Here is a 111,932-nt window from a genome sequence, read left to right on the forward strand (position 1 = left end):
GCTCCCGTGGCGGACAGGTCGCCCAACCACTGGTGCGGGACGCCGCCTGCGCATTCACCACCGCCCGATCCACCAGATCGGCTCCGCCGATGGGCAGCTCCGCATAGGCCACCGCATCCGACGGTCGCCGCACGGTCACCGTGTCTCCACCCTGCCCCTCCACCACCTTGCCACCGATGAAGTGGCCGTTGGCAAAGGCAATCTGGCTCGGATCGAAATCACGCATGGCAGACCTCACGGCAGGACGTCAGAGCGGAACGGGAGACGGGTGCGGCGCCTCAGGGCCGTGCCATGAGGGCGAGCAGCTTGGCGCGCTCCTCGTCATCAAAAGGCGTGGCCTTGCGCAGGGTGCGATCCACATTCACGGTGATCGCCCGGCCCGTGACGATGGCGCGCTCGCCATCGAACAGCCCCTGCCCGAACACCACCGCCGAGCGGCGCACCTCGACGATCCGGCAGCCCGCGTCCGGTGTTCCGGGATAGTTCAGCTCGCCGATGAAATCGCTCTCGAGATGCACCAGCATGTAGGTGCGCTGTTCATTGCGAACCAGCGGTGTGCGCTCTTCGATAAAGCGGTTGCGCGCATTCTCCAGCAGCGCCAGCAACGCCAGATTGTTGACGTGCCGGTTCTGGTCGAGATCGGCGATGCGCAGGCTTTCGCGCGTGAAGAAATCGAACGCGGCGCGCTGGCGCAGGTCCGGTGTGGTGGGGGTGTCCATCAGATCCTCAATAGGTGGTCGGCCAGGTGGCGAGGCGGCGCAGCCCGATGCCGCCGGAAGGCCGGCGGGTGTGCAGCGCGCGCATGCGGATCAGCCAATCCCGCGTCTCGTAGGGGGCGATCACCGTCTGTGCCATGAAGGCGTTGGCGAGTGCGTAAGCGGACGTGTCGCGGGTCAGCTCGGCCTCAAGCTCCGCATAGCGTTCCGGGGTCTGGCCGGGCTTCAGGCGGTGCAGCACGTTCATGGCCGGCTGGCGACCCATGAGGCTCACCTCGGCGGTGAACCACGCCGCCATCTCGTCGCAGTATCCGGCCCCCATGTTGAGATGGGCCTGGCCATAGGACTTGCGCATGATGACGCTCAGCTTCGGCACGGTGGCCGCGCCCAGCGCCTGCAGGTAATTCATGATCTTGCCCGGCATCTTCTGCCGCTCGCCGGCGGCGCCCACCAGGAATCCGGGCGTATCTGCGAAGGTGATGAGCGGGATGTTGAAGCTGTCGCACAGGACGATGAAGCTCACCACCTTGTCGCAGGCATCCGCATCGAGCGCTCCGCCCTTGTGCTGGGGATTGATGGCGATGACGCCCACCGTCTCCCCGGCCAACCGGGCAAGGCCGGTGAAAGCCACCGGCGCGAACCGTTCCTTCAGGGGAAACAGGGTGCCGGCGTCGAAGATCACCTCCAGCAGGCGCTTCACGTCATAGGTGCGCTTGGGGCTTTCCGGCAGCAGGTCCAGAAGCCGCATCTGGTCGCCCCCCGGCGCGCCGGGAGCGATGCGCGGCGGCAGTTCCTGGCCGTGGGAGGGCATGTAGGACAAAAACCGCTTGATGAGGTCGATGGCCTCCTCATCCGTGTCCACGGCGCGGTCCACCACGCCGGTCACCTGGGTCTGCACCTCCCAGCCGCCGAATTCACGCGGATCAGCCGCCTCGGCCAGTGCCACCGAGGTGACATGCTCGCTCGACACCGCCAGCACCGCGCCTTTCCGCATCACCACGAAATCGGACATGGAGGCGTAAAAGGAGCCATCGCCATAGGTCAGGCCCAGCACCGCCGCCGCCCAGGGCGAGGACCGATCCCGCCACAGCTCCGAATGCTCCCCCGCCCGGTGCAGCCCCTGGCCACCCATGATGTCCGGGATGCGCGAGCCGGCGCATTCGTTGAGCAGCACCAGCGGCACGCCATTCTTCGCCGCATTGGCCTTGGCATGGTGGAACTTCTTGTCACCGATGGCGGAAGTGGAGGCGCCGAGGGTGGTGAAATCCGCCGCATGCACCACCACCGGCCGCCCGTCCACGCTGGCGGTGCCGCTCACATAGCCGTCGCCAGCGGAGCGCGCCTCATCCTCGGGACGGATGGAGACGGCGAGCTGCCCCCATTCGCTGAAGCTGCCGTCATCGCTCAGATGGGCGACACGCTCGCGGGCGTTCAGGATGCCCTGCGCCTTGCGCTCCTCCAGCCGCTTGGCCGAACCCATGGCCAGCGCCCGCGCGCGCCGGCGCTCCAGCTCTTCGATCTCGTTTTGAAACGCCATCTCACTCAATCCATGCCACGATCTGATCGGCGGCCACCGGGTCCGCCGGCTGCACCAGCACTTCGCTCACCCGTCCGGCCTTCGGCGCCAGCACGGGGATTTCCATTTTCATGGATTCGATGACCATCAGCTCCTGATGCTCCTCGACGCTGTCGCCCACCGCCACCAGCACCTGCCAGACGGAGCCCGACACTTCTGAAATCGCTGAGGTTTTGCTCATCGGTTCAACTTTCTTCACGAGCCGGCCCCTGTGGGATCGGCGGCAGAGGGGAACGGCTACTTGCCGAAGATCAGGTTCGGCAGCCACAGCGACAGGAAGGGCACATAGGTCACCACCATCAGCAGCGCGAACAGCAGCAGCTGCAGCGGCAGCACGCCCTTGGTGACCACGCTGAGCGGCGTTTTCGCCACGTTCGAGAGCACGAACAGGTTGAGGCCCACCGGCGGGGTCAGCAAGGCCAGCTCCATGTTGATGGTGATCACCACCGCGAAATGCACCGGATCAATGCCCATGGGCTTCAACAGCGGCACCAGGATCGGCAGCGTGATCAGCATGATGGAGATGGCCTCCAGGAACATGCCCATGACGAGCAGGATCACGTTGATGATCAGCAGGAACTGCCAGGGCTGCAGGCCGCTCTCGCCAATGGTCCGCACCACGCTGCCGGGCACGCCGGAGGCGGTCAGCCATTGGGCGAAGGCGAGCGCGGTGGCGATGATGATGGTGATCACCGCCGCCCCCTGCACGGAATCGCCGATCTCCGAGAGGCAATCGCGCCACGTGAAGCCCTTGTAGTAGAAGAGCGCGATGACCAGGGCCATGGATGCGGCCACCACCGATGCCTCGGTCACCGTGGTGAAGCCGCCATAGATGCCCACCGCGATCACCACCGGCAAAGACAGGGCCGGCAGCGCGTGAAGAGTGACCTTCACCGCTTCCGCACGGTCGCGTCGCGGCTCGCGCGGCAGCTTGTAGCGATGGGCGTAATACATGGAATAGGCAACGAAGATCGTGGCCTGGATCAACCCCGGCACCACACCGGCCAGGAACAGGCGCGGCACCGATTCTTCGGCGATCAGCGCGAACAGGATCATGGCGAGGCTGGGCGGAATGAGGATGCCCAGGGTGCCGGACGAGGCCAGAACGCCCAGCGTGAACGGCATGGGATAGTTCCGCTCCTTCATGGCCGGAACCAGGATGCCACCCATGGCCACCGCGGTCGCCACCGACGAGCCGCAGATGGCCCCGAACAGGGCGCAGGCCACCACCGCGACAATGGCGAGCCCACCGCGCACCTGCCCCACCCACAGGCTCACCATGTCGATGAGCGCCTTGGCCACCCCGCCCTTCTGCATGAAGGAGGCGGCCATGACGAAGAACGGCACAGCCAGCAGGGTCTCGGAATTCAGCCCGTCGAGCATGCGCTGGAACGCGCCGATGACCGGATCGCCGTTGATCGCGTACATGAAGACGGCAACCGAGCCGAGCACCAGATAGAGCGGCATGCCGATGGCGAGCATCGCGAAGAAAACGACGCCGAAAAGCTGGATCGACATGGCTCAGATCTCCACCGCGGTGTGGAGCGCCATGGTCTTCTCGTCGAAGCGCATGAGATAGGCCCAGAAACGCTGGACATAACGCAGCAGCAGCAGCGCGCCGCCCACCGGCGCCGCCGAGTAATAGATCCACAGCGGGAAGGCGAGGCCGGTGGGGCTGCGCTCGTCCAGATCGAAGGCGTCGAACGTGATCTTCCAGCCGTACCAGATCAGACAGGCGGAAAAGACAATGCCCACCAGGCAGTTGATGAGTTCGAACCAACGCTGGGTGCGCACCGAGAGGTGGGAGATGACGAAATCGGCGCGGATGTGGGAATCGATCCGCACCAGTTCGCTCACCCCCACGAACATGGCCCACACCAGCATGTAGACCGCGATCTCCGCAAACCAGGAAATGCTGTAGCGGTGAAACACCCACAGGGAGACGATCTGATAGGTGTACATCGCCAACGCGATGGCACCCACGATGCCGACGAACAAGCGCTGCGCCTTGGCGATCATGAGCGCTCGACCTTTCGCAAACGAAGTGGAAAAGCCCCGCCGGACAGCCGGCCGGAACCGGATGCCAGGCGGGTCAGGTGAAGCGGCTCAGGTGTTCTGCTTCAGCGCGGCGAGCGCCATCTTGACGAGCTCAGGATTGATCTTGAGCTTGGGCACGAGCTCATCCTGAGTGGACATCAGACCCTTGCGGATATTGTCCAGCAAGGCCTGCTCCGGCCGCACCACGGTCACCCCATTGGCGGCCAGCGTGTCGAACGCCTTCTGCTGCGCCGCCGTGGTCATGGCGCGGAATTCGGTGATGTGGTCGGCCCAGCTGCCGATCAGCAGATCCTGCAGCGGCTTCGGTAGCTTGTCGTAGGAACCTTGCGCGATGACTGGGATATATTGGTGGAAGAACTGGCGCTCCACCACCGTGCACTTGATGCCCGAATCCCACAGCTTCGAGGAGGCGACGCCGGCCGAATTGGAATACATGGCGACGAAATTGCCCTGGCTCAGGGCCATGGGCACCTCGGCCCACGGCACCAGCACCGGATCGCCGCCGAAATAGCGGATGCGCGCCTCGGTGCCGGCGCCGCCGAAGCTGCGCACGCGCAGCCCCTTCAGATCAAGGCTGGAGCCGATCATGCGCGTGGCATGGGTGTCGCTGTAGCCGTGATCCAGCCACTTGCCGATCACCTTCACCTTCAGCTTGTCTTCCAGCTGCTTGTTGATGGCCTGGCCCACCGCCCCGTCGCTGACGGGATGCATGGCCGGCTGCGGCACGCCGAAGAACATGGGCAGAAGGAAGATGTCGTTGTTGGGGTCGATGCCGCCCAGCACCCAATTGCCCGGCATGGCCATGTCGATGGCGCCCTGGCGCAGGGCCCGCGGCACGTTCACATCGTTGAACAGCTGGGCCGAATGGAACAGCTCGATATCGAGCTCGCCATTGGACTCCTTCTTCAGCATCTCCAGCCACTTGGTGACGACCGCGTGGCGGTGGTGGCCGGGCGCGTCATCGGTGGACATCTTGAACTTGAAGACGGTCTGGGCGCGGGCGCCGATGGCCGGCATGGCCAGGCTGGCACCCACGGCGGCGGATGCAGCGAGGAGGCCTCGCCGCGACAGTTTGAAGGTGTCCATGTTCCCCTCTTCTTTCGGTCGATCTGGAAATCGTCGTTGGAACTGGAAGTGCCGGCTGATGCCGTTTCTTTTTTCAGGATCGGCCGCGATGCCGCGACCGAGAGCACGTGGAACCGGCCATACGCGGCGCGGTCGGCGCAACCGCCTGCGGATGACACCGCAGGCCTACGCATTCACACATTGGCGAAATCACATGCCGATCAGATCGGCCTTCTTCAGCATGGCGCTGAACATGCGGATGGAGGCGACATCCACCATGGTGCCGTCCACCTGGATGGCGCCGAGCCCCTGGGCTTCGGCGTCCTTATAGGCGGCGGCGAGCTTGCGGGCCCGCGCCACCTGCTCCTTGTCGGGGGTGAAGACCGACAGGGCCCACTCGATCTGCGCGGGATGGATCGCCCACTTGCCCACGCAGCCCAGGGTGAGGGAGCGGGAAGCCTCCTCGGTGTAACCGGCCGGATCACGGAAATCCGCATAGGGCCCGTCCACCGCATCGATGCCCGCGGCGCGGCAGGCCATCACCATGCGGAAGCGCGAATAGTGCCACACGTCGCCGGGATAGGGCCCCACCTTGCCGTCGGGGGTGATGAGCACCCCCATGGAGGCGGAAAAATCCCCCATGCCGAAGATTAAAGCCTCCAGACGCGGCGACGATTTCGCAATCGCCTCCACGTTCTGGAGGCCCTCCACCTCCTCAATCAGGGCTTCGAGGCCGATGGATTTGGTGAGGCCGAGGTCCTGCTCGATCTGGCTCAGCAGGGTGTCGGCAAACAGGATGTCGGACGGGGTCTTCACCTTCGTCATCATGAAGGTGTCGATATTTTCCCGCGCGCCTTCCACCACCTCGAGAATGTCGCGGTAGGTGTATTTGGTGGACAGGTCGTTGATGCGCACGCAGCGGGTCTTGCGACCCCAGTCGAGGGTGTTGAGGGCCTCGACGATATTCTTGCGGGCCGCCGCCTTCTGGCTCGGCGCCACCGCGTCTTCCAGGTCCAGGAACACGTGGTCGGCATCGGAGGCCGCGGCCTTGCGGATCATCTTTTCCGACGAGCCGGGAACGGCGAGCTGGACGCGCCGCAGGCGCTGGGGACGGGTGCTCATGCTGCAGTCTCTGGGGTGGGAGTGCGGGGCCGGCCGAAGGCGCCGGCGGTCTTCAGGCGGGCGACGGCATCGGCGGAAAGGCCCGCTTCCGCCAGCACCGCCTCGGTGTGCTCGCCGAGCAGCGGCGCCCGACGCCGGATGCCACCGGGCGTCGCCGTCATCTTCACCGGCGTGCCGGCGAGGGTGACGGGCGTCTCCATGCCCGGCTGCTCCACGGCAACGATCATCTCGCGGGCGGCGAAATGGGGATCGGACATGATGTCGGCGACGTTGTAGACGGGACCGAACGGGATCTTGCCGCCCAGCAGGTCCAGCAGCTCTTTCTTGCTGCGAACCCCGGTGAAGGCGGAGAGGATCCCGATCAGCGCCACCCGGTTCTCATAGCGCCCTTCCCAGGTGGAAAAACGCGGGTCGGCGGGCAGCTCGGGCATGGCGAACAGCCGGCACAATTCACCGAACATGCGATCGTCATAGGCGGTGATGGTGCACCAACCGTCCTTGGTGGGGAAGGTGCCGAACGGGCAGAGGAAGGGATGCTGGTTGCCCTGCGGCACCGGCACCATGCCGCCATAGGCATATTGGTGCAGCACCCGCTCGCACAGGGCGAGAATGGAATCCACCATGCTCACATCCACGAACTGGCCCTTGCCCGTGCGTTGCGCGTGGTGCACGGCGCAGATGATGCCGAAGGCGGCCAGCATGGCCGGCACGATGTCGCCCACCCCCGGCCCGATCTTGGTGGGCTCGCCATTCTCCGTGCCGGTGATGGCCATGATGCCGCCGAAGGCCTGGGCCACCACGTCATAGGCCGGCCAGTCCCCATAGGGGCTGGACAGGGTGCGCGGATCACCGAAGCCACGGATGGTGGCATAGACGAGCTTGGGGTTGCGCGCCTTCAAGGTCTCGTAGGACAGGCCGAGCCGCTCCATCACGCCGGCCCGGTAGTTCTCGACGATCACATCGGCGCCGTCGATCAGCTGCAGCAGCACGTCGCGCGCCTCGGCCGATTTCAGATCGAGGGTGATGGAGCGCTTGTTGCGGTTCACCGAGGCGAAATAGCCGGCGAAGGCCTTGAGCTGATCGTCCGGATGGAACGGCCCGAAGGTGCGGGTGACGTCGCCATCGGGCGGCTCAACCTTGATCACGTCGGCGCCCTGGTCGGCCAGCATCTGGGTGCAATAGGGACCGGCCAGGAAGTGCGTCATGTCGATGACGCGCAGATCGCCGAGCGCACCGAGCGCCACAGCCGGGGGGCTCATGCCGGCCTCCAGTGGCTGGCCCGCTTCACCAGCACCCGGCGCACGCATTCGCACACCACCACATCGTCTTGGTTCACGCCGAAGTGGCGGAAGGTGACGATGCCGGCATCCTCCCGCTCGGCCTCCTCCTTGGCCACCACCTCGGTGTAGGCATAGAGCGTATCGCCATGGAACACCGGCAATTTCAGCCGCAGGCCGGTCATGCCGATCTCGGCGAGGGCATTCTCCGCCGTATCCTGGCTGGCCATGCCGACGACGAGGGCGGTGGTCACGCCGCCGAACACCACGCGCCTGCCGAACGGCGCGGTCTTCATCAGGTGCTCGTCGAAATGGCCGGCGGCGGTGTTCATGACGAGGTTGGTGATGAGCACGTTCTCCAACGGCTCCACGGTCTTGCCGCGGGCATGCTTCATCACGGCGCCCACCTCGAACGCCTCGAAATAGCTGCCCGGCGCGGTGAGGGTCGCAACAGTGGCGCGATCCATCTCACATCCTCCCCAGAAGGCTGTCGGAGATGACCCGCAGCTGGATCTCGGAGGTGCCCTCGAACACCTTGGTCAGGCGCGCGTCACGCCAATAGCGCTCCACCGCGTGATGGGTGGTGTAGCCGGCGCCGCCATGGATCTGCAGCGCGTCCGAGGTCACCCGCTCGGCCATCTCGCTGGCGATATATTTGGCCATGGAGGCCTCGCGGTCACAGCGCACGCCGGTGTCGATCTGGTTGCACACGAAATGCGTGAACTGCCGGCAGGCCTCCACCTCAGTGGCCATGCGGGCGATCTTGAAGCGGGTTTCCTGGAAGGCGGCGATGGGCTGGCCGAACTGCACCCGTTCCTTGGAATAGGTGATGGCGTCTTCCAGCCCCGCCCGGGCGACACCCACGGCCCGCGCCGCCGTCTGGGCGCGGGCGCTTTCCAGCCCCTGGGTGGCGTAATAGAAACCCTTGCCTTCCTCACCGATCATGTTTTCGGCGGGAATGCGGAAATTGTCGAAGGCCAGCTCATAGGTCTTCATGCCGAAATAGCCGATTTTCGGAATGGGAGATCCGGCCATGCCTTCGGGGAACTCACCCCGCTTCTTCTCGAAGATGAACATGGACAGGCCGAGATGCCGCTTTTCCGGCGGCGCCTTGGAGGTGCGCGCCACCAGGATGATGAAATCGGCTTCTTTCGCGAAGGTGCACCAGTATTTGTTGCCGGTGACGAGATAGCTGTCGCCGTCCTTCACCGCGCGGGTAGTCATGGAGGCCACGTCCGAGCCGGCGCCCGGCTCGGACATGGCGAAGGCGCCCACCATCTCGCCGGCCGCCATCTTGGGCAGGAAGTGCTTGCGCTGGGCCTCGCTCATCTGGTGGCTGCCGATCAGCAGGTTGCCGCGCACGATGATGGAGCCCACCGACATCCAGCCGCGCGCCAGCTCCTCGGAGACGAGGCAATATTCAAAGCAGCCGAGGCCGAGGCCGCCGTATTCCTCCGGAATGAGGATGCCGAAATAGCCGAGCTCGCCCAGCTTGTCGCGCAGCGCCATGGGGATGTCCGCCCGCTCGGGATCGAGCTTGTTGGCGAGCGGGATCACCTCGCGGCGGGTGAACGCGCGGGCATGCTCCTGAATGGCGCGCCGCTCTTCGGTCATATAGGTCATTGAGCCGTTTCCTGCTGGGCGTTTTCCGCTCCCGCATCCTGGCGGGGCCTGGCGCGCGGAACCATGTTGGTGCGCACGAACGAGATCACCCGCTCACCGCGCTGGTTGAAGCCCTCGGTGTGCCAGGTGGCGATGCCCATCATGGCGTTGGACGAGGACTCCCGCAGGCCGGTGACCGTGGAGCGAGCGGTGAGCGTGTCGTCGGGATAGACCGGCGCCTCATAGGCAAGGTCGTCGACCCCGAGAAACGCTCCGCCCACCTCCGAGAGGTCCTCCACCGAGAGGCCGAGAACCAGGGTGAACACCATGAGCGGGTTCACCGGCGTCTCGGGGTGGCCGAGCGCGATTGCATACTCGCGATTGAAGTAGAGCGGGTTGAAGTGCAGCGTGAGGGTGGAGAACAGCGCTGCCTCGGAATTGCGCAGCGTGCGCCCCCAATGGTGCTCAAAGCGGCGACCGATCTCGAACGCCTCGAAGTGGTTGCCTTTGGGAACAGGCACCGCGGTTTTCAGGAAATCACTCGTCATATCAAACGCGAAGCCTCCAGCCACACGCGTGACCCCGGCCCGCAGGCCGCGCCGAATCTGCGTGCCCAACATTTAGACACATTAAATTCAGTGCACTCAGTTTGATGTGATGAAACAAAATGTCAATGGCTGATATTTTGATGACATCGAAACTTGACAGGAAATTTTCGATCACACTAATTGTCGTGAGGAGACCCCGGGAGGCCGGCGCGCAGGGGCGTTGAGTGACTCATCCGGGGGTGGAAAGACGACCGTGAAAGACACATCGAAGGCCACGACGGCCAAGCAGAAGGCGGCGACGGCCGCGACCCGCCCGGTGGATGCCACCGGGGCCGAGGGCGCGGCGCCCGATCACGCCAAGGCAAACGACAGCAAGACGCACGAAAACCTGGCGCACGAGACCAAATCGAAAGGCGGGAAGACGAAGGATAGTCAGGCCAAGGCTGCGAGCGAGCCGGTGGCCGCCACCCCACCTGCCGACACCTCGGAGCCCAGCGCCGACGACATCCATGCCGAGGCCGATGCCCGGGTGGGCGCGGTGGTGCGCGCCGAGCGACTGCGCCGCGGCTGGTCGCTCGGCAAGCTCGCCGAACAGGCCATGATCTCCACCGGCATGCTGAGCCAGATCGAGCGCGGCCTCGCCACCCCCTCGCTGCGCACCCTGCGGCTGCTCGCCGGCGCCCTCGATGTGCCGATCACCCAGTTCTTCGAGGGCGACAATGTTCCGCCCACCGCCAACCCGTTCATCGTGCGTGCGAACGAGCGGCATTGCCTGAACCTCACCACCACCGGCATCAACAAGATGTTCCTGATGCCGCCCGGCTCCAGCCTGATGGAGATGTGGGAGTTCCGCTTCGCCCCCGGCGGCACTTCCGGCGGCGCCCTCTACAACCACAATGGCGAGAAGGCCGGCGTAGTCGTCAAGGGCCGCATCAAGCTGCTGATCGGCGATGACACCTATGTGCTGGAGGAAGGCGACAGCTTCCGCTTCTCCAGCATGCTGCGCCATCGCGTGGACAATGATTCCGACGAGGAGGCGCGGGTGATCTGGGTGGTCACCCCGCCGGCATCGGGAGGCCGCGCGCCCTCCCGCCAGTAGCGGCCCGGCGGGCTCCTCCGCCGCCCCACATCGCTGAACGCAAGGCTGACCCGATGAAGAAAATTCTCGTGGCCAATCGGGGGGAGATTGCCCGCCGGATCTTCCGCTCGTGCCGCCAGCGCGGCCTGGCGACGGTGGCCGTCTATTCCGAGGCGGACGCCGGCACCGCCCATGTGGCGGAAGCGGACGAAGCCGTTCTGCTCGGCCCCGCCGCGGCGCGCGAGAGTTATCTGAAGAGCGATGCCGTCATCGCCGCCGCGCTCCGGTGCGGGGCCGATGCCCTCCATCCCGGCTACGGCTTCCTGGCGGAGAATGCGGATTTCGCCGCCGCCGTCATCGCCGCCGGCCTCACCTGGATCGGCCCCGCGCCGCAGACCATCCGCGCCATGGGCGACAAGCAGCGCGCCCGTGAAATCGCGCAAGGCGCCGGCGTGCCCGTGGTGCCCGGCAGCGCCCGTTTCGAGGGCACCGCGGAGGGCTGGCAACAGGCCGCCGATGCGGTCGGCTATCCGCTGCTGGTGAAGGCGGCGGCGGGCGGCGGTGGCATAGGCATGCGCCGGGTGGATGCCGCCGAAGGCCTCGCCGCCGTGGTGGCCGCCACCCGCTCCATGGCGGCCCGCGCCTTCGGCGACGGCACCATTTATTTCGAGCGTTTCGTGCCCACCGCCCGCCATGTGGAGGTGCAGGTGTTCGGCTTCGGCGATGGCCGGGCGGTACACCTGTTCGAACGTGACTGCTCGCTGCAGCGCCGGTTCCAGAAGGTGATCGAGGAGAGCCCCGCCCCCGGCCTCCCAGCCGCGGTGCGGCACGCCATGGCGGACGCCGCCGTGCGGCTGTGCGCGGCCACCCGATATGCCGGCGCCGGCACCGTGGAATTCATCTTCGATGTGGAGAAGGAAACCTACTTCTTCCTGGAGATGAACACCCGCATCCAGGTGGAACATCCGGTGACGGAGATGGTCACCGGCCGTGATCTGGTGGGCCTGCAGCTCGACCTTGCCGCCGGCACCCTCGCGCCCTTCGACCAGGAGAGCGTGGCGACCTCCGGACACGCCATCGAATGCCGGCTCTATGCGGAAGATCCCGCCCGCAATTTCCTGCCCTCCCCCGGCATGCTCAGCACCTATGCGGAGCCACCCGCCGCACCCGGCCTGCGGGTGGATTCCGCCTATCGCGAAGGCGATGCCATCACCCCCTTCTATGATCCCATGATCGCCAAGCTCGTCGTTCACGGCGAGACGCGCGACGCGGCGCGCCTGCGCGCCATCGAGGCCCTCAAGGCCTTCATGGTGGACGGCCCCACCACCAACAAGGCCTTCCTGATCGCCTGCCTCGAAGACCCGGAATTCGCCGCTGGCCGCGTCGATACCGGCTTTATCGAGCGTCGCCGCGCCATGCTGATCCCGCCGCGTCCCGCGGCCGCCTGAGCGCCGACGTCCTTTCCCCTCCCACACAGCGGAAGCCCAATATGAGCAGCACGCCCATCGAACGCCTCGGCATCGGCCCTCGCATGTCCCAGGTCAGCATCCATGGCGGTGAGACCGTCTATCTGGCGGGACAGGTGGCCAGGGAAAAGGCCGGCGCCTCGATCCGCGAGCAGACCGAGGAGATCCTCGGCAATGTGGAGCGCCACCTCGCCTCCGTCGGCTCCAGCAAGGAGCGCATCCTGCAGGCCACCATCCTGCTCGGCGACATGGCCTCCTTCGATGAGATGAACTCGGTTTGGGATGCCTGGATCCCGCAGGGCCACACCCCCGGCCGGGCCTGCTACGAGGCCAAGCTGAACCGTCCGGCGCTGGGCGTCGAAGTCATCATCATCGCGGCACGCTGAGCGCAGGCGGTCATGGCTCATCCCAGCTCCCACCTTCTCGACTTCTATATCGACGGCGCCTGGCGCGCCCCGGCCTCGGCGGAGCGCGCCGCGCTCATCGACCCGGCGACCGAGGCGCCCATCGGCACCGTCGCCTTGGGCGACGAACAGGATGTGGATGCGGCCGTGGCCGCCGCCCGCGCGGCCTTCGCCCGCTTCAGCACCACCCCCGCCGCCGAGCGGGTGGCACTGCTGGAGCGCATCGCCACACTCTATGAGGCCCGCCTCGACGACATGGCCGCGGCCATTTCGCAGGAGATGGGCGCGCCCAAGCGCATCGCCAGGCGCGCCCAGGCGGCCGCCGGCCTCGCCCACCTGCGGCAAGCCGCGGAGGCGCTGCGCGGCTTTGATGGGGAAGAGCAGATGGGCCCCACCCGCGTGGTGCGCGAACCCATCGGCGTATGCGCCCTCATCACCCCCTGGAACTGGCCGATGAACCAGATCGGCTGCAAGGTGGCGCCGGCGCTCGCCGCCGGCTGCACCATGGTGCTGAAGCCCAGCGAGGAAGCCCCGCTTTCCGCCCTCCTGTTTGCCGAAATCCTGCATGAGGCCGGGGTGCCATCGGGCGTGTTCAACCTGGTGAACGGCACCGGCGCCGGCGTCGGCGCCGCCCTGTCGCGCCACCGGGATGTGGACATGGTGTCTTTCACCGGTTCCAACCGGGGCGGCGTGGCGGTCGCCCAGGCGGCGGCGGAGAGCGTCAAGCGGGTGCACCAGGAACTGGGCGGCAAGTCCCCCGCTTTGATCCTCGACGATGCGCCGCTGGACAAAGCGGTGAGCGCCACCCTGAAGGGCGCCTTCCTCAACAGCGGCCAGAATTGCGACGCGCCGACCCGCCTGTTGGTGCCCCGCGCCCGCCTCGCGGAGGCCGAAGCCGTGGCCCGCCAGACCGCCGAAGGCCTCGTCGTCGGCCCACCCGGTGATGACGCCACCGTCATGGGCCCGGTGGTGAATGCCCGCCAGTTCGCCCACATCCAGGCGCTGATCGCCGATGGCCTCGCGGCCGGCGCCCGGCTCGTCACCGGCGGGCCCGGCCGCCCGGAGGGGCTCGACCTGGGCTTTTACGTCCGCCCCACCGTGTTCTCCGGCGTGGACAACGCCATGCGCATCGCCCGCGAGGAGATCTTCGGCCCGGTCGCCTGCCTCATCCCCTATGACCATGAGGAAGAGGCCATCGCCATCGCCAACGACACGGCCTATGGCCTCTCCAGCTACGTCTGGTCGGCGGATCTCGATCGCGCCCGCCGCGTCGCCCGGCGCATCCGCGCCGGCATGGTGCACATCAACGGCGCCTTCTCCGATTTCGCCGCCCCGTTCGGCGGCTACAAGGCGTCCGGCAACGGCTCGGAATGGGGCCGCTACGGCCTTGAGAGCTATCTGGAAGTCAAATCCATCTTCGGCCACGGCTGATCCTTGCCCCCCGCCCGCCTGCGGCCGGGGGCCGCGCGGGCATCCCACCTGGCTTCAGGAGCCCGCGTCATGAGCTTTACCGACAAAGTTGTGGTGATCACCGGCGGCGGCCAGGGCATCGGCCGGGCCTATGCCCTGGCCTTCGGCAGCCGCGGTGCCGCCGTCGTCATCGCCGACACCAATCTTGCAGCCGCCACGGCGGTTGCGGACGAGGTGAAGGCGGACGGCGGCAAGGCCATCGCGGTGGCCACCGACGTGTCCGACGAGGCCAGCACCCGCGCCATGGCGGACGCCGCCAAGGCCGCCTTCGGCTCCATCGACATCCTCATCAACAATGCGGCGGTCTTCTCCACCCTCACCCTGAAGGGGTTCGAGGAGATCTCGGTGGAGGAGTGGGACCGCATGTTCGCGGTCAACACCCGCGGCGTGTTCCTGTGCGCCAAGGCGGTGGCGCCGATCATGAAGCAGAACCGCTACGGCAAGATCATCAACATGTCGTCGGTGGTGGTGGATACGGGCCGGCCCGGCTACGCCCATTATGTGTGCTCCAAGGGCGCCGTGGTGGCGCTGACCCGGGTGCTCGCCACCGAGCTCGGGCCGTTCGACATCAATGTCAACGCCATCAGCCCCCACGGCATCGCCACCGAGGTGCCGCGCAAGACCATCACCGAGGATCAGTGGGCGGGGGTGATCGCCTCCCAGGCTATCCGCAAGAAGGGCGGGGTCGAGGACATGATCGGCATCGCTTTGTTCCTCGCCTCCGATGACAGCCACTACATCAGTGGCCAGATCATCGGCCTCAACGCCGGCGCCCACTACAACTGAGCGCCAACGGCGGGGAGCACGCGATGGAGACGCCGCAGGATGCCCCTGGCGCCGGCTCGACCGGCGCCCTCGCCACCTTCATCACTTCGGCGGAGATCCCGGCTGAGGTGACCGCGCGGGCCGTCCCGCTGCTGCTCGATACCCTGGCCGTGACCCTGGCGGGCGGGCGCGAGCCGGCGGCGCTGCAGCTGGCCGCCACCCTGCCCAGGGATGGATCGGTGGCCGGCACGCCCTCCTTCTGGGCCCCCCTCACCTACCGGGCGGACGACGCGGCGCTGCTGTTCGGCGTGGCGAGCCACGTGCTCGATTATGACGACGTGAGCATGCTGGCTCTGTGCCATCCCAGCGCGCCGGTGCTCGCGAGCCTCCTGCCCCTGTCGTGCGGCCATTCCGGCCGGGCGATCCTTGCCGCCTTCGCGGTGGGCACCGAGGTGATGATCCGGGTGGGCGAAGCCATGGGCTTTCGCCCCTATGGCCTCGGCTTCCACGCCACCGCCATTCTCGGCCCGCTCGGCGCGGCGGCCGCCGGCGCACGCCTCATGGGGCTCGATGCCCGCCGCACCGGCCACGCTCTGGCCATGGCCGCCAGCCTCGCCGGCGGCATCCGAGCCAATTTCGGCACGCCGGTGAAATCCCTGCATGTGGGGCTGGCCGCCGCCCATGGCCTCAAGGCGGCGCAATGGGCCGCCGGCGGCCTCACCGGCGCGCAGGAGGCCTTCGACGGGCCGGTGGGCTTTCTCCATGCCTTCTCCGGCGGGGAAACGTCCGGGCTGGGCGCCATCCGCCTCGGCGCGCCGTTCGCGCTGGTGGAGCCGGGGTTTGAGCAGAAGCGCTATCCGTGCTGCTACATGCTGCACAAGATCGCCGAGGCCACCCTCGCCTTGCGCCGCGCCCACGGGCTGGATCTTACCACGGTGCGCGCCGCTCACGTGGAGATGCCGCCGGGCGGCAGCGGCCCGCTGATCCATCCCTTTCCGCGCACCGGGCTCGAGGCGCTGTTCAGCGGACCCTATTGCGTCGCCGCGGCCCTGGCCGATGGGGAGATCACCCTCGCGAGCTTCACCGATGAGCAGGTCATGCGGCCACAGATCCAGGCCCGCCTGCACGACATCATTCTCGCCGAGCGCACGGGCGCCGCACTCTCCGGCGCCGCCATCGCCCACGCGCCGGTGACGGTGCAGATCACCACCACCTCCGGGCAAAGCCTGTCCTACACGGTGACCCTTCCGCCCGGCTCGTCGGCCGATCCGGTCACCCCCGCGCAATTGCGCGCCAAATGGCGGGACTGCCTGCTGCGGGCCGCGCCCCATGCCGATGCGGAGACGGTGGAGCAATTGTTCGAACAGGGGCTGCGGCTGGGGGAGATGGCGACCCTCTCCCCCTGGCTGTCGGAGCTGCGCGCGACCCTCGCCCGCCCGGGCTGAAGGGCCGCGCCGCCCGCATCACGCCGCGCGGGCGATGGCTCCGGCGAGGATCTGCGCCATCTCGCCGATCTGCGCCGGCGTGACGATCAGCGGCGGCGACAGAGCGATGATGTCGCCGGTGACGCGGATCAACAGGCCCTTGGCGAGGCAGTCCACGAACACGTCATAGGCGCGCGCGCCCGGCGCGCCGGGCCGGGAGTCCAGCTCGATGCCGGCGACGAGGCCGATGGTGCGGATGTCCGACACATGGGGCGCGGCTTTGGGCGCGGCTTTCAGGTCGTGCATGGTGTCCGCCCACAGATCGGCCAGGCCGGCGCCACGGGTGAGCAGGCCCTCTTCCGCATAGATGTCGAGGGTGGCGAGACCGGCGGCGCAGGCCACCGGATGGCCGGAATAGGTGTAGCCGTGGAACAGCTCGATGGCCTCCACCGGCCCCTGCATCATCGCATCATGCACCGCCCGGCTCACGAACACCGCACCCATGGGCACGGCGCCGTTGGTGATGCCCTTGGCGGTGGTGATGATATCCGGCACGACGCCGAAATAATCGGTGGCAAACGGCGCCCCCAGGCGACCGAAACCGGTGATGACCTCATCGAAAATCAGCAGGATGCCGTATTTTTTGGTGATCTCCCGCAGCCGCTCCAGATAGCCCTTGGGCGGCAGCAGCACGCCGGTGGAACCGGCCATGGGCTCGACGATGACGGCGGCGATGGTATCCGCCCCATGCAGGCCCACCAGGCGCTCCAGATCGTCCGCCAGTTCCACCCCATGCTCGGGCAGGCCGCGCACGAAGCGGTTGCGGGCGGGATCATGGGTGTGGCGCAGGTGATCCACCCCCGGCAGCAGCGGGCCGAAGGTGCGCCGGTTGTTGACGAGGCCGCCCACCGAGATGCCGCCGAAGCCCACCCCGTGATAGCCGCGCTCGCGGCCGATGAGCCGGGTGCGGGTGCCCTGGCCGATGGCGCGCTGATAGGCGAGCGCGATCTTCAGCGCCGTATCCACCGATTCCGAGCCGGAGCCGGTGAAGAAGACGCGGTCGAGCCCCGCCTCCGGCCCGCCGGGGGCGATGGCCGCGAGCCGCTCGGCGAATTCAAAGGCCAGCGAATGGCCCATCTGGAAGGAGGGTGCATAATCGAGGGTGGCGAGCTGCCGGCCCACCGCCTCGGCAATCCTGGCGCGGCCGTGGCCGGCGTTCACGCACCACAGGCCCGCCGTGCCATCCAGCACCTTCGCCCCGTCCACGGTGGTGTAATACATGCCCTCCGCCGCAGCCAGCAGCCGCGGCGCCGCCTTGAACTGGCGGTTGGCGGTAAAGGGCATCCAATAAGCCTCGAGCGGGGCGGCGTTGGACAAGGCGGACTTGGGGGCAGCGGTCATCGGAAGGTCTCCTTCGCGGCCAGCAGATCCGGTTCGCGATTTGCCAACAAGTCCTTTTCTTGATTCCCGCAAGCCACTGATTTCTAATGGTCATGACCGCATCTGTTGCGGATCTTGAACGCCTGAAACAGGGGGATGCCATGGAGATGGATGTGGGCGCGCGGCTGCGCTTCGTGCGCACCCGGCATGGCCTGTCCCAACGGGCCCTCGCCAAGCGGGCCGGGGTGACCAATTCCTCCATCTCGCTGATCGAATCCAATGCGGTGAACCCCTCGGTGGGGGCGCTGAAGCGCATCCTCGACGGCATCCCCATCGGCCTTGCGGAATTTTTCGCCCTGGAGCCGGAAAAGCCCACCCAGGTGTTCTATGCGGCCGAAGAATTGGTGGAGATCGGCAAGGGCGCGATCTCCTATCGCCAGATCGGCGACAGCCTGTTCGGCCGGGCCCTGCAGATCTTGAAGGAGCACTACGCCCCCGGTGCCGATACCGGCCGCGTGCCCCTCGCCCACGAGGGGGAGGAAGGCGGCATCATCCTGTCCGGCCGGCTGGAGGTGACGGTGGATGGCGAGCGGCGCATCCTCGGGCCGGGCGACGCTTATTATTTCGAGAGCCGCCGACCCCATCGCTTCCGCTGCGTGGGACCCGAGCCCTGCGAGCTGGTCAGTGCCCTGACCCCGCCGAGCTTCTGACCCCCCAAACGCAAGATCGCGCCGGGCGGGGTGCCCGGCGCGATCTCATGTTTCTCAGGCACAACCGTCAGCTGGCGGCGGTCACCTTGCCCTGGCGGATGTCCTCGGCGATGGCGGCGGGGTCGCGCTCCTCGGCCGGGCCGTAGCCACCGGCACCGGCCATCTCGAAGCGCAGCACGTCGCCGGCGTTGAAGCGGCGGGTGAATTTGGAGGGCAGGGCCTCCTCCGCCGCCGTGCCCGGATTGAGGATGGAGCGGGCATGGGCGCCGCCCCCACCGCCGAACAGGCCGAACGGCTGCGACTTGAAGCGGTCGGAGCGCACCTGCACCTGCACATCGTCCGCCAGCAGCCGATACTGCCGCACCAGGCCGAGCCCGCCGCGATAGCGCCCGGCGCCGCCGGTATCCGGCAGGAAGCCGTATTCGTCGATGCGCAGCGGGTTTTCCGCCTCGATCAGCTCCACCGGCACGTTGGCGAGGTTGCCGATGCAATAGGGGCCGGCATCCTGCCCATCGGCATCGGGCCCGCCGCCGAGACTGGTGTTGTTGTGGAACTCCAGATGCAGGAAGCGCCGGCCGGCCCCGTCCGCCCCGGAGGCGGCGATGGCGAATTCCGAGCCACCGGCGCAGGCCGGCATGCGGCCCGGCAGCAGCAGCGCCAGGGCCCCGAGCACGATGGAGCGCAGCCGGAAGCCCACCTGCCCGCGCGAGCCCACCGCCGCCGGGAAGCTCACGTCCACGAAGGTGCCCGGCCGGGTGTTCACGGTGATGGCGCGATAGAGCCCCGCATTGTTGGGAATCTGCGGGCCGAGCACGGTGCGGATGGCGGCATAGGTGCAGGAGACGGCGAAGGCCCGGTTGCAATGCACCGCCCCGCCCTTGTCATCGTCGGTCTGCGAGAAATCGGCGATGATCTCGCTGCCCTTCTTGGTCAGCTTCAGGTGAATGCGGATGGGCCCGTTGCCGACGCCGTCGTCATCGTTCCACTCCACAAACTCCACCTCGCCGTCGGGCAGCGCGGCGATGTCGGCGCGGGTCAGGGTCTCGGCGTAATTGATGAGGTCGTCGAGATAGGCTTCGAGCACGTCGGGCTGCCAGCTGCGGGCGAGCTTCTCCACCTCGGCGGCGGCGGCGTCCAAAGCGGCGAGCTGGGCCCGCACATCGCCCATCACCCGGTCCGGCACGCGGGTATTGAACGCGATGATGCGCATGAGGGTCTCGTTGGGCACCCCCTTCTGCACCATCTTCACCGGCGGAATGCGCAGCCCCTCCTCGAACACTTCCATGCTGTCGGCGGCATTGCCGCCGGGCACCCGGCCGCCGAGGTCCGAATGGTGCAGGATGAGGCTGACGATGGCCACCCGCCGGCCGTCCACATAGACCGGCTTGAAGGTGAAGATGTCGTTCAGGTGGCTGCAGCCCGAATAGGGATCGTTGCTGGCCAGCACGTCGCCTTCATGGATGTCGTCGCCGAAATGGGCGAGGCAGGCTTCCAGCGCCGGCATCACCACGCCGAGATGCACCGGCACGGCGAGGCCCTGGGCCACCAGCCGCCCCTGCGCGTCGCAGACGGCGGCCGAGAAATCCATGGAGTTCTTCACGTTGGAGGTGCGCGCGGTGCGCGTCACCATCACCAGCGCGTTGTCGGCGGTGGTCACCAGGGCGTTCTTGAGGAGCTCCCGGCGCACCGGATCAATGGTGATCATGTTTCTCTCCTCAAGCGGGGCGGCGCGTGAGCACCACATTGTTCCAATCGTCGATGGCCGCATCCCAGCCGGGCAGCACCACCACCGTGGTGTCGTATTCCTCGATGATGAGCGGGCCGGCGATGGGGCGCGCGGTGAGGGCGCGGCGCGGCATCACCGGTGTCTCGATCCAGCCGGCATCGCCGAAGAAGGCGCGCCGCGCGGTCTGGGCGGCCGTCTTCTCGGCGCCACGCTGCACATGGTCAGGCATGCGCGGGGTTTCCGGCACGCCGTGGCACACCAGCTTCAGGGACACGAACTGGATCGCCTCCCCCGGCGAGTCATAGCCGAACACGGCGCGGTGCTCGGCATGGAAGGCGGCTTCCAGCTCGGCCAGGGCGTTCTCACCGTCCGGCACCGGCAGGGTGAGCGGCGCGGTCTGGCCGAGGTAGCGCAAATTGGCGAACAGCGCGAGATGACGCCGGCTCGCGTCCCGGAAGCCCTCCGAGAGCAGCATCTCCACCCCGCGCGCCACCAAAGGCGCGGCAGCGGCATCGAGGGCGGCGCGGTCCACCTCGGCGAGGCGCTTGTAGAAAGCCGCCACCAGCTGGTGCTCCACATCGGCGAACAGCATGCCCAGGGCGCTGAACAGGCCGGCCACCGGCGGCACCACGATGCGCGTCATGCCGGCCGCATGGGCCAGGGTGCAGGCATGCACCGGCCCGTTTCCACCGATGGCGAGCATGGTGTACTGGGAGGGATCGCGCCCCTTCTCAGAGGACACACCGCGCAGGGCGCGCAGCATGGTGGCATCGGCGATGGCATGGATGCCGTAAGCAGTGTCGGTGATGGAGAGCCCCACCTTTTCGCCCAGGGCCGCCATGGCGGTCCGCGCGCCCTCGATGTCGAGGGAGAGCTCGCCGCTCACCAGGGCCTTGGGGTTGAGATAGCCCAGCAGCAGATTGGCGTCGGTGACGGTGGGATCAGTGCCACCCCGGCCATAGGCCACCGGGCCGGGCTCGGCGCCGGCGCTGCGCGGGCCCACCAGAAGGCCGCCGGCGGCATCGCTGGCGGCGATGGAGCCGCCGCCCGCCCCCACCTCGGCGATGTCGATGGTGGGCACCTGCACCGGATAGCCGGCGCCCTTGATCATGCGCGTGCCGAGCGCGGCGCCGCCGCCCACCTCGGTCTCGGGGCAGAGCGAGAAGGCGTGCTGCTCGATGACGGTGGCCTTGGCGGTGGTGCCGCCCATGTCGAACACCAGCATGTCGCCCACGTCGATTTTCACGCCCAGCCGCTGGCCGCCCAGCACGCCGGCGGCGGGGCCGCTCTCGATGATGTCGATGGGCTGGCGCGCCACCACGTCGCCGGGGGAGATGCCGCCGCTCGACTGCATGATCATCAGCGGCGCGGTGATGCCGAGCCGGTCGAGCCGCGCCTTCAGGGCATCCACATAGCGGCCAACCACCGGGCGGATATAGGAATTCACCACCGTGGTGCTGGTGCGCTCGTATTCGCCGAGCTGCGGCAAGAGGTCCACCGAGGCGGTCACCGGCACGCCGGGCAGGCGCTCGGCCAGGATCGCCGCCGCTTCGCGCTCGTGGCTGGCATTGACGTAGGAATTGATGAAGGTGACGGAGACCGCCTCCACCCCTTCCGCCTTCAGGGTGGCGGCCGCTGCCTCCAGGCTGTCGCGGTCGAGGGGGATCAGCTCGGCGCCGTCGGCGTCGATGCGGCCTTCCACCTCCAGGCGCAGGCGCCGCTCCACCAGGGGATCGGGCTTGCGGTAATGGATGTCGTAGAGGCGTGGGGTGCGGTAGCGGCCGATTTCCAGCACGTCGCGGAAGCCGCGGGTGGTGACGAGGCCGACCTTGGCGCCCTTGCGCTCGATGATGGTGTTGGTGGCCACGGTGGTGGCGTGCACGAACTCGCCGATGTCGGCCGCGTCCACCGACAGCTCGGCGAGCAGCGCCGAGACGCCGGTTTCGATGCCCTGGCTGTAGTCCTTCGGCGTCGAAAGCACCTTCTTGCTGAAGATGGTGCCGTCATCCCGCATCAGCACGACATCGGTGAAGGTGCCCCCGATGTCCACACCGAGGCGATAGGAAGTCCGCTTCATGTTGGTTCCGTCGATGTTTGAACGGGCTCAGCGCAGCCGCGCGCCCGCGGGGATGGGCCACACATGGGCGATGCGCCCGTCGCGTATGGCGTAGATTTCGCTGTGGAGATGCACGGTGGTGTCGGCATAGCCCACCACGTAGCGCAGCCGATCGCCCACCCGCGGGGTGGCGCTGGGCGCGGCCAGCTCGATCTTGCCGTGCTCGGCGGAAAAGCCCACCTGCGCCACCTGCGGCACATCGAGCGGCACCGGCGTGCCGGCATCGGTGCTCATGGCCTTCTTGCCGGCATCGGTGATGATGCGGGTAGGCGTCGGCCGGCTGGTGACGGTGGCCAGCACCGTCAGCGCATATTCGAGCGGCACGTGGTAGAGGTCGTGATAATGCACGTCGCCGAACAGGATGCCGCCGGCCTGGATCTCGGTGACACCGGGCACGAAGGCCGAGGTGGCATAGGTGCCGGTGCCACCGCAGCTCACGATGTCGACGGGGATGCCCTGGGCCCGGCACAGATCGGCGCTCGCCACCAGGGAGCCCACCGCCGCGGTGATGGCGTGGCGCTTCTCCTCAGGATCAGCGATGCGGGTGGTGTGGCCCTCCCAAGTCATCACCCCGGTGAGACGCAGCGACGGATAGGTGGTGATGACCCGCGCCAGATCGAGCACCGGCGTCCCCGGCAGCACGCCGGCGCGGGCGGTGCCCGTATCCACCTCGATGAACACCCGGAGGACAACCCCGGCCTTGACCGCGGCGGCGGCCAGCGCCGCCACATTGTCCGGCCCGTCCACCGCCACCGCCACGTCGGCGCGGGCCTGCAGGCGCATCAGGCGGGCGATCTTGATGGGGCCCACCACCTGGTTGGCGATGAGGATGTCGGAAATGCCAGCATCCACCAGCATCTCGGCCTCCGAGACCTTGGCGCAGGTGATGCCGATGGCACCCGCCGCCATCTCCAGGCGCGCCATGTCGGGGGACTTGTGCACCTTGCAGTGCGGCCGCCAGTTGACGCCGGCGGCCCGGCAGGCGCCGACGATGCTCTGGAGATTGCGCTCCATGATGTCGAGATCCACCAGCAGCGCCGGGGTATCGATGGCGTCGAGGGGGACGCCGATCAGCTCGGCGAAGCTGCTCACTTCAGCACCTCCGGCCGGCAGGCGAGGAACAGGCTCACCACGTCGCGGGCCTCGTCCAGCGCGTCGAGATTCATCACCGTCGCCTGCAGCGCCGCCACCGGCGCGTCGGCGGCGTTGAAGCCCCAGCGCAGGCAGGAGGCGAATTTGGCGAACACCTCCGCCTCGCTCATGGGCTCCTCGGGGGCGCCCTTCATGGTCTGGCGCTCGGCCACCAGGGTGCGGCCGTCGGCAAGCTCCAGCACCACCCGGGCGGGGGCGATGGCGGTGGGTTCGATATCGGCACCGGCGATGGTGGAGAAGCGGGCGGCGAACGCCACGTCATCGGCGCGGATGCGATCGGGCGTGAAGCTGCCGATCTCCACGCCGCCATCCACCAGCGCGGCGGCGAAGGCATAAGCGGCGTTGAACTGGGCATGCACCACGGGATTGGGATGGGTGCGATCGAACGGCGCACCGACGATCTTGCGGTTCACCTCGCTCAATTCGATGGTGCCGCGCACGATGTCTTCCGGCTTCAGCCCCTGAGCCCGCAGCTCCAGCGCCAGCTGGATGGTGGTGTGCACGCAGCGGCAGCACGGATAGGGCTTCATGGAGAGGTCGCGCACGTGCCAGGACCTGCCGAGCCCCTCGGTGAGGATCTCCGGCGTCACCTCGCCCCGCTCATAGAGCTTGAACAGGCCCGCCTCGCCCTCCAGGAAGCGCGCCGGGCCAGTGATGCCGTTGGCGGCGAGATGGGCGGCGAGCACGCCGGAACGGGCGGCAAAGCCGGGGCCGACCCGCTTCGCCAGCGCCCCGTCGGCAATGAACTGGGTGGTGCCAGACAATTGCACGAAGGCGAGGGCCAAGGCATTCAGCGTGCGCTCGGCATCGAGCCCGAACACCTTGGCGGCGGCCGCGGCGGCGGAGATGGTGCCGAGCGCCGTGGTGGGGTGCCACCCCTTCCCCAGCGAATTGTAGCAGGTGAGGCCGAGCCGGCAGAATACTTCCACGCCCACCGCCAGCGCGGTGATCATCTCGCGGCCGGAAACCGGGGTCTCCTTCGCCTCCACCGCCGCCAGAACCGCCGGCAGCACCACGCAGAACACATGCACCCGGGCCGGATCATGCTGGTCGTCGAAATCGAGGCTGTGGGCGGCGGCGCCATTGGCGAGCGCGGCGGTGGCGGGGTTGGCGGTGCGGCCGGTGAGCAGCATCGTCGCCTTGCCGCAGGCTTCCCAGGCCGACAGGGCCGCGGTCAATTCCGCCATGCCCGGCGCCCGCGCCGCGCCGCCGATCACCCCCAGTGTATCGAGGGTGAACAGCTTGACGATGCGCACCACATCCGCCGGGAGATCCTCGAAGCTGAGGCCGGCGAGGGTGGTGGCGACGGCCCGTCCGATCGCAGGATCGGCGGGCGGCAGGGGCGTGCGGGCAGCGGGCGTGCGGGCAGGGGTCATCTGGTTCATGGCGTCACGCAGGGATACGGGTTCAGGCGTGGATGTCGTGGCGCAGGAGATCGGAAATCTCGCGTCGCAGGTCCAGGAAGGCGGGATCGAGCTTCATGCTCTCCTGCCGGGGCCGGGCGAACGGCACCACGATTTCCCGCAGCACATGGGCCGGGCGCTTGCTGAACACCAGGATGCGATCGGCGAGGTACAGCGCTTCCTCGATGCCGTGGGTGACGAACAGCACCATCTTGCGCTCCGCCTCCCAGATGCGGACCAGCTCGTCCTGCAGGATGTCGCGGGTCTGCACGTCGAGGGCGCCGAACGGCTCGTCCATCAAGAGCAGGCTGGGGCGGATGCAGAAGGCGCGGGCAATGCCCACCCGCTGCTGCATGCCGCCGGAGAGCTGGTGCGGCCAGGCGTGTTCGAAGCCGCCAAGGCCGACGAGGTGCAGGTAATGCCGGGCCTGCTCCAGCCGCTCGGCCTTGCCGACCCCCATCACCTCCAGCCCGAAGGCGACGTTCTCCAAGGCGGTGCGCCAGGGGAACAGGTCCGCCCCCTGGAACACCATGCCGCGACCGGTGCCGGTCTTGCCGGTGATGTCCTTGCCATCCAGCAGGATGGTTCCGGAATCCGCCGGCACCAGGCCGTTGATGATCTGCAGCAAGGTGGACTTGCCGCAGCCGGAGGGGCCGAGGAGCGCGACGAACTCGCCCTCCTCCACCTCCAGCGACTGATCCACCAGCACCGGCGCGCCGCCGAAGGCCTTGGAAACGTTCTTGACGGAAAGATGAGCCATTTCAGGCGAGCTCTTTCACCGCGCGATCCACATAGGTGCGATCGATGATGTTTTCGAGCTTCAGCGTGCCCTTGAGCGCGCCGGCCTCCTTGTAGACCGGGATCATCTTGGCGAATTCATCCGGCGTCATGGTCTGCATATCGTTCGGGAACGCCTTGATGTCCTTGGTCAGGGTCTCCCACACCGGCTTCAGGACAGCGTCATCGGCCGCCTTGAGGTCCTTGGAGGAGGCGTAGGTGGCCACCTGCTGCTTGTACCAGGCATAGTCGGAATTGGTCTTGCGGAAGGAGGTGAGCACCGCCTTCAGCAGGGCCACGGCGGCCGCCTTGTTCTCGTCCGGCTCCAGCCACTTGGCGGTGGTCATGACAATGGCGCTGAACCAGTTGCCGAACTCCTGCCAGGGCTTCACCAGGATCTGGTAATTGCCCCGGGTGGCAAGCTCGGCGGCCTGCTCCACATGCATGGGCACCGCATCCACCCGGCCGGCGATGAGGGCGCGGGCGCGATCGCCGGAAGATCCCATCTCGATGAAGTTGATCTTCTTCGGGTCGATCTTGCGCTTGATGAGGGCGCCCACCAGCATCACATACATGAAGTCGCCGATGGAATTGACAGCGATGGTGCCGCCCTGCTCGGCAATCTGCTCCAGGCTCTTCACCTTGTCGGCGTTCGACACCACCACCTGCGAGGTGTTGTTGTAGGACAGGCCGATGATCTTGACGTCGGCGCCGGCTTCCGCCGCCGCCAGGGTGGAGGCCACGTCCGCATCACCGAAATCGGCGGCGCCGGCGATCACCTCCTGGGCAATCTGCGGAATCTTCTTGGTGGGTCGCACCTCGGGCTCGCCATAGCCGGGAATCTGCGGCAGCAGCGAACGCAGCGCGGCCTGCATGGGCACATTGATGGCAGCGGCGGAGGCGAGCGTGTTCACCTTCAGCACCCGGCCGGTCTGGGCCATCGCCCCCGGCACCGGGCCCAAGGTGATCACCCCAAGGCCACCCAGCCCCGCGGCAAGGCCGGCGCCCGCTCCGGCGCGCAGGAAGCCGCGCCGGCTCACATGGTCGAAGTGCGACATCTGTTGATCCTCTGGCTTGTTATGGGGGAGACGCCTCATCACTCGCGGGTCCGGCTCGCGTACCAGGGGGCGGCCCGGTGGGCGACCCAGCGCATGAGGGCGGTGGCGGAGACCGAGACCACCATCAAAATGACGATCAGCGCGAACAGCGGCGCCGTGGACAAATCGAGCCCGGCATCGTTCAGCAGGCCGCCATAGCCGGCGGAGATGAACATCTCGGCGGTGACCATGGCGCGCAGCGCATGCACGAAGCCGACCCGGGCAGCGATCATCACATAAGGATGCAGCGCCGGCAGGATCACATAGCGGAAGCGCTGGACATCGGAGGCACCGAACGAGCGCGCCACATTGACAAGGCGCGGGGAGACGGCGCGGGCCGCCTCGGTGATGGAGATCACCACGTACCAGACCGTCACCACGAACACGATGGCGGTGCTGAACACCAGCCCGCGCCCCATGAGGATGATGAACAGGGGCACGATGGCCGCTGCCGAGATGACGATGCACATGGCGGCCCAGGGCTTCACGATGGCATTGATCACCGCGTTGCGCCCCATGGCGATGCCGAGCGGCACCCCCACCACCAGCGCCAGCGCATAGCCGATCATCATCATCCACATCATGCGCCACAGGGCGGCCCAGAAGGCGGGATCGACAAGGATGGTGCCAAGGGCGCCAGCGGCCTGCACAGGGGTCGCCAGGAGGGCATCGCCCAGATGCTGACCGGCGAGCTGCCACAGCCCCAGCAGCAGCACGATGCCGAGGATGTTCACGGGGAGCGAGCGGCCGATCATGCGTGAGCCCTCGGACGCCAGATGCACACGCGCCGTTCCACCAGCAGCAACGCTTCCTGAAGGGCGAGGCCCAGGAGGCTCAGCACCACCAGAAGCCCCAGCACCGCGGCACTGTCGAGCCGCACCGCCGCCTGCTTCATGATGGCGCCGAGATTGACCGCGGCAAGGAACAGCTCGGCGGTGATCATGGCATTCACCGCCCGCACCACGCCGATACGCAATGCGGTGAAGAGGAAGGGCAGGCTCTCGGGCAGCAGCACCAGCCGGGTGCGCTGCCAGGGACTGGCACCGAACGACCGGCCGACATTCAGCAGCTTCTTGTCGGCATTGCGGGCACCGGTGCTGACGACGATGATCATGTCGAACACGCACATCATCACCACCAGGGCGACCCGGGCCTCGAAGTAGAGGCCGAACCAGATCATGATGAATGGCACCCAGGCGACGCTCGGCACCGCATAGACGAGGTTCACGATGGGATCGAGCAGGTCGTTGATGAAGCGCACCCGGCCCATGGCCATGCCCACCGGAATGGCGATGGCGCAGGCGATGGCATAGCCCACCACCATCTGCTGCATGGAGCCTGCCAGGGCCAGCGGCAGCTCGCCACTCGCGATCATGCTCCACAGCCGGGCGGCCACCGCCACCGGAGAAGCCAGGACGAAGCTGGAATAGCCCTGCGCCACCACCTGCCAGATCACGAGCCCGGCGGCGATGGAGGCGGCATAAAGGAAGCCGAAGGACCGCTGGCCCGTTCTCGGGCCGGGCGGCCGGGCCGCGCGTCCGGGCGCGGCGGCAGGGGCATCGGTTTCGATCGTCATTCCCATCGGCCCTGGAGGGTTCGGGGCTTACGCCCTCGCATCTGTTACGATAAAGTTAGACACATAGTTGACTAGCTGTCTAGTCAGGTTGAAGGGGTGCCTTTTGTCGTCAACCGACTTCACGCCGATCTACGCGCGCATCCAGCAGTTCATCCGCGACGAGATCACGTCGGGGCGGCTGGCGGAAGGCGATCGCGCGCCCTCGGAACCGGAACTGGCCAAGCGCTTCTCCACCACCCGCGCCACCGTCGCGCGGGCCCTGCAGCAGCTGGTGTTCGAGGGGGTGATCGTGCGCCGCTCCGGCAGCGGCACCTTCGTGGCGCCGGCCCGCCTCAGCGCCCCCATCGACCTCACGCGGGTGCGCTCGTTCGAGGAGCAGGTGAGCGCCAAGGGCGCGAGGGTGGGCTATGAGACCCTGCATTTCACACCGCGTGCCGCCAGCCCCGGCGAGATCGAGGCGCTGCATCTGGAGCCCGGCGGCGCCGTGTTCGAGCTCGATCGCCTGCGCCTCGTCGGCGGCAAGCCCATGAGCATTGAGCACCGCATCATCCCCGACGAGCTGGGCAGCCGCATCACCCCCGCGCTGCTGGCGGAAAAGTCGCTCCACCAGATCCTCGACGAGGCGTTCGGCCTCAGGGTGCAGCGGGTGGAAGGGCGCATCCGCGCCGGCACCGCCCGCGGCCAGACCGCCGATCGGCTCGGGGTGAAGCGCGGGGCGCCGGTGCTGATCCGCGATTATGTGCTGTTCAGCGCCGACCGGCGGCCGCTGGTGTGCGGCGAATCCATGTATCGCGACGAATTCCACATCGACTATGTGGTGCAGCAGACCCGCGGGGATTGAACCGGCCGGCGTGCCTTTCATCCCGCATCCTCCAACCCGTAGATGTCCCGCGCCGCCGCCGGGCTGACATAGCCTGAGGCCACATCCCGGGCCACCGCCGCCCGCTCCCGCTGACGCGGATCACCATAGCCGCCGCCCCCGGCCGACAGGCACACCACGCGGGCGCCCGGCTCCACCTTCAGCCCGCTCGCATGCACGCCGATGGCATGGGAGGTGCCGGCGCTCTCCAGGGCATAGGCGTGGCCCGGCCCGTCGGCACCGCCGGCCGTGCCCGCCGGCCGCACCAGCACCCCTTCGCCCGAGGCGTTCAGCACCGCCGGTTCCGGGCCCTCGTAGCGCAGCACCAGCCGCCCGCCGAGGCCGCCGCGCCAGCGCCCGGCGCCGCCGCTGTCGGTGGTGAGCGCGTATTCCTCCACCACCAGCGGATAGGCGGCCTCGGTGCGCTCCACGCTGGGCGAGGCGGTGCCGCCGGGATTGTGCAGCCCGCCGATATTGACCCAGCCGTCATGTCCCGCGCTGGCGCCGGTGCCGCCCTTGTTGAAGAAATAGTGCCAGATGAAGGGTGCCCCGGCCCGGTCCGCCCCCGCGAGGGCGAAGCGGAAGCGGCGGGCGAAGCCGCCGATGGCGCGGGCCGGGTCCGCCCCTTCCAGCGCCTGCAGCACCGCTTCGATGAGGGCACAGGCGGTCGAGGAGGTGCAGGCCCCCACCGGCGCCGGCACCACCGGATCCAGCAGGCTGCCCGGCCGGGTGCGGATCTCGATGGCGCGGGCGCTGCCGTCATTGAGCCCGTCCTCGTCGCCACTGAAATAGAGGAACGCCACCATCACCGCCGCGCGGGTGTTGGCAAAGGGACTATTGATGAAGGCCTTCACCTGGTCCGGACAGGCGGACAGGTCCACCACCGCCCGGCCATCGGCGATGTCGATGGTGACGGGAATGGGCAAAAGGCCCCCGGTCGCGCCGGCAAATTCCATATGGCCGATGGCACTGTGACGGCCTTCCTGGCAGCCCATGAGCAGCGCCCGCATCACCGCCTCGCCGCCATCCAGCACCGCCTTGACGCAGGCGGCGATCTCGGCACTGCCGTAGCGGACATAGAGATCGCCGAGCCGGCCGGCGCCAAGGCGCACGGCGGTGAGCTGGGCCAGGATATCGCCGCGCAGATCGCCCGGCTTGCGGGAATTCTCCGCCACCAAACGCAGCACGTCATCCTTGAGCTGGCCGGCGTGCACCAGCCGCACCGGCGGAATGCGCAGGCCCTCCTGCCAGATCTCGGTGGCGGCGGCCGCATAGCCGCCCGCCGACATGCCGCCGATGTCGCCCTGATGGGCGCGCAGCGCTACCCACAGGCGCACTTTGCCGTCGGCAAAAAATGGCATGGCCAAGGTCACGTCCGGCAGGTGGCTGCCGCCCCAATAGGGGTCGTTGGCCATCAGCACGTCACCTTCCGCCAGATCGTCGGCGAAGGCTTCCGCCATCAATTGCACCGCGCGGGGCATGGCGCCCATGTGGATGGGCACCCGCTCGGCCTGGGAGACGGTGAGGAAATCCGCATCCAGCACCACCGCCGAGAAATCCTGATTCTGGTTCAGGATCGGCGAGAAGCAGGTGTGGGTCATGGTCTCCACCATCTCTTCCGTCACCGCCTTCAGCTTGTGACGGACGACGGCGAGGGTGAGCGGGCTCAACGGCTCGCGCGAGGGGACCGGTTCACTGGACATCTGAAACGCTCTCGATGACGAGGCTGCCGAACCGGTCCACCATACCGGTGCTGCCGCGCTCGACCAGAATGGTGGTGGAGGCGGATTCGACGATGGCCGGACCCGATACGCGCATGCCGGCGCGCAGATCATCGAACCAATAGATGGGCGCGCGCAGCGGGGTCTTGAGATAGATCTCGCGGATGCCGCGCAGCGCCGGGGTGGGATCGGCCGGCCCCTCCTCCTCCATGGGCAGGGTCAGCTTGGGCAAGGCGCCGAACACCGAGACCCGGCAGGTATCGATGATGCCGGGCTCGCCCTCATGGGCGTGGTGGTAGAGGCCGCGATAGGCCTGCGTGAAGGCCTGTTCCAGCGCCGCCGGATCGCAGTTGGCGCCGACCGTGACGGGAATGCCGTGGATCTGCCGGGCATAGCGGCATTCCATGGAGCGCTGCACGCGAATGTCGGCGCTGCCCACGCCACTCTCCGCCAAGAGCTTGCGGGCGCGGGCCTCGAGATCGGCGAACACCGCCTCGATCTCCGGGGCGCTCAGGGCGCCGATGGGCCGATCGAGGGTGCATTGCAGGTCCTGGCGGATGTCCGCCGCCAGGAAGCCCACCGCCGAGAGCACCGAGGCCATGCGCGGCACGATCACCTTCGGGATGGACAATTCGCGGGCCACCCCATTGGCGTGGAGGCCCCCGGCGCCACCGAACGACATCAGCGCGAAATCGCGCGGGTCGCGGCCACGCCGCACGGTGGCAAGGCGGATGCCTTCGGTGATGCCGGAGGTGGCGAGCACGTGCACGGCCCAGGCCCCCTCCTCCACCGAAAGCCCCAGGGGCTCCGCCACATCGGCGGCGATGGCGGCGCGAGCGGCGTCCACCGACAGCCGCATGCGCCCACCGAGGAAGGTCTCCGGCGAGATGAAGCCCAGCACCAGATTGGCATCGGTGAGGGTGGCGCGGGTGCCGCCCTTGCCGAAACAGGCGGGCCCCGGCGCGGCACCGGCGCTGCGCGGCCCCACCGCCAGGATGCCGCTCGCATCCATGCGCGCCAGGCTGCCACCGCCGATGCCGATGGGATTGACCTCGATGGCCGGTGCGGTGATGCGCAGGCCGGCGAGATCGGTCTTGTCCCGCTCCACCGGGCGGCCATTCTCGATCACGCAGATGTCGGTGGTGGTGCCGCCGGTGTCGTAGGTGACGAGGTTGCCGGCGCCGAGCGCCTGGGCGAACAGCGCCCCCGACATGGCCCCGCCCGCCGGCCCGCTGGTGACCGCCCCCACCGCCCGGCGTGCCGCCGCCGCGATGGGCAGTACCCCGCCCGCCGACTGCATGACGAAGATGGGCACGGTGATGCCCCGCGCCTGCAATTGATCGGACAGGTGCTGCAGATAATCCCGCAGCCCCGGCCCCACATAGGCATTCACCAGAGCGGTGGAGAGCCGGTCATATTCCCCCTCGCGGGAGAGCACCTCGTGGCTCAGGGACACGAACGGGCTCCAGCCGGCGCGGGCGATGGCCTCGCGCACTGCCAATTCATGTTCCGGCCGGCGATGGGCGTGGAGGAAGGCGACCACCACCCCTTCCACTCCCGCCGCCTTCAAGGCGGCGATGGCCGCATCGAGCTCGGTGGCATCGAGGGGGGTGGTGACAGTGCCGTCGGCCCCCACCCGCTCGCTTACCTCCAGTCGCAGCGGCCGCGCGACGATGGGCTCCGGCGGCGCGGTGCGCAGGGCGTAGCGGTTCTCGCGGGCGCCGTCGCGCAGCTCGATCAGGTCGCGGAAGCCGCGGGTGGTGACGAGGCCCAGCTTAGCGCCGGCCCGCTGCACCAGGATGTTGGTGGCGACCGTCGTGCCATGGATGAAGACGGTGACCTTGGCGAGCAGCGCATCGAGGCTCTCGCCACGGGCGGCCGCCATGCCCTCCAGGGCATCCACCACCCCGCGCGAGGGATCATCCGGCGTCGAGGGCGCCTTGTGGAACGAAACGCCCGCGCCATCGGCGAGCACCAGATCCGTGAAGGTTCCCCCCACGTCCACGCCGATCAGCACCGCCGCATCCTCACCCGTTGCATGGAAGCCTCCACTCTCGAAGGCTCCATCAGGGCAGGCCGCGAGGCGGCAAACAATGACATTGATCTGGCCTTTGCGATGCCAAAATGGCATCAGTCAGAGAGCCGAGATCGCGAGGTGGACATGAACCTGAACGCGCTGCGCAATTTCATCGCCGTGGTGGAGGCGGGCGCGATCCGCGAGGCGGCGGATACGCTGCATCTGGCCCAATCGGCGCTGAGCCGGCAGATCCTGGCCCTGGAGCGGGAGTTTGGCGCGCAATTGCTGGAGCGCCTGCCGCGCGGGGTAGTGCCCACCCCCGCCGGACGGGTGGTGCTGCGCCATGCCCGCCTCACCCTCGACCAGATGAACGGCGCCCGCGAAGAGATCGCGGCCTTCGCCGGCCTCAGGACCGGGCAGATCCGCATCGGCGCCATCGAACCCTTCGCCAGCGGGCCGCTGGCCGCCTGCATCGCCCGCTTCCAGGCCCGCTATCCCGGCATTGGCGTGGAGGCGCGGGTGGGCAATTCGCGCCAGGTGGCGCGCCTGGTGCAGGAAGGCATCGTGGAGCTCGGCATCGCCTACAATGCGCCGCGCACCGAGGGCCTCACCGTGCGCGCCGCCGCCCGCCAGCCGTTGATGGCGCTGGTGCGGCCAGGCCATGATCTCGCCCGGCAAGAGGCGGTGAGGCTCGCCGATCTCGCCGGCGCGCGCCTTATCCTGCCGCCGGCCGGCTCCCCCACCCGCCTGCTGATCGAGGAGGCGGCGCGGCGGGCGCGGCTCATTCTGGAACAGGTGGCGCTGGAGAGCGATTCCGTGGCGCTGCGCCTCGCCGTCGCCGCCCGCACCGAAGGGGTCGCCATTCTCGCCCATCTCTCCGGTGTCGCCGCCTGCGCCGCCGGAACGCTCACCATGCGCCCCATCGCCGATCCGCTGCTGGGCGCCGGCCAATTGGAGCTGCTGTGCGGCACGGGACGGACCCTGTCAAAGGCGACCGCCGCCTTCGAGCGCCGGCTGCGGACGGCGCTGAAGGCGGTGGATCAGCCCCCGCCCTGACCGGCGTGAAAGGGCAGGCTCAGTGGCTGATCATCCACGGCCGCGCGGTGGGAAAACTCTTGGCGCCGGTGGGCGAGACGCGGGTGCGGCTCTTCATCTTCGGCGCGCAGCAGGCGCAACCCGCCTTGTGCTGGGCGCGGGCGCTCTTCTCGGCATATTCACCCACGCTCAACGGCGCGTTGGCGCTGCGCTCGTTGGTGGCGAAGGCGGCGCGGCGGCCCGCATCCATGCCCGCCACATGGGGCGCGGTGAGGAAGGCGCGGGGGGAAAACGCCCGGCACTCCGGGCAGGGCTGCGCCGCGTCGCATTGGCTCATGGGGTGCATCTGGGTGAACGGCCCGCAGTCCTCGCACATGTAATCATAGACCGGCATGGGCATCCTCCGCGTCAATCGCAGGAACTCACAAGAAAAGGCCGCCGGAGCGCGGGGCGCCCCGGCAGAGAGGGGGTTCAGTCTTCCAGCGCGACCGGCATGTCGATGGAGCCATCGAGGAACTTCTGCGGCCCGGCCGCCGAAGGCTTGATGTCGAAATCGAAGATTTCCGTGGGCAACCACAAGGTGGCGCAGGAATTGGGAATATCCACCACCCCCGACAGATGCCCCTGCACCGGCGCGACGCCGAGCAGCGAATAGGCCTGGGCGCCCGAATAGCCGAACTTCTTCAGGTATTCGATGGCGTTCAGACAGGCCTGACGATAGGCCACATTGGCATCGAGATAATGCTGGGTGCCGCTCTCATCCACCGAGATCCCCTCGAAGATGAGGTAATCCTTGTAATTGGGGGTGATGGGTGAGGGCTTGAAGATGGGATTCTTGATGCCGTACTTGGTCATGCCCTCCTTGATGAGGTCCACCTTGATGTGGAGCCACGCGCCGAACATCTCGATGGCGCCGCAGAAGGTGATTTCGCCATCGCCCTGGGAGAAGTGCATGTCGCCCATGGACAGGCCGGCGCCCGGCACATAGACCGGGAAGTAAATGCGCGAGCCGCGCGACAGATCCTTGATGTCGCAATTGCCGCCATGCTCGCGGGGCGGCACCGTGCGCGCACCTTCCGCCGCCACCCGCGCCTTGTCGTCACCGGTGAGGCGGCCGAGATGGGCCGTCTTGGCGAAGGGCGGGTTGGCCAGCGGCGGATTGCGGGTGGGATTGGTGTCGATGAGCGCCTGCTCGCGGGTATTCCAGGTGTCGAGCAGCGCCTTCGACGGCAGGGTGCCGATGAGGCCGGGATGGATGAGGCCGGCAAAGCCCACGCCGGGCACATGCCGCGAGCGGGTGAACAGGCCCTCGTAATGCCACACGGACTTCTGCGCGAGCGGGAACTGATCGGTGAGGAAGCCGCCGCCGTTCTTCTTGGAGAAGAAGCCGTTGAAGCCCCATTCGTGGCCTTCCAGCGTGCCGGCATCCAGAATATCCACCACCAGGAGGTCGCCGGGCTCGGCGCCCTTCACGCCGATGGGGCCGGAGAGATAGTGCACGGTGGTGAGATCCACGTCGCGGATGTCGTCGGCGCTGTCGTCGTTCTTGATGGCGCCGCCGGTCCAGTCCACCGTCTCCACCCGGAAATCGGCGCCGGGCTCGACCCACACGGCGATCGGGATATCCGGATGCCAGCGGTTGTGGAGGTTCTCATTCTCCGTGGCCGGCCGCGACAGGTCGACCGAGATCAGGGTCTCAGGCATGGCTCTTCCTCAGGTTGAACGGGCAGAAGCGTTAGACGGACAGGAAACGGGCGACCTTGGCCTCGTCGATATCGGCGCGCAGGTCCTGATGGACGATCTCGCCATTCTCGATCACCAGCACCCGGTCGGCGATGTCGAGGGCGAAGGAGAGCACCTGTTCCGACACCACAATGGACAGACCGCGCTCGGCGCGGATGCGCTTCAAGGTGCGGGCCATCTCGCGGATGATGGACGGCTGGATGCCCTCGGTGGGCTCGTCCAAGAGCAGCACCTTGGGGCGGGTGGCGAGCGCCCGGGCGATGGCCAATTGCTGCTGCTGGCCACCGGAGAGGTTGCCGCCGCGCCGATGCTTCATGTCGAGCAGCACCGGGAACAATTCATAGATGTCCGGCGGCACCTTGCTGTCATGATGGGCGACGAGGCCGGTCTCGATATTCTCCTGCACCGTCATGGAGGAGAAGATCATGCGCCCCTGCGGCACATAGGCGATGCCCCGCGCCACCCGCTGATAGCTCTTCAGATCGGTGATCGGATCGGCCCCTAAAGTGACGACGCCGGATTTGGTGGGCACCACCCCCATCAGCGACTTCATGAGCGTGGTCTTGCCCATGCCGTTGCGGCCCATGATGGCGACGATCTCCCCCGGCGCCACATCGAAGGTGAGGCCGTGCAGCACTTCGCTCTGGCCATAGGAGACGACGAGGTTGTCGACGTTGAGCATATCCGCCTCCCTCAATGGCCGAGATAGACTTCGATGACCTTGGGGTCGGCCTGCACCTTGGCCATGGGCCCCTCGGCGAGGATCCTGCCCTGGTGCAGCACCGTGACCTTGTGGGCGATGTCCTCCACGAACTTCATGTCGTGCTCGATCACGATCACCGAGCGATCCTTGATGATGGTGTTGAGCAGTTCCGCCGTCTTCTTGCGCTCGGCGACGCTCATGCCGGCCACCGGCTCATCCAGCATCAAGAGCTCCGGGTCCTGGATCAGCAGCATGCCGATTTCCAGCCACTGCTTCTGGCCGTGGCTCAAATATTCGGCGCGCTGGTGGAGCTGGTCGGCGAGGAAGATGGTCTTGGCCACCTCCTCCACGCGTTCGATCACGTCCGCATCGCGCTTGAAGGCGAGGGCGCCGAACACGCCGCGGCCGCGCGGAAACGAGATCTCCAGGTTTTCGAAGACGGTGAGGTCCTCATAGATGGAGGGGTTCTGGAACTTGCGCCCCACCCCGGCGCGGACGATCTCATATTCCTTCAGGCGGGTGAGCTCGGTGTTCTTGAACTTCACCGAGCCCGCGGTGGCCTTGGTGCGGCCGCAGATGAGATCGAGCACCGTGGTCTTGCCGGCGCCGTTGGGGCCGATGATCACCCGGATCTCGTTCTCATCCACATAGAAGGAGAGGTCGTCCACCGCCTTGAAACCGTCGAAGGAGACCGTGAGACCTTCCACCGCCAGCAGGAAATCCGGGCCCATCTGGTCGGTGATGACGGTGGGGACAGCTTGCGCGTTCATCGGGTCATCTCCTCATTCGGCCGGAGCGGGCGCGGGGCGGGAACCGGAGCGGCCCTTGCCGCCGAACAGCGCGTCGATGCGCGGCTCCACATGGCTGCGATAGAGGCCGGCCAAGCCGTTGGGGAACAGCAGCACCACCGCGATGAACAGGGCGCCGAGGCCGAACAGCCACAGTTCCGGGAAGCTTTCCGAAAACGAGGTCTTGGCCCAGTTCACCAAAAGGGTGCCGTAGACCGCCCCGAGCAGAGAGAGGCGCCCGCCCACCGCCGTATAGATGACCATCTCGATGGAGGGCACGATGCCGACGAAGGAGGGGGACATGAAGCCCACCTGCAAAGTGAACATGGCCCCGCCGACGCCGGCCAGCGCCGCCGCCAGGCAGAACACGAACACCTTGAAGCTCGCCACGTCGTAGCCGGAGAACCGCACCCGGTCCTCCTTGTCCCGCATGGCCACCAGGATGCGCCCGAGCTTGGAGCCGCGCACCCATTGGCACAGCACGATGGCCCCGAGCAGCAGCGCCACGTTGACGAAGTAGAGAATGGTCTTGGCGCCGTCCGTGCGGATGTCCCAGCCCGCCAGGGTCCGCAGGTCGGTGATGCCGTTGATGCCGCCGGTGTAGCCCTGCTGGCCGACGATGAGGATGGTCATGATGGCGGCGAGCGCCTGGGTGATGATGGCGAAATAGACGCCGCCCACCCGCCGCTTGAACATGGCGTAGGACACCAGGAAGGCGAACACGCTCGGCACCAGCACCACCGCCAGGATCGACAAGGGCAGGGACTTGAACGGCACCCAGAAGAAGGGCAGTTGGGTGATCTGGTTCCAATCCATGAAATCCGGAATGCCGGGGGTGGACTGGATCTTGGTGGCCTCGGGGGTGGAGGACTGAAGCTTCAGATACATGGCCATGGCATAGCCGCCGAGGCCGAAGAACACCCCCTGGCCCAGGGAGAGAATACCGGCATTGCCCCAGCACAGCACCAAGCCCACCGCCACGAAGGCATAGGTGAGATATTTGCCCACCATGTTGAGCCGGAACGGCTCCAGCACCAGGGGCAGCACCACCGCCAGCAGCAGGGCGAGGATGAGAAGGCCGAGGAGGTTCTTGAAACGGAGGGAGAGCGCTTGCGTCATGTCGGCCTCCTCAGCGCCGGACATTGAGGACGAACAGGCCTTCCGGCCGCACCATGAGGATGCAGACCACCACCAGCAGGGTGAGCACCTTGGCCATGGAGCCGGACATGAAGAATTCCATGGTCGACTGCGCCTGGGAGATGGTGAAGGCCGAGGCGATGGTGCCGGCGAGGGAGGCCGCGCCGCCGAACACCACCACCAGGAAGGTGTCGACGATATAGAGCTGGCCCGCCGTGGGACCCGTGGAGCCGATCATGGTGAAGGCGCTGCCGGCGATGCCGGCGATGCCGCAGCCGAGGCCGAAGGTGAAGCGGTCCACCCGCTCGGTGTCGATGCCCACCGCCCCGGCCATGGGCCGGTTCAGCACCACGGCGCGCACCTGCAGCCCCCAGCGGGAGCGGAACATGAGCAAATAGACGGCGATGGCGATGAGGGTGGTGAGGCCCATGACGAACAGGCCGTTGATCTGCACCTCGATGGTATCGGTGATGGGCAGCGAACCCATCATCCAGTCGGGCAGCTCCACGCCCACCTCGCGGGCCCCGAAGATGGAGCGGAATGCCTGCTGCATGATGAGGGAGAGGCCCCAGGTGGCGAGCAGGGTGTCCAGCGGCCGCTTGTAGAGGAAGCGGATCATGCTCCACTCCACCAGCATGCCCAGCGCGCCGGAGGCGCAGAAGGCCACCGCCATGGCCACGAAGAAATAGATGCCGTAGAGCCCCGGGGCGAAAGCCTGGAACGCCTGCGAGGTCAAATAGGTCATGTAGGCGCCGAGGATCATGAACTCCCCGTGCGCCATGTTGATCACGCCCATCTGTCCGAAGATGATGGCGAGGCCCAGCGACATGAGCACGAACACGGAGAACAGGATCAGGCCGGCGAAGGCCTGCATGGCGAAGATGGAGCCCAGCTCCCCCAGCGTGTATCCCATGAACATCAAAGCACCCCCAGCGGCGCGGGCCGCATGATCCCCAAGGCGAAGCCGGTTCCGGATGGAACCCGCCCGCGGGCCGCGCGGACGGGTGGCGCGCCGCCCCTCAGCGGGGGACGGCGCAACGGGTGAGCCCTGGGCTCACTGGTAGCCCTTGGGGAAGGGATCGGGCTCCACCAGTTCCGCGGTCTCGTAGAGCACGTCGAACTGGCCGTCGGGACGGGCCTTGCCGACGCGGGTCTTGCTCCACAGATGGTGGTTCTCGTGGATGCGCACATAGCCTTCCGGCGCCTTGTCGAAGGCGACGCCCGGAGAAGCGGCGGCGACCTTGTCGATGTCGAAGGAGCCCGCCTTCTCCACCGTGAGCTTCCACAGCCAGGGCCCGAGATACGCCGCCTGGGTCACGTCGCCGATCACCATGTTGGGGCCGTAGGCGGTCTTGAACGCCTCCACGAACGCCTTGTTGTTGGGATTGTCGAGGGATTGGAAATACTTCATGCAGGCGAGCGCCCCGGCGATATTCTCGCCGCCGATGCCCAGAATTTCGTCCTCGGTCACCGAGATGGTGAGCAGGGTCTGCTTGGACAGGTCGATGCCCGCCGCCTTCAGCTGCTTGTAGAAAGCGACGTTGGAGCCGCCGACGATGATGGCATAGATGACATCCGGCTTCTTGAGCTTGATCTTGTTGATGGCCGAATTGAACTGCGTATGCCCCAGCGGGAAATATTCCTCGCCCACCACCTGGAGTTTGAGGAAATTCTCGATGTGCTTGCGGGCGATCTTGTTGGAGGTGCGCGGCCAGATATAGTCGGAGCCGAGCAGATAGAAGCTCTGGGCGCCACGGTTCTGCACCACCCAGTTGAGGCCGGCGATGATCTGCTGGGTCGCCTCCTGGCCGGTGTAGATGACGTTCTTGGACTGCTCCAGCCCTTCATAGAAGGTCGGGTAATAGAGCATGCCGTTATACTGCTCGAACACCGGCAGAACCGCCTTGCGCGAGGCGGAGGTCCAGCAGCCGAACACCGAGGCGCACTTGTCCTGCACCAGCAGCTTCTTGGCCTTCTCGGCGAAGGTCGGCCAGTCGGAGGCGCCATCCTCCTGCACATATTTGATCTTGCGTCCGAGCACGCCGCCCGCAGCGTTGATCTGGTCGATGGCGAGCTTTTCCGCCTGCACCGAGCCGGTCTCGGAAATGGCCATGGTGCCGGTGACCGAGTGCAGAATACCCACCGTCACCTCGGTATCGGTCACGGCGAGGCCCGTGGTATTGATGGCCGAGGTCGTCGGCGCCTGAGCAAAGGCCGAGGACGGGAAGAAGGCGGACGCCCCGAAAGCCGAAGCAACCGGCATGGCCGCCAGCCCCTTCAGGATCTGGCGCCGCCCCAGATTCATCTGCGAAAGACCTTGCCCAATCCGTTTATCATCAGAAGACATACTTCCCCCTCCACCGCTATGACGGGATGGCTGCGAATTGTCTGGAAGATTTATGGTGGAGATGATGGTTCGCGGGTTCGGACCAAACCGGCAATACGTCAATTGACGTATATGGCCCGCCGGCCGAGCGTCTATCTTCCTGTGCAAGGCGCCGTGGCGCGCGCACCGACGGGAGGTGACAAACCCCGGGCGAAGCACGACACTGCTGCGCTGCGGCACACCGCCCCGGCCTCAGCTTGAGGCAGGGGAACGGAGGCGCAGCGCGGGGCGAGGGTCGGGCACCCGGCCGGGACGACACGGCGAGGTGCGCCGACACAGGGTAATGCGCCGACACAAGGCGGCAGCCCCCAAAAGCAGACGGGAGCGATGCAGAAGGAGGTCCTTTCGGACGCGACGGCGATGGGACCTGAAGCCATGGGGGCGGAGCAGCGGATCATCCGCGTCAGACGCCAATACAATCAGTGGGTGCGCAACGAAACCCTGGAAGACTTCGCGCTGCGCTTCACCGCGAAGAGCGCGCGACGTTGGTCGGCGTTCCGGGTGGCCAACACGGCGCTGGGCGCCATCTCCTTCCTGGCGCTGGAGGCCATCGGCGGGGCGGTGACGCTCAGCTATGGCTTCACCAATGCGGTGGCGGCGATCCTGGTGGTCAGCGCCATCATCTTCGCCACCGGCCTGCCCATCAGCTATTACGCCGCCCGGTTCGGGGTGGACATCGACCTGCTCACCCGCGGCGCCGGCTTCGGCTATATCGGCTCCACCGTCACCTCGCTGATCTATGCCTCCTTCACCTTCATCTTCTTCGCCATCGAGGCGGTGATCCTGGCGCTGGCGCTGGAGATGGGCTTCGGCATTCCGCTCGCCATCGGCTATGTACTGGGGGCGGTGGCGGTCATCCCGCTTGTGACCCACGGCATCACCTTCATCAGCCGCTTCCAGACCTGGACCCAGCCGCTCTGGCTGGTGCTGCACCTGGTGCCGCTCGCCCTGCTGCTGGTGAATCGGGACGACCAGCTCGCCGCATGGACCACGTTCACCGGCCAGTGGGGCCCGGCCGATGGCAGCTTCAATCTCATGGCGTTCGGCGCCGCCTCCACGGTGGTGTTCGCCCTGGTGGCGCAGATCGGCGAGCAGGTGGACTTCCTGCGCTTCCTGCCCCAGCGCAGCGGCGGCGGGGATGTGCGCTGGTGGCTCAGCCTGCTGGCGGCGGGGCCGGGCTGGATCATCCCCGGGGCGTTGAAGATGCTGGTGGGCTCGCTGCTGGCCTATCTGGTGTTCCAGACCGGCGTGCCGGTGGCGGAGGCGGCGGAACCCACCCGCATGTATCTGCTGGCGTTCGAGCAGGTGGTCCCCTCACACCAAGCGGCGCTGGTGCTCACCGGGCTGTTCGTGATCATCTCGCAGCTGAAGATCAACGTCACCAATTCGTATGCCGGCTCCATCGCCTGGTCGAATTTCTTCTCCCGCCTCACCCATTCCCACCCGGGGCGGGTGGTGTGGCTGGTGTTCAACGTCACCATCGCCTTGCTGCTCATGGAGCTCGGCATCTACAAGGCGCTGGATCAGATCCTCGGCATCTTCGCCATCATCGCGGTGGCCTGGGTGGCGGCGCTGGTGGGAGACCTCGTGGTCAACAAGCCGCTCGGCCTCTCCCCGCCCACCATCGAGTTCAAGCGCGCCCACCTTTACGACATCAACCCGGTGGGGCTGGGCGCGGTGCTGATCGGCACCAGCCTCGCCCTCACCGCCTATGCCGGCCTCCTGGGGGCGACCGCGCAGGCCCTGAGCGTGTTCATCGCCCTGGTCGCAGCCTTCCTCTCGGCGCCGGTCATCGCCTTCGCCACCGGCGGACGATACTACATGGCGCGCCAGCCCAAGACCGACTGGGTGACGCCCAAACGCCACCACGGCCTGGTGCGCTGCTGCATCTGCGAGCATCGCTTCGAGCCGGAGGACATGGCCCAATGCCCGGTCTATGCGGGCCCCATCTGCTCCCTGTGCTGCTCGCTGGATGCCCGCTGCAACGACCGCTGCAAGACCGAGGCGCGGGCGTCCGACCAGCTCATGGGCGTGCTCGCGGCCACCCTGCCGCAGAGCGTGGTGGGGCGACTCAATACCCGGGTGGGGTATTATCTGGCGATCCTCGCGGTGCTCGCCACGGTCATCGGCGGCATCCTGGCGCTCATCTATTCCCATGCCCGGCTCGAATCCCCCATCCATGGGGATGCCATCCGCACCACCTTGTGGACCCTCTATTTCGTCCTGATGATCATCGTCGGCGTGGTGGCCTGGCTGTTCGTGCTGGCCCAGGAGAGCCGGCGCGTCGCCCAGGAGGAGAGCCAGCGCCAGACCGCCTTGCTGATGCGCGAGATCGAGGCCCACAAGCGCACCGACGCCAAGCTGCAGAAGGCGAAGGAGGCGGCGGAGGCGGCCAATCTCGCCAAGAGCCGTTATGTGGTGGGCATCAGCCATGAGCTGCGCACGCCGCTCAACGCCATTCTGGGCTATGCCCAGCTCCTGGAGCGCGACAGCGCCATTCCCGCCCACCGGCGCGACGCCATCCGGGTGGTGCGGCGCTCGTCCGAACATCTGTCCGGCCTCATCGATGGCCTTTTGGACATCTCCAAGATCGAGGCCGGGCGCCTGCACCTCTATCGCGATCAGGTGCGCATCCACGAGCTCTTGGACCAGATCGTCGACATGTTCCGCCTGCAGGCGGAAGCCCGCGGCATCGCCTTCCGCCACACCCGGGCGCCGCGCCTGCCGCAGGTGGTGCACACCGACGAGAAGCGGCTGCGGCAGATCCTCATCAACCTGTTGTCCAACGCCATCAAATTCACCGCCCGCGGGCAGGTGACCTTCGCGGTCAGCTATCGCAACCAGGTGGCGGAATTCGAGATCACCGACACGGGCATCGGCATTCCGGTGGAAGAGCGCGAGCGCATCTTCGAGCCGTTCGAGCGGGGCAGCCGCGCCGGCACCTTCAACACCATCGGCATCGGCCTCGGCCTCACCATCACCAAGCTGCTCACCGAAATCATGGGCGGCGACATCGCCTTGAAGAGCGAGGTGGACAAGGGCACCACCTTCAAGGTGCGCCTGCTGCTCTCGGAAGCCCGGCCGCAGCCCGACGCGACCCCGCCGGAGCGCCGCATCATCGGCTATGAGGGCGCCCCCCGCACGGTGCTGGTGGCCGATGACGACGAGGCCCACCGCGACCTCATGTGCGAGCTCCTGCGGCCGCTGGGCTTCATCGTCTTCACCGCCGATGACGGGCCGAGCTCGGTGGCGCTGGCGGGCGAGGTGAAGCCGGACCTGGTGCTGCTCGACATCTCCATGCCCCACCTCACCGGCTGGGATGTGTCCGAGGCGCTGCGCACGAAGGTGGCGCCCAACGCCCATATCATCATGATCTCGGCCAATGCCGGCGACATCACCCGCGCCGACGGCGCCCGCTTCCATGACGACCAGTGCGTGAAGCCGGTGGATGTGCGCGCGCTGCTGGAGAAGATCCGCACCCTTCTGGGCCTCGAATGGACCTTCGAGGCGGAGGGTGCAGCCCCCATGCCGGCCGTGCCCGAGGTGGTGACGCCGCCGGCGGCGGCCCATCTCGAGGAGCTCTTGAACCTCGGCCGCATCGGCTATGTGCGCGGCATCCGCGCCAAGCTCGATGCGCTGGCCCAGGAGACCCCCGCCAACGGGCCGTTCGTGACGCAGATGAGCGACCTCGTCCGCAATTTCGACCTCAACCGCTACATGGCCGTTCTGGAGGCCTTCCGCCGCGATGATCCATAGCGCGACCCGCCGCGACATCGTCCTGGTGGTGGACGATTCGCCCGAGACCCTGAGCCTGCTCACCGACGCTTTGGAGGACGCCGGCGTCACCGTGCTGGTGGCCACAGAAGGCGCCAACGCCCTCACCTTGGTGGAGCAGATCACCCCCGACGTGATCCTCATGGACGCCATCATGCCCGGCCTCGACGGTTTCGAGACCTGCCGGCGGCTGAAGGCCAACACGGCGCTCGCCCATGTGCCGGTCATCTTCATGACCGGCCTGTCGGAGACCGAGAACATCGTCCGCGGGCTCGATGCCGGCGGCGTGGATTATGTGGCGAAACCCGTGGTGCCGGACGAGATCATCGCCCGCATGCGGGTGCACCTCGCCAATGCCCGCCAGACCCAGAGCGCCCAGGTAGCGCTCGATGCCGCCGGCCGCTTCCTCATGTCCGCCACCCTCGACGGGCGGGTGCTGTGGAGCACGCCCCAGGCCAACCGGCTCATGGCCGCGGCGCTCCCCCAGCCGGCCGGCGAGGGCGCCCTGCTGCCCGAGCCGGTGCGCGCCTGGCTGGCCCAGGCCCGCGCCAGCGCCGCCGGCGGGGCGGGCGAGACCTTCACCCTCGTCGACGCGAACGGCACCGCACGGCTCAAATTCTCCTATGTGGGCCAGGTGGGCCCGCTGGAGCTCCTGCTGCGGGTGGCGGAGGCAACCCGTGTCCTTGATGAGGTGGCGCTGCGCGGCGCCTTCGGCCTCACCCAGCGCGAAGCCGAGGTGCTGGCCTGGATCGCCCGCGGCAAGCCCAACCGCGACATCGCCGAGATCCTCGGCCTGTCGCCGCGCACGGTGAACAAGCATCTGGAGCAGATCTACGCCAAGATCGGCGTGGAGAACCGCGCGGCGGCGGCCGCCGCCGCGGTGCGGGCGCTGACGCCACCCTGAGCGGCCGCTCAGCGCCGGTAGCGCGTAGGGGTCGGGCGGCCGGACAGGGCCCGCACCAGGCTCGTCTTCACGCTCGCCACATGCTCGCGCATGAGCATTTCCGCACGGTGGCCCTCCGACATCAGGATGGCGTCATAGATGCGATGATGGTCGTCGTGCCGGCGCCGCACATCCATCAGCTCGAACGACACCACATTGCGGTGGGAGGACTGGGGCACCCGCTGGCACAGCCGCACCATGTCGCCCAGCATGCGGCAGCGCGAGGCGGTATGAATGGTATCGTGGAAGGCGAAATTGACGGCGCCGTAGGCGATCCGGTCATCCTCGCTCAGTTCGTCCTTGGCCAGGAGCGCGTCGCCATCGGCCAGCGCCTGCTCGATGATGGCGCGCTCATCCGCATTGAGCCCGCGCTCGGCGGCGAGCCGCGCCGCCAGGGATTCCAGCATGGCGCGGATCTCATAGGCGTCGACGATCTCTGAGGTGAGGAACCGCCGCACCGAGAACCCCCGGTTCGGCGTGTATTCCAGCAGCCCCTCGGCGGCGAGCGCCTGCAGCGCCGAACGCACCGGCGTGCGCGACACCCCCAGCCATTCCGTCAGCCGCACCTCGTGCAGCCGCGCGCCGGGCTCAAACTCCCCCGCCAGGATGGCCGCGCGGATGCGATCCGTCACCGACAGGGAACGGGTGGGCGCGGTGGGCTGCTCATCGGGATCGAGAAGGATATCGGGCATGGAACTCGGCTGGCGCTGACAACGGGCTGACAGCGCAAAATACCAGCCCGCACACCACCGATGCAAGAATACATTTCTCGGCGGACTGCGGCGCGATGGCCTCGCGTGACACCGCATATTTTCGCGAAAAATGCAGCATTATGCCCAAATCTGCGGCACGCCCTGCCTTCTAAATGTCCTAAAAATGTATACATCTTATGTTGACGTCTGAGCTTTTGCATTCATATCCTGATGCCACTCCTACCGTTGGCGCCCGCGCCACCGGTGGGAGCCATGCGCCCCATTCCGGCTCCGGCCGGTCCGGGCAGCGGACACCAGGAGGCGCGTCATGACGGCGACGGTGAAACCTGCGAGCTTCGGCGTCGCGCGCATCCGCCCCGCCGTGGTGGCCATAGACCTCCATCGCGGCCATCTCGATCCCATGGTGGCGACCATGCCCGCCCCCGCCGACGTGGCCCGCCGCGTGGTCGCCGCCAACGCCGTGCTGCTCGACTGGGCCCGCCGGCACGGCGTGCCGGTGATCCACCTTCTGACCTGCTATCGCGATGTGGCGGAAATCGCCGCCAACCCGTTCTGGAACACCCGCGCCGCCGAGCCCTCCGCCACCCGCCGCAACGTGCTGCGCCACAATCTGGCGGGCAGCCCCGGCTGCACTGTGATGCCGGAGCTCTGGCGCGCCGGCGACATGCTGGTGGACACCAAGAAGCGCTATGACTGCTTCCTCGGCACCGATCTCGACTTCACCCTGAAGGCGCACGGCGTAACCACGCTGCTGATCACCGGGGTGAACACCAATTCCTGCGTGCTCGCCACCACCGTCGCCGCCAATGTGCGCGACTACGCCGCCATCGTCGTCGAGGACTGCGTGGACACCATGGACGGCCCGTCGATGCACGATGCGGGCCTGGCCTGCATTCGCACCGCCTTCGGCTGGGTGATGCCGGCCGCCGAGGTGATGCGCACCCTGACGACCTCGCTCGATCCGGTCACCGTGGCATGAGGGACCTGCGTGCCCGCCTTCGCGGCCCCGTGCCGCTTCTGGCCGTCAACCCCGGTGGCGTCGCGCTGCCGGTGGTGGATGTGCTGGCCGAGGGCGGCGCCGACCTGCTGTTCATCGATTGCGAGCGCACCGCCGTCGACATCGGCGCGGTCCCGGCGCTGGCCCGCGCCGCGCAGGCGGTCGGCATGGGCGCGCTGGTGCGCAGCCCCAGCAAGGATCCCGCGGTGCTCACCCGCTATCTCGACTGCGGCCTCGAAGGGCTGGTGCTGCCCCAGGTGGAGCATCCCGATGCCTGCGCCCTGTTGGCCGAGGTGGTCCGTCGCGCGCCCCACCGCACCGCGCCGCCGCTGCGCATCGTCCAGGTGGAGAGCGTCGCCGGCCACGCCCGGCTCGACGATATCGCCGCAGCGGACATCGACCTCATCCTGATCGGCCCCAACGACCTCGCCTGGTCCATGGGCCATGACGGCGACACCGCGCACCCCGACGTGCGGGCGGCGGTGGACGACATCGCCCGGCGGCTGGCGGACCGGGGCGTGCCCTTCGGCCTGCCTGTGACCGCCGCCACCGCGGCCAGCTGGGCCCGGCGCGGCGCCCGGCTGTTCTACGCGAGCCTGCGCCAGTGCCTCCTGCCCGCCATCGAGAACTTGAGGGCGACCGCCCCATGACTTTCCGTCGTTCCTCACGAGGATGCCCATGACCACTTTGCCCGCCCAGCGCGCGCCCTATTCGGCCATCGTCGATCGCCCGCCCCTGAAGCTGCCCGGCTCGGCACGGGTGATCTTGTGGACCATCGTCAATCTCGAGGTCTGGGACATCGCCCGGCCCATGGCCCGCCAGGTGATTCCGGCGCCCACCGGCCAGGTGCTGCTGCCCGACGTGCCCAACTGGAGCTGGCACGAATACGGCATGCGGGTGGGCGTGTGGCGCTTCTTCAAGCTGTTCGAGCAGCTGGGCATCCGCCCCACCCTCTCGATCAATGCCCGGGTCTGCGAGGATTACACCCGGGTGGCCCAGCAGGCGCGCGACGCGGGGTGGGAATTCATGGGCCATGCCTATGAGCAGATGCCCATCCACAAGGTGGAGGACCAGCGGGCGATGATCCACAAGTCGGTGGACATCATCGAGCGCTTCACCGGCCGCAAGCCCTCCGGCTGGCTCGGCCCGGGCCTGACCCAGACCTATGAGACCCCCGATCTGCTGGCCGAGGCGGGCATCAAATATATCGGCGACTGGGTGTGGGACGACGAGCCCGCCGAGATCAGCACCAGCGCCGGCCCGCTGGTGACCCTGCCCTACACCGTGGAGCACAACGACATCCCGATGATGGCGGTGGCGCACCACGAGTCCGGCTATTGGGCCACCCGCGTCAAGGACAGCCTGGACCGCCTGCACATGGAAGGCGGCGAGCGCGCCAAGGTGCTGGCGGTGGCCATCCACCCCTACATCTCCGGCCAGCCGCACCGCATCAAATATCTCGAGGAGATCTATGCCTACGCCCAGAGCCTCGGCGACGTGCTGTTCTGGAACGGCGAGCAGATCCTCGATTGGTACCAGGGCGCGAAGGGCTGACGCGGCATGACCACCTTTGTCTTTCCCGCACCCGACGTCGTCACCCTGCCGGTGGTGGGCGCTGCGGCCCGCTTCCCGGTGCGCCGCATCTATTGCGTCGGCCGCAACTATCTCGCCCACATCCGCGAAATGAAGGAGGCCGAGGACGAGCGGGATCCGCCGTTCTTCTTCCAGAAGCCGCGGGATTCCATCGTCGAGGACGGGGCGCGCGTGCCCTATCCCGCCGATACCGAGGATCTGCAATACGAGATCGAGCTGGTGGTGGCCATCGGCCGCACCGCGCGGGATATTCCGGTGGAGGCCGCCGCCTCCGTCATCTACGGCCACGGGGTGGGCATCGACCTGACCCGCCGCGACCGCCAGCGCGACTGCCGCGACAAGCGCCTGCCCTGGGAAGCAGGCAAGTCGTTCGACCACTCGGCGCCGTGCGGACCCATCTATCCGGCGGGCACCGGCGGCGATCCGCTGCGCGGCGAGATCTCCCTGACGGTCAACGGCACCCTGCAGCAGCGCGGTGATCTTTCAGAGATGATCTGGAACGTGCCGGAAATCGTCTCCAAACTGTCCCAGTCCTACCAGCTGGAGCCTGGCGACCTCATCATGACCGGAACCCCGGCCGGGGTCGGCCCGGTGGTGCCGGGCGACGTGGTCGTCGGCCACGTCCAGGGCTTCGGCTCTCTCACCCTCACCATCGCCCCGCGCGAGGCCTAGCCATGCTTCCCACCGAACGCATCGCCTTTTCCGCCATCTCCGAGCGCCCCCGCCTCACCCTGCCCGACGGCAAGCGCATGGCGGTGTGGATCATCGTCAACATCGAGGAGTGGAACCCGCGCGAAACCATGCCGCGCACGGTGCTCACGCCACCCGCCGGCGGCGCGCCCATGCCGGATATCCCGAACTGGGCGTGGCACGAATACGGCAACCGCGTCGGCTTCTGGCGCATGCTGGAGGTGTTCGACGACTTCAAGGTGCCGGGCGTGCTCGCCATCAACGGCTCGGCCATCTCCAGCTATGAGCCCATCGCCCGCGCCGCGCGCGAGCGGAACTGGGAATTCATCGGCCACGGCTTCTCGCAGAAGAACATGCAGAAGGTGGAAAACGAGCGCGAGGACATCGCCCGCACCACCGCCGCCATCACCGACTATCTCGGCCGGCCGCCGCGCGGCTGGCTCGGGCCGGGCCTGACCGAGACCTGGGAAACCCCCGACATTCTGGTGGAGCAGGGCTACGGCTACGTCTGCGACTGGGTGATGGACGACCAGCCGGTGGTGCTGAAGACCCGCACCACCCCCATCCTCAACATTCCCTACACCCAGGAATGCAACGACGTGGCCATGATGCTGATCCAGCATCACAAGGCATCGGAATATTTCGACCGCGCCAGCGACCAGTTCGACCAGATCTATCACGACAGCGCCCAGTCGGCCCGGGTGATGGCGCTGGTGGTGCATCCCTACATCATGGGCGCGCCGCACCGGCTCAAGTACTTCCGCCAGATCGTGGAAAAGATCGCCAGCCGCGGCGACGTGGCGATCATGACCGGCGCGCAGATCGCCGACTGGTACCTGTCCCAGCGGCCCGACGCCCTCAAGGGAACGGAGCCGGCATGAGCGGCCTGTCCCTGTTCCAGCTCCTCAACGGGGTGACGTTCGCGGCGCTACTGTTCATCGTGGCCTCGGGCTTCACGCTGATCTTCGGCCTGCTGCGCATCGTCAACCTGGCCCATGGCGCGCTCTATCTCATGGGCGGCTACTGCGGTTATGCGGTGGCCAGCGCCTCCGGCAACTTCTTCGTCGGCGCCCTGGCCGCCATGGTGTGCGTGGGCCTCGCCGGACTGGCGCTGGACCGGGGACTGCTGCGCTTCGTGGGCGGCAATGAACTGAGGCAGGTGCTGCTGACCCTGGGCGTCGCCTTCGTCGTCAACGATCTGCTGCTGGTGGTGTTCGGCGGCGACACCTTCACCGTGCCCACCCCCGATTTCCTGCGCGGCGCGCTGCACGTGGGCACCATGTTCTATCCCAAGTACCGCCTGTTCGTGCTGGGCCTCGGCATCGTGCTGTTCTGCGTCCTGTGGCTGATGCTCTACCGCACCCGGCTCGGCGCCCTCATCCGCGCCGGCGTGGATGATCCCGAAACCATCCAGGCCATGGGCATCAACATCCGCCGCATCTTCCTGCTCACCTTCATGCTGGGGGCGGCGCTGGCCGGGCTCGGCGGCGCGGTGGGCGGCGCCTTCCTCACCCTCTACCCGAGCGCCGACGCGGAGATCCTCGTGTTCTCCCTGGCGGTGGTGATCATCGGCGGGCGCGGCAGCCTGCTGGGGGCGGCCGTCGGCGCGCTGATGGTGGGCCTGCTCAATTCGATCGGACAGGTGATGTTCCCCGAATTCGCCTATTTCGTCATCTTCGGCCCGATGGCGCTCATCCTCGCCTTCCGCCCCTACGGGCTGTTCGGGAGGGCCGCGTGATGTCGCAGACCGCGCCCGCCGCCCCCGCCCGCCGCGTTGCCCGTATCGGCCTCGCGGCCATGGGCCTCGGCATCGCCGCCTTCGCGCTGCTGCCGCTGGTGCTGCCCACCTATCAGGTGAGCGTGCTCACCGAGATCCTCATCTTCGCCGTGCTGGCCATGGCCATCGACGTGCTGGCCGGCTACACCGGGCGCACGCCCCTGTGCCACGGCGCCATTTTCGGCGTCGCCACCTATGTGGCCATCTATGTCAGCACCCAGGCGGACGGCGCGCTGCTGCTGCCGCTGGTGGCCGGCGTGGTGGCCGCGACCCTGGTGGCGGCGGTGTTCGCTTTGCTCGCCATCCGCACCTCCGGAGTCTATTTCCTGCTGCTCACCATCGCCCTCGGCATGATCGTCTGGGGCATGTGCCTGCGCTGGACCAGCGTCACCGGTGGCGAGAACGGCCTGCGTGGCGCCCTGCGGCCGGCCGCCCTCACCGATCAACTCGCGTTCTATTACGTGGTGTTCGCAGTGGTGGCCGTAGTGGCGCTGGTGATGTGGCGGTTCGTGCGCTCGCCGTTCGGCCTCACCCTGCGCGGCATCCGCGACAGTGAGAGCCGCATGCGGGCGCTGGGCTACAACGTGTCGCTGCACCTGTTCCTCGCTTTCACCATCTCCGGCTTCTTCGCCGGCGTGGCGGGCGTGCTCTATGCCATGTTCAACGATTTCGTCTCGCCCTCCACGGTGGCGCTGTCGCAATCGGTGGAAGGGCTGTTGATGGCCATCATCGGCGGCGTGGGCACCTTGTTCGGCGCCTTCCTCGGCTCGGCCATCATCATCGGGCTGGAGAATTTCGCCAGCCTCTACACCGAGCGCTGGCAGACCGTGCTCGGCCTCATCTTCATCCTCATCATGATCTTCGCGCCGGAAGGCATCCTCGGGCGCATCCGCCTGTGGCTGAGCCGGCGCGGCTAGCGGCTTCCCGGGGGACGACCCCGCACGACACCAACAAGCAAGACCTTCGAGAACAAACCAGAAGGAGTGGGACATGGATCGCAGAACTTTCCTGAAGGCGACCGCCGCCCTCACCACCACCAGCCTGGTCGCCAGCCCCTATGTGGCGCGCGCCCAGGCGACCCCCATCAAGATCGGCCTCATGGCGCCGCTCACCGGCGTGGTGGCGGCCGGCGGGCGCGAGATGGTGGACGGCTTCAACATGTATTTCGCCGCCCACGGCAACGAGATCGCCGGGCGCAAGGTGGAGGTTCTGGTGGAGGACGACGCCTCCAACCCGGACACCGCCCTGCAGAAGGCGCGGCGGCTGGTGGAACAGGCCAATGTGGATTTCCTGTTCGGCAACCTGCTCGCCAACACCGGCCTTGCGGTGGCCAATTATGTGAAGGGCAACGGCACGCCCTACTTCATTCCCATCATCGCCGCCGACGACCTCACCCAGCGCAACCGCATTCCCAACGTGATCCGCGTGGCCGGCTACACCGCCAGCCAGTTCCCGCGGCCGCTGGCCGACTGGGCGCTGAAGCAGGGCTACAAGAAGGTGGCCACCATCAGCCAGGACTACACCTTCGGCCATGAGCAGTGCGGCGGCTTCTGCCAGACCTTCACCGAGGGCGGCGGCCAGGTGGCGGGCCAGTTCTGGCATCCGCTCAACACCTCCGACTTCAGCCCCTATCTGGGCCAGATCGCCGGCCTCGGCGTCGATTGCGTGTTCGCCATGGAGACCGGCGCCGACGCCGCCCGCCTCATGCAGCAATATGCGAACTTCGGCCTCAAGGGCAGCGTGCCCATGCTGGGCGCCATGAACCTCACCGACCAGTCGGTGATCCGCACCATGGGCCCGGAGGTGGACGGCATCGTCTCCGCCGCCCACTTCGCCGAGGGCTCCACCAACCCGGTGACCGAGAAATTCGTGGCCGACTACACCGCCAAGTTCGGCAAGCTGCCTTCGCTCTACGGCTTCTCCATGTATTCGGGCGCCATGTGGGTGTCGGAAGCGCTGGTGCCGCTGAAGGGGCAGACCGCCGACCGCGCCGCCTTCCTCGCCTCGGTGATGAAGACCACGCTGGAAGGCTCGCCCCTCGGGAAGCCGGTGCGGCTCGATGACTTCGGCAACCCCATCTACGACGTCTATATCCGCAAGGTAGAGAAGAACAAGGACGGCAAATACTGGAACGTCCCGATCGAGAGCTACCCCAACGTCTCGCAGTTCTGGAAATATGACCCGGCGACCTACATGCAGCAGCCGCCGTATTCGCGCGCCTTCCAGGGCATCAAGAAGGGCTGAGCGCCCGGGCGCCCGCCGCGGCCAGCGGCACCGGCGGGCGCCCCTCGCGACAAGGGATGAGGCAGTGCGGCGATGAAGCAGGAGCGGCAGTGAGCGAGCTACTCGAACTCGATCGCGTCACCGTCCAGTTCGGCGGCCTGAAGGCGGTGGACGATGTGTCCATCCGCGTGAAGACCGGCGAGCGGCGGGCGATCATCGGCCCCAATGGCGCCGGCAAGACCACCCTGTTCAACGTCATCACCGGCATTGTCCGGCCGGCCTCCGGCGCGGTGCGCTTCGCCGGGGCCGACGTTACCCGCACGCCGGTGCATGCCCGCACGGCGCTGGGCATGAGCCGCACCTTCCAAATCACCAACCTGTTTCCCCAGCTCACCGTGGAAGAGAACATGCTGCTGGCCCTGCGCGGCCTGTCGCCACGCAAGTTCTCGCTGTTGGGCGACAACACGCTGAGCGCCGACGAGCGGGCCCGGGCCGAACGCGCCTTCTCCCTCTCGCGGCTGCATGAGCGGCGCGGCGTGGCGGTGCGCGAAATGTCCTATGGCGAGCAGCGCCAGCTGGAGATGGCCATGGCGCTGGTGACGGCGCCCAAGCTGCTGCTGCTGGACGAGCCGGCGGCCGGGCTCTCGCCCGCCGAGCGTGTGATCGTTTCCGACATCATCCGCGCCCTGCCCCGCGACCTGACCCTGGTGCTCATCGAGCACGACATGGACCTGGTGCTGCAACTGGTGGACTTCGTGACCGTGCTGAACAACGGGCATCTGCTCGTCGAGGCGCCGCCGAGCGAGATCCGCACCAACCAGGACGTCCAGGACGTCTATCTCGGCAAGGCAAGACCCCATGCTTGACGTTCGCGAGATCCACAGTTTCTACGGCGATGCCCATGTGCTGCACGGGGTCAGCCTGTCGGTGGCCAAGGGCGAGGTGCGGGCCCTGCTCGGCCGCAACGGCATGGGCAAGACCACGCTGATCCGCTCCATCATGAACCTCACGCCGCCGCAGGTGCGCGCCGGCGACATCACCTTCAAGGGGGAGAGCCTGCGCGGGCGCCCCTCCAACGAGATCGCCCGCCGCGGCATCGCCATCGTGCCCCAGGGCCGGCGGCTGTTTCCTTCGCTCACGGTCACCGAGCATCTCACGGTGCTGAAGCCGGCCAGCGTCACCACCGGCTGGACCGTGGCCAAGGCCTTCGAGCTGTTTCCGCGCCTGGCCGAGCGGCGCGACCATTATGGCAACCAGCTCTCCGGCGGCGAGCGGCAGATGCTGGCGGCCGCCCGGGCGCTGATGATCGACCCGGAGCTGATCCTGATGGACGAGCCCTCCGAGGGGCTCGCCCCGGTGATGGTGCAGCATCTGGAATCCATCATCCTGGAGCTGAAGGCCGCCGGGCTCTCCATCCTGCTGGTGGAGCAGAACCTGTTCAGCGCCTTGGCGGTGGCCGATCAGGTCACCGTTCTGGAAGGTGGCCGCGTCGTCTACGAGGCGGACGCGCAGAGCGTCGCCCACGATCCCGGCCGTCTCAACCGTCATCTCGGCGTGTGCTGAGGAAAGGCGCCCCATGACCAATAACCCATCCGACAACCCATCCGGCACCCCCGAAGCCGCGCCCGGCGCGGTGCTCGCGGCGGTCGCCCGCGATCTGAACGCCACCCCCCTCGATCCGGCCCGCCTGGCGGCGGCGGCGCAGGTGGCCCAGGCCATCAACGCCGCGGTGCGCACCGCCGCCGATGAGCGGCTGAACATGGCGTGCACGCCCTGGAGCCTGCAGACCCTCTATTTCGCTGCGCGCAGCGATGCCGAAAAGCCATTGGACGAGCGGAGCCGTCAGCCATGAGCGCGCTGTTCGAGCTGGGCGTGGTGGAGACCGCCGACGCCATCGCCGATGGCTCCCTGTCGGCCGAAACCGCCACCAGCGCCGCCCTGGAGCGGCTGGCCGCCTATGGGCCGGCCCTCAATGCCGTGGTGAGCCTCGATCCCGAGGGCGCCCTGGCCCGTGCCCGCGCCACCGATCTCGCCCGCGCCCGCGGCGAGCCCCTCGGCCCCCTGGCCGGCGTGCCCATGGCCCACAAGGACCTGCTGTATCGGGCCGGGCGCCCCTGCGCCGGCGGCTCCCTCATCCGCCGCGATTTCGTGCCCGACGAAACCGCCGTGGTGCTGGAGCGGCTCGACAGCGCCGGCGCCATTGATCTCGGCCGGCTGCAGCTGGCTGAATTCGCCCTTTCGCCCACCGGGCTGAACGCGCATTACGGGCACGGTCGCAACCCCTGGAATCCCGATTACTGCTCCGGCGGCTCCTCCTCCGGCTCGGGCGCAGCGGTGGCGGCGCGGCTGGTGCCGGCGGCGCTGGGGTCGGATACCGGCGGCTCCATCCGCCATCCGGCCGCCATGTGCGGCATCACCGGCGTGAAGCCCACCCACGGGCTGGTGCCGTTGGCCGGCGCCATGCCGCTCGCGCCCTCTCTCGACAGCATCGGCCCCTTGTGCCGCAGCGCCCGCGACGCGGCACGGCTGCTGAGCGTGATCGCCGGCCCCAGCCCGCGTGACGGCTCCACCGTGCTGGCCCCCCGGCGTGACTATGAGGCCGGCCTGAGCGGCGACCTCAAGGGCCTCTCCATCGCCGTGCCCGAGCCCTATTATCGCGAGGCGGCCGATGCCGACATCCTCGCCCTGCTGGACGACAGCCTGAAGGTGCTGGCCGAGCGCGGTGCCCGCATCGTGCGCACCGCGGTGCGCGACATGGCCGCCATCAACAGCGCCATGCAGCTGATGATGGCGGTGGAAGCCGCCACCCTGCATCGCCGCTGGATTGAGGAACGACCCGACGATTACGGCGCCCAGGTGCTGTCCCGCATCGCCCCCGGCCTCGCCTATCCGGCCACCCGCTATGTGGAAGCGGTGAGCCTGCGCGGCCCGCTCACCGCCGACTGGCTGGCCACCGCCATGGGCGAAGCCGATATGGTGCACATTCCCACCCTGCCGGTGGCGGTGCCCTCCATCGCCGCCACCACCGAAGGCAGCGCGGAAGCGGTGGCGGCAGCGCTCGGCCGCGTCACCCACTGCACCCGCGCCATCAATTATCTCGGCCTGCCGTCGGTGGCCGTGCCGTGCGGCTTCGCGCACAACGGGCTGCCCGCCTCGTTCCAGCTGGTGGGCCGCCCGTTCGGCGAAGCCGCGCTGCTGCGGGCGGCCGATGCCTACCAGCGCGTCACCCCCTTCCACCGCGCCCCGCCGCCCGGCTACGGCGCGCCCTGAGGCGCATCGACCCCTCTGTTTGCAGAAAGCAGACTCGACGATAATAAATATAAATAGAATCGTTGACTCATACTGAATAGATGTGTGAGTAAAAGATAAGACATGAATATTACTCCGAAGAGGAGGCGATCGTGTCTCGTGTCGAGATCCGCCATCTAAATAAGATATACGGCCCTGCAGGCAATGGCCACGTCGTTGCCCTTCAGGATTTCTCCCTTGATATCCGCTCCGGCGAATTCATCTGTCTGCTCGGCCCCTCCGGCTGCGGCAAAACCACGGCGCTCAACATCGTCGCCGGCCTGCTGAAGCAGACCAGTGGCGAGGTGCTGGTGGATGGCCGCCGCGTCACCGGGCCGGGACCCGAGCGGGCCTATGTGTTCCAGGATTATGCGCTGTTCCCCTGGATGAGCGTAGCCGAGAACGTGGCGTTCGGGCTTGAATCCCAGGGCTGGGCGGTGGCCGAGCGGCTGGAGCGCGCCCACGCCATCCTCAAGGTGATGGGGCTCGACAAGTTCGCCCGCTCCTACCCCAAGCAATTGTCCGGCGGCATGCGCCAACGGGTCTCCATCGCCCGCGCTTTGGCGGTCAACCCGCGGGTGCTGCTGATGGATGAACCCTTCGCCGCCCTCGATGCCTTCACCCGCGCCCAGCTGCAGGACGAGCTCCTGTCCATCTGGGAAGCGCTGGGCAAGACCGTGCTGTTCGTCACCCACAATATCGACGAGGCGGTGCAACTGGCCGACCGCATCGTCGTCATGACCTCCCGCCCCGGCCGCATGAAGCTGGTGGTGGAGACCGGCCTGCCCCGCCCCCGTGATGTGACCTCGCCGCGCTACCTGGAACTGGTGAGCACGGTCCGCGCCGCGCTCAGCGAGGAGATGGGCATCGGCCACCACGAGGCCTATCGCGGCCTGGCGGATATCCTCGGGCGGGACGACGAGACCGCGCCCGCGCGCACAGCGGCACAGAAGGCCAGAGACCATGCCGGGCACTGAGGCCACCGCCCCCACCACGTCCAGCGGCGCCGCGCCGCGCAGCATCATGGATCGCCTGCGCGGCCCCCGCAGCCTGCGCTTCGCCCATGCCGCCGCCGGCTATGCCTTCCTGGTGGTGCTGGTGCTGATCTGGCACCTGGCCGCCTCCAGCGGCCTCTATCCCAGCCACCTGCTGCCCACCCCCGGGGCGGTGATGGCGGCGCTTCAGGATGCGTTCCTCGACGGCAACCTCGTCTGGAACGTGAGCCAGAGCCTGGAGCGGCAGCTGGTGGGCTACATCGCCTCGGTGGTCATCGGCTTGCCGCTGGGCCTGTGGCTCGGCTGGTCGCGCTGGGCGCAGAGCGCGCTGCAGACCACCATCCGGCTGATCTATCCCATCCCCGGCGTGGCCTGGGTGCCGCTGGCCATCCTGTGGTTCGGCCTCGGCTTCAAGTCCATCATCTTCGCCATCTTCATCACCGCCGTGTTCCCCATCATCGTCAATACGGCGGCCGGGGTGAGCGCCATCGACGAGCAGTATCTGCGCGTCATCAAGGTGTTCGGCACCAAGCCCGCGCGCGCCTTCCGGCGGGTGGTGGTGCCGGCGGCCATGCCGTTCATCCTCACCGGCCTGCGGCTCGGCTACGGCACCGGCTGGCGGGTCATCATCTCCGCCGAGATCCTGGCCGCCACCGACGGCCTCGGCTTCATGATCGACAACGCCCGCTGGCAGCTGCGGCCGGATCTGGTGATCGGCGGCATGGTCATCATCGGCGTGGTGGGCCTGCTGGTGGAAACCGTGTTCTTCGACTGGCTGGAACGCCGCACCATCGGCCGCTGGGGCATGCGCCGGGCTGATTAGCGCGCCGCCTCCTGGTCTGGGATCCCTCTCCAAAAGCAAAAGCAACGTCCTTCCAACCCTCCAGTGGAGAACCGACATGCACGTGAGCGAACAGCACGTGAAGAAAACAGGCGTGGGACGCCGCAGCGTCCTCGCCGCGGCGGTCGCCGCTGTGGTCGCCCTCACCGGTGGCGTGGCCACCGCGCAGGCGGCGGACGCCTATCGCCCGCGGATCTTCGCCGGCTACCCCGGCTGGGACCATCTGATGCCGTTCCTCGACCAGGAGCTCGGCATCTGGGCCGCCTATGGGCTCGATCCCATCTTCGACAGCGGCTCCTCACAGCGGGTGAGCCAGGTGCTGCAGACCGGTGACTGGGACGCCGCCTATACCCAGATCGCCACGGCGCTGACCTACCGGGCGCGCGGCCTGCCCATCGTCATCGCCGCCGCCTCGTCCTACGGCTCCGCCACCGTGGTGGCGCGCAAGGACCTCGGCTCCGCCAAGGACATCACCAAGTTCGGCATCGTCCGCCAGATGGACACCATGCACCTGCTGGCCGCCGAACACATCCTGCCCGCCCACGGTATCGACCCCAAGGCGGTGCGCTTCATCCAGGTGCCCCCGCCCGAGGCGGGCATCGCCCTCGATCGCGCCGATATCGACGCCTATTACGTCTACGAGCCCTATGCCTCGCAGATGGTGGCCAAGGGCCAGGCCAAGCTGCTGTGGGACTGGCGGGAGGTGTTCGCGAATGGCGAGATCTACCGCAACGCCCTGGTGCTGAACGAGAACTTCATCAAGGCCCACCCCGAGGAAGCCAAGAAGGTGGTGTGGGCGCATCTGGCCGCGCTCAACATCATCCGCACCGATCCCGACAAGGCGGCGGCGGTGCTGGCGCAGCGGGCCAAGACCTCGGTGGAGGCGGCCATGCTCGGCTATGCCAAGGCCGGCTGGGACCACAGCACCGTGCCCGAGAGCTTTCTCAAGCTGACCGAGGACGATCTTCTCAAGTGGAAGATCATCTCCAAGCCCATCGACCTCAAGGCCGCGGTCGATTTCTCCCTGCAGCAGGGCTACCAGCCGCCGAACCTCAAATAGGCGCCCCGCCCTGAAACCCCGGGAGACGCGGCGGGCCCGCGCCTCCCTCCTCCGGCTCCGCGCAAGCGGACACGACGGACAAGAGGACCGATCATGGCGACAGTGGCCGAGTGGTTTCTGCGCGGCTTGGCGCTCCACGATGTGGACGCCATCTTCATCAATCCCGGCACGGACACACCGGCGCTGCAGGAGGCCTATGCCCGCCTCACCCATGAACAGGTCAAGCTGCCCCGGCTCGTCACCTGCCCCCATGAGGTGATCGCCTGCACCGCCGCCCAGGGCGCCTACCTCACCACCGGGCGGGCGCAGGTGGCGCTGGTCCACGTGGACGTGGGCACCGCCAATGCCGCCGGCGCCCTCAACGACGCCCGCGCCTCGCAGATCCCGCTCATCCTGTGCGCCGGCATGTCGCCCTCGGCGCTCGATTCCGCCGTGCCCGGGGGGCGCTCCAAATTCATCAACTGGCACCAGGACGTGCCGGACCAGCACGCGCTGGTGCGCAACTACACCAAGTGGACGCAGACCGTGTCCCTGCCGGCGGCCGTCGGCCCGGCGGTGGACCGCGCCTTCCAGATCGCCAACAGCGAGCCGCCCGGCCCGGTCTATCTCGCCTTCCCGCGCGAAACCCTCATGAGCGAGGTGGAGGCCTCCGGCCTCATGGGGCCGCAGCGCATCCGCGCGGTGCCGCAGGGCACCTTGTCCGCCGCCGAGGCCGAGGCCATCGTCGAGGCGCTGCTCGCGGCCGAATTTCCCCTGCTGCTCACCGCTTACGCCGGCCGCACCCCGGCCACCCGCGCCGCCTTCGTGGAGCTGGCGGAACGCACCGGCAGCGGCATCAGCGAGTATCGCGGCCGCTTCAACGCGCCCCTCGATCACCCCCAGCACCTCGGCTTCAATCCGGAGCAGCAGGTGGTGGACGCCGACGTGGTGCTGATCATCGATCATGATGTGCCGTTCGTGCCCGCCGACCTCAAGCTGCGGGACGACGTGCGCCTCATCCACATGGGCAACGACCCCATCCAGCAGCGCTGGACCACCTGGGGCTTTCCCACCGATGCGGTGCATGCGGTCCATGTGCCGGCCGCCCTTGAGGCGCTGCTCACCGCCGCCCGCGCCCGCAGCGACGATCCGCGCATCGCCCCCCGCCGCGCCGCCCTGGCGGCCCGCCACGCGACCATGATGGCGGAGCGCGCCCGCCGCCGCGCCGCGGCCCTGGCCGGCGGCGCCATCTCGCCCATGGAAGTGGGCGCCATCCTGTCGCGCCTTGCCCCCGAGGCCATGGTGATCGAGGAGGCGGTGACCTCCGGCAATCCCTTCGCCTATGGCTTCGAGCCCAATGCCGAAGGCGGCTACTACCGCAATGGCGGCTCGTATCTCGGCTGGGCGCTGGGGGCCTCGCTCGGTGCCCGACTCGGCGATCCGGAGCGGCTGGTGGTGAGCGTGGTGGGCGACGGCGCCTTCATGTTCGGCGCCCCCACGCCGGCCCTCTGGGCGGCGCGGGAGAATGGCCTGCCGCTGCTGATCATCATCCTCAACAACGAGAGCTACAACTCGGTGGTGCTGGCGACACGGCATGACTTCGCCGGCGGCGCCCAGGACACCTTCGGCCACGTGGGCAGCCTGCTGCCCCAGTCACCGGCCTTCGAGACCCTCGCCGAGGCCTGTGGCGCCTTCGGACGCCGGGTGACCCGCATGGACGACGTGGAGCCAGCCCTGCAGGAGGCGCTGGCGGCGGTGCGGTCGGGCCGCAGCGCGGTGGTCAACATCATGACGGAAGCCGCGCAGAAGCCGCTGTGAGCGGCGCCGCGACGGTGAAACGACAGGAGCGCATCATGATCTCAACCGCTGGCGCCGAGCCCCTCGGCCTCTATATCGGCGGACAGTTCACCCCCGCACTTTCCGGCCGCGTGCTGGAGGTCCGCAATCCCAAGAACGGCGCCCTGGTGGGGCGCGTGGCCGAGGGCGACAAGGCCGACATCGACCGCGCGGTGGCGGCGGCGGAAGCCGCGTTTCCCATCTGGTCGGGCCTGTCCGGCGCGGCCCGTGGCGACATCATGCACAAGGCGGCGGAGATCCTGGCCCGCCGGATGCCCGAGATCGTCGGCATCGAGGTGGACCAGATCGGCCGACCGCGCCGCGAGATGACCGCCCAGCTCGCCCGCCTGCCGGAATGGTATTCCTATTTCGGCGCCCTCGCCCGCACCCATGAGGACACGGTGCCCCCGTTCGGCGCCGGCTATCTCAACTACACCCGCCGGGTGCCGCTGGGGGTGGTGGGGCATGTGACGCCCTGGAACCACCCGCTGCTGATCCTCACCAAGAAGGTGGCGCCCTCCATGGCGGCGGGCAACACAATGGTGGTGAAGCCCTCGGAGCTGGCCCCCATCACCCCGCTGCTGCTGGCGGAGGTGTTCAAGGAAGCCGGCGTTCCCGATGGGGTGTACAACGTGGTGCCGGGCTTCGGCGCCACCGCGGGCCTGGCCCTCACCACCCATCCGGCGGTGCGCAAGATCGACCTCACCGGCGGCACCAAGACCGGGCAGGAGGTGGCCGCCCTGGCCGGCCGCAACCTCACCCGGGTGGCGGCGGAGCTGGGTGGCAAGGCCTCGGTGATCGTGTTCCCCGATACCGATGTGGACCGGGCGGTGTCCGCCGCTCTGTTCGCCTCCTTCATCGCCACTGGCCAGACCTGCGTGCAGGGCGCCCGTCTGCTGGTGCACCGCTCCATCCATGATGCGGTGGTGACACGCCTGGTGGCCCGCGCCGAGGCTATCCGCATCGGCGATCCGCAGGACCCCGCCACCCAGATGGGGCCGCTGGTCTCGGCCCGCCAGCGCGACCTGACCGAGCACTATGTGCGGATCGGCCTGGAGGAAGGGGCCACCCTCGCCACCGGCGGGGCGCGGCCGGAAGGCCCCGCGTTCGACTGCGGCTTCTTCTATCGGCCCACCATCTTCACCGACGTCACCAACACCATGCGCATCGCCCAGGAGGAGATCTTCGGGCCGGTGGTGTGCGTGCTGCCGTTCGAGACCGAGGAGGAGGCGGTGGCCCTCGCCAACGGCACCGAATTCGGCCTCGCCATGTCGGTGTGGACCCGCGATCTCGCCCGCGCCCATCGCGTCACCCACCGGCTGGAGGCGGGCATCGTCTGGATCAACGACCACCACCGCATCGATCCGGCCTCGCCCTGGGGCGGCTTCAAGATGAGCGGCATCGGCCGGGAGAACGGCCGCGTGGCCTACGAGGAATACACCCAGATCCAGAACGTCATCGTCAACCTCACCGACGCGCCGTTCGACTGGTACGCCGATGACAATGTCGAGAAGAGGTATTCGTGAGCATGCGTATCGACCTGCACAGCCACGCCATTCCCCGCAGCATCGTGGCGGCGATCGAGGCCGACACGGAGGGGTTCGCCGCCCAGGTGGAGGGCGCCGACGGCAACCGCCGGATGCGCCATCAGCAGGGCTATGTCTACCCGCTGTTCGACGAGTTCGTGGACCCGGCGGCCAAGCTCGCCGCCATGGACCGCAAGGGCCTCGACATGTCGGTGGTCTGCACCGCGCCGCCCATGTTCTATTACTGGGCGAGCGTGGAGCTGGCGGCCCGCGCGGCGCGGCTGGTGAACGACGGCATCGCCGAATTCGTGGCGGCGGCGCCGGACCGGCTGCGCGGCATGGCGAGCGTGCCCATGCAGCACCCCGAGCTGGCCATCGCCGAGCTGGAACGGGCGGTGCGCGAGCATGGCTTCAAGGCGGTGGAGATCGGCACCACCATCGAGGGCGTGCAGCTGGCCGATCCCCGCTTCCGCCCGTTCCTGCGCCGGGCGCGGGACCTCGACGTCCTGGTGTTCATCCACCCCTATTATGTGGGCTCGAAGGCGGGGCTGGAGGACTATTACCTCACCAATCTCGCCGGCAATCCGTTCGACACCACGGTGGCCATCGCCAATCTCATCTTTTCCGGCGCGCTCGATGAGCTCAAGGGCCTGAAGATGCTGGCGGCCCACGGCGGCGGCTATCTGCCCTACCAGATTGGCCGCCTGGTGCACGGCCAGAAGGTGCGCGAGGAGCCGCGCGTGGCCACCACCACCTCGCCCAAGGAACTGCTGCGCTCGCTCTATTTCGACACCGTCGTGTTCGATGCGCAGGCGCTGCGCTACCTGGTGGATGTGGTGGGCGCCGGCCACGTGTGCCTCGGCACCGATGCGCCGTTCGACATGGGCGACGAGACCCCCCTCGACAGCCTGGCGGCGGTGGAGGGGCTGAGCCCGGCGGAGCGCGACGAGATCGGCGCCCGCAACGCCCTGATGCTGCTCGGCGAAGCCTGAGCGGCCCGTTGCTGGACGCCGGGTGCGGCCCGGCGTCCAGCGGCGCGCGGGGGCCCGCCCGGATGCGACCCGGGCGACGATCAGCCGGCGCGGTCGAGACCCTCGGTTTCCGCCTGCAGCACCGCCAGCAGCGACATGAAGCGCTCGCCCTGAATCAGCACGTGATCGCGCAGCCGCTGCTCGGCGGCCGCGCCATCGCCCGTCAGCAGCGCCTCCAGGATGCCGCCGTGCTCGGAGAATGAGGAATCCATGCGCCGCGGCACCTTCAGCTGGAGGCGCCGATAGGGTTGGAGCGCCCGTTGCAGGCGCGCCGTTTCCGCCGCCAGCACCCGGTTGCCGGTTGCGGCATAGATGGCCCCGTGGAAGCGGGTGTTGGCCTCGTAATAGGCACTGTCGTCACCGGCCGCGGCCGCCGCTTCACAGTCGGCGTGGGCGGCCGTGATGGCCTTGCGGTCGGCCGTGCCCATGCGCTGGGCGGCGAGGCGCGCGCAGGCGGCTTCCAGCTCCGCCATCAGCTCGAAGGATTCCATCAGCTCGCGCGGCCCCAGCAGCAGCACGAAGGCGCCCCGGCGCGGCTTGATCTCGACCAGGCCCGATGCGGACAGCTGGTTCAGCGCCTCGCGGATGGGCGTGCGCGACACGCCGAAGCGCTCGGCGAGACTGGCCTCGTCCAGCCGCTGCCCCGGGCGGAATCGGCCGGAGATGATGTCATCTTCCAGCGCTTCCCTCAGCTTGGGGGTCTGCTCTCCCCGCACGCCACACCTCCTGCCCGAACGCAAGCGCCCGCGCCTCGATGCCAGCGCACCGACCGCCAGCGCGCCGACGCATGTGGGCCGCTTCCCCATAGCAATGCGAGCGCTCACGAAAATGCAAGCTGAAAAATCTTGCATACTTGATTGTTGACAGCGCATGCACCTCGCGCTTCAGTATCGTGCCAATCCGAAAGTCGAAGGTCGGCGGACGGCACCAGAGGCGACGAGATGAGTGCGAACACCTCCTTTTTCGGCGACCTGCTCACCTCCATCGCGGAGCGTGGCCGCGCGCTGCTGGAGCGCTCCGGGCGCAATGGCGGGGCGCCGCGCGCCGCATCCCTGGTGGAGCGCTGCGAGGAATTGCTCTCCGGCAAGGGCGAGGCCTCGGGCGTCGCGCTCGCCACCGAGATCCTCGAGCGCTACGGCCGCATGAAGACCGGCGAGCGCATCGCGTTCTTCGAGGCCTTGGCCGAGACCTTCGGCGTCGACCGGCCGCGGCTGGAAGCCGCCATCGATGCCTTCCAGCGCACCGGGTCGGAGGCCGCCTGCGCCAGCCTCCATGCCGCCTCCGAGCCGCGCCGCCAGGAACTGGTGCGCCGCCTCAACATGGCCCCCGGCGCCACGCTGAAACTGGTGCGCATGCGCGAGGCGCTCATGGATGCCCTGGTGCATCGCCGTGACCTTGCCGCCGTCGACCGCGACTTCGGCCACCTGTTCTCTTCCTGGTTCAACCGGGGCTTTCTCGTGCTGCGCCGCATCGACTGGTCCACCCCCGCCAACGTGCTGGAAAAGATCATCCGCTACGAGGCGGTGCACGAAATCCGCGACTGGGATGACCTGCGCGCCCGGGTCGACAGCCCGGACCGCCATTGCTACGCCTTCTTCCACCCGGCCCTGGTGGACGAGCCGCTGATCTTCGTGGAAGTGGCCCTGGTGAAGGACAGCCCCGACGCCATCGCCCCCATTCTCGACCAGAAACGCGCGGTGCTCGATCCGGCAAAAGCCACCACCGCGGTGTTCTATTCCATCTCCAACTGCCAGCGAGGGCTGGCCGGCGTCTCCTTCGGCAACTTCCTGATCAAGCAGGTGGTGGAGGAGATCTCCCGCGAGATGCCCTGGCTCACCACCTTCGTCACCCTCTCCCCGGCCCCGGGCTTCCGCGCCTGGCTGGAGACGGAACGGCGGGCGCCCAATGTGCTCTCCCCCGCTGATGTGGACGCTCTGAAGGGGCTCGACGCGCCCGACTGGGCCAAGAACGAGGAGACCCGCGCCACCCTGGCGCCGGTGCTGAGCGCGGCGGCGGCGGCCTATTACCTCACCGCCAAGACCCCCAAGGGCAAGCCGCTGGATCCGGTGGCGCGCTTTCACCTGGGCAACGGGGCGCGGCTGGAGCGCATCAATCCCATGGGCGATCTCTCCCCCAAGGGCCTCAGCCAGGCCGCCGGGCTGATGGTGAACTATCGCTACGTGCTGGCCGATATCGAGAAGAACCACGAGGCCTTCGCCGCCAAGGGCGACGTGGTCGCCAGCGCCCCCGTCAAGAAGCTCCTGCGCCAAGACATCCTGCGCCAAGAGGGGGCCCCGCGCGCCCTCGTCACCACCAACTGAGCCAGATCCATGACCCCAAGCCGCAACCACCTGTTCCGCGCCTTCCGTGATGCCATTCCCGCCATGGACAAGGCGCTGGTGATCCATCCCGATGGCGGCATCGAGACCTATGCCGATGCCCTGGCCCTGTCCGGGCGCCTCGCCAACCTGCTGGTGGCGCGCGGCGTGAAGCCGGGGGACCGGGTGGCGGTGCAGGTGGACAAGTCCTGGCCGGCGCTGGCGCTCTATCTTGCCGCGGTGCGCGCGGGCGCTGTCTATCTGCCGCTCAACACCGCTTACACCTTGAACGAGGTGGACTATTTCCTCTCCGACGCGCAGCCGACCGTGTTCGTCTGCCGGCCGCAGATCCTCGCCGAGGCCAGGGCGCTGGCGGACAAGGTGAAGGTGCCCTGCGTCGAGACCCTCGGCGCCGACGGGGTCGGCTCGCTCACCGAGGCCGCCGCCGGCCAGCCGGAAGCCTTCGAGGATGTGGAACGGGGCCCGGAGGATCTCGCCGGCATCCTCTACACCTCCGGCACCACCGGCCGCGCCAAGGGGGCCATGCTCTCCCACGAGAACCTGCTCTCCAACGCCGCGGTGCTGCGCGATGACTGGCGCTTCACCGGCGATGACGTCTTGATCCACGCGCTGCCCATCTTCCACACCCACGGGCTGTTCGTGGCGTCCAACATCATCCTTTTGTCCGGCGCCTCCATGATCTTCTGCCCGAAGTTCGATGCGGGCGAGGCCCTCGCCATGATGGGCTGGAGCGACCATCGCCCCACGGTGATGATGGGCGTGCCCACCTTCTACACCCGCCTGCTGGACAATCCCGGCCTCACCCGCGAGGCCACCGCCCACATGCGGCTGTTCGTTTCCGGCTCGGCGCCGCTGCTGGCCGAGACCCACCGCGCCTTCGAGACCCGCACCGGCCATGCCATCCTGGAACGCTACGGCATGACCGAGACCGGCATGAACACCTCCAACCCCTATGATGGCGCCCGCATCGCCGGCACCGTGGGCTTTCCCTTGCCCGGCATCAGCGTGCGGGTCAGCGACCCCGAAAGCGGCCGCATCCTCGGCGCCGATGAGATCGGCATGATCGAGGTGAAGGGCCCCAACGTGTTCAAGGGCTATTGGCGGATGCCGGAGAAGACCGCCTCCGAATTCCACGACGGCTATTTCATCACCGGCGATCTCGGCAAGATCGACGGCGCCGGCTATGTGCACATCGTCGGCCGCGGCAAGGATCTCGTGATCACCGGCGGCTTCAACGTCTATCCGAAGGAAGTGGAGAGCGAGATCGACGCCATCCCCGGCGTGCTCGAAAGCGCGGTGATCGGCGTCACCCACCCGGACTTCGGCGAGGGCGTCACCGCCGTGGTGGTGGCAAAGCCCGGCGCCAGCCTCACCGAGGAGGCCATCCACGGCGCCCTCGACGGCAAGCTCGCCAAGTTCAAGCTGCCCAAGAAGGTGTTCTTCGTGCCCGAGCTGCCGCGCAACACCATGGGCAAGGTGCAGAAGAACATCTTGCGCGACACCTACAAGGACATCTATCGCAACGTCGCGTGAATTCGCTCGCCTGACGCGAACGGCCTGAGCCCCGGATCAACCGGGGCCGGCCCGAGGACCCCGATAGAGGCCCCCAGACAGGGGACCCCCACGGGACAGGGAACGCCAATCCGGCCCGATGGGCCACATGGGAGGACAGTCATGTTGAATCACACCCTCGGCCGTCTCGGCCGCGCCTTCGCGCTCGCCACCGCGCTGTCGTCCGCCGCCGGCGCGGCGTGCGCCGCCGACATCACCCTGCGCGCCTCGCACCAGTTTCCCGGCGGCAAGGGCGACCCCCGCGACGAGATGGTGCAGATGATCGCCCGCGACGTGGACGCCGCCAATGTGGGCCTGAAGATCCAGGTGTTCCCCGGCGCCTCCCTCTACAAGCCCAACGAGCAGTGGGGCGCCCTCACCAAGGGGCAGCTGGACATCGCCGCCTTCCCCCTCGATTACGCCTCCGGCCGCGTGCCCCAGTTCTCCGCCACCCTGATGCCCGGCCTGGTGCGCAATTTCGATCGCGCCGAGCGGCTCAACTCCTCCCCCTTCATGCAGGAGATCAAGGCGATCGCCGACAAGAACGGCGCCATCGTCATCGCCGATGCCTGGCTGTCCGGCGGCTTCGCCTCCAAGAAGGGGTGCATCACCAGCCCCGACAGCATCAAGGGCCAGGTGACCCGCGCCGCCGGCCCGGCGTTTGAGCAGATGCTGGCCCATGCTGGCGCCTCCATCGCCTCGATGCCCTCCTCGGAGGTCTATTCGGGCATGCAGACGGGGGTGCTGGACGCCGCCAACACCTCGTCGGAGAGCTTTGTCTCCTATCGCCTCTATGAGCAGGCGAAATGCCTCACCGCCCCCGGCGCCAACGCTCTGTGGTTCATGTATGAGCCGGTGGTGATGTCCAAGCAGGTGTTCAACCGCCTCAATCCGGAGCAGCAGAAGGCCATCCTGGCCGCCGGCAAGAAGGCCGAAGCCTGGTTCGCCACCGAAGTCCGCAAGGGCGACCAGAAGCTCATCGACGCCTACAAGAAGGCCGGCGTCGAGGTGGTGGAAATGTCGCCGGCCGATTACGAGGCCTGGCTGAAGGTGGCTCAGGACAGCGCCTACAAGAACTTCGCCGAAAAGGTGAAGGGCGGCGACGAGCTGATCAAGAAAGCGCTGGCGGTCCAGTGACCTGATCGAGGCGCCGCCGGATGGCCACAGCCCCATCCGGCGGCGCCTCGTGCCCGGTGGCCGTGGCGCCCCGGTGGCCTTGGCACGCCCGCACCTTTGGCACGCACCTTTGGCACGCCTGCATCCTCTCGCCCGACGAGATCTTCCATGACCCGTCTGTTCCTCAACGCAGTGGACCGCCTGTCCCAGCTCGCCGCCATCATCGCCGGCCTCATGCTGGTGTCGTCCATGCTGGTGATCTGCCAGATGATCTTCCTGCGCTATGTGTTCCGCGCGCCGACCATCTGGCAGACCGATTTCGTCATCTTCACCGCCACCGCCGCCGTCTTCCTCGGCGCGCCTTATGTGCTGCAGACCCGCGGCCATGTGGGCGTCGACGTGGTCGAGCTCATGTTCCCGCCCCGGGTGCGGTACTGGATCGGCCTGCTCGGCGCGGTGTTCGGCTTCCTGTTCGCCGTGGCGATGAGCATCGCCAGCCTGATCTTCTTCCATGAGGCACTGGTGAACGACTGGCGCACCTCCTCTGCCGCCGCCATCCTGCTGTGGCCGGCGCTGCTGCCGGTGCCGGTGGGTTTCTCGCTCCTTGCCCTGCAATACATCGCCGAGCTCGTGCGCCGCGTCGAAGGCCGCGACGGCTTCGGAGTCCACCCATGATGGCTCTTTCTCCCTCCACCGCCGGGGCCCTGGTCATCGGCCTGCTCCTGGCCTTGCTCGCCACCGGCATGCCCATCGCCTTCGCCCTCGGCCTTGCCGCCATCGGCGGACTGCTGGTGGCCAATGGCATCGGCGTGTTCGACGTGCTGGCGGAGACCATGTTCGCGGGCATCGCCAACCTCGCCTATGTCTCCATCCCCATGTTCGTGCTGATGGGCGCGGCCATCGCCGCCACCCCGGCCGGCCGCGACCTCTATGAGGCCCTCGACCGCTGGCTGAACCGGGTGCCCGGCGGGCTGGTGCTGTCCAACATCGGCGCCTGCGCCATCTTCGCCGGCATGACCGGTTCCAGCCCCGCCACCTGCGCCGCCATCGGCAAGATGGGCATTCCCGAGATGCTGAAGCGCGGCTATCCGGCCTCGGTGGCCACCGGCTCCATCTGCGCCGGCGGCACGCTCGGCATCCTCATCCCGCCCTCGGTGACGCTGATCGTCTACGGCATCGCCACCGAGACCTCCATCGGCCGTCTGTTCCTGGCCGGGGTGATGCCGGGGCTGATGCTCACCGCCCTGTTCATGACCTGGGCGCTGATCGACTGCAAACGCAAGAACATGCAGTTCAGCGCGGTGACGAACCGCTTCACCTTCGCGGAAAAGCTCTCGGCGCTGCCGCGGGTGATCCCCTTCCTGCTGATCATCCTGGGCACGCTCTATGTGCTCTACGGCGGGGTGGCCACCCCCTCGGAAGCGGCGGGCGCCGGGGCCTTCCTTACCCTGGGCGTGGTGATCATCATGTATCGCCTGTTCCGCCCCAAGCCGATCATCGGCATCTTCTCCGCCACCATGCGCGAGAGCGTGATGATCATGATGATCATGGCCTCGGCGGAGCTGTTCGCCTTCGCCTTGTCGTCGCTGTTCATCACCCAGTCCCTGGCCGCCTCCATCGCGGCGCTGGAGGTGAACCGCTGGGTGATGATGGGCCTCATCAACGTGTTCCTGCTGGTGGCCGGCATGTTCCTGCCACCGGTGGCGATCATCGTCATGTCGGCGCCGCTGCTCTATCCCATCGTGGTGGGCTCGGGCTTCGACCCCTATTGGTTCGCGGTGATCCTCACCATCAACATGGAAATCGGCCTCATCACCCCGCCGGTGGGCCTCAACCTGTTCGTGGTCAACGCCATCGCCCCGCAGATCCCCACCAGCCAGATCCTGTGGGGCGCACTGCCCTATGTGCTGGTGATGGCGCTCGGCATCATCATCATGTGCGTGTTCCCGCAGATCGCCACCTGGCTGCCGGACCTGGTGATGGGCCCGGCCACCTGATCGCCCCGCTCACCGCGGCGGTACAGGCCGCGGTGAGCGGGGAATGTGGCGCGGAGCAACACTCCGACACAATCTCGCAAATAAACGCAGCGCAGCAGCCGCATCCGTGCCCTCGGCACGCCTCACAATGCCCATCGCCTTCCGCCATACGGTGGGTCCGACAGGCTGCAGATGAGGCTGCTCTTGACCATGCTTCCCCCTTCCGCCGGCGCCATGCCCCCCGGGGGCCGCACCGATCGACACCACACCGTCAGGCCCCCGGCGCTGGTCCAGGCGGGGATCATCGGCGGCGTCCTCTTTGCCGTGATCCTGGCGGTGATCCTGGTGGAGCGGATCCCCCGCGCCACCGCCATCCGGGCGGAAGTGGCCATCGAATCCCACTTCAGTGACGCCCCCGTGGTTCTGCTGGGGGACAGCATCGCCTATGGAGCCGGACCGGCCAGCCTGTGCGGCCAGCCGGTCTTCAATGCCGCCGTGCCGCGCAGCACCGTCCGCGACGTGCTCTCCGATGGCCCGCCGGTGGTGGCCCGTATCCAGCCGAAGGCGGTGGTGGTGGCCATCGGCGTCAATGACGCGGTGTTGCCCAAGGAGAGCGTGGACACCTGGAAGCAACGCTATCTCGCGCTGCTGGCGAAGCTCGCCCCGGCCCGCCCCATCCTGGTGGAGATCAACCCCATCGACGAGACCTATCCGAACCGCAACCGCCTCTATGACCGGGCCTACATGGCCCGGCAGAATGTAGCGCTGCGCGAGATCGCGACGCAGACCGGTGCGCAGCTGGTGCCCGCTCCCACCCATGCGCTGACGTTCGATGGCCTGCATCCTTCCCCCGCCGGCGCCGCCCTGTGGCGCGACCGGCTGAGCCGCGTCGCCTGCCACTGAGCCGCGGCACTCAGCTCGGCGTATCGGAAGCGGCGGGGATCGCAGGAGGCGCGTCCGGCGGTGACGGAGGGGGCGTATCGGCCCCCCGCGCCGGAAGGCGGATGGTGAACACCGCGCCATCGGGGCCATTGCGCACGCTCAGGCTGCCGCCGTGATCGCGGATGATGCCGAAGCTCACCGACAGGCCGAGCCCGGTGCCCTTGCCCGGGGGCTTGGTGGTGAAGAACGGCTGGAACACCCGTTCGATGATGCCTTCGGGAATGCCACCGGCATTGTCCGCCACCTCGATCCGCACCATGGCGGGGCTGGTGGCCGCGCTCTCTCGCGCCACGTCGATGCGGATGCGCCGGCGGGCGGCGCCGCTCACATCCGGGCGATGCTCCACCAGCGCATCGCGCGCATTCTGCAGCAGGTTGATGATCACCTGCTCCAGCTGGTCCTGCCGGCACAGCACCTCCGGCAGCGCCGGCTCGAAGCGCGTGCTCAGGTCGATGTTGTCCAGGCGGAAATGGGCGCCCACGACCTGCAGCGCGCCCTCCACCGCGGCCGTCGCCTCGCTTGGCTGCAGCCGCTCGTCGCTCTTGCGCCCGAAGATCCGCATGTGATCGATGATGCGACTCATCCGCTCGGTCTGCTGGATGATGCGCTGCAGCTTGCCGCTGAGGTGCTCCGGCGGCAGCCCTTTCTTCATGCCCGTGAGGGCGTTGGTGGCCGCCAGCCGGATCACCCCCAGCGGTTGGTTGATCTCATGGGCGAGACCCGTCGCCACCTCGCCCAGGGAGGCGAGCTTCGACATCTGATAGAGCTGGTTCTCCTCCATGCGCCGGGGGGTCTGGTCGAGGGCGAACACCACCACTTCCTTGCGCGCCCCCTCGGCCCGCTCGCCGGCCTCGATGGTCCGCAGCGGCGCCACCACCATCTCCACTTCCAGATCCTGGCCGGCGCCCGAGAGATGCTCGCTGCACACCAGCGGCGCCTTGAGGCCGGCGGAGAGGGCCTGGAACCGGCCGCCCTTGAGATAGCGGCCCAGCGCCGCCGAGAGCGGCCCGCTGCCGGCCCCCCCGATCAAGGTCGGCCCGTCTTCGTTGACCTGCATCACGCAGATGCCGGGCACACGGCTGATGGCACCCAGAACGTCGGCCTCGCGCTGACGCGCCAACCCTTCCAGTTCGCGGGTGTAGAGCCGGTTCTGCATGTTGAGATAGCGGCGCGCCAGAAGCACCAGGATCAGCAACGCCACGGCGAGGCCCAGCGCGGTGCCCCAGATGGCGGCCCGGAAATCGCGCGTCTGCTCGCGCACATATTCCAGGGAATAGGCCACCACGACGAAGATGGGATAGCGCTCGGACTTGATCATGTAGCCCACCCGCTCGATCCCATCGAGTGAACTGGTGAACTCGTAGACCGCCTCATGCACCCCCTGGATGCGCGTGAAGGCGGAGCTTTTGGAGATGTCGTCGCCAAAGCTGGTGCGGCCCGCTGCGCGGGCCCGAACGATGCCATCGAAGCCCACCAGCGCGATCAGCATGTCGTCTTCCACGCGCAGCTTCTTGTAGAAGTCGATGAAGTCCGAGATTGCGTAGGACGCGACGATGACGCCGCCGAAATGGCCATGGCCGTCATCGAGGGCCCGGGTCAGCTGCACGGTCCAGGTATTGGAGACCCGCCCGAGCACCGGCTTGGAGATGAAGAGCTCGCCATGCGCCACGTTGCGATCCCGGTGCACGCGAAAGTGCTCCCGATCGGACAGGTCCAGCCGCTTGCCATCGGGCATCGCCAGATTGCTCGCGACCATGATCCCTTCCCGGTCGATCACCGCGACCTGGACGATGGAGGCCGGCAGGCTATAGGCCCTGAGCACGTCATAGGTCTGCTGTGGCGTCCAACTGGGATCGAAGGTGCTGGCGAAATTCTGCAGCAGGGAATCGATGGGCTCGATGGTCTGCTCGAAGCTGCGCAGCAGCAATGTCGCCGTCTTCGCCGCGTTCACCTCCGCTTCGCTCAGCTCGGCCCGGCTGTGCAGCGTGTAGAGCATCACCGCCGCGGCGAACGGCAGGCAGCCCACCAGGATCAGCAGCGCCGCCAGCAACAGGGTGACGGGATTGAACAGGCCCTGGACCACTCCGGGCTCACGATTGCTGCTCATGCGCCGCCTCCATGGTGGCGATGGCCGCGCACAGGGCCTCGAAATCGAGCGGCTTGGAGAAGCAGGCGGCAGCGCCCGCCGCCTCAGCCCGGCGCACATCCACTTCAGCGGCGTGCCCGGTCATGACGATGAAGGTGAGATGGCGTTCGGGAAAGGTCGCGCGCAGTGCCTCGATGAGCGTCACGCCGTCCATGTCCGGCATGCGGATGTCGGTGAGCACCATGTGGATCTGCGGATCACCGCGCACCGCCTCCAGCGCCGCCGCCGCCCGGGACACGTTGACCGACGCGACGCCAACGAATTCCAGCGCCTCGGCCAGTTCGTCCAGATAATCCGGTTCGTCGTCGACGATCAGCAAGCGTCCCATGATATCCACCGGCTCCCCCCGCGCCCAGGTTGTATGGATCGTCGAAGCGCCTTCCCGGTCAAGGAGGATCACTTCCATTCTGGATCGAAACGCCCCTGTGGCGGCAGCCTCGGGCAAGGTTCACGTGGCTCTCTGCCAAGGGCTGCGCCGTCCGACAGGGCGGGAATGCACCTGAGATTGCATTCTCCTGCATCCACACGGTAGCATGTGCAGCCGCAGGATCTGGTGCCCGTTGCCTCGCCAGCGGAGAACCGCCCCGACCCGCCGGCACTGCTGGACCTACCGACTGCGGCCCCAGCATCCGCTGGGGTGACGCCAATGAATATGCGAGCGGGGTTGAAGATGGTGGGTAAGGGCCTGACTGACGTCGATCCCCGCACGAAGCCACTGACATGAGACAGCGGCTGTTCATCCTCGACGATGACGAGGCCTTGCGGGACGATCTCGGCGAGTTGCTGACCTTCGCCGGTCACACCGTGAACGGCGCCGGGGATCCGCGCGCGCTCACCCCCGAGGTGCTGGCACAGACCGACGTGCTGCTGCTCGACCTGTCGCTGCCGGAGATGGATGGTGCCGCCGTCATCCGTCAGTTCCCCCTGGCCATGCCGGCGCCGGAAGTCATTCTGCTCAGCGGCCAGTCCGAGGACGTCATCCAGGCGGTGGCCGATGCCGCCCGGCTGCGCGGCACGCGCATCCTCGGCACCCTCAAGAAGCCATTCGATCCCGAGGCGCTGCTTCAGTTGATCGATCGGGCCGGCGCCAGCCCGCCCCTGCGCCACGCGGCCGAGACCCATGTTTGCAGCCTTGGGCTGGTGCGGGCGATGGAACAGGCGCTCAACCAGGGCATTCTGCCCATCACCTTCCAACCCAAGGTCGCCGCGCAGACCCTCGCCTTTGCCGGTGCCGAGCTGCTGCTGGGCAACACCATTCCGCAGATCGGCGTGGTGCCGGTGCCGGAGATGATCACGGTGGCCACCCGCACCCGTGGCCTGCTGGCGCGGCTTACCCGCTATACCTTCGTCGCCGGGTTGGAGGGTCTCAAGGCCTGGCGGGCGCGGGGCTATGGGGGGCCGGTCAACATCAACCTGCCGCGCGACATCCTGCTGGAGCCCGACGCCGGCGCCACCTTCGCGGCGCTGGCGCGCACCGCCGGGGTCGAACCCGCCGCCGTGGTGTGCGAGCTCACCGAGGATGCGATCTATGATTCCTCCAGCGAAGCGCTGATCGCCCTCGCCCAGATGCGGCTCGCCGGCTTCGGCCTGTCGCTGGACGACGTGGGCCAGCGCCAGAGCGGGCTGCTCCAATTGGCGCGCCTGCCGGTCACTGAGCTGAAGATCGACATCGACCTGCTGCACCAGTCGCGCACCTCCGCCAAGGCGCGGAACATCTTCGCCTCTCTGGTGGAGCTGGGACACCGCCTCGCCATGAAAGTGGTGGCCGAGGGGGTGGAGACCGAAGAGGATCTCGCCTTCGCCCGGGCCCAGGGCGTGGACCTGCTGCAGGGCTTCCTCATCGCCCGCAAGATGCCGCTGGAGGCGCTGCTGACCTGGCTCCCCGGACCGACGGGCGCCGCACCAACCCACGAGGCCATGGGCGGCGCCCCGATCGCGCCGCTCCCCTCCACCGGGGCGCAGAGCCTGCTCTGATCTCCCGACACCCCCCGGGCCGCTGCCGAAGACATCGCCGCCCCCATGGGCGGCGCAACCGTTCGCCGGGCAGGGCGAGCGAACGCAAGAAGGGCCGGAGCGGTGGCACCGCTCCGGCCCTTCTTGTCTGGCTCGAGTGAGAGGCCGCTCAGGCGGCGCGCAGGGACACCACGAAGCTCGTCACCTCCCGCTGCAGGTCCTGCGACTGCTCGGACAGGGCCGCCGACAGGCTCATGAGCTGGGTGGCCGCCGAGCCGGTCATGCCCGCCGCCTGGCCCACGCCGCTCATGTTGCCGGTCACCTGGGTGGCCCCCTGGGCGGCGCGATGGGTGTTGGCGGCTATCTCGCCGGTGGCCGCGCGCTGCTCTTCCACCGCGCCGGCGATGATGGCGGTCAGGTCCCGCACATTGTTGATGGTGGTGACGATGCTTTCGATCGACCCCACGGTGGCGGAGGTCGCCTGCTGAATCTCGCCGATCTTGAGCGAGATCTCGTCGGTGGCCTTGGCGGTCTGCGCCGCCAGCGCCTTGACCTCGGCGGCCACCACGGCGAAGCCGCGGCCAGCATCCCCCGCCCGCGCCGCCTCGATGGTGGCGTTGAGGGCCAGGAGGTTGGTCTGTTCGGCGATCTCCTTGATCAGGTTGAGCACCTGGCCGATGGACTGGGCCGCCGCCGACAGCTGGCGGATGTTCTCGCTGGTGCGCTCGGCTTCTTCCGCCGCCGAGCGGGCGATCTCCGCCGAATTGGACACCTGGTCGCTCATCTCGCGGATGGAGGCGGACAATTCCTCCGCGGAGGCCGCCACCGTCTGCACATTGTCCGAGGCGCCCTCAGCCGCCACAGACACCGCCTGCGCCTGCCGCGAGGTCTCCTCGGCGGTGGCCGACAGGTTGCGGGCGGCATCGGCCACCTCGCTGGAGGACCCGGCGAAGCGGTCCGCCAGGGCGCCCATGCGGTCCTGGAAGCTGTTGGCGATGGTCCGGCGCTCCTCCACCATCTGCTCCGCCATCTGCTGCTCCTTCACCGTCTGCTCGTCGCGCAGCTTCTGCGCATCGGCCAGGCTGTCGCGGAACACCTGCAGGGTGCGGGCGATGTCGCCGATCTCGTTGGCGGTCGCGAGGTTCGGAATGTCCGTGTCGAGCTTGCCGGCGGACACCGCTTCCATGGCCTCGGTAATGCGGCCCAGCGGCCGCGCCACGCCCATGAGCACGAACACCGCGGCGCCCACGCCCACCAGAACGGCAAGAATGCTGGCCAGGATGATCATCGAGCGGCCGGTCTCATAGCTCACCGCCGCATCGGCGGCGGCCTGGTTGGCGCCCCGATTGTTCATGTCGATATTGACTTGCAAAGCAGACACCACCTCATCGAAGCTGCGGGATGCCTTTTCCACGAGGTCCATGGTCTTCTCGTGGTCTTTCGCCATGTTGGCCGCCACGAAGGCCTCCTGCGCCTTCAGATAGCTCGCCCAGCTCGCCAGCACGGTGCGCCAGGCCTCCTGCTCTTCCGGCGAGCTGATGAGGCGCTCATAGGTGGTCTGATGGGTCTTGAGCTCCGTGCTCAGCCGGGCGCTGACGGCTTCCAGCTGGGCCTGTTCCCTTTCATCCTGGACCATCAGCATCCGCACCGCCGCCACGCGGATGCGCGTCATGGCGTATTTCACTTCGCCGAGGGCGCGCACGCTGGGCAGCCAGTTGGTGCTGATCTCCTCCGCATTCTCCGCCACCCTTGCCAGCTGCGCGGTGGACAAGACGCCTTGCCCCACCAGACACGCCAGCAACAACAGGATCGTCCCGATCAGTGAATTCTTCACCGTGAGGCGCATGACCTTCTCCGCACTTCGCTAAGTTTGGTTCTATCCCCGCCGCACGCGATTTTTTCTGCGTGGAACGAACGGAGCCGAATAACGCTCTATCATCGCAAGCTGACTTCGGGCTTGCGCGCGATCCCGGGTTGAGGGAGCAGCCCGTGCCGCTCGGGGCCATGACGCAAAGCGCCTCGCCGCGGAACGGCGAGGCGCGCGCTGACCGGCATGGAAAAGCTTCAGCCGATATACTGGTAGCCGAGATACCTTTTGGCATCGATCACGTCGTAGCCGAGCTTCAGCCGCAGCTTCTTGCGCAGCTTGCTCATGTGGCCTTCGACCACGCTCTCATCCACATCGTCATTGAAGATGCCGTAGATGGTGTTGAAGATCTGCGTCTTCGTCACGCGCTTCTTGTTATTCTTCACCAGGTATTCGAGAATGTGGCGCTCGCGGCGCGGCAGCATCAGCGGCTCGCCGTCCACCTGCGGATCGCGGCCATCGAAGAACACCTTCAGCCGCCCGCTGTCCGCCACCGACGAGGTATCCCCCGAGCGCACCCGCCGCCACACCGCATCGGCGCGGGCGATGATCTCCTTGACGTGGACGGGCTTGCGCACCACGTCGTCGATGCCGGCGGTGAACAATTCCAGGGTCTGCGCCAGGGACTTGACGTCCTCGAGGGCGATGATCGGCGCCGTGGAATGGCTGCGGATCAGGTCCGGATAGCCGGTCCGCCCGTCGACATCGCCCACCACGAAGCTCTGAACCGCGCCGAGATCCTGCTCGGATGTGGTGTTGATCCAGTCCTGGAACTCGATGTGTGAGAACCCCTGGGATGCGAAACCTTCGCGAGAAAACGCGGAGACATAGCTCTCAGCCACGCTGGCGCGCTCATCGACCACCACATACATGCGTCCCTCCATCGTTGCTCTGCTTCGCAGCGGCGCCATTGCCGGGCGCCGGGGCAACCGATGCTTTCGATTGCGGATGGAGATTCGCTAATTCACCCAATATTCACCGACAACTTCAAGTATAACCACTCTGGATCGACGTTCACTCCGAACTGGTGGCTATCGCCGCAAAATCCCTCCACGATCGGCGCGCGCCTTCGACCTTCGGCTTAGATTCTCCTCCATCGCCGGCCTTTTGGCGCCAAAAGGCCCCCTTACGCCCCCGTGCCGGCGGCTTCATTTGATCCAATCTGGAGATAACGCGCCGCGGCTCGGGCGCATCGGGGTACGGCAGGGACGCGTTTGGCACACGCCGCATGTGCGAACGCGCGCTCGCCGGAGCCCCCGGCGGCGCGTGCTCGATCCCTTCAGCACGGAACAGGCCGCTCAGGCCTCGAAGACCGTATCGATCTTGCCCTTCAAGGTCTGCGCATTGAATGGCTTGACGATATAGTTGCTCACCCCGGCCTTCTTGGCGGCGATCACGTTCTCCGATTTCGCCTCTGCGGTGATCATGATGAAGGGGATGGCGCTCAGGGCGTCGTCGGAGCGCACCCGCTTCAACAGCTCGTAGCCGGTCATCGGCTCCATGTTCCAGTCGGAGATCACAAGCCCATAGCTGCGCTCCTTCAGCTTGGTGAGCGCCTCGGTTCCGTCGGCAGCCTCATCCACGTCCTCGAACCCAATCTGCTTCAGCAGATTACGAATGATCCGGACCATGGTCTTGTAATCGTCCACCACGAGGACCGGCATCGTCAGATCAACCGCCATGACACACTCCGAAAGCGGGCGAGAAATCACGCAGGCCCGTCGCGAGCAGCGCCTGACCTGTCGATCCCTTTTTCACCTCATGAGCTTGCATGAGGCTTGCGCGGAGACTTTCAGAGATCTTCCTGAATTCTGAAAGTGAGATTATAAAATAGTGACGAAAAGTCATTCCAAATATAAACCGCCCGCCAGGAGAGCTGGATGTCCGCCATGCGTCGACCGTTCCGTATCGAGGCAGTCGTTGGCGCCGATCAGGAGAAGGCCCCCATGGACTTGCCCCCCATCGACGCGCAGCTCACGCGTATCTTTGATGAGCTCAGCCTGGTCCGGCAGGAAATCGTGCGGTTCCAGGAGCGCGACCCCACCGTGGACCGCGAGCGCGACCGCAACGTACTGTGGACCGGCATCGAAACCATCCAGGACGCCATCCGCAACACCAAGATGGAGATCGCCACCCTCCATACCGAGGGCCCGCGCGGAGAGCGGCTGCTGCGCGCCACCAGCGAGCTGGAGGCGGTGGTGACCGACACCGAGAGTGCCACCGAGACCATCCTCTCGTCGGCGGAGACCATCGAAACCCTCACCCAGCAGCTGCTCAAGCGCCTCGCCGGCGACGAGCTGGAGATGGCCCATGCCATCCAGGCGGAAGTGGTCCGGACGTTCGAGGCCTGCAATTTCCAGGACATCACCGGCCAGCGCATCCGCAAGGTGGTGAAGCTGCTGGTGTTCATCGAGGAGCGGGTGACCCGCATGACCGACATCTGGGGCGGCGCCGAGCTGGTGGCCCAGGCCTCCGGACTACTCAAGCGGGAAGGCGACGAGGCGTTGCTGAACGGCCCGGCCCTCGCCTGCGACATTGATGTGGTGTCCCAGGACGATATCGACAATCTCTTCCCCTGACCGGCGCCTCGGCGCCGGTCCACCCACGCCGGCAGCGCAAGATCGCGCCCGCCGGCCCTCCCAAGCGGCATGCAAAGACGACAATGGCGCCCGACCCAAGGCCCGGCGCCATTATCGTCTTTGCACCTGAGTGCTGCATGGAAGATTGGTCTGTGGGAGCCCCCTTGTGCCGTCCCTGGCGCGCCGCCCCCCGGGGGGTGGCGCGCCTTGACGGTGCTAGCTGCCGATCTGCTTGACCGGCGGCTTGAGACCAGCAGGGCCGGCACGCGGGGCCGACGAGGCCGGCACCGCGTGAGAGCCCACGCTGTGCCCATGGCCGTGACCCGCGCCAGCAGCCTTACCGGGGTGCCCGGCGTGGTGCGCCGCGTGGTGCACATAGGTGCCGCGATGGCCGGTCAGCAGCTTGAACGCGTCGCTGATGCCGATCACCGTTTCGGCGGCGCCCAGCACCAGATAGCCATCGGGCGCCAGCACCCGCGCCATGCGGCCGAGAATATCGGCCTTGGTCGGCGTATCGAAATAGATGAGCACGTTGCGGCAGAAGATGATGTCGAACGTTCCCAGCCCATGGTACGGCTCCAGGAGATTGAACTTCCGGAACTCCACCATGGCCCGCAGGTGGGCCTTCACCTCCCACCAGTCATCGACCTTGCTGAAATGCTTGAGCAGCTGCTGCACCCCCAGCCCGCGCTGCACCTCGAACTGGTTGTAGCGGCCGCCACGGGCCCGCTCCAGCACGTCGGACGACAGGTCGGTGCCGACGATATCCACCCGCCGTGCGCCGATCAGCGCCATGTGCTCGTCCAGCAGCATGGCCAGCGAATAGGGCTCTTGCCCGGTGGAGGCGGCCGCGCACCAGATTCGCAGCTTTTGACCGGGCGCCCGGCTCGCGTGCAGGGCGGGCAGCATGGTCTTGGTGAAGTCGTCGAACGGCGTCTTGTCGCGGAAGAACAGGGATTCGTTGGTGGTCATGGCCTCCACCACCGCGTCGGAAATGAGGGGGGAGCCTCCCTCCCGCAGCACCTGCGCCAGCCGCGCGAAATCCGCGAGCTCGAACTTGCGCAGCAGCGGCACCAGGCGGCTTTCCAGCAGATAGTGCTTGTCGTTGCTCAGTTGCAGCCCGGACCTCTGCTTCAGGAAAGCGGCGAAGAAGTCATAATCCGATGCACTGATCATCGCGCGCCCCCCTCGATCAGGCGGATCACCTTGCGGCCGATGGCGTCCAGCGCCAGCACCTCGCAGGTGTTGCCCAGCGCCGCGGTGGCGCCGGGCATGCCCCACACCACGCACGTCTCCTCGTCCTGCACGATCACGCTGCCGCCGGCGTCCAGCACCACGCCCGCGCCCTTGGCCCCGTCACTGCCCATGCCGGTCAGCACCAGCGCCAGCACGTTGCGCCGGAAGGCCGTGGCCACCGAGCCGAACATGGGATCCACCGCCGGCTTGCAGAAATTGACCGGCGGCCCGTCGGAGAGCCGGATCTTGGCGTTGCCGCCCGCGCCCTCGATCAGCATATGGCGTCCGCCCGGCGCCACATAGATATGGCCGGGCCGCAGCGGCTCGCCGTCCACCCCCTCCGCCGCCGGGCGGCCGGCTGCCCGGCTCACATGCTCGGCGAGGATGGCGGTGAAGGTGGCCGGCATGTGCTGGGTGATCACCACCGGCAGGCGCTCGAGATAGGGGCCGATGGCGGTGAACAGCCGGGTTAGGGCCTGCGGGCCACCGGTGGAGCTGCCCACGGCCAGGATGGTCACAGGTGACATGGAATAGGGGTGCAGCCGCTCGGGCATGGCCCCCCGACTCGCCGGCGCCGCAGGGGCCGGACGATGGCTCGCGGGAGTGGCCGGGGCCGGCCGGGTTTCCACCACGGGGGCCCGGCCGCTGCGGCGCAGGGCCTTCTGGCCAAGGCTGCGCACCTTGGCGATCAGCTCGCTCTTGAACTCGTCGGTGGCGGCGATGCCGCGGCCGGCGTCGGGCTTTGGCAGGTAATCCGCAGCACCCAGGGTAAGCGCCTTCAGGCTCACCTCCGCGCCGCGCCGCGTCAGGGTGGAAGCCACCACCACCATGGTGCTCGGACGCTGCTTCAGGATCAGCGGCAGCGCCGTGAGGCCATCCATCTCCGGCATCTCCAGATCCAGGATGACCACATCCGGCTGGGCGCGCTCCAGATCCTCCACCGCGCGCCGGCCATTGGCATGGGTGGCCACCACCTCGAACAGCGGATCATCGGCGAGCCAGCGCGAGAGGATGCCGCGGACGAACACGGAATCATCCACCACCATGACCCGCACGGCATGGCCGGCGACGGCGGGCCCGGAAGACGAAGCTAAGGTCATGACGGTTCCTTCCCTACCAGGCCCACCGCTTCCAGCTTCTCGCGCAGGATGTCGGCGTCGAACGGCTTCATGATGTATTCGTCGGCCCCCACCGCGATGGCCCGGGCGATGTGGTCCAGGTCGTTCATGGAGGTGCAGAAGATGACCTTCGGCAGGGCCCCGCCATCGCTGGCGCGCAGCTGCTGCAGGAATTGGAGGCCATCCTTCACCGGCATCTGCCAGTCGAGCAGGATTGCATCGGACATGGCATGGGCGCAGAAGTCGAGCGCCGTCTGGCCGTCGACCGCTTCCTCCACGCAGAACGCCAGCCCCTCCAGGATGTTGCGGGCAACCTTCCGCACCAGGCGGGAATCGTCCACCACAAGACAGGTCTTCATGACAGTGCGTCCTAATGGGCGACCGCGGCGGGCAGGCCGTGGGCCGTGCCGGCGCGCTGCAGCACCAGTTCCACGTTCAAGATCAGCATCAGTTCATCGGCGAGCCGGTGCACCCCCGCCGCCAATGCCGCCCAGCGGGCGTCGAGATTGGCGGGATTGGCCTCGCGGCTGTTGGCATCCAGCGCCAGCACCTCGCCCACGTCATCGATCATCAGGCCGAACGCCTCGCCCTGATGCTCGATGCCCACCGCCATGCCGTCCCCCTCGGGCCGGTCGAGGCCCAGGAGCCGGCGCAGGTTCAGCATGGTGACGATGCGCCCGCGCAGGTTCAGCACCCCCTCGATGGCTTCCGCTGAAAGGGGCACCCGCGTCACCGCCTCGGGCACGAACACCTCGTGCACCATGTGGATGGGCAGCCCGAACAATTGCGGCCCGATGCGGACGGTGACGTATTGCTGGGTTGATCCACCCGCGGCATCCTTGCCGATGTGTGCAAGCTCGCTCATGCGGCGGCTCCCTGGTGTCCGGCGAACTCCTTCAGCGCGGCGATGAGGCCGGAGCGGTCGAACTTCGCCACATAATCGGTGAAGCCGGCGGCACGACCACGCTCGATGGCGTCGCGGTCCCGGCCGGCGGAAAGGGCGATGATGGGCAGGTTCTGCCGGCGCGGATTGCTGCGCACGGCGCTGGCGAGGGCGAAGCCGTCCATGTCGGGCAGCTCCACGTCGCTGACGATGGCGTCGAAGCCGCCCTCGTCCTCCAGCCGTTCCAGCGCTTCGCGGGCGGAGGCGCAGGCCGTCACCTCATAGCCATTGCCCTTGAGCACAGGGGCCAGCATGTCGCGATGGAACGAGCTGTCGTCCACCAGCAACAGCCGCGCCCGCGCCGCCGGACGCAGCATCTGGACGAAGCGCTCGCCGAACGCGACATTGATGTAGAAGCCCACGTCCAGCAGTTCTGTGGCCTGGCCGGAAACCACGGTGGCGCCAAGCACCTCGGGCATGTTCGAGGGCGACAACTGGAGATCGAACGGCGTCTCCACGATGTCGACGATTTCGTCCACCACCAGGCCCATGGTGCGCCCGTCATCGGAGAACACCAGCATGGGCTGGGTGCCGCTCTCGGCCCGCCGCACCTCCTCATTGGCATAGAGCACGGGGATCAGCGCGCCGCGATACTGGATCACCGGATAGCCCTTGACCCGCTCGATGCTGGCCACTTCCAGCTCTTCCAGCCGGGTCACCAGCGCCAGGGGCACCGCCTTGAGATTGCGCGATCCGGCGCGGAACAGCAGCAGCGAGGTGCGCTCCTCACTGACCGCGCGACGCACCTCCTCATGGGCGGCGCGGCTGTCCTCCTCGGCCTCCGCCGCGCGGGCGGCGGCGCTCTGGGCGAGGCCGCCCGGATCGACGATCATGATCACCCGCCCGTCGCCGAGAATGGTGCTGCCGGAGACCATGGGAATCTGCCGCAGCGCCGACGACATGGGCTTCACCACGATTTCCTCGGTGTGGGACACCGCGTCCACCACCACGCCGAAGGTCTGGTGGCCCACCTTCAGAACCACGATCAGCGCATCATCACTGCCACCGGTGGGCCGTGCCGCGCCGCCGGTCGAAAGACCAAGCAGGCTGCCGAGGGAGACGATGGGCAACAGCTTGTCGCGCAGGCATAGCACCGGCGCGTCGTTGAGCCACTTCACGGCGTGGTCGGAACCGGGCTGCACGCGCACCAGCTCCACCACCGCGCTCTGCGGCAGCGCGAACCGCTCGCCCTCCGCCCGCACGATCAGCGCCGGCACAATGGCGAGGGTGAGCGGGATCTTGATGATGAAGGTGGAGCCCTGCCCCGCCCGCGAACGCACCTCCACCGTGCCACCGATGGCCTCGATGTTGGAGCGCACCACATCCATGCCGACGCCGCGGCCAGAAACGTTGGTGACCTTCTCGGCGGTGGAGAGGCCGGCGTGGAAGATGTAGCGGAACACCTGGGCGTCCGACATCTTGGCCACCTCGGCCTCAGCGGCGAGACCGTTCTCGATCACCTTCGTGCGGATGCGGGCCACGTTGAGGCCGCGCCCGTCATCGGAGATCTCGACGATGACATGGCCGCCCTCGTGATAGGCGGAGAGGCGGATCAGCCCCCGTTCCGACTTGCCGGCGGCGCGCCGCTCATCGGGGCTCTCCAGCCCATGGTCGGCGGAATTGCGCACCATGTGGGTGAGCGGATCCTTGATCTGGTCCAGCACCTGGCGGTCGAGCTCCGTCTCGGCGCCAATCTGTTCCAGGTCGATCAGCTTGCCCAGATCCTGGGCCAGATCGCGCACGATGCGCGGCAGCTTCTGCCAGGCGTTGCCAATGGGCTGCATGCGGGTGCGCATGACCGCGTCCTGCAGTTCGCCGGTCACGTTGGACAAGCGCTGCAGCGGCACCTTGTATTCGGAATTCTCGTGCCGGCGCGCGATCTCCATCAGCTGGTTGCGGGTCAGCACCAGCTCCGACACCATGGTCATCAGCTGTTCCAGCACGCCGACGCTGACCCGGATGCTCTGGGCCGAGATGGCGGAGGCATGGGCCACTTCCTCCCCCCGCGGCGCCCCCTCCTTGGGCGATGCCGGCGGAACGGCCGCCGCACCCTGGGGCTTGCCGGCCGGGGCCTTGCCAACAGGCGCCTTATCGAGCGCCTTGCCTGCCGCCGGCAGGTCGGGGACCTTGGCGGCGGGAGGCGCAACAGCAGCGGGGGCGGCAACCGGCGCACGGGCGGGCAGCTCCACCTCGGTTTCACGGAACAGGCGCTCCAGTTCGTCGAGGGGAATCTCCCCCGGCAGCAGGTCCCGTTCCAGCTGCTGGGCGGGCGGCGCGGGCGCGATCTCCGGCTCAGGCTCCGGCAGCGCGGCGACGGGTTCCGGCTCGGCGGCGGCCATGGCCTCGAGCAGGGCGATGAGGTCGCGGTCGCTGCCGTCCGGCTCCCGGCCGCCGCTGTCTTCCAGGGCCGCCATCAGCACCTTGATGCGGTCGATGGTGCTCAGCACCAGCCCCACCGCATCGGTGGTCACCGGGCGCCCCTCGCGAAACTTGTCCATCAAGGTTTCGGCGGCATGGGCCAGGGCGGCGAGCCGCGCCAGGCCGATGAAGCCACAGGTGCCCTTGATGGTGTGCACCAGGCGAAAAATGTTGTTCAGGATCTCCGCATTGTTGGGATCCTGCTCAAACTTGACCAGCTCCACGTCGGCCACGTCGAGGCTCTCGTTGGTCTCGGTCAGGAACTCCCGCAAAAGATCATCCATGATCTCAACTCCGAGCAGACGCGGCGCAGCAGCCGGTCAGGGCTTCAAGAAAAGACGTCCCCGCGCCGTCGAGGGTCGCGCCGGCCGGAACGATCCGGCGGCGCGGGGACCAAGGAGCGGCAGCGCGGGATGGAGGGAAGGCCACACCGCCGCTCCGAACGAAGGCCGCTCAGGCGGCCCGCACCCGGGTGATGAAGGCGCTCACCTGGGTGCGCAGCTGCTCGGCCTGGGTCGACAGATCGCTGGCCGCATGAACGATGTCCCCGGAGGCGCGACCGGTGTCCGCCGCCGCGGTGCTCACGCTGGCGATGGAAGTGGAGACGTCGCGGGTGCCGCGGGCGGCCTGGTGCACGTTCTGCGCAATCTCTCCGGTGGCGGTGCCCTGCTCCTCGATGGAGGTGGCGATGGCCCCCGAGATGTCGTCGATGCGCCGGATGGTGCCGGTGATGTCCTCGATGGCCTGCACCACCTCACCAGTGGCGCGCTGCACCTCGGCGATCTGCGACGAGATCTCCTCGGTGGCCTTGGAGGTCTGCTCGGCGAGGCTCTTCACTTCCTGCGCCACCACGGCGAAGCCCCGTCCGGCCTCGCCGGCGCGCGCCGCCTCGATGGTGGCGTTCAGGGCCAGGAGATTGGTCTGGGCGGCAATGTCGGTGATCAGATTGACCACCTGCCCGATCCGCCCCGCGCTCACAGCGAGGCCGCGCACCACCTCGGCGGTGCCCGACGCCTGGGAGGTGGCCTCCGCGGCGACCTTGGCGGCCGTCGCCACCTGACCACCGATCTCCCGGACCGAGGCGGCCAGCTCTTCCGCCGCCGAGGCGGCGATCTGCACATTGCTGGTGGCCTGCTCAGCGGCGGCAGCCACCACCGTGGACTGCCGCGAGGTGTCATCGGCCGACAGGCGCATGGCGCTGGCATTGCGCTCCAGCACCCCCACCGCATCGGCCACCGTCTGCACCACGCCGGAAACCGCCACGTCAAAATCCTGTGCCAGCTGATGCATGCTGGCGCGCTTCTCGTCCTGATAGCGCAAGGCAGCCTCCTCCTGCTCCAGCCGCGCCGCTTCTGCCGTCGTCAGCTCCCGCTGCAGCCGCTCGGTGCTGGACCACAGGTCGCCGATCTCGTCGCGGCCACGCCGCGTCGCCAGCTCCACCGCGAGCTGGCCGCTGGCCAGCTGCCCGATGGCGGTGGAGACCTGCCCCAGCGGCCGGCTCAGCAGCCGCGTGCCGATCCACAGGGCGGTGCCCATGCCCACCACGAGGCCGCTGCCGGTGAAGGTCAGCAGCAGCCACAAAGTCCACTCCGCCACCCGCGCCTCTTCCGCGCGCAGCGGCGCGAGCTGGGCCCGGATCTGCTCGGTGACCTGATCGAGGGACGCCTGCAGCGCCTTGCGGTTGTTGCGATTGGCCTCGTTGTTGCCCTGCAGGTTGGCCGCCGCCGCCCCCTGCTCGAGGCCGAGCCGCACCGTCTCCATGCGAAAATCACGGAAGGCGCTCACATCGGCGGCCACCTGCTCGAAGCTGCGCAGATCGGCCGGCGGGGTGAGCCGTCGCAGCGCCGCCAGGTCCTTCTCCATGTCGCCCAGCGCCCTTTCGAGCCCGGCGGCGAATTTCTTCACCTGGGCGACATCGCTGGCCATGTAGATGCCACGCGATTCCATCACCACCTCGGTGATGCCCGCGTTCAGGCTCTGGACAAGGAAGGCGCGCTGGGAGACCTGGTCGAGCCGCTGGCTCGCCTCCGCCTCCAGTCTCAGCCCATAGATCGCCACCCCGCAGACTGCGACCGTGGTCAGACCCAGCACACCGACGATGGCATATATCTTCCCTGTAATTCTCATGTTTCACCCCTAGTGCCCGGATTTACTTTCGGACGACTTGTGATCTTTTCCGTGATCCTTGGGCGAGGCCGAGGACGCCGTATTCACGCCAACGCCGCTGCGCATGTCGGTCTTGTCGATATAGTTCAGTGAATCGACCAGAACGTCGCGGATGACCTCGCCGTTGAGCCTGGTATTGGTCGCCACCTTGATGCGCTGAAGCATCTCGTTGAGATTGTATTTCGACACCTTGCCGCTCTCGACGCGGCCATTGGTGTAGATCTCTTCGAAGGCGGCATTGACGACAAAGATGACGGGCTCCACCGGAAGCGTGCGCAGCATCGCGGCGTCGGCGGTGTAGACCAGCCGCGCCAGCACATAGCCCTGCACCCCGCCGTTGACGATCATCGGGATGGTGACGTTGGGCGTGCGCCGGTATTCGAGACCGGCCAGATAGGGCTCCTCCGCCTTGCTTGAGGCGGCGCCGGCGGTCCAGTAGGCCGCCGCATAGCTCGACCCCAGCGCCACCGCGCACACCCACACGCCGATGATGATGAAACGGATCATCGCGGCGTCTCGCCCCGCACCGGCCGCGCCGAATAGGTGCCGTCCGACTCCGCCTCACGCAGCGCCGTATCGAGGATCGCACCCACCTCCTGGGCAGCGCCAAGCTGCACCGAGACCAGGTAGCGGTTCTCGTCGAGCTTGTCCTTCAGGCGCCCGACGCGCACCGCCAGTTCCGCATCCTCCCCCGGGGGCAGCGCCCGGGCGGCGCGGCTCAGTTCCAGCAGGCTACGGGTCTTGCGGCGGTTGATTTCCTCGATGTCGAGATCGCCTCCGCCGGCAAGCGCGCCATTCTCCACGTCAAGCACCTCCTCCAGGCGGTCGAGGGCACTGATGAGGGTGGTGCGCACCGGTGTCGATGCGCTGCGGCCACCGGGAAGGAGGGGGGCGAAAAACTCGATGCTCATGCCGTGGCTCCGGTCTTCTCGAGGAGGGGTCCATGGGCGCGCGCGGCCTGCTCCAGCCGCCGGGCGATGCCGATGCCGCCGGCATCGGCGATACGCTCGCCGAGCTTCTCGGTGAGCAGGCTTTTCCAGGTCTGGCCGGCTTGGCTGCTGCCATAGATGCTGCTGGACGCAGGCATCATCTGGTCGAGGAAGCGGGAGACCGCCATGGCCTCGAATTTCTTCAAGGTGGCGCTGCCCGGCGTGGCGGCGGCGAACCCGGTGGCCCCGCGTTCGCTCAGGGCATGGGCGTTGCGCAGATGGGTGAGGGTGGTGCCGGAAAAGCCCAGCCCCGGGGGAATGAGGGCCGCGGCCCGGGCGGCGCTGGCGGCGGCGGCGGGGGCCGCGCCCTCCTCGGTGGCGTCCAGGGCCCGCGCGAAAGCCGCGCCGTCCCCCGGCGACAGGGATTGCAGCTTACCGACCACCGCCCGGGCACGGGAGGCATCGGCGGCCTGCATCACGTCGAAGACGAGATCGGAAGGGGGACGGATGCCCATGCTCTGGCTCCCTGAATGGCTCCCTGAAACGCGCGGGAACGATGACCCCATCAGGGTGCCGGAGCTGGCTTATGCGAGGCTTGCATCCCCATCGTCAGCGGCGCGCAGGGCACTGGCCTCGGCGATTTCCGCCATCTGCCTGCGCTCGGCCGCGGCGCGCGCGGTCGCCGCTGCCGCCGTCGCCAGCCGCTCCGCCCGCTTGGTGGCCAGCGTTTCCTCCCGCACCCGCGCCTGCTCCGCCTGGTGGCGGGCCTCGGCCCGGCTGCTTTCGGCGGCGATCCGCTGCAGGTGGCGCGCGGCATGCTCCAGCAGCACCGGCCCGAGCAGATCACAGGAGAGGGTGGACAACAGGGCCTGCCGCGTCTGGTCCAGCCGTGCCCGCTCGCGGCTCGCCTCGGCAAGGCGCCATTCGGCGGCCCGCTGCAGCTGCTCACGCACGGCGAGGATGCGCTCGGTCTTGCGGTGTCGCGGATCCATGGGCCTCTCCCTCAGCCATTGCGCAGCCACTGGCTGAACGCCAGCAGGAAACCGGACAGCAGCGGCTCGACGCTCGCATAGAGCAGCAGCAGACCGCCGGCGGTGACGAACGGCCCGGCGATGAAGAACACCGGGATCTGCGGCGTGAACTTGTTGATGAGCCCCACCGCGAAATTGACCAGGATCGAATAGAGGATGAAGGGGCTGGCGATGCGCAGCGCGAGCAGGAAGGCGGCGGTGAGCTGGTCCACCAGATCCACCAGCGCCGGCCGCGCGCCAAACAGCGCCCCGGGCGGCACCCGGCGATAGCTGTCGAACAGGCCGCGCACCAGCTCGAGATGCTGGTCCGCCATGAAGATGAGCGCCACGGCGGCGAAGGTGAACAGGGTGGCGAGGGTGGGCAGCGGCGCGTTGTCCTCCACCGAAAGGCCCGGCATGGCGGCCAGGCCCACCGCCTGGGCCATGAAGCTCGCCAGGGTCTCCAGCGCCAGGATGTAGATCCGCGCCAAAAGGCCGATCAGCGCCCCGGTGCCGACCTCGCCGGCGATCATCACCAGCAGCCGTGCCGGGCTTGCCCCCTCCACCTGCGGCGCCACCAGCCCATAGGTGGCCGGCACGAAGGCCAGGGCCACCGCGAGACCGAGAAACAGGCGGACCTGCGGCGGCAGGTTGCGCCCGCCCACCCCCGGCATCAGCATCAGACACCCGCCGATCCGGCAGAACACCAGGAAGCAGGTGAGGATGACGGTGCCGGTGAGCGGGCTCACGCGATCGCCCCCAGGGATTTGATCTCCACACCGCGGGCGATCTCCACATGGGAGAGCACCGGCAGCGAGGGGAACATGCGCTCCACGATCATGCGCACATAGGGGCGGGCATCCGGCGCCGTCACCAGCACGAAGGCCGTGCCGGCGCGCATGCGCTCGCGCACCGCGGTGGCGGCCTCGGCGCCGAACTGCTCCACCAGGCGCGGGTCGATGTCGAACTCGATCACCTCGCCCTTGGCGTCGCGCTTGAGCGCCTGGTGGAAGGCCAGGTCCCATTTGGACCCCAGCCGCAGCACGTTGAGCACCCCGCCCTCGGCGAGATCGCCGCAGATCTGCTGGGCCATGCGCATGCGCACATGCTCGGCCACCTGCTCGGACCGGCGGGCGTGGGGCACGATCTCGGCGATGGCTTCCAGGATGAGGTTGAGATTGCGGATGGACACCCGCTCCGACAACAGCAGCTTGAGCACCGCCTGCAGGCCGGAGAAGGAGATCTGCGCCGGGCAGATGTCCTCGATCAGGCGCTTGTATTCCGGATCGAGCCGGTCGAGCAGGCCGCGCATGTCCTTGTAGGAAAGAAGCTGCGGCAGGTTGTTGGCGATCACCTCGCTGACATGGGTGAGGATCACCGTGAGATTGTCCACCGGCGCGAAGCCCTCGCGCTTCACCTCGCCCGCATAGGCCTCCGCCACCCACATGGCCTTCATGCCGAAGGCCGGCTCGCGCACCTCGTCGCCGGGCACGTCCGGCGCCGGCCCATCGCCCACCACCACCAGCAATTCGCCGATGCGCAGCTCCTGGACGCTCACCACCGTGCCGTGGATCTTGAGCTGATAGCCCTTGGCCGGCACGCCGAGGCTCTCCGTCATGCGGATGTCCGGCACCACGAAGCCATAGCGCATGGCGAACTTGCGCCGCATCTTGCCGATGCGATGGTTGAGCTCGGTGGGCGCGCGCAGCACCTGCCCCGCCAGCTGCTTGCCCACGCACACCTCGATTTCCGCCGTGCGCAGGCTTTCCTTGACGGATTCGCGCGCCTCGCGCTCGGCCTCCTGCTTCTGCGCCACGGCCTTGGCCTCTTCCTCGGCGCGCTGCCTGGCGAGCTGCCGGGGAATGGAATAACCGACGAAGGTCATGATCCCGCCCAGCAGCGCGAACGGCAGCAGCGGCAGGCCCGGCACCAGTGCCAAAGCGAACATGAGGCCGGCGGCCACGAACAGGGCGCGCGGATAGGCCCCAAGCTGGCCCAGCACCGCCTTTTCCGCCCGCCCCCGGGTGCCGCCCTTGGAGACCAGGAGGCCGGCGGACAGCGACACGATGAGGGCCGGGATCTGCGACACCAGGCCATCGCCCACCGACAGGCGGGTGAAGATGTCCGCCGCATCGCCGATGGGCATGCCATGGCGGGTGACGCCGATGATGATGCCGCCAAAAATGTTGACCGCGATGGTGATGAGGCTCGCCACCGCCTCGCCGCGCACGAATTTGGAGGCGCCGTCCATGGAGCCGAAGAAGGAGCTTTCCTCCTCCAGCTCGCTGCGACGGCGCTGCGCCTCCTTGTCGTCGATGAGGCCGCCGTTGAGATCGGCGTCGATGGCCATCTGCTTGCCGGGGATAGCGTCCAGGGTGAAGCGCGCCCCCACCTCGGCGATGCGGGTGGCGCCCTTGGTGATGACCAGGAAGTTCACCGTCACCAGGATCAGGAACACCACGATGCCGATGACGAAGTCGCCGCTCATCACCAGTTGGGAGAAGCCGTTGATGATGCGCCCGGCGGCATGCACCCCATCCCCCCCGTGGGAGAGGATGAGGCGGGTGGTGGCTACCCCGAGGCCGAGCCGCAGCAGGGTGGCGATCAGCAGCACGGTGGGAAAGGCGGAGAATTCCAGCGGTTTCTGGATCCACAGCGCCACCATCAGGATCAGCACCGACAGGGCGATGGACAGAGCAAGGCCGATGTCGATCAGCACCGGCGGAATGGGCAGGAACAGAACCGCGAGGATCGCCACGATGCCCATGGCGAAGCCGATGTCGCGCCGCGAGCGGACGCCCGGTTCATCGATCAGGGACAGATCGGCCATCGGTCAGATTCCCTCGTTCGGGCGTGGCGCAGCACATCGCGGGGCCCTCAGAAGCCGTTGGCGATGTGGCCGTACAGCTCCTCCGTGAAGGCCATGATCTGGGCCCCCATGAACGAGCCGGTGAGGGCCGACACCACCAGCACCGCGATGATCTTCGGGATGAAGGTGAGCGTAACTTCCTGGATCTGGGTCAGCGCCTGGAACAGGGCGATGAGGATGCCCACCAGCATGGCCGCAGCCACCGCCGGCCCGGCTGCCACCAGCACGGTGGAAATGGCGGCGTGGGTGAGGTCGAGCGCATCGGCCTCGTTCATGGCTCAGCTCAGGGTCACGCCGGCGCCGAGCGCCACGCTCTGCCCGTTGGCGAGCGTCGCCACCGGCCCGGACGAGGTGATCTGCACCGACGCCACCGTGCCGCTGACACTGCCATCGGCCGACGTCACCGTGCGGCCCAGGGCGAGGTCGGCGGTCTGCAGGGCGCTGGCGGCCAGAAGCGAGTCCAGCTTGGCGTTGCTGGCCACGCTCTGCTCCACCTGGGAAAAGGAGGCGAGCTGCGACATGTAGGCGGTGGAATCCATCGGCGAGGTGGGATCCTGGTTCTGCAGCTGGGCCACCAGGAGCTGCAGGAACGCGCGATAGTCCACGCTGGACGGCGCGCCGGTGGACGTGGTGGCCGCCGTCGACGCGCTGGATGTCAGCCCCGACGCGGGCATAGTGCTGGAGATCTGGGTCATCGGAAAATCCTCCGTTGCCCCCTTGTGCCCGGCGAAGGTTGCGTGAGGCCGTCGTGCAAGTGGGCAGGGAGGGGCGCAGAGGGGACATGGAGCGGGGCGCGGACACGCGCGGACCCTCAACGACACAACAAAGCGCCCGGCCTTGGGCCGGGCGATGATCAACACGGCGGCCCGCTCAGGGCGTTGTCATGAGCGAGGTGCAGCCCCTCCGGCCGCCCTTTAGGCGGCCTTGGGGGGCACCGAGCCGGTGCGACCCATGATGGCGTCTTCCAGGGGGAACAGCCCGCGCAGGGCGCGCAAGGCGTCGTAGCAGCGCTCCTCGGTCACCAGCCGCCCGACCTCGTCCAGGCTCATCAGCATGGAGGCATTGGAGAAGGCCTGAAACAGGCCTGCGAGATGCCGGAAGCACAGCGCGCGGGCATCCGCCGCGTGGGCCGGGTCCATCAACATGGACTGGATGATGTAATAGAGCTGGCGCAGCGGCGTCGCCGTCTCCTCCACCTGCATCACGTGGCCTTCCAGAAGAAAGGTCGCGTCGTTGAGGATCTCCAGCGTCACCTTGCGATCGGCCCGCAGCACCGCGCCGTTGAGATAGATCTTCTCCCCGGCACGCAGCGAAAGGCGCATGGTCTTGCTCATTTCAGCCCATCCCGAATGGCGCGGTTGACGTCGATCAGCCCCCGCAGCGGGTGGGCCTGTTCGTTGAGGGCGCGATCCGCCTCCTGGATCACCCACAGGCCCAGGGAGGCGAGATCGGCCTTGAGCGCCTGCGGCAGCTCATTATGGCCATCGGCCAGATCGGCGATGAAGAAGCTCCACAGCTTCTGCAGCGTGAGGAGCGCCGCCTGCCGCTCCGGCGCGGCGGCGCCGGTGGCCCGCTCCAGCAGGTCCACCGCGTGGTCGAGCGCCAGGCGCTCGCGTTCGCGGCTCAGGGTCGCGGATTCGTCGAGGATCTCCGCATAGGCGAACTTGTACATGGCGTCCTCGTGCTCACACATAGTTCATGATGGACAGCTGCATGATCCTGGCCGTGGTGGCGTAGGACATCTGCAGCTGCGTGGTCAGCGTATCGAGCCGGGTCTTCGCTTCGGCGGGGTCCACCCCCACCAGGGTGTTGAAGCGGCGGTCGGTGAGGCTCGCCGCCTGGGACAGGGCCGCGTTGGCGGCGGTGACCCGCTGCTGGGAGACGCCGAGGTCGGCGCCCAGCGCCGTCACCCCGCTCACCGCTTCGCCCAGCACCGTGGTGGCCTTCTCCATCACCACCTTGCGGGCGGCGTCGGACAGGCTGGCGGTGCCGAGCTCACCGACCATGGTGAAGGCCATGGCCAGCTGCCGCAGCGGCGCCGCGTTGGCGCTGGCGGAAATCCGCACCCGGCTATCCTGGCTGATGCCCGCGGTCAGCGGCTGGCTCGAGGCCGCGGACCAGCTGTCGCCCCACGCCGGATCGGCGAACAGATCCGCAAAAGTGGTGTCGAGGAAGCGCGCCATGTCGTCGGCCGCGATGGAGCCCACCCTGGGATCGCCCTGCGGGTCGGCCGGATCGAGCCCGAAGGCGGTGGCAAAGGCGGCATCCACCGCCGCCTTGGGGCCAGCGGCATAATCGGCCATGGGCGTGCGGGCGCTGTTGATGCCGCCGAACAGGTAGCGCTGGCCGTCGGACGTGTTGAGGCTGGCGGTGAAGGTGGCCAGCGCGGCACGGCCCTGGGCCGCGAGAATGGCGCCGTTGGCGTTGCCCGACTGCCCGGCCAACAGGTCCTTCAGGAAGCCGTTGGCCTGATCGGAGATCTGGCCAAGCACGGTCTGCGCCCGGCCGAGGATACCGGTGGCGAAGGCATTGCTCTGAATTTGCGCGTCGATGCGCGCGCGGGCCACGCTGAGACCCAGGCTCTCGCCCACGCCTGCACCGAGGGCAAGGCCGATGTCGGCCTTGGTGCCGGTGGACAGCTCCACGGAGGCCCTGGAGATGTCCGCCTGCAGGCGCGGCAACGCCGAGCGGGCGGGGCTGGTCCAGGCGAGGGTGGAGATGGAATTGCTCATCATCGCCGTTATCCGATTGCCGCGAAAAGGGAATCATAAAGCTGGCCGACAACGCCGATCAGCTTGGAGGAGGCCTGGTAGCTGCGTTCGAGCTCCAGCTGGGCGGCATATTCCTGGTCGAGATTGACCCCGGCACCGGCCGACAGGGCCGTGGTGGCCTTGGTGAGCACCGCCTGTTCGCTGTCGAGCCGCACGGCGCTCGCCTTGCGCGCGCCCTCCAGCCAGCTGACCGAGGCGGTGGCGAGCTGGTCGAGGCTGGCGGCGGCCGGCAGGCCGCTCGCCCCATCGAAGCTCTGCTGGGCCGCGAGGGCGGTGCCAAGCTCCGCCAGCCGGCCGGAAAAGCTGGCGGCGCCGCTGGTGTTGTAGAGATAGGCCGCGCCATTGATGCCACCATCGCGCAGCCGCATGGGGTCGCCCCCCTGGGCCGGATCGAGGGCGGCGTTGACACGCAGCCGACCGGCGAGGCCCGATGTCAGCCCGTCGGGCACGGCGGCGTCGGAGCCGGTGAACAGGCCCGCCAGGGCCGGGCCGCCGGCGCCGCTCTGGTCGGCTTCCGCGAAGGCCGTGATGAGGCCCCGCGCCATCTCGTCCAGCTGGGTCTGATAGCTGGGCGCAATCTGGTCGCGCAGCTGGGTCAGGCCGGCGATGCGCCCCGACTGCACCGGCATGGTGGCGCCGGGACCGGCCACAGCCACCCCGTCCACATACACGCCGCCCCCCCTCGTGGTGGCATCCATCACCGGCGTGGGCTGGAAGGTCACCGCGCGCGGCGTGGTCTCGAACAGGGTCGCGCCGCTATCGGTGTAGATCATGATGTCGTTGTTGGCGCGGGTGACGGTCGAGATGCCGATCTCCTGCGACAATTGCGAGAGGATGGCATCGCGGCGATCGAGGGTGTCGGTTATGTCCGCGCCCGCCGACACCCCGCGCACCACCGCTGCATTCTCCACCTGGAACTGCCGCAGCAGATCATTGATCTGGGTGACCGAGCTGGCGATGGCGCTGTCGGCGGCGCCGCGGGCCTGCTGCACCGTGGCGGTGGCGCTGTTGAGCGCGCCGGCGAGGTCCTGCGCGCCGGTCACCACCTGGCGCGCGAGGGTGGGATCATCGGGCGTGTTGGCCGCCTGCGACAGGGCATCGGCGAGCACACCAATGCGGGCGGCGGGCGAGGTGGGGGTGTTGCTGTCGTCCACCGTGCTCCTCAGGGTGGTCAGCCCCTCATCCACCGCCTGCTGGGCCGCCGTGCCGGCGGTGGCGGCGAGCATGCGCACGAACAGCTGTCCGCCCGCCGCCCGGGTGATGGAGACCACCCGCGTGGAGCCATCGGGTGTGGTGGTCGTCACCGCGATCTTGCGGGCGGCGGAAGGATCGTTCGCCGCCGCCACGTTGCGGCTCGACACCTGCAGCTGCGTCGCCGTGGTGGCGAGCGCCGACTGCGCGGTGTTGAAGGCGAGCGACAGGGACATGGCCGATCCTTCCCGGGAACGTCAGGGCGAAGCGCTCAGCGCTTCAGGTTCATGAGCACGTCGAGCAGCTCGGCGCCGGTCTGGAACACCTTGGAATTGGCCGTGTAGTCGCGCTGGGCGACGATCATGCGGGTCAGCTCCGCGGCCATGTCCACGTTGGATTGCTCGGTGGCGCCGGAAACCACCGCGCCAAGGCCCCCCTCACCGGCGAAGCCCACCTGCAGGTTGCCGGACTTCTCGGAGATGGAGAACGCATTGCCGGTGACGGGAGCGAGCTCGTCCGGGCTCGCCACATAGGCGAGCGGCAGCTTGAACAGCTGCACCCGCTGGCCGGTCTGGTCCACCGCATAGACGGTGCCATCCGCCCCCACCGAGACGTCGGAGGCCGACACCGGCGCATTGCCGTTCACGGTGGCCGTCAGCGGCGTGTAGCCGGTGGCGAGCTGCGACATGCCTGAGATGTCGAGGGCGAGCGTGGACCCATTGGGGACAGGAATGTCCACGGTGCCGCTGGACGACAGCCGCCCGCTGGCATCGAAGCTGAGGGTCTGGGTGGCGAGTGAGCCGGAGGCGTAGGGGAAGCCGCCGCTGGCGGGGGCATCGGCGCGGTTGTACACCGCCATTTCCCACTGGGCCGGGCTCTGCGCCGTCTTGCTCAGATAGATGTCGAGGGTGACCTGGCCGCCCAGATTGTCATAGGTGACGAGGGACGATTTCTCGCTGAAGGTGGCGCCCGCCCCATTGCTGCCTGCGGTGGCGCCGGTGATGACGTCGGCCGCCGCCGGCAGGTTGGCGGCGAAGGTGCCGGTGGTGGAGGGGCTGGCCGCCAGCGTGGTGCTGCCGAGATTGACCGGCACCAGGCCGGCGGTGCCGTTCAGCACCGGATCGGCGGCGCCGTCGCGCACGTCATAGCCCATCAGCGTGTAGCCGCCGGCATTCACGAGGTTGCCGGATGTGGCATCCACATGGAAGCCGCCGGCGCGGGTCAGCAGCGCTTGACCGGCGGTGTCGTTCACCACGAAGAAGCCGTTGCCCTGCACCGCAAGATCCGTGGGCGAGGAAGTGTAGTTCAGCGCGCCCTGCTGGGAGATCGCATAGCGCACCTTGGTGTTGATGGCGCCGGGCTGGTATTCCGCCCCGCTCGTCTCTCCAGACTGCAGCAGCAGCGAGGTGAACTCGGTATCCGCCGCCTTGTATCCCGCCGTACCGGAATTGGCGATGTTATCGGAGACGGTCCCGAGCAGGTTCGACTGCGCGTTCATGCCCGATACGCTGGTGTTGAGCATTCCATAAAGGCTCATCGGTCCCGTTCCTCAAATCAGAGAACCGCTCACGCGGCGGATATTTGGATTTTCTTCACCGTTCATCTGGCGCGCGATGGCTTGTGCGAGGCTGCCCCTAGGGTCGCAGGGCGGCCGCCAGCTCGGAAAACGCATCGGTGCTCGGCGCCATGTCGGGGGTCTGGCACAGCGCCTCGTAGATGCGCGGCACCGCCGCCACCGCCTGGTCGAGATCGGCATCGGCCCCGGCCTGGTAGCCGCCCATCAGCCGCAGGTCGCGGGTATCCTCGAAGCGCGCCACCATCGCCTTCAGCCGCCGCACCAGGTCCCGCTCCGCCGGGCTCCACACCTCGCCGGCCAGGCGGGACACGGAGCCCAGCACATTGACCGCCGGAAACCGGCCCTGGTCGGCGATGCCGCGATCGAGCACGATGTGGCCATCCAGCGTGCCGCGGATGGCATCGGCCACCGGGTCGTTGTGGTCGTCGCCATCCACCAGCACCGAGAAGATGCCGGTGATGGCGCCGGTGCCCTCTGTGCCCGGTCCGGCCCGCTCGAGCAGCTTGGGCAGGGTGGAAAACACGCTGGGGGCATAGCCCCGCGCCACCGCCGGCTCCCCCGCCGCCAGCGCCACGTCGCGGGCGGCATGGGCATAGCGGGTGACGGAATCGACGATCAGCAGCACGCTCTCGCCGGCATCGCGGAAATGCTCGGCGATGGCCAGCGCCGCCTGGGGCGCCATGCGGCGCATCATCGGGCTTTCGTCGGAGGTGGAGACCACCACCACGGCGCGGTCGCGATTGGCGGCCAGCGGCCCTTCCAGAAATTCGCGCACCTCGCGGCCGCGCTCACCCACCAGCGCCACCACCACCGTATCGAAGCCGGTGCAGCGGGCGAGCAGCGACAGCAGGGTCGACTTGCCGACGCCCGAACCGGCGAAGATGCCCATGCGCTGGCCTTCGCAGAGCGGCGTGAACAGATCCACCACCCGCACGCCAGTACGCAGGGGGCGGTGCACCCGCCCCCGTGCCATGGCGGGCGGCGGCTCGCGATCGAGCGGCATGGCCCGCTCGCCCTTCGGCAGCGGCCCGTGCCCGTCCAGCGGCTGGCCGAGGGCATTGACCACCCGGCCGCGCCAGCCGGCGCAGGGGCTGAGCGCCAGCGGACCGAGCCGGTAGGCCCGGGCGCCGATGCCGATATCGGTGGACGTATCGAAAGGCTTGACCACCGCGCCCGCGCCGTCGATGCGCACCACCTCGCCGAAACGGGTGCCGCCCGCGCCCTCCAGGCCCACGCGCTCGCCCAGCTTCAGCAGGCTGGAGAGGCCGGCGATCTCGAAATGGGTGGGGGCCACCTGCCGCACCACGCCCCCCACCCGGACCGGAGGGCACGCCTCCAACCCCGCTTCCACCGCCGCGCCCAGGCGTTCCAATGCGTTCATCACAAGCCTCCCGGCGCGCGGCTCAGCTGGGGCCGAGCTGGCGGATGACGCTCGACGTGGCGTCCTCGCTCTGCGACACCGCCGAGGCCGCCTCCTCGAACGCCCGCTGCAGGGTGATGAGGCGGGTCATCTCCTGCACCGGATCCACATTGGCGCCTTCCACATAGCCCTGGCGCACCATGTTGCGGGTGAAGTCCTGCACCAGGGTGCCGGGCTGGTCGGCAATCACCGTCGCGCCGTCGTGGCGGGTGAGGGTGGCGCCCGGCGGCAGCAGGAACAGCCCCACCCGGGCCACCGCCTTGCGGCCCTGGAACACCGCGCCATCGGCGCCGATGCGCACCTCGCCGCCGGTAGGGTCGATCATCACCGGCGCACCACCGGCATCAAGGATCGGCGCGCCGCCCATGGTGCGCAGCTCGCCCTCCGGGCTCATCTTCAGCCGACCGTCACGGGTGTAGCCGGTGCCCTGGGCCGTGCGCACCGCGAACCAGCCGTCCCCCTCCACCGCCATGTCGAGGGGATTGCCGGTGGGCGTCACCGAACCGGCCTTGAGGGAGGTGAAGGTTTCGCCCTTCGACACATAAGCGACGCTATCGCCGCCGGCCTCGGACATGACGCTCTCGAACCGCACCGCCTCCGCGCGAAAGCCGGGGGTGCCCAGGTTGGCGATATTGTTGGCGATGGTGGCGAGCCGCTTGTCGGCCGCCATCTGCGCGGACAGGGACACATAGACGGTCGAGGACACGGCAGCCTCCATGCGCGGGCGGAGCCGCAACGGCCAAGGAAGGACGCGGGATCGGATTCGGGGTCGGACGCGGGTCCAACCCTCCTCGCCGAACAGCTAGGCGCGATGGCTTGCGCGAACCTGCCCCGCCACGAACTACCGCCCCCGGCCCCCGCACATCGCCCATGGCAGCCTCGCGCAATCCTGCGCTCGTACTGCTTGGGGCAACGCCGCGTCAGGAGCGCGGCACGGATACGTCAGGGGGACGGTGTCTTGGCAGTCATCATCGGCATCATACTCGGCCTCGGCGCCACCTTCGGCGGCTTCATGGCCATGGGCGGCCATCCGGAGGTGGTGTGGCAGCCGTTTGAATATCTCATCATCGGCGGCATCGCGCTCAGCACGTTCATCATCGCCAACCCCATCTCGGTCATCAAGGATACGGGATCGGGCATCATGCATGCCGCCATGGGCGTCTCGCCCAAGCGCAAGGATTTCCTGGCTCTTCTCAGTCTTCTCTATGCGCTGATGCGCGACATGCGCCAGAAGCCGCGCAATGAAGTGGAAGCCCATATCGACGATCCGCAGAATTCGCCGATGTTCGGACACTTCCCCAGCATCCTGAAGGACAAGGAGCTTACCCAGTACATCTGCGATTATGCACGCCTGATTCTCATCGGTAACGCCAAGTCCCATGAGATCGAAGCCTTGATGGAACAGGAGATCTCCACCATCAAGAAGCACAAGACCAAGCCCGCCGGCGCCATTTCCACGGTGGCGGAGGCGCTGCCGGCGCTGGGCATCTGCGCGGCGGTGCTGGGCATCGTCAAGGCCATGGGCGCCATCGACCAGTCGCCGGAGATTCTGGGCCACTACATCGGCTCGGCGCTCATCGGCACCTTCGTGGGCATCTATTCGTCCTACGCGATCCTCACGCCGCTGTCGGCCAAGATCAAGGCGACGCGCGAGAAGCAGTGCCAGCCGTTCATCATCACCAAGCAGGCGCTCATCGCCTTCATGAACGGCGCGCTGCCGCCCATCGCCCTGGAGCACGGCCGCAAGACCATCTCCGCCGGCGAGCGGCCGAGCATTGATGAAGTGGAAAGCGAATCCATCCAGGCGGCGCCCTCGTCCAGCGGCGCGGTCCAGCAGCAGGCGGCCTGAACCATGTCGAGCCACAAGCACCAGGACATCCGCGACATGCTGCTGGACGCGGCCGGCCTCTCCCTGGACCGGCTGCCCATGCTGCACGTGGTGTTCGACCGGATGGCGACCCATTGCGCCGACGGCCTGCGCCAGTTCGCGGCCTCCCAGGCCTATTATTCCCTGTGCAGCGTCGAAAGCGGGCGCATCGGCGACGTGCTGGAAACCTATGAGGGCATGGCCATCGCCGGCATCTTCCAGGCCCCGTCCTGGGACAGCCAGCTGATCGTCGGCTTCGACCGCGACTTCATCTTCACCATGGTGGAGGCGCTGTTCGGTGCCGACGGCTCCGAGCCGCCGGTGGAGGATGAACGCTCCTTCTCCAACATCGAGGCCCGGGTGGCCCAATTGCTGTTCGAGCAGATGGCGAAGGCGCTGAAAGCCTCGTTCGCGCTGGTGAGCGACACCTCGTTCCAGTTCGAGCGGCAGGAAACGCGCATGGACTTCGCCGTTATCGGCCGGCGCAACAACCTGGCGGTGATCGCCAAATTCCTGCTGCAGGCGCTCAACCGCGGCGGCGAGATGTTCGTCCTCATTCCCCAGCAGGCCCTCACCCCGCTGCGGCGGGTGCTCTCGCACACCGCCAATGCGGAATCCTCCAGCCGCGACCCCAAGTGGGCGCAGAAGATCCGCGACGAGGTGAACCGCACCTCCGTCAAGGTCCGCGCCATCCTGGAGGAGCGCGAGGTGGAGCTGGGCGATGTGGCGGCGCTGAAGGTGGGGCAGGTCATCCACCTCAACGCCAGCCCGTCCACCAAGGTCAAGCTCGAGAGCGCCGACCAGCCTTTGTACTGGTGCCAGCTCGGCCAGGCCGACGGCGCCTATGTCGTGCGCCTCGATGAACAGATCAACCCCAGCCAGGACTTTGTCGACGATGTTCTCCCCCGCTGACATGCTGCTGCTGGCAGCTCTCCTCACCACCACCACCTGCACCGTGATGCTGCATCGGCGGCTGACGCGGCTCGACCGGCTCAACCTCGATTACGAGCGGGCGCTGGACGAAGCCTCGCTGGCGCTGCTGGCGGCCCGCGATTCCCTCGTCACCTTCTCCAGTGACGGGCGCGAGGTGCTGACCCTGCTCGCCGGCCGCATCGACGATGCGCACGGCGTCATCGCCGAGCTCGATGCTCGCACCCGCGCCCACAGCCTGTGACCGGCCGCAACAGTTCATCAGGAACCCACCATGACCGAGACCGATCTCCGCGACGCCGCTCCCCAGGGCGCCACCTCGCAGGCCGCCACCTCGCAGGGCGCCAGCCCCTCAGCCAAGGCCGCCCTTGACGAGGCGCTGCTCACCCCCACCGCCAGCGAGCCCACCGAGACGCTGGGCGCCGGCCGCGGGCTGGAAAGCGTCAAGCGCATCCCGGTGCTGCTGCAGGTGGTGCTCGGCTCCGCCTCCATGCCCGTCTCCAGCCTGCTGAAGCTCGGCCGCGGCGCCGTGGTGCCCCTGGACCACCGGGTCGGCGAGCCGGTGGACGTGGTGGTCAACGGCCGCGTCATCGCCCGCGGCGAAGTGATGGTGGTGGAGGATGACAACTCCCGCTTCGGCGTCTCTCTCACGGAGATCGTCGGGCCGGGCGGCAACGAGCTGGGCTGAGCGAGGCCGCCATGGCGATGACGAGCACCAGCAAATCGCGTCCCCTGCACGGCAGCGACAAGGTGGCGGCGCTGCTGATGACCATGGGCGCGCCCGTGGCCAACCGCATCCTCAAGCATTTCGATGCGGAAGAAATCAAGCTCGTCACCCGCTCCATCGCCGAGCTCAAGCCGGTCTCCTCCACCCAGATCGAAGGCATCATCGAGGATTTCGCGAACCATTTCGTCTCCGGCGCCAACCTGGTCGGAACCGCAGCGGACGTGGAGCGCCTGCTCACCGGCGTGCTGCCGCCGGAGCAGATCACCGAGATCATGAACGAGCTGCTGGGCGCGGCCAACCACTCCATCTGGGACCGCATCTCCACCGTCTCGGAAAGCCTGCTCGCCGCCTATGTGGCGAAGGAGCATCCGCAGACCGCGGCCCTGATGCTCTCGAAGGTGCGCCCCGCCTGCGCCGCCAAGGTGCTGAGCTTCATTCCCGAGGAGCGGCGCAACGGCATCCTGCGCCGCATGCTCACCTTCAAGCCCATCGTCGACGCCACCATGCAGGTGATCGAACGCACGGTGCACGAGGACTTCATGATGAACTTCTCGCGCAATGCCGGCGCCGATCCCCACGCCCGCATGGCCGACATCATCAACAAGATGGAACGCGATGACATGGAAACGGTGTTGACGAGCCTTGCCGCCACCCGACCCAAGTCCGCCGAGATCCTGAAGGGCCTGCTGTTCACCTTCGACGACATCATCAAGCTCACCCCGCGCGCCCGCACCGCGCTGTTCGACCAGGTGCCCAACGACAAGCTGGTGCTGGCGCTGAAGGGCACCGAGCCGGAGTTCCGCGAGATCATCCTGCAGTCCCTGGGCGCCCGCGTGCGGCGCATGGTGGAGCAGGAGATGTCCAATTCCGATCCGGCGCCCGCCCGCGACGTGGCGGAGGCGCGACGCACCGTCACCGATCTCGCCCTCGACATGGCCGGCCGCGGCGAGATCGAGCTCAACAGCGGCGCCGAGGAGGATGCCTATGTGCGCTGAGGCGGTGGCGCGCCGGCGCCCGGCAGGCGTCCATGTCTGACGATCACGACAAGGACAGCAAGACCGAAGAGGCGAGCGAGAAGAAGATCGCCGACGCCATCGAGAAGGGCAATGTGCCGTTCTCGCGGGAGGCCACCCTGTTCGCCTCGCTGCTGGGCGTTTTGGCGGCGCTGGCCTTCTTCATCAGCGGCCCCGTGCGGCTGCTGACCGACGACCTCGCCCGGCTGCTGGACGACCCCGGCGGCTTCCGGCTGGAGCGCGGCAGCGATGCGGTGGGCCTGCTGTGGCAGGTGATGATGGCCGGCGGGCGCTTCCTCACCCCCATCGTGCTGGTGCTGGCGCTGGCCGGGCTGGTGGCGGCTGCGTTCCAGAACGTGCCGGCCCTGGTGCTCGACCGCATCAGCCCGAAATGGAACCGCATTTCCCCCGCCGCCGGCCTGAAGCGGCTGCTGGGAACCCAGGGGCGGATCGAATTCGGCAAGGCCCTGTTCAAGCTCACCGCCATCGGCGTCATTGCCGCGCTGGTGCTCTACAGCCAGCAGCGCCAGCTGGTGGATGCCATGTTCTCCGATCCGCTGACCCTGCCGTCCACTGTCCTCACCCTGGCCATCCGCCTGGTGTCGGCGGTGTGCGTAGGCACCATCGCCCTGGTGGGGGCCGACCTCGTGTGGTCGCGCATGAACTGGAAATCCGAGCTGCGCATGACCAAGCAGGAGCTGAAGGACGAGTTCAAGCAGTCCGAAGGCGACCCGATGGTGAAGGCGCGCATTCGCGCCGTCGCCCGCGAGCGCGCCCGGCAGCGGATGATGGCGGCGGTGCCGCAGGCCTCGGTGGTGATCGCCAATCCCACCCACTACGCCATCGCCATCAAATACGACCGCGAGCTGGGTGGCGCCCCCCTGGTGGTGGCCAAGGGCACCGACCTCGTCGCCCTCAAGATCCGCGAGATCGCCGAGCAGCACAAGGTGCCGGTGGTCGAAGACCGTCCGCTCGCCCGCGCCATGTACGACGCGGTGCATGTCGACCAATGGATTCCGCGCGAATTCTATCGCCCGGTCGCCCAGATCCTTCACTACATCTACACGAAGCGCGCCCATGGCACCCCATGACCATTACCATATCCTCGACCTGTCGACCCGCCCGGCCCTCGAGAGCATGGCGTTCGAGCGCCTGCTCGCCACCGCCCTGCGGGAGGTGGTGGTGGAGCTGTTCTTCACCAATGCCGGGCTGCTGATCGCCTATATCAACGCCGGCAAGCGCTCCATCATCGAGGATCTCGTGGTGTCCTCCGCCGAGCGCTCGCTGCGGCCGGGCACCCTCACCTATGCCGGGCACGCCTCCACCTTCTCCGATTGGGGCCACCCGCCCACCGTGAGCATCGCGCTGGAGCTGCACCATACGGACCTGCGGGTCTATTTCCGCATGGTGTTCGACGAGACGGCGGCGGGCATCGAGATCGCCAGCATCGTCTTCACCGAGGCCTATGAGGGCTATGACGACTGCCTCAGCCGGCTCGCCGGCGCCCTGGAGGCCGCCCGCCTGCCGCCCCACTGAGCCGGCGCCGCCCTCCAGCCTCGGGCAAGATTGACGCGCTACGCTGCGCACATCACCAGGGAGATCGCCATGCAGCCCCTTTACCTGCTTGGTCTGGCATCTCGCCACGCGCAATGGACCACCCTGCGCCAGGCGGCGATCGCCGGCAACATCGCCAATGCCAACACGCCGGGCTACCAGGCGATGGACGTCGCCCCCTTCAGCGCCGTGCTGGACAAGACCCGGCTCGCCATGGCCCGCACCGACGGCGGCCATCTCGAACTGCCCGCCGCCGATGCCATCCGCCAGGGCCACGCCGCCAAGGGCGGAAAGGACGGCTGGGGCACCACATTGTCGGGCAATTCGGTGAGCCTGGAAGCGGAGATGCTCAAGGCCGACGAGGTCAACCGGGCCTACTCCCTCGACACCACCATCATGCGGACCTTCCACCGCATGCTTCTGACGAGCGTGAAGACATGATCATCGATCCCCTGAAGGCGGCCACCGCCATCGCCAGCTCGGGCATCGCGGCCCAGTCCACGCGCATGCGGATCGTGGCGGAGAACATCGCCAACGCCCGCTCCACCGGCGCCACCCCCGGCGCCGATCCCTACACCCGCAAGACCGTCGCGTTCGCCTCCGAACTCGACCGCACGCTCGGCGTGGCGCAGGTGAAAGTGAAGTCGACCGGCACCGACAAGACGCCGTTCGTCACCGAATACGACCCCGGCAACCCGGCCGCCGACGCCAACGGCCTGGTGAAGCTGCCCAACGTCAATCCGCTCATCGAAATGGCGGACCTGCGCGAGGCCGGCCGGGGCTATGAGGCCAATCTGCAGATGATCAAGCAGGCCCGCGCGATGGTCGCCATGACCATCGACTTGCTGAGGACGCCGTGATGATCGATCCCCTCTCCCTCTCGTCGGTGAGCCATGCCGCCGCCGGCGTCACCCGCGCCCGCACCGAAACTCAGGTGGACCCCGCCGCGGCCGCCAATGCCGGCGGCCTGGCGGACTTCTCAACCATGCTCGCCCGCATGTCCTCCACCGCGGTGGATTCGGTGAAGGCGGGTGAGGCGGCGGCCATTTCCGGCATTCAGGGCCGGGTGTCCGTGCAGCAGGTGGTGGAAGCGGTGATGTCCGCCGAGCAGACCCTGCAGACCGCCATCGCGGTGCGCGACAAGGTGGTCGCCGCCTATCAGGAAATCAGCCGGATGGCCATCTGACCGGCCTTGGAGGAACCACCCATGCGCGCCCTTGCCATCGCCGCCACCGGCATGTCCGCCCAGCAGACCAATGTGGAAGTGATCGCCAACAATATCGCCAACATCAACACCACCGGCTTCAAGCGGGCCCGCGCCGAGTTCACCGATCTGCTCTACCAAGCCGAGCGCGCCCAGGGCGTACCCAATCAGGACGGGGCCGAGCCGGTGCCGGAAGGGGCGCTGGTGGGCCTCGGCGTGCGCACCATCGGCATCCGCAACCTGCACCTGCAGGGGCCGCTGTCGCAGACCGGCAACCCCCTCGACCTCGCCCTCAACGGACGCGGCTGGTTCCAGATCACCAGCCCCTCGGGCGAAACCCTCTACACCCGCGCCGGCAGCTTCAACAAAGGCCCCACCGGCCAGCTGGTGACCGCCGACGGCTATACCGTGAACCCCTCGCTCACCCTGCCCAGCAACGCCTCCAGCATCGTCATCAACGAGGCCGGGCAGATCTATGCGCAGGTGGCCGGACAGAACAGCCCGCAGCTTCTCGGCCAATTGTCCCTCGCCACCTTCGCCAACGATTCCGGCCTGGAGCCGGTGGGCGACAACCTCTACCGGGAAACGCCGGCCTCCGGCCAGGCGGTGAGCGGGGTGGCCGGCGACGTGGGCTTCGGTTCCATCGTCCAGGGCTATCTGGAGGGCTCCAACGTCGATCCCATCAAGGAGATCACCGCCCTCATCTCCGCACAGCGCGCCTATGAGATGAATTCGAAGGTGATCCAGGCCGCCGACGACATGGCCGGCGTGGTCTCCAAGGGCATCCGCTGATGCCCCGCGCACCCGGCCTCACGGCCCTGCTTGTGGCCCTGTTTCTGGCCCCGCTCGGCGGCGCCGGCGCGGCGGCGCAGAGCATCGCCACCCTCACCGCCCGCTCCGAGGCGGAACGGGCGGCCCCGGCCGACACCGCGCCGCCTCCCGCCGCGGCGGCCGCGCCGATGGCGGCGGGGGTTCCCGTGCCGGTGCCGGCAGTGACCCTCTATCCCGGCGACAGCCTGGCGAGCGCCGCTTTCGGCAGCCGCATGGTGCCGCAGGAGCTGGTGGACCGGGGCGGCATCATCGCCCGGGAAGAGGCCTTGGCCGGCAAGGTGGCCCGGCGCACCCTGCCCGCCGGCCAGCCGGTGCCCACCAATGCCATCACCGATGCCACCGTGGTGACCAAGGGGGTGGCGACGCGGATCCACCTCAAGGCCGGCGGGCTCGCCATCTCCGGCTATGCGCTGGCGTTGGAGTCCGGTCCGGTCGGCGCCTTCATCCGGCTCAAGAACATGGACAGCGGCCAGATCATCGTCGGCCAGGTGGAAGCCGACGGATCGGTGCGGGTGCCCATGCCATGAGACGATTGCTGCGCTTCGCCTTCGGCCTCTGCCTCATTGCCGGCCTCGCATCGGCGGCCATCACACCGGCCGCCGCCCTCACCCGCATCAAGGACATCTCGTCGGTGCAGGGGGTGCGCGACAACCAATTGGTGGGCTACGGGCTGGTGATCGGCCTGCAGGGCACCGGCGACACCTTGCGCAACTCGCCGTTCACCGAACAGGCCATGCAATCCATGCTGGACCGCATGGGCATCAATGTGCAGGGCCTCTCGCTCCGGGCCAAGAACGTGGCGGCGGTGGCGGTGACGGCGGTGCTGCCGGCGTTCGCCACCGTCGGCTCCCGCATCGACGTCACCATCGCCTCCCTCGGCGATGCCACCTCGCTGCGCGGCGGCACCCTGCTCATCACCCCGCTGAACGGCGCCGACGGCATCGTCTACGCCGTCGCCCAGGGCCAGCTGGTGTCGGGCATCGCCATCACCGGCCAGGCGGAAACCCTCACCCAGGGGGTGCCCACCGCCGGACGCATCGCCAACGGCGCCCTGGTGGAAAAGCAGATCCCCGGCCAGCTCGCCGAGCTGGGGGTGTTCCGCCTCGCCCTCACCAACCCGGACTTTCGCACCGCCACCAGCATGTCCGACGTCATCAACGCCTATACCCAGGCGCGTTATGGCAAGCGCCTGGCGCGGGAACTGGACCTGCGCACGGTGGAAGTGCAGCGCCCGGCCAATGCCAATCCCGCCCGCTTCATCGCCGAGCTCGGTGAGCTGCGGGTGGAACCGGACACGCCGGCGAAGGTGGTGGTGGACCAGCGCACCGGAACCGTGGTCATCGGCCGCAATGTCCAGGTGTCCACCTTCGCCGTCACCCAGGGCAACCTGACGGTTCAGGTGACGGAGACCCCCATCGTGTCCCAGCCGGAGCCGTTCTCCGACGGCCAGACGGTGGTGGTGCCCCGCACCCAGATCGATGCCCAGGAAAGCTCCGGCCCCATCGGCATCGTCCATGGCACGAACCTGCACACGCTGGTGAACGGCCTCAACCGGTTCGGCCTGAAGCCCAGCGACATCATCTCCATCCTCCAGGCGGTGAAGACCTCCGGGGCGCTGCAGGCGGAACTGGTGTTCCAATAGGCGTCAGCCCCGCGCCAGCCCCGGCCGGGGATGACAGCGCCACGCAAGTCAGCCTCCCTAGAACCGACCTGCCCGCCGCCGCAGCGCACCGCGCGGCGGCGGTGATTTTTCAGGGAGTGTCCCCCATGAGCCTCACGCTGCCCGCTTTGTTTGCGGCCGCTGCGGCCGGCCTCGCCGCAGGCGCCTTCGGCGGCCTGCTTCAAGGCCCTACCCGCGCGCTGCGTCGCACCGCCCGCCACGCGGCCCCACTGCTCGCCGCCGGCCTGCTGCTCGGCGCGCCGCTGGATGCCCACGCCCAGGCGGTGGTCGCGGCCGCCAGCCCGGCGACGGCCCAGGCTGCCGCTCAAGACACCAATGCCGCCCAATACTGCCGCAACATCGCCGATGCGGCCGCCGACGCCCGCTTCACCCGGCAGAAGGAGGCCCTGTCCGCCATGGAGAAGGCCATCGAGGCGCGGGTGGCGCAGCTGGAAGCCAAGCGCAAGGAATATGAGGACTGGCTGCAGCGGCGCGAGATCTTCCTGAAAAAGGCGGACGAGGCGCTGGTGGCGGTGGTCTCGCAGATGCGGCCCGATGCCGCCGCCGCCCAGATGTCGGCCATGAACGAGGACATGGCGGCGGCGCTGCTGTCCAAGCTCAACCCGCGGGTGGCCAGCGCCATCCTGAACGAGATTGACCCGGCGCGCGCCGCCCGCCTCACTTCCACCATGGTGGGCCTCAGCCGCCGCAACACGGAAGGCAAGGCGGGATGAAGCGCGCCACCCTGCCCGTCTGGCTGGCGCTGGTGCTCGCCGGCTGCCAGACCAGCCACGACAACCTGCTGCTCGGCCCCTCGCTGAGCCCGGTGGGCTCGGGGCTCGACACCCGTCGAGATCCGGTGCCCACCACCTTCCAGCAGCCGCCGGTGCGCAGCTTCCGTTCCACCTGGGACCAGAACCGCTCCGGCAGCATGTATCGCGACCTGCGCGCGGCCAAGGTGGGCGACGTGCTGCGCGTGTCGATTGCCCTCGACGACAAGGCCCAGTTCGACAATGCCACCGACCGCTCCCGCGAGGCCAAGAGCAAATTGGGCTTCGACACCGGGATCGACCTCTCCGGCCTCGGCAAGGGTGCCAACGCGGGGGCCGCCTCCGGCAACCTCAACATCAGCTCCGACACCGAGACCAAGGGCAAGGGCACCATCGACCGTTCGGAAAAGCTGCGCCTGTCCATCGCCGCGGTGGTCACGGAAGTATTGCCCGACGGCAATCTGATGATCAGCGGCTCACAGGAGATCAAGGTGAATTACGAGGTGCGGGTGCTCAACATCGCCGGCATCGTCAACCCGCTCGACATCTCCTCGGGCAATGTCATTCCCTACGACAAGATCGCCGAAGCCCGCATCTCCTATGGCGGACGTGGCCGGCAGATGGATGTGCAGCAGCCGGCCTGGGGCCAGCGCATCTACGATCTCGTCGTGCCGTTCTGAGGACGCGACCCATGCCCCCCTCACCGTCCAAGGACGCCGGCAAAGACGCCGGCGGCGCCAAGAAGGGCGGCGGCCTGATCGTCGCCCTCCTCATCCTCACCCTGCTGGCGGCGGGACTCGGCGGCGGGCTCGGCTACCAGCTGGCCGGCACCGTCGAGAAGGTGGTCAGCGCCAAGATCGCCGCCGAGCCGAAGGTGGAGCCACCCCCGCCGCTGCGCTACGCCGGCGACATGACCCTGAAGGAGCTGAAGCCGGTGGTGGTGAACCTGGCGGCGCCGAGCTCCGCCTTCGTGCGCCTCGAAGCGGCCCTGGTGTTCAAGAACGGCGCCCTCGCCAATCCCGATGTCACCGCCGCCGAGATCCGCGAGGACATGATGGCCTATGTGCGCACCCTCTCGCTCAGCCAGCTGGAGGGCC

The 111,932-nt window shown here is 67.9% G+C and carries 111 protein-coding genes (2 of these 111 running past the window's edge); 53 read left to right on the forward strand and 58 right to left on the reverse strand.

Features of this window, described 5'->3' with window-relative positions; all coding sequences use genetic code 11:
• The 12 genes from ACU4E7_RS04905 to ACU4E7_RS04960 form a co-directional block, all read right to left on the reverse strand.
• A protein-coding gene (locus ACU4E7_RS04905; RefSeq protein ID WP_447020838.1) for an aldehyde dehydrogenase family protein crosses the window boundary here: on the reverse strand, positions 1–226 show its beginning. The gene continues 1,250 nt to the left of window position 1, outside the view; 226 of the gene's 1,476 nt are visible here — the first part of the coding sequence; it begins with the start codon at positions 224–226; its stop codon lies off the left edge, out of view.
• 52 nt (positions 227–278) lie between these two features.
• Complete coding sequence (locus tag ACU4E7_RS04910) at positions 279–719, reverse strand: acyl-CoA thioesterase (protein ID WP_238123212.1); 441 nt, start codon at positions 717–719, stop codon at positions 279–281.
• Positions 720–726: 7 nt separating this feature from the next.
• Complete coding sequence (locus ACU4E7_RS04915; protein WP_238123211.1) at positions 727–2,253, reverse strand: acyl-CoA carboxylase subunit beta; 1,527 nt, start codon at positions 2,251–2,253, stop codon at positions 727–729.
• Between the two features lies 1 nt (position 2,254).
• Positions 2,255–2,491: an acetyl-CoA carboxylase biotin carboxyl carrier protein subunit gene (locus tag ACU4E7_RS04920; RefSeq protein ID WP_238123210.1), complete on the reverse strand. Its 237-nt coding sequence runs from the start codon at positions 2,489–2,491 to the stop codon at positions 2,255–2,257.
• A 38-nt stretch (positions 2,492–2,529) separates the two neighbouring features.
• Positions 2,530–3,810, reverse strand: coding sequence for a TRAP transporter large permease (locus tag ACU4E7_RS04925; protein ID WP_447020839.1), 1,281 nt, complete (start codon positions 3,808–3,810; stop codon positions 2,530–2,532).
• A gap of 3 nt (positions 3,811–3,813) precedes the next feature.
• Positions 3,814–4,311: a TRAP transporter small permease gene (locus tag ACU4E7_RS04930; protein WP_447020840.1), complete on the reverse strand. Its 498-nt coding sequence runs from the start codon at positions 4,309–4,311 to the stop codon at positions 3,814–3,816.
• An 87-nt stretch (positions 4,312–4,398) separates the two neighbouring features.
• Complete coding sequence (dctP, locus tag ACU4E7_RS04935) at positions 4,399–5,436, reverse strand: TRAP transporter substrate-binding protein DctP (RefSeq protein WP_447020841.1); 1,038 nt, start codon at positions 5,434–5,436, stop codon at positions 4,399–4,401.
• Positions 5,437–5,625: 189 nt separating this feature from the next.
• Positions 5,626–6,537 carry an HpcH/HpaI aldolase/citrate lyase family protein gene (locus ACU4E7_RS04940; protein ID WP_447020842.1) on the reverse strand — a complete coding sequence of 304 codons (912 nt, stop codon included), beginning with the start codon at positions 6,535–6,537 and terminating at the stop codon, positions 5,626–5,628.
• Positions 6,534–7,796, reverse strand: coding sequence for a CaiB/BaiF CoA transferase family protein (locus ACU4E7_RS04945; protein WP_447020843.1), 1,263 nt, complete (start codon positions 7,794–7,796; stop codon positions 6,534–6,536). Before ACU4E7_RS04945 ends, ACU4E7_RS04940 begins: the two co-directional genes overlap by 4 nt.
• Positions 7,793–8,281, reverse strand: a complete 489-nt coding sequence (locus ACU4E7_RS04950) for a MaoC family dehydratase (RefSeq protein WP_447020844.1) — start codon at positions 8,279–8,281, stop codon at positions 7,793–7,795. Before ACU4E7_RS04950 ends, ACU4E7_RS04945 begins: the two co-directional genes overlap by 4 nt.
• A 1-nt stretch (position 8,282) precedes the next feature.
• Entirely contained in the window at positions 8,283–9,437 is a 1,155-nt protein-coding gene (locus tag ACU4E7_RS04955) for an acyl-CoA dehydrogenase family protein (RefSeq protein ID WP_447020845.1), read from the reverse strand.
• Complete coding sequence (locus tag ACU4E7_RS04960) at positions 9,434–9,964, reverse strand: MaoC family dehydratase (protein WP_273546364.1); 531 nt, start codon at positions 9,962–9,964, stop codon at positions 9,434–9,436. The genes ACU4E7_RS04955 and ACU4E7_RS04960 overlap by 4 nt, the downstream gene beginning before the upstream one ends.
• A gap of 253 nt (positions 9,965–10,217) precedes the next feature.
• Between ACU4E7_RS04960 and ACU4E7_RS04965 the strand changes: the two genes are divergently transcribed.
• The 6 genes from ACU4E7_RS04965 (at position 10,218) to ACU4E7_RS04990 (ending at position 16,592) form a co-directional block, all read left to right on the forward strand.
• Positions 10,218–11,063, forward strand: a complete 846-nt coding sequence (locus tag ACU4E7_RS04965) for a helix-turn-helix domain-containing protein (RefSeq protein WP_447020846.1) — start codon at positions 10,218–10,220, stop codon at positions 11,061–11,063.
• 53 nt (positions 11,064–11,116) lie between these two features.
• On the forward strand, positions 11,117–12,490 hold the full coding sequence (locus ACU4E7_RS04970; protein WP_447020847.1) for an acetyl-CoA carboxylase biotin carboxylase subunit: 1,374 nt from the start codon (positions 11,117–11,119) through the stop codon (positions 12,488–12,490).
• A 41-nt stretch (positions 12,491–12,531) separates the two neighbouring features.
• Positions 12,532–12,894, forward strand: a complete 363-nt coding sequence (locus ACU4E7_RS04975; RefSeq protein WP_447020848.1) for a RidA family protein — start codon at positions 12,532–12,534, stop codon at positions 12,892–12,894.
• Between the two features lie 12 nt (positions 12,895–12,906).
• Complete coding sequence (locus ACU4E7_RS04980) at positions 12,907–14,343, forward strand: aldehyde dehydrogenase family protein (protein ID WP_447020849.1); 1,437 nt, start codon at positions 12,907–12,909, stop codon at positions 14,341–14,343.
• A 69-nt stretch (positions 14,344–14,412) separates the two neighbouring features.
• A complete protein-coding gene (locus ACU4E7_RS04985; RefSeq protein WP_447020850.1) occupies positions 14,413–15,168 on the forward strand; it encodes an SDR family NAD(P)-dependent oxidoreductase in 756 nt (251 codons plus the stop codon).
• Positions 15,169–15,191: 23 nt separating this feature from the next.
• A complete protein-coding gene (locus ACU4E7_RS04990) occupies positions 15,192–16,592 on the forward strand; it encodes an MmgE/PrpD family protein (RefSeq protein WP_447020851.1) in 1,401 nt (466 codons plus the stop codon).
• Positions 16,593–16,610: 18 nt separating this feature from the next.
• Here the strand turns inward: ACU4E7_RS04990 and ACU4E7_RS04995 are convergent, their stop codons facing one another.
• Entirely contained in the window at positions 16,611–17,972 is a 1,362-nt protein-coding gene (locus tag ACU4E7_RS04995; protein WP_447020852.1) for an aminotransferase class III-fold pyridoxal phosphate-dependent enzyme, read from the reverse strand.
• 140 nt (positions 17,973–18,112) lie between these two features.
• Between ACU4E7_RS04995 and ACU4E7_RS05000 the strand changes: the two genes are divergently transcribed.
• Positions 18,113–18,661 carry a cupin domain-containing protein gene (locus ACU4E7_RS05000; protein ID WP_238123448.1) on the forward strand — a complete coding sequence of 183 codons (549 nt, stop codon included), beginning with the start codon at positions 18,113–18,115 and terminating at the stop codon, positions 18,659–18,661.
• A gap of 67 nt (positions 18,662–18,728) precedes the next feature.
• On the opposite strand, the gene ACU4E7_RS05005 is transcribed toward ACU4E7_RS05000, so the two are convergent.
• Genes ACU4E7_RS05005 through ACU4E7_RS05040 form a run of 8 tightly spaced genes read right to left on the reverse strand, consistent with a single transcriptional unit; the run spans position 18,729 to position 28,508 of the window.
• A complete protein-coding gene (locus ACU4E7_RS05005; RefSeq protein ID WP_447020853.1) occupies positions 18,729–20,366 on the reverse strand; it encodes a hydantoinase B/oxoprolinase family protein in 1,638 nt (545 codons plus the stop codon).
• 10 nt (positions 20,367–20,376) lie between these two features.
• Positions 20,377–22,464: a hydantoinase/oxoprolinase family protein gene (locus ACU4E7_RS05010; protein WP_447020854.1), complete on the reverse strand. Its 2,088-nt coding sequence runs from the start codon at positions 22,462–22,464 to the stop codon at positions 20,377–20,379.
• A gap of 27 nt (positions 22,465–22,491) precedes the next feature.
• Positions 22,492–23,595 (reverse strand): DSD1 family PLP-dependent enzyme, encoded by a 1,104-nt coding sequence (locus ACU4E7_RS05015; RefSeq protein ID WP_447020855.1) that lies wholly within the window; start codon positions 23,593–23,595, stop codon positions 22,492–22,494.
• Positions 23,592–25,040 carry an MmgE/PrpD family protein gene (locus ACU4E7_RS05020; protein ID WP_447020856.1) on the reverse strand — a complete coding sequence of 483 codons (1,449 nt, stop codon included), beginning with the start codon at positions 25,038–25,040 and terminating at the stop codon, positions 23,592–23,594. Before ACU4E7_RS05020 ends, ACU4E7_RS05015 begins: the two co-directional genes overlap by 4 nt.
• 22 nt (positions 25,041–25,062) lie before the next feature.
• Positions 25,063–25,818: an ABC transporter ATP-binding protein gene (locus tag ACU4E7_RS05025; protein WP_238123190.1), complete on the reverse strand. Its 756-nt coding sequence runs from the start codon at positions 25,816–25,818 to the stop codon at positions 25,063–25,065.
• Position 25,819: 1 nt separating this feature from the next.
• Positions 25,820–26,893: an ABC transporter substrate-binding protein gene (locus tag ACU4E7_RS05030; protein ID WP_447020857.1), complete on the reverse strand. Its 1,074-nt coding sequence runs from the start codon at positions 26,891–26,893 to the stop codon at positions 25,820–25,822.
• Between the two features lie 38 nt (positions 26,894–26,931).
• Positions 26,932–27,687: an ABC transporter permease gene (locus tag ACU4E7_RS05035; RefSeq protein ID WP_447020858.1), complete on the reverse strand. Its 756-nt coding sequence runs from the start codon at positions 27,685–27,687 to the stop codon at positions 26,932–26,934.
• Positions 27,684–28,508 carry an ABC transporter permease gene (locus ACU4E7_RS05040; protein ID WP_447020859.1) on the reverse strand — a complete coding sequence of 275 codons (825 nt, stop codon included), beginning with the start codon at positions 28,506–28,508 and terminating at the stop codon, positions 27,684–27,686. The genes ACU4E7_RS05035 and ACU4E7_RS05040 overlap by 4 nt, the downstream gene beginning before the upstream one ends.
• A gap of 103 nt (positions 28,509–28,611) precedes the next feature.
• Between ACU4E7_RS05040 and ACU4E7_RS05045 the strand changes: the two genes are divergently transcribed.
• Positions 28,612–29,349: a GntR family transcriptional regulator gene (locus ACU4E7_RS05045; RefSeq protein ID WP_238123186.1), complete on the forward strand. Its 738-nt coding sequence runs from the start codon at positions 28,612–28,614 to the stop codon at positions 29,347–29,349.
• Positions 29,350–29,366: 17 nt separating this feature from the next.
• Here the strand turns inward: ACU4E7_RS05045 and ACU4E7_RS05050 are convergent, their stop codons facing one another.
• Both ACU4E7_RS05050 and ACU4E7_RS05055 read right to left on the reverse strand, forming a co-directional pair.
• The gene (locus tag ACU4E7_RS05050; protein ID WP_447020860.1) at positions 29,367–31,070 is read right to left on the reverse strand and encodes a hydantoinase B/oxoprolinase family protein; all 1,704 of its coding nucleotides are present in this window, start codon (positions 31,068–31,070) and stop codon (positions 29,367–29,369) included.
• Positions 31,060–33,105, reverse strand: coding sequence for a hydantoinase/oxoprolinase family protein (locus tag ACU4E7_RS05055; protein WP_447020861.1), 2,046 nt, complete (start codon positions 33,103–33,105; stop codon positions 31,060–31,062). Before ACU4E7_RS05055 ends, ACU4E7_RS05050 begins: the two co-directional genes overlap by 11 nt.
• A gap of 144 nt (positions 33,106–33,249) precedes the next feature.
• On the opposite strand from ACU4E7_RS05055, the gene ACU4E7_RS05060 reads away from it, so the two are divergent.
• A complete protein-coding gene (locus ACU4E7_RS05060; protein WP_447020862.1) occupies positions 33,250–34,161 on the forward strand; it encodes a LysR family transcriptional regulator in 912 nt (303 codons plus the stop codon).
• A 19-nt stretch (positions 34,162–34,180) separates the two neighbouring features.
• Here ACU4E7_RS05060 and ACU4E7_RS05065 read toward each other — a convergent pair whose 3' ends face one another.
• From ACU4E7_RS05065 to urtA, 7 genes are all read right to left on the reverse strand, one after another.
• Positions 34,181–34,534, reverse strand: coding sequence for an FmdB family zinc ribbon protein (locus ACU4E7_RS05065; RefSeq protein WP_238123182.1), 354 nt, complete (start codon positions 34,532–34,534; stop codon positions 34,181–34,183).
• A 77-nt stretch (positions 34,535–34,611) separates the two neighbouring features.
• Positions 34,612–35,844 carry a formamidase gene (fmdA, locus tag ACU4E7_RS05070; protein ID WP_447020863.1) on the reverse strand — a complete coding sequence of 411 codons (1,233 nt, stop codon included), beginning with the start codon at positions 35,842–35,844 and terminating at the stop codon, positions 34,612–34,614.
• Between the two features lie 31 nt (positions 35,845–35,875).
• The gene (gene urtE, locus ACU4E7_RS05075; RefSeq protein WP_447020864.1) at positions 35,876–36,565 is read right to left on the reverse strand and encodes an urea ABC transporter ATP-binding subunit UrtE; all 690 of its coding nucleotides are present in this window, start codon (positions 36,563–36,565) and stop codon (positions 35,876–35,878) included.
• Between the two features lie 11 nt (positions 36,566–36,576).
• Positions 36,577–37,356, reverse strand: coding sequence for an urea ABC transporter ATP-binding protein UrtD (gene urtD, locus ACU4E7_RS05080; RefSeq protein WP_447020865.1), 780 nt, complete (start codon positions 37,354–37,356; stop codon positions 36,577–36,579).
• Positions 37,357–37,368: 12 nt separating this feature from the next.
• Positions 37,369–38,493, reverse strand: coding sequence for an urea ABC transporter permease subunit UrtC (gene urtC, locus ACU4E7_RS05085; protein WP_447020866.1), 1,125 nt, complete (start codon positions 38,491–38,493; stop codon positions 37,369–37,371).
• 10 nt (positions 38,494–38,503) lie between these two features.
• Positions 38,504–39,430, reverse strand: a complete 927-nt coding sequence (gene urtB / locus ACU4E7_RS05090) for an urea ABC transporter permease subunit UrtB (protein ID WP_447020867.1) — start codon at positions 39,428–39,430, stop codon at positions 38,504–38,506.
• A 135-nt stretch (positions 39,431–39,565) separates the two neighbouring features.
• A complete protein-coding gene (urtA, locus tag ACU4E7_RS05095; RefSeq protein WP_447021584.1) occupies positions 39,566–40,774 on the reverse strand; it encodes an urea ABC transporter substrate-binding protein in 1,209 nt (402 codons plus the stop codon).
• 498 nt (positions 40,775–41,272) lie between these two features.
• Between urtA and ACU4E7_RS05100 the strand changes: the two genes are divergently transcribed.
• Positions 41,273–44,653 carry a hybrid sensor histidine kinase/response regulator gene (locus ACU4E7_RS05100; RefSeq protein WP_447021585.1) on the forward strand — a complete coding sequence of 1,127 codons (3,381 nt, stop codon included), beginning with the start codon at positions 41,273–41,275 and terminating at the stop codon, positions 44,651–44,653.
• A complete protein-coding gene (locus ACU4E7_RS05105) occupies positions 44,643–45,575 on the forward strand; it encodes a response regulator (protein ID WP_447020868.1) in 933 nt (310 codons plus the stop codon). Before ACU4E7_RS05100 ends, ACU4E7_RS05105 begins: the two co-directional genes overlap by 11 nt.
• 8 nt (positions 45,576–45,583) lie before the next feature.
• On the opposite strand, the gene ACU4E7_RS05110 is transcribed toward ACU4E7_RS05105, so the two are convergent.
• Positions 45,584–46,306: a GntR family transcriptional regulator gene (locus ACU4E7_RS05110; protein WP_447020869.1), complete on the reverse strand. Its 723-nt coding sequence runs from the start codon at positions 46,304–46,306 to the stop codon at positions 45,584–45,586.
• Between the two features lie 328 nt (positions 46,307–46,634).
• Between ACU4E7_RS05110 and ACU4E7_RS05115 the strand changes: the two genes are divergently transcribed.
• The 18 genes from ACU4E7_RS05115 (at position 46,635) to ACU4E7_RS05200 (ending at position 64,124) form a co-directional block, all read left to right on the forward strand.
• Complete coding sequence (locus ACU4E7_RS05115) at positions 46,635–47,306, forward strand: cysteine hydrolase family protein (RefSeq protein ID WP_238123173.1); 672 nt, start codon at positions 46,635–46,637, stop codon at positions 47,304–47,306.
• Positions 47,303–47,974 (forward strand): aldolase/citrate lyase family protein, encoded by a 672-nt coding sequence (locus tag ACU4E7_RS05120; RefSeq protein WP_447020870.1) that lies wholly within the window; start codon positions 47,303–47,305, stop codon positions 47,972–47,974. Before ACU4E7_RS05115 ends, ACU4E7_RS05120 begins: the two co-directional genes overlap by 4 nt.
• A 28-nt stretch (positions 47,975–48,002) precedes the next feature.
• Positions 48,003–48,878 (forward strand): polysaccharide deacetylase family protein, encoded by an 876-nt coding sequence (locus tag ACU4E7_RS05125; RefSeq protein WP_447020871.1) that lies wholly within the window; start codon positions 48,003–48,005, stop codon positions 48,876–48,878.
• Positions 48,879–48,884: 6 nt separating this feature from the next.
• Positions 48,885–49,589, forward strand: coding sequence for a fumarylacetoacetate hydrolase family protein (locus ACU4E7_RS05130; protein WP_238123170.1), 705 nt, complete (start codon positions 48,885–48,887; stop codon positions 49,587–49,589).
• 2 nt (positions 49,590–49,591) lie between these two features.
• Entirely contained in the window at positions 49,592–50,488 is an 897-nt protein-coding gene (locus tag ACU4E7_RS05135) for a polysaccharide deacetylase family protein (RefSeq protein WP_238123169.1), read from the forward strand.
• Positions 50,485–51,345 (forward strand): branched-chain amino acid ABC transporter permease, encoded by an 861-nt coding sequence (locus ACU4E7_RS05140; protein ID WP_238123168.1) that lies wholly within the window; start codon positions 50,485–50,487, stop codon positions 51,343–51,345. Before ACU4E7_RS05135 ends, ACU4E7_RS05140 begins: the two co-directional genes overlap by 4 nt.
• Positions 51,345–52,301, forward strand: a complete 957-nt coding sequence (locus ACU4E7_RS05145; RefSeq protein ID WP_447020872.1) for a branched-chain amino acid ABC transporter permease — start codon at positions 51,345–51,347, stop codon at positions 52,299–52,301. Before ACU4E7_RS05140 ends, ACU4E7_RS05145 begins: the two co-directional genes overlap by 1 nt.
• A 73-nt stretch (positions 52,302–52,374) precedes the next feature.
• Positions 52,375–53,628, forward strand: a complete 1,254-nt coding sequence (locus ACU4E7_RS05150) for an ABC transporter substrate-binding protein (RefSeq protein WP_447020873.1) — start codon at positions 52,375–52,377, stop codon at positions 53,626–53,628.
• Between the two features lie 89 nt (positions 53,629–53,717).
• Complete coding sequence (locus ACU4E7_RS05155; protein ID WP_447020874.1) at positions 53,718–54,473, forward strand: ABC transporter ATP-binding protein; 756 nt, start codon at positions 53,718–53,720, stop codon at positions 54,471–54,473.
• Entirely contained in the window at positions 54,466–55,170 is a 705-nt protein-coding gene (locus ACU4E7_RS05160) for an ABC transporter ATP-binding protein (protein ID WP_238123165.1), read from the forward strand. Before ACU4E7_RS05155 ends, ACU4E7_RS05160 begins: the two co-directional genes overlap by 8 nt.
• Before the next feature lie 13 nt (positions 55,171–55,183).
• Positions 55,184–55,459, forward strand: a complete 276-nt coding sequence (locus tag ACU4E7_RS05165; protein WP_447020875.1) for a hypothetical protein — start codon at positions 55,184–55,186, stop codon at positions 55,457–55,459.
• Positions 55,456–56,877 (forward strand): amidase, encoded by a 1,422-nt coding sequence (locus ACU4E7_RS05170; RefSeq protein WP_447020876.1) that lies wholly within the window; start codon positions 55,456–55,458, stop codon positions 56,875–56,877. Before ACU4E7_RS05165 ends, ACU4E7_RS05170 begins: the two co-directional genes overlap by 4 nt.
• Positions 56,878–57,008: 131 nt before the next feature.
• Positions 57,009–57,872, forward strand: a complete 864-nt coding sequence (locus tag ACU4E7_RS05175; RefSeq protein ID WP_447020877.1) for an ABC transporter ATP-binding protein — start codon at positions 57,009–57,011, stop codon at positions 57,870–57,872.
• Complete coding sequence (locus tag ACU4E7_RS05180; protein ID WP_238123161.1) at positions 57,859–58,713, forward strand: ABC transporter permease; 855 nt, start codon at positions 57,859–57,861, stop codon at positions 58,711–58,713. The genes ACU4E7_RS05175 and ACU4E7_RS05180 overlap by 14 nt, the downstream gene beginning before the upstream one ends.
• Positions 58,714–58,789: 76 nt before the next feature.
• The gene (locus ACU4E7_RS05185; protein ID WP_447020878.1) at positions 58,790–59,791 is read left to right on the forward strand and encodes an ABC transporter substrate-binding protein; all 1,002 of its coding nucleotides are present in this window, start codon (positions 58,790–58,792) and stop codon (positions 59,789–59,791) included.
• A gap of 93 nt (positions 59,792–59,884) precedes the next feature.
• Complete coding sequence (locus ACU4E7_RS05190) at positions 59,885–61,588, forward strand: thiamine pyrophosphate-requiring protein (RefSeq protein WP_447020879.1); 1,704 nt, start codon at positions 59,885–59,887, stop codon at positions 61,586–61,588.
• 35 nt (positions 61,589–61,623) lie between these two features.
• On the forward strand, positions 61,624–63,132 hold the full coding sequence (locus ACU4E7_RS05195; RefSeq protein ID WP_447020880.1) for an aldehyde dehydrogenase: 1,509 nt from the start codon (positions 61,624–61,626) through the stop codon (positions 63,130–63,132).
• Between the two features lie 2 nt (positions 63,133–63,134).
• Positions 63,135–64,124 carry an amidohydrolase family protein gene (locus ACU4E7_RS05200; protein WP_238123443.1) on the forward strand — a complete coding sequence of 330 codons (990 nt, stop codon included), beginning with the start codon at positions 63,135–63,137 and terminating at the stop codon, positions 64,122–64,124.
• An 80-nt stretch (positions 64,125–64,204) separates the two neighbouring features.
• On the opposite strand, the gene ACU4E7_RS05205 is transcribed toward ACU4E7_RS05200, so the two are convergent.
• Positions 64,205–64,879: a GntR family transcriptional regulator gene (locus ACU4E7_RS05205; RefSeq protein WP_447020881.1), complete on the reverse strand. Its 675-nt coding sequence runs from the start codon at positions 64,877–64,879 to the stop codon at positions 64,205–64,207.
• Between the two features lie 225 nt (positions 64,880–65,104).
• Between ACU4E7_RS05205 and ACU4E7_RS05210 the strand changes: the two genes are divergently transcribed.
• The 6 genes from ACU4E7_RS05210 to ACU4E7_RS05235 all read left to right on the forward strand — a co-directional run bounded on the left by ACU4E7_RS05210 (position 65,105) and on the right by ACU4E7_RS05235 (position 72,048).
• Positions 65,105–66,484 (forward strand): malonyl-CoA decarboxylase, encoded by a 1,380-nt coding sequence (locus tag ACU4E7_RS05210; protein WP_447020882.1) that lies wholly within the window; start codon positions 65,105–65,107, stop codon positions 66,482–66,484.
• Between the two features lie 9 nt (positions 66,485–66,493).
• Positions 66,494–68,035, forward strand: coding sequence for a malonate--CoA ligase (locus ACU4E7_RS05215; protein WP_447020883.1), 1,542 nt, complete (start codon positions 66,494–66,496; stop codon positions 68,033–68,035).
• A 141-nt stretch (positions 68,036–68,176) separates the two neighbouring features.
• Complete coding sequence (locus ACU4E7_RS05220; RefSeq protein WP_443267985.1) at positions 68,177–69,190, forward strand: TRAP transporter substrate-binding protein; 1,014 nt, start codon at positions 68,177–68,179, stop codon at positions 69,188–69,190.
• 147 nt (positions 69,191–69,337) lie between these two features.
• Positions 69,338–69,844, forward strand: coding sequence for a TRAP transporter small permease subunit (locus tag ACU4E7_RS05225; protein WP_238123905.1), 507 nt, complete (start codon positions 69,338–69,340; stop codon positions 69,842–69,844).
• Positions 69,841–71,166: a TRAP transporter large permease gene (locus ACU4E7_RS05230; RefSeq protein ID WP_447020884.1), complete on the forward strand. Its 1,326-nt coding sequence runs from the start codon at positions 69,841–69,843 to the stop codon at positions 71,164–71,166. The genes ACU4E7_RS05225 and ACU4E7_RS05230 overlap by 4 nt, the downstream gene beginning before the upstream one ends.
• A 189-nt stretch (positions 71,167–71,355) precedes the next feature.
• Positions 71,356–72,048 (forward strand): SGNH/GDSL hydrolase family protein, encoded by a 693-nt coding sequence (locus ACU4E7_RS05235; protein WP_447021586.1) that lies wholly within the window; start codon positions 71,356–71,358, stop codon positions 72,046–72,048.
• A 10-nt stretch (positions 72,049–72,058) separates the two neighbouring features.
• On the opposite strand, the gene ACU4E7_RS05240 is transcribed toward ACU4E7_RS05235, so the two are convergent.
• Together ACU4E7_RS05240 and ACU4E7_RS05245 are read right to left on the reverse strand one after the other, a co-directional pair.
• Positions 72,059–74,194, reverse strand: coding sequence for an ATP-binding protein (locus ACU4E7_RS05240; protein WP_238123903.1), 2,136 nt, complete (start codon positions 74,192–74,194; stop codon positions 72,059–72,061).
• On the reverse strand, positions 74,178–74,561 hold the full coding sequence (locus ACU4E7_RS05245; protein WP_238123902.1) for a response regulator: 384 nt from the start codon (positions 74,559–74,561) through the stop codon (positions 74,178–74,180). The genes ACU4E7_RS05240 and ACU4E7_RS05245 overlap by 17 nt, the downstream gene beginning before the upstream one ends.
• A 392-nt stretch (positions 74,562–74,953) precedes the next feature.
• Between ACU4E7_RS05245 and ACU4E7_RS05250 the strand changes: the two genes are divergently transcribed.
• Positions 74,954–76,207: an EAL domain-containing protein gene (locus tag ACU4E7_RS05250; RefSeq protein WP_447020885.1), complete on the forward strand. Its 1,254-nt coding sequence runs from the start codon at positions 74,954–74,956 to the stop codon at positions 76,205–76,207.
• A gap of 148 nt (positions 76,208–76,355) precedes the next feature.
• On the opposite strand, the gene ACU4E7_RS05255 is transcribed toward ACU4E7_RS05250, so the two are convergent.
• The 3 genes from ACU4E7_RS05255 to ACU4E7_RS05265 form a co-directional block, all read right to left on the reverse strand.
• On the reverse strand, positions 76,356–78,032 hold the full coding sequence (locus tag ACU4E7_RS05255) for a methyl-accepting chemotaxis protein (protein ID WP_447020886.1): 1,677 nt from the start codon (positions 78,030–78,032) through the stop codon (positions 76,356–76,358).
• Between the two features lie 218 nt (positions 78,033–78,250).
• The gene (locus ACU4E7_RS05260) at positions 78,251–78,925 is read right to left on the reverse strand and encodes a response regulator transcription factor (protein WP_238123899.1); all 675 of its coding nucleotides are present in this window, start codon (positions 78,923–78,925) and stop codon (positions 78,251–78,253) included.
• Between the two features lie 426 nt (positions 78,926–79,351).
• The gene (locus ACU4E7_RS05265) at positions 79,352–79,735 is read right to left on the reverse strand and encodes a response regulator (protein ID WP_238123898.1); all 384 of its coding nucleotides are present in this window, start codon (positions 79,733–79,735) and stop codon (positions 79,352–79,354) included.
• A 198-nt stretch (positions 79,736–79,933) separates the two neighbouring features.
• On the opposite strand from ACU4E7_RS05265, the gene ACU4E7_RS05270 reads away from it, so the two are divergent.
• Positions 79,934–80,632: a protein phosphatase CheZ gene (locus ACU4E7_RS05270; protein WP_238123897.1), complete on the forward strand. Its 699-nt coding sequence runs from the start codon at positions 79,934–79,936 to the stop codon at positions 80,630–80,632.
• Positions 80,633–80,848: 216 nt separating this feature from the next.
• Here the strand turns inward: ACU4E7_RS05270 and ACU4E7_RS05275 are convergent, their stop codons facing one another.
• The 21 genes from ACU4E7_RS05275 to flgF all read right to left on the reverse strand — a co-directional run bounded on the left by ACU4E7_RS05275 (position 80,849) and on the right by flgF (position 100,985).
• On the reverse strand, positions 80,849–81,808 hold the full coding sequence (locus tag ACU4E7_RS05275; RefSeq protein WP_447020887.1) for a CheR family methyltransferase: 960 nt from the start codon (positions 81,806–81,808) through the stop codon (positions 80,849–80,851).
• Complete coding sequence (locus ACU4E7_RS05280) at positions 81,805–82,968, reverse strand: protein-glutamate methylesterase/protein-glutamine glutaminase (protein ID WP_238123895.1); 1,164 nt, start codon at positions 82,966–82,968, stop codon at positions 81,805–81,807. Before ACU4E7_RS05280 ends, ACU4E7_RS05275 begins: the two co-directional genes overlap by 4 nt.
• Complete coding sequence (locus tag ACU4E7_RS05285; protein ID WP_447020888.1) at positions 82,965–83,345, reverse strand: response regulator; 381 nt, start codon at positions 83,343–83,345, stop codon at positions 82,965–82,967. The genes ACU4E7_RS05280 and ACU4E7_RS05285 overlap by 4 nt, the downstream gene beginning before the upstream one ends.
• A gap of 11 nt (positions 83,346–83,356) precedes the next feature.
• Positions 83,357–83,851, reverse strand: a complete 495-nt coding sequence (locus ACU4E7_RS05290; protein WP_238123893.1) for a chemotaxis protein CheW — start codon at positions 83,849–83,851, stop codon at positions 83,357–83,359.
• Positions 83,848–86,631, reverse strand: coding sequence for a hybrid sensor histidine kinase/response regulator (locus tag ACU4E7_RS05295; RefSeq protein WP_447020889.1), 2,784 nt, complete (start codon positions 86,629–86,631; stop codon positions 83,848–83,850). The genes ACU4E7_RS05290 and ACU4E7_RS05295 overlap by 4 nt, the downstream gene beginning before the upstream one ends.
• A gap of 169 nt (positions 86,632–86,800) precedes the next feature.
• Entirely contained in the window at positions 86,801–88,474 is a 1,674-nt protein-coding gene (locus ACU4E7_RS05300; protein WP_447020890.1) for a methyl-accepting chemotaxis protein, read from the reverse strand.
• A 9-nt stretch (positions 88,475–88,483) separates the two neighbouring features.
• A complete protein-coding gene (locus ACU4E7_RS05305) occupies positions 88,484–89,020 on the reverse strand; it encodes a hypothetical protein (RefSeq protein ID WP_447020891.1) in 537 nt (178 codons plus the stop codon).
• Positions 89,017–89,424 (reverse strand): hypothetical protein, encoded by a 408-nt coding sequence (locus tag ACU4E7_RS05310; protein WP_238123889.1) that lies wholly within the window; start codon positions 89,422–89,424, stop codon positions 89,017–89,019. Before ACU4E7_RS05310 ends, ACU4E7_RS05305 begins: the two co-directional genes overlap by 4 nt.
• Positions 89,421–89,957: a rod-binding protein gene (locus ACU4E7_RS05315; RefSeq protein WP_238123888.1), complete on the reverse strand. Its 537-nt coding sequence runs from the start codon at positions 89,955–89,957 to the stop codon at positions 89,421–89,423. Before ACU4E7_RS05315 ends, ACU4E7_RS05310 begins: the two co-directional genes overlap by 4 nt.
• Before the next feature lie 69 nt (positions 89,958–90,026).
• Complete coding sequence (locus ACU4E7_RS05320; RefSeq protein ID WP_238123887.1) at positions 90,027–90,434, reverse strand: hypothetical protein; 408 nt, start codon at positions 90,432–90,434, stop codon at positions 90,027–90,029.
• 11 nt (positions 90,435–90,445) lie between these two features.
• Positions 90,446–91,201, reverse strand: coding sequence for a flagellar biosynthesis protein FliR (fliR, locus tag ACU4E7_RS05325; protein WP_447020892.1), 756 nt, complete (start codon positions 91,199–91,201; stop codon positions 90,446–90,448).
• Complete coding sequence (gene flhA, locus ACU4E7_RS05330) at positions 91,198–93,282, reverse strand: flagellar biosynthesis protein FlhA (protein WP_447020893.1); 2,085 nt, start codon at positions 93,280–93,282, stop codon at positions 91,198–91,200. Before flhA ends, fliR begins: the two co-directional genes overlap by 4 nt.
• A gap of 47 nt (positions 93,283–93,329) precedes the next feature.
• The gene (gene fliQ / locus ACU4E7_RS05335) at positions 93,330–93,596 is read right to left on the reverse strand and encodes a flagellar biosynthesis protein FliQ (protein ID WP_238123884.1); all 267 of its coding nucleotides are present in this window, start codon (positions 93,594–93,596) and stop codon (positions 93,330–93,332) included.
• A 3-nt stretch (positions 93,597–93,599) separates the two neighbouring features.
• Positions 93,600–94,016: a flagellar hook assembly protein FlgD gene (flgD, locus tag ACU4E7_RS05340; RefSeq protein ID WP_447020894.1), complete on the reverse strand. Its 417-nt coding sequence runs from the start codon at positions 94,014–94,016 to the stop codon at positions 93,600–93,602.
• Between the two features lie 219 nt (positions 94,017–94,235).
• Positions 94,236–94,655 (reverse strand): flagellar biosynthesis repressor FlbT, encoded by a 420-nt coding sequence (gene flbT, locus ACU4E7_RS05345; protein WP_447020895.1) that lies wholly within the window; start codon positions 94,653–94,655, stop codon positions 94,236–94,238.
• A complete protein-coding gene (gene flaF, locus ACU4E7_RS05350; protein WP_447020896.1) occupies positions 94,652–94,993 on the reverse strand; it encodes a flagellar biosynthesis regulator FlaF in 342 nt (113 codons plus the stop codon). The genes flbT and flaF overlap by 4 nt, the downstream gene beginning before the upstream one ends.
• Before the next feature lie 13 nt (positions 94,994–95,006).
• Positions 95,007–96,056 (reverse strand): flagellar hook-associated family protein, encoded by a 1,050-nt coding sequence (locus tag ACU4E7_RS05355; protein ID WP_447020897.1) that lies wholly within the window; start codon positions 96,054–96,056, stop codon positions 95,007–95,009.
• A 5-nt stretch (positions 96,057–96,061) separates the two neighbouring features.
• Entirely contained in the window at positions 96,062–97,519 is a 1,458-nt protein-coding gene (flgK, locus tag ACU4E7_RS05360) for a flagellar hook-associated protein FlgK (RefSeq protein ID WP_447020898.1), read from the reverse strand.
• A gap of 35 nt (positions 97,520–97,554) precedes the next feature.
• A complete protein-coding gene (locus ACU4E7_RS05365) occupies positions 97,555–98,820 on the reverse strand; it encodes a flagellar hook protein FlgE (RefSeq protein ID WP_447020899.1) in 1,266 nt (421 codons plus the stop codon).
• A gap of 97 nt (positions 98,821–98,917) precedes the next feature.
• Positions 98,918–100,240 carry a flagellar protein export ATPase FliI gene (gene fliI, locus ACU4E7_RS05370; protein WP_447020900.1) on the reverse strand — a complete coding sequence of 441 codons (1,323 nt, stop codon included), beginning with the start codon at positions 100,238–100,240 and terminating at the stop codon, positions 98,918–98,920.
• A 22-nt stretch (positions 100,241–100,262) separates the two neighbouring features.
• Complete coding sequence (gene flgF, locus ACU4E7_RS05375; RefSeq protein WP_238123876.1) at positions 100,263–100,985, reverse strand: flagellar basal-body rod protein FlgF; 723 nt, start codon at positions 100,983–100,985, stop codon at positions 100,263–100,265.
• 252 nt (positions 100,986–101,237) lie between these two features.
• On the opposite strand from flgF, the gene motA reads away from it, so the two are divergent.
• The 16 genes from motA to ACU4E7_RS05455 form a co-directional block, all read left to right on the forward strand.
• The gene (gene motA, locus ACU4E7_RS05380; RefSeq protein ID WP_238123875.1) at positions 101,238–102,128 is read left to right on the forward strand and encodes a flagellar motor stator protein MotA; all 891 of its coding nucleotides are present in this window, start codon (positions 101,238–101,240) and stop codon (positions 102,126–102,128) included.
• A 3-nt stretch (positions 102,129–102,131) separates the two neighbouring features.
• Positions 102,132–103,058 (forward strand): flagellar motor switch protein FliM, encoded by a 927-nt coding sequence (locus ACU4E7_RS05385; protein WP_238123874.1) that lies wholly within the window; start codon positions 102,132–102,134, stop codon positions 103,056–103,058.
• A complete protein-coding gene (locus ACU4E7_RS05390) occupies positions 103,042–103,320 on the forward strand; it encodes a hypothetical protein (protein ID WP_447020901.1) in 279 nt (92 codons plus the stop codon). The genes ACU4E7_RS05385 and ACU4E7_RS05390 overlap by 17 nt, the downstream gene beginning before the upstream one ends.
• A gap of 30 nt (positions 103,321–103,350) precedes the next feature.
• Positions 103,351–103,764: a flagellar motor switch protein FliN gene (fliN, locus tag ACU4E7_RS05395; RefSeq protein ID WP_447020902.1), complete on the forward strand. Its 414-nt coding sequence runs from the start codon at positions 103,351–103,353 to the stop codon at positions 103,762–103,764.
• 11 nt (positions 103,765–103,775) lie between these two features.
• Positions 103,776–104,798, forward strand: a complete 1,023-nt coding sequence (locus tag ACU4E7_RS05400) for a flagellar motor switch protein FliG (RefSeq protein WP_238123872.1) — start codon at positions 103,776–103,778, stop codon at positions 104,796–104,798.
• Between the two features lie 32 nt (positions 104,799–104,830).
• Positions 104,831–105,907 carry a flagellar biosynthesis protein FlhB gene (gene flhB / locus ACU4E7_RS05405; RefSeq protein ID WP_238123871.1) on the forward strand — a complete coding sequence of 359 codons (1,077 nt, stop codon included), beginning with the start codon at positions 104,831–104,833 and terminating at the stop codon, positions 105,905–105,907.
• Positions 105,894–106,352: a hypothetical protein gene (locus ACU4E7_RS05410; protein ID WP_238123870.1), complete on the forward strand. Its 459-nt coding sequence runs from the start codon at positions 105,894–105,896 to the stop codon at positions 106,350–106,352. The genes flhB and ACU4E7_RS05410 overlap by 14 nt, the downstream gene beginning before the upstream one ends.
• A gap of 69 nt (positions 106,353–106,421) precedes the next feature.
• Positions 106,422–106,811 (forward strand): flagellar basal body rod protein FlgB, encoded by a 390-nt coding sequence (flgB, locus tag ACU4E7_RS05415; RefSeq protein WP_238123869.1) that lies wholly within the window; start codon positions 106,422–106,424, stop codon positions 106,809–106,811.
• A 2-nt stretch (positions 106,812–106,813) separates the two neighbouring features.
• Positions 106,814–107,230 (forward strand): flagellar basal body rod protein FlgC, encoded by a 417-nt coding sequence (gene flgC, locus ACU4E7_RS05420; protein ID WP_238123907.1) that lies wholly within the window; start codon positions 106,814–106,816, stop codon positions 107,228–107,230.
• Positions 107,230–107,556, forward strand: a complete 327-nt coding sequence (locus ACU4E7_RS05425) for a flagellar hook-basal body complex protein FliE (RefSeq protein WP_238123868.1) — start codon at positions 107,230–107,232, stop codon at positions 107,554–107,556. The genes flgC and ACU4E7_RS05425 overlap by 1 nt, the downstream gene beginning before the upstream one ends.
• 21 nt (positions 107,557–107,577) lie before the next feature.
• Positions 107,578–108,366 (forward strand): flagellar basal-body rod protein FlgG, encoded by a 789-nt coding sequence (gene flgG / locus ACU4E7_RS05430; RefSeq protein WP_447020903.1) that lies wholly within the window; start codon positions 107,578–107,580, stop codon positions 108,364–108,366.
• Positions 108,366–108,932, forward strand: a complete 567-nt coding sequence (gene flgA, locus ACU4E7_RS05435; protein WP_238123866.1) for a flagellar basal body P-ring formation chaperone FlgA — start codon at positions 108,366–108,368, stop codon at positions 108,930–108,932. The genes flgG and flgA overlap by 1 nt, the downstream gene beginning before the upstream one ends.
• Positions 108,929–110,047 (forward strand): flagellar basal body P-ring protein FlgI, encoded by a 1,119-nt coding sequence (flgI, locus tag ACU4E7_RS05440; protein WP_238123865.1) that lies wholly within the window; start codon positions 108,929–108,931, stop codon positions 110,045–110,047. The genes flgA and flgI overlap by 4 nt, the downstream gene beginning before the upstream one ends.
• A gap of 125 nt (positions 110,048–110,172) precedes the next feature.
• On the forward strand, positions 110,173–110,799 hold the full coding sequence (locus tag ACU4E7_RS05445; protein WP_238123864.1) for a MotE family protein: 627 nt from the start codon (positions 110,173–110,175) through the stop codon (positions 110,797–110,799).
• Positions 110,796–111,515, forward strand: a complete 720-nt coding sequence (locus ACU4E7_RS05450) for a flagellar basal body L-ring protein FlgH (protein ID WP_238123863.1) — start codon at positions 110,796–110,798, stop codon at positions 111,513–111,515. The genes ACU4E7_RS05445 and ACU4E7_RS05450 overlap by 4 nt, the downstream gene beginning before the upstream one ends.
• Positions 111,516–111,526: 11 nt before the next feature.
• A protein-coding gene (locus ACU4E7_RS05455) for a flagellar basal body-associated FliL family protein (RefSeq protein ID WP_238123862.1) crosses the window boundary here: on the forward strand, positions 111,527–111,932 show its 5' portion. The gene runs 104 nt beyond the window's last position; only the first 406 of its 510 coding nucleotides appear in the window; it begins with the start codon at positions 111,527–111,529; the stop codon falls past the right edge of the window.

The sequence above is a fragment of the Xanthobacter sp. ZOL 2024 genome, assembly GCF_052932325.1.

Excerpts from the sequence above, each read along its gene's own strand:
- ACU4E7_RS04910 (WP_238123212.1), bottom strand. The coding sequence starts at position 719 with ATGGACACCCCCACCACACCGGACCTGCGCCAGCGCGCCGCGTTCGAT.
- ACU4E7_RS04915 (WP_238123211.1), bottom strand. The coding sequence starts at position 2,253 with ATGGCGTTTCAAAACGAGATCGAAGAGCTGGAGCGCCGGCGCGCGCGG.
- ACU4E7_RS04925 (WP_447020839.1), bottom strand. The coding sequence starts at position 3,810 with ATGTCGATCCAGCTTTTCGGCGTCGTTTTCTTCGCGATGCTCGCCATC.
- ACU4E7_RS04930 (WP_447020840.1), bottom strand. The coding sequence starts at position 4,311 with ATGATCGCCAAGGCGCAGCGCTTGTTCGTCGGCATCGTGGGTGCCATC.
- dctP (WP_447020841.1), bottom strand. The coding sequence starts at position 5,436 with ATGGACACCTTCAAACTGTCGCGGCGAGGCCTCCTCGCTGCATCCGCC.
- ACU4E7_RS04940 (WP_447020842.1), bottom strand. The coding sequence starts at position 6,537 with ATGAGCACCCGTCCCCAGCGCCTGCGGCGCGTCCAGCTCGCCGTTCCC.
- ACU4E7_RS04945 (WP_447020843.1), bottom strand. The coding sequence starts at position 7,796 with ATGAGCCCCCCGGCTGTGGCGCTCGGTGCGCTCGGCGATCTGCGCGTC.
- ACU4E7_RS04950 (WP_447020844.1), bottom strand. The coding sequence starts at position 8,281 with ATGGATCGCGCCACTGTTGCGACCCTCACCGCGCCGGGCAGCTATTTC.
- ACU4E7_RS04955 (WP_447020845.1), bottom strand. The coding sequence starts at position 9,437 with ATGACCTATATGACCGAAGAGCGGCGCGCCATTCAGGAGCATGCCCGC.
- ACU4E7_RS04960 (WP_273546364.1), bottom strand. The coding sequence starts at position 9,964 with ATGACGAGTGATTTCCTGAAAACCGCGGTGCCTGTTCCCAAAGGCAAC.
- ACU4E7_RS04970 (WP_447020847.1), top strand. The coding sequence starts at position 11,117 with ATGAAGAAAATTCTCGTGGCCAATCGGGGGGAGATTGCCCGCCGGATC.
- ACU4E7_RS04975 (WP_447020848.1), top strand. The coding sequence starts at position 12,532 with ATGAGCAGCACGCCCATCGAACGCCTCGGCATCGGCCCTCGCATGTCC.
- ACU4E7_RS04980 (WP_447020849.1), top strand. The coding sequence starts at position 12,907 with ATGGCTCATCCCAGCTCCCACCTTCTCGACTTCTATATCGACGGCGCC.
- ACU4E7_RS04985 (WP_447020850.1), top strand. The coding sequence starts at position 14,413 with ATGAGCTTTACCGACAAAGTTGTGGTGATCACCGGCGGCGGCCAGGGC.
- ACU4E7_RS04990 (WP_447020851.1), top strand. The coding sequence starts at position 15,192 with ATGGAGACGCCGCAGGATGCCCCTGGCGCCGGCTCGACCGGCGCCCTC.
- ACU4E7_RS04995 (WP_447020852.1), bottom strand. The coding sequence starts at position 17,972 with ATGACCGCTGCCCCCAAGTCCGCCTTGTCCAACGCCGCCCCGCTCGAG.
- ACU4E7_RS05000 (WP_238123448.1), top strand. The coding sequence starts at position 18,113 with ATGGAGATGGATGTGGGCGCGCGGCTGCGCTTCGTGCGCACCCGGCAT.
- ACU4E7_RS05005 (WP_447020853.1), bottom strand. The coding sequence starts at position 20,366 with ATGATCACCATTGATCCGGTGCGCCGGGAGCTCCTCAAGAACGCCCTG.
- ACU4E7_RS05010 (WP_447020854.1), bottom strand. The coding sequence starts at position 22,464 with ATGAAGCGGACTTCCTATCGCCTCGGTGTGGACATCGGGGGCACCTTC.
- ACU4E7_RS05020 (WP_447020856.1), bottom strand. The coding sequence starts at position 25,040 with ATGAACCAGATGACCCCTGCCCGCACGCCCGCTGCCCGCACGCCCCTG.
- ACU4E7_RS05025 (WP_238123190.1), bottom strand. The coding sequence starts at position 25,818 with ATGGCTCATCTTTCCGTCAAGAACGTTTCCAAGGCCTTCGGCGGCGCG.
- ACU4E7_RS05030 (WP_447020857.1), bottom strand. The coding sequence starts at position 26,893 with ATGTCGCACTTCGACCATGTGAGCCGGCGCGGCTTCCTGCGCGCCGGA.
- ACU4E7_RS05035 (WP_447020858.1), bottom strand. The coding sequence starts at position 27,687 with ATGATCGGCCGCTCGCTCCCCGTGAACATCCTCGGCATCGTGCTGCTG.
- ACU4E7_RS05040 (WP_447020859.1), bottom strand. The coding sequence starts at position 28,508 with ATGACGATCGAAACCGATGCCCCTGCCGCCGCGCCCGGACGCGCGGCC.
- ACU4E7_RS05050 (WP_447020860.1), bottom strand. The coding sequence starts at position 31,070 with ATGTCCAGTGAACCGGTCCCCTCGCGCGAGCCGTTGAGCCCGCTCACC.
- ACU4E7_RS05060 (WP_447020862.1), top strand. The coding sequence starts at position 33,250 with ATGAACCTGAACGCGCTGCGCAATTTCATCGCCGTGGTGGAGGCGGGC.
- ACU4E7_RS05065 (WP_238123182.1), bottom strand. The coding sequence starts at position 34,534 with ATGCCGGTCTATGATTACATGTGCGAGGACTGCGGGCCGTTCACCCAG.
- fmdA (WP_447020863.1), bottom strand. The coding sequence starts at position 35,844 with ATGCCTGAGACCCTGATCTCGGTCGACCTGTCGCGGCCGGCCACGGAG.
- urtE (WP_447020864.1), bottom strand. The coding sequence starts at position 36,565 with ATGCTCAACGTCGACAACCTCGTCGTCTCCTATGGCCAGAGCGAAGTG.
- urtD (WP_447020865.1), bottom strand. The coding sequence starts at position 37,356 with ATGAACGCGCAAGCTGTCCCCACCGTCATCACCGACCAGATGGGCCCG.
- urtC (WP_447020866.1), bottom strand. The coding sequence starts at position 38,493 with ATGACGCAAGCGCTCTCCCTCCGTTTCAAGAACCTCCTCGGCCTTCTC.
- urtB (WP_447020867.1), bottom strand. The coding sequence starts at position 39,430 with ATGTTCATGGGATACACGCTGGGGGAGCTGGGCTCCATCTTCGCCATG.
- urtA (WP_447021584.1), bottom strand. The coding sequence starts at position 40,774 with ATGCCGGTTGCTTCGGCTTTCGGGGCGTCCGCCTTCTTCCCGTCCTCG.
- ACU4E7_RS05100 (WP_447021585.1), top strand. The coding sequence starts at position 41,273 with ATGGGGGCGGAGCAGCGGATCATCCGCGTCAGACGCCAATACAATCAG.
- ACU4E7_RS05105 (WP_447020868.1), top strand. The coding sequence starts at position 44,643 with ATGATCCATAGCGCGACCCGCCGCGACATCGTCCTGGTGGTGGACGAT.
- ACU4E7_RS05110 (WP_447020869.1), bottom strand. The coding sequence starts at position 46,306 with ATGCCCGATATCCTTCTCGATCCCGATGAGCAGCCCACCGCGCCCACC.
- ACU4E7_RS05115 (WP_238123173.1), top strand. The coding sequence starts at position 46,635 with ATGACGGCGACGGTGAAACCTGCGAGCTTCGGCGTCGCGCGCATCCGC.
- ACU4E7_RS05120 (WP_447020870.1), top strand. The coding sequence starts at position 47,303 with ATGAGGGACCTGCGTGCCCGCCTTCGCGGCCCCGTGCCGCTTCTGGCC.
- ACU4E7_RS05125 (WP_447020871.1), top strand. The coding sequence starts at position 48,003 with ATGACCACTTTGCCCGCCCAGCGCGCGCCCTATTCGGCCATCGTCGAT.
- ACU4E7_RS05130 (WP_238123170.1), top strand. The coding sequence starts at position 48,885 with ATGACCACCTTTGTCTTTCCCGCACCCGACGTCGTCACCCTGCCGGTG.
- ACU4E7_RS05135 (WP_238123169.1), top strand. The coding sequence starts at position 49,592 with ATGCTTCCCACCGAACGCATCGCCTTTTCCGCCATCTCCGAGCGCCCC.
- ACU4E7_RS05140 (WP_238123168.1), top strand. The coding sequence starts at position 50,485 with ATGAGCGGCCTGTCCCTGTTCCAGCTCCTCAACGGGGTGACGTTCGCG.
- ACU4E7_RS05145 (WP_447020872.1), top strand. The coding sequence starts at position 51,345 with ATGTCGCAGACCGCGCCCGCCGCCCCCGCCCGCCGCGTTGCCCGTATC.
- ACU4E7_RS05150 (WP_447020873.1), top strand. The coding sequence starts at position 52,375 with ATGGATCGCAGAACTTTCCTGAAGGCGACCGCCGCCCTCACCACCACC.
- ACU4E7_RS05160 (WP_238123165.1), top strand. The coding sequence starts at position 54,466 with ATGCTTGACGTTCGCGAGATCCACAGTTTCTACGGCGATGCCCATGTG.
- ACU4E7_RS05165 (WP_447020875.1), top strand. The coding sequence starts at position 55,184 with ATGACCAATAACCCATCCGACAACCCATCCGGCACCCCCGAAGCCGCG.
- ACU4E7_RS05170 (WP_447020876.1), top strand. The coding sequence starts at position 55,456 with ATGAGCGCGCTGTTCGAGCTGGGCGTGGTGGAGACCGCCGACGCCATC.
- ACU4E7_RS05180 (WP_238123161.1), top strand. The coding sequence starts at position 57,859 with ATGCCGGGCACTGAGGCCACCGCCCCCACCACGTCCAGCGGCGCCGCG.
- ACU4E7_RS05185 (WP_447020878.1), top strand. The coding sequence starts at position 58,790 with ATGCACGTGAGCGAACAGCACGTGAAGAAAACAGGCGTGGGACGCCGC.
- ACU4E7_RS05190 (WP_447020879.1), top strand. The coding sequence starts at position 59,885 with ATGGCGACAGTGGCCGAGTGGTTTCTGCGCGGCTTGGCGCTCCACGAT.
- ACU4E7_RS05195 (WP_447020880.1), top strand. The coding sequence starts at position 61,624 with ATGATCTCAACCGCTGGCGCCGAGCCCCTCGGCCTCTATATCGGCGGA.
- ACU4E7_RS05200 (WP_238123443.1), top strand. The coding sequence starts at position 63,135 with ATGCGTATCGACCTGCACAGCCACGCCATTCCCCGCAGCATCGTGGCG.
- ACU4E7_RS05210 (WP_447020882.1), top strand. The coding sequence starts at position 65,105 with ATGAGTGCGAACACCTCCTTTTTCGGCGACCTGCTCACCTCCATCGCG.
- ACU4E7_RS05215 (WP_447020883.1), top strand. The coding sequence starts at position 66,494 with ATGACCCCAAGCCGCAACCACCTGTTCCGCGCCTTCCGTGATGCCATT.
- ACU4E7_RS05220 (WP_443267985.1), top strand. The coding sequence starts at position 68,177 with ATGTTGAATCACACCCTCGGCCGTCTCGGCCGCGCCTTCGCGCTCGCC.
- ACU4E7_RS05225 (WP_238123905.1), top strand. The coding sequence starts at position 69,338 with ATGACCCGTCTGTTCCTCAACGCAGTGGACCGCCTGTCCCAGCTCGCC.
- ACU4E7_RS05230 (WP_447020884.1), top strand. The coding sequence starts at position 69,841 with ATGATGGCTCTTTCTCCCTCCACCGCCGGGGCCCTGGTCATCGGCCTG.
- ACU4E7_RS05235 (WP_447021586.1), top strand. The coding sequence starts at position 71,356 with ATGCTTCCCCCTTCCGCCGGCGCCATGCCCCCCGGGGGCCGCACCGAT.
- ACU4E7_RS05240 (WP_238123903.1), bottom strand. The coding sequence starts at position 74,194 with ATGAGCAGCAATCGTGAGCCCGGAGTGGTCCAGGGCCTGTTCAATCCC.
- ACU4E7_RS05245 (WP_238123902.1), bottom strand. The coding sequence starts at position 74,561 with ATGGGACGCTTGCTGATCGTCGACGACGAACCGGATTATCTGGACGAA.
- ACU4E7_RS05250 (WP_447020885.1), top strand. The coding sequence starts at position 74,954 with ATGAGACAGCGGCTGTTCATCCTCGACGATGACGAGGCCTTGCGGGAC.
- ACU4E7_RS05255 (WP_447020886.1), bottom strand. The coding sequence starts at position 78,032 with ATGCGCCTCACGGTGAAGAATTCACTGATCGGGACGATCCTGTTGTTG.
- ACU4E7_RS05260 (WP_238123899.1), bottom strand. The coding sequence starts at position 78,925 with ATGTATGTGGTGGTCGATGAGCGCGCCAGCGTGGCTGAGAGCTATGTC.
- ACU4E7_RS05265 (WP_238123898.1), bottom strand. The coding sequence starts at position 79,735 with ATGGCGGTTGATCTGACGATGCCGGTCCTCGTGGTGGACGATTACAAG.
- ACU4E7_RS05270 (WP_238123897.1), top strand. The coding sequence starts at position 79,934 with ATGTCCGCCATGCGTCGACCGTTCCGTATCGAGGCAGTCGTTGGCGCC.
- ACU4E7_RS05275 (WP_447020887.1), bottom strand. The coding sequence starts at position 81,808 with ATGATCAGTGCATCGGATTATGACTTCTTCGCCGCTTTCCTGAAGCAG.
- ACU4E7_RS05280 (WP_238123895.1), bottom strand. The coding sequence starts at position 82,968 with ATGACCTTAGCTTCGTCTTCCGGGCCCGCCGTCGCCGGCCATGCCGTG.
- ACU4E7_RS05285 (WP_447020888.1), bottom strand. The coding sequence starts at position 83,345 with ATGAAGACCTGTCTTGTGGTGGACGATTCCCGCCTGGTGCGGAAGGTT.
- ACU4E7_RS05290 (WP_238123893.1), bottom strand. The coding sequence starts at position 83,851 with ATGAGCGAGCTTGCACACATCGGCAAGGATGCCGCGGGTGGATCAACC.
- ACU4E7_RS05295 (WP_447020889.1), bottom strand. The coding sequence starts at position 86,631 with ATGGATGATCTTTTGCGGGAGTTCCTGACCGAGACCAACGAGAGCCTC.
- ACU4E7_RS05300 (WP_447020890.1), bottom strand. The coding sequence starts at position 88,474 with ATGAGAATTACAGGGAAGATATATGCCATCGTCGGTGTGCTGGGTCTG.
- ACU4E7_RS05305 (WP_447020891.1), bottom strand. The coding sequence starts at position 89,020 with ATGATCCGTTTCATCATCATCGGCGTGTGGGTGTGCGCGGTGGCGCTG.
- ACU4E7_RS05310 (WP_238123889.1), bottom strand. The coding sequence starts at position 89,424 with ATGAGCATCGAGTTTTTCGCCCCCCTCCTTCCCGGTGGCCGCAGCGCA.
- ACU4E7_RS05315 (WP_238123888.1), bottom strand. The coding sequence starts at position 89,957 with ATGGGCATCCGTCCCCCTTCCGATCTCGTCTTCGACGTGATGCAGGCC.
- ACU4E7_RS05320 (WP_238123887.1), bottom strand. The coding sequence starts at position 90,434 with ATGGATCCGCGACACCGCAAGACCGAGCGCATCCTCGCCGTGCGTGAG.
- flhA (WP_447020893.1), bottom strand. The coding sequence starts at position 93,282 with ATGGCCGATCTGTCCCTGATCGATGAACCGGGCGTCCGCTCGCGGCGC.
- fliQ (WP_238123884.1), bottom strand. The coding sequence starts at position 93,596 with ATGAACGAGGCCGATGCGCTCGACCTCACCCACGCCGCCATTTCCACC.
- flgD (WP_447020894.1), bottom strand. The coding sequence starts at position 94,016 with ATGACCCAGATCTCCAGCACTATGCCCGCGTCGGGGCTGACATCCAGC.
- flbT (WP_447020895.1), bottom strand. The coding sequence starts at position 94,655 with ATGAGCAAGACCATGCGCCTTTCGCTGCGTGCCGGGGAGAAGATCTAT.
- flaF (WP_447020896.1), bottom strand. The coding sequence starts at position 94,993 with ATGTACAAGTTCGCCTATGCGGAGATCCTCGACGAATCCGCGACCCTG.
- ACU4E7_RS05355 (WP_447020897.1), bottom strand. The coding sequence starts at position 96,056 with ATGATGAGCAATTCCATCTCCACCCTCGCCTGGACCAGCCCCGCCCGC.
- flgK (WP_447020898.1), bottom strand. The coding sequence starts at position 97,519 with ATGTCCCTGTCGCTCGCCTTCAACACCGCGCAGTCGGCGCTCGCCACC.
- ACU4E7_RS05365 (WP_447020899.1), bottom strand. The coding sequence starts at position 98,820 with ATGAGCCTTTATGGAATGCTCAACACCAGCGTATCGGGCATGAACGCG.
- fliI (WP_447020900.1), bottom strand. The coding sequence starts at position 100,240 with ATGAACGCATTGGAACGCCTGGGCGCGGCGGTGGAAGCGGGGTTGGAG.
- ACU4E7_RS05385 (WP_238123874.1), top strand. The coding sequence starts at position 102,132 with ATGTCGAGCCACAAGCACCAGGACATCCGCGACATGCTGCTGGACGCG.
- ACU4E7_RS05390 (WP_447020901.1), top strand. The coding sequence starts at position 103,042 with ATGTTCTCCCCCGCTGACATGCTGCTGCTGGCAGCTCTCCTCACCACC.
- fliN (WP_447020902.1), top strand. The coding sequence starts at position 103,351 with ATGACCGAGACCGATCTCCGCGACGCCGCTCCCCAGGGCGCCACCTCG.
- ACU4E7_RS05400 (WP_238123872.1), top strand. The coding sequence starts at position 103,776 with ATGGCGATGACGAGCACCAGCAAATCGCGTCCCCTGCACGGCAGCGAC.
- flhB (WP_238123871.1), top strand. The coding sequence starts at position 104,831 with ATGTCTGACGATCACGACAAGGACAGCAAGACCGAAGAGGCGAGCGAG.
- ACU4E7_RS05410 (WP_238123870.1), top strand. The coding sequence starts at position 105,894 with ATGGCACCCCATGACCATTACCATATCCTCGACCTGTCGACCCGCCCG.
- flgB (WP_238123869.1), top strand. The coding sequence starts at position 106,422 with ATGCAGCCCCTTTACCTGCTTGGTCTGGCATCTCGCCACGCGCAATGG.
- ACU4E7_RS05425 (WP_238123868.1), top strand. The coding sequence starts at position 107,230 with ATGATCGATCCCCTCTCCCTCTCGTCGGTGAGCCATGCCGCCGCCGGC.
- flgG (WP_447020903.1), top strand. The coding sequence starts at position 107,578 with ATGCGCGCCCTTGCCATCGCCGCCACCGGCATGTCCGCCCAGCAGACC.
- flgA (WP_238123866.1), top strand. The coding sequence starts at position 108,366 with ATGCCCCGCGCACCCGGCCTCACGGCCCTGCTTGTGGCCCTGTTTCTG.
- flgI (WP_238123865.1), top strand. The coding sequence starts at position 108,929 with ATGAGACGATTGCTGCGCTTCGCCTTCGGCCTCTGCCTCATTGCCGGC.
- ACU4E7_RS05445 (WP_238123864.1), top strand. The coding sequence starts at position 110,173 with ATGAGCCTCACGCTGCCCGCTTTGTTTGCGGCCGCTGCGGCCGGCCTC.
- ACU4E7_RS05450 (WP_238123863.1), top strand. The coding sequence starts at position 110,796 with ATGAAGCGCGCCACCCTGCCCGTCTGGCTGGCGCTGGTGCTCGCCGGC.